At 42.3% G+C, this 115343-nt stretch carries 116 protein-coding genes, 2 tRNA genes and 1 pseudogene (1 of these 119 running past the window's edge); 17 read left to right on the top strand and 102 right to left on the bottom strand.

Annotated features, from left to right (window positions below; all coding sequences use genetic code 11):
* The 3 genes from trpS to U9M98_02375 all read left to right on the top strand — a co-directional run.
* Window positions 1–455: the 3' portion of a tryptophan--tRNA ligase gene (gene trpS, locus U9M98_02385; protein ID MEA2020544.1), read on the top strand. 559 nt of this gene lie to the left of the window's left edge; only the last 455 of its 1014 coding nucleotides appear in the window; its start codon lies beyond the left edge, outside the window; it ends in the stop codon at window positions 453–455.
* Window positions 456–528: 73 nt separating this feature from the next.
* The gene (gene tyrS, locus U9M98_02380; protein MEA2020543.1) at window positions 529–1731 is read left to right on the top strand and encodes a tyrosine--tRNA ligase; all 1203 of its coding nucleotides are present in this window, start codon (window positions 529–531) and stop codon (window positions 1729–1731) included.
* Window positions 1732–1873: 142 nt separating this feature from the next.
* Window positions 1874–3337, top strand: a complete 1464-nt coding sequence (locus tag U9M98_02375; GenBank protein MEA2020542.1) for a RelA/SpoT family protein — start codon at window positions 1874–1876, stop codon at window positions 3335–3337.
* Between the two features lie 84 nt (window positions 3338–3421).
* On the opposite strand, the gene U9M98_02370 is transcribed toward U9M98_02375, so the two are convergent.
* Entirely contained in the window at window positions 3422–5206 is a 1785-nt protein-coding gene (locus U9M98_02370; GenBank protein MEA2020541.1) for a VanW family protein, read from the bottom strand.
* Window positions 5207–5289: 83 nt separating this feature from the next.
* On the opposite strand from U9M98_02370, the gene U9M98_02365 reads away from it, so the two are divergent.
* Window positions 5290–6657, top strand: a complete 1368-nt coding sequence (locus U9M98_02365; GenBank protein ID MEA2020540.1) for an HD domain-containing protein — start codon at window positions 5290–5292, stop codon at window positions 6655–6657.
* On the opposite strand, the gene U9M98_02360 is transcribed toward U9M98_02365, so the two are convergent.
* From U9M98_02360 to U9M98_02330, 7 genes are all read right to left on the bottom strand, one after another.
* Window positions 6654–8546: a DUF2207 domain-containing protein gene (locus U9M98_02360; GenBank protein MEA2020539.1), complete on the bottom strand. Its 1893-nt coding sequence runs from the start codon at window positions 8544–8546 to the stop codon at window positions 6654–6656. The genes U9M98_02365 and U9M98_02360 overlap by 4 nt on opposite strands.
* A 200-nt stretch (window positions 8547–8746) precedes the next feature.
* A complete protein-coding gene (locus U9M98_02355) occupies window positions 8747–9268 on the bottom strand; it encodes an NYN domain-containing protein (GenBank protein ID MEA2020538.1) in 522 nt (173 codons plus the stop codon).
* A 127-nt stretch (window positions 9269–9395) separates the two neighbouring features.
* Window positions 9396–9608, bottom strand: coding sequence for a hypothetical protein (locus U9M98_02350; protein MEA2020537.1), 213 nt, complete (start codon window positions 9606–9608; stop codon window positions 9396–9398).
* Window positions 9609–9645: 37 nt separating this feature from the next.
* Window positions 9646–10644: a gluconeogenesis factor YvcK family protein gene (locus U9M98_02345; GenBank protein ID MEA2020536.1), complete on the bottom strand. Its 999-nt coding sequence runs from the start codon at window positions 10642–10644 to the stop codon at window positions 9646–9648.
* 50 nt (window positions 10645–10694) lie between these two features.
* Window positions 10695–11378, bottom strand: a complete 684-nt coding sequence (locus tag U9M98_02340) for a VTT domain-containing protein (protein ID MEA2020535.1) — start codon at window positions 11376–11378, stop codon at window positions 10695–10697.
* Between the two features lie 77 nt (window positions 11379–11455).
* Window positions 11456–11959: an excalibur calcium-binding domain-containing protein gene (locus tag U9M98_02335; GenBank protein ID MEA2020534.1), complete on the bottom strand. Its 504-nt coding sequence runs from the start codon at window positions 11957–11959 to the stop codon at window positions 11456–11458.
* 55 nt (window positions 11960–12014) lie between these two features.
* Entirely contained in the window at window positions 12015–12686 is a 672-nt protein-coding gene (locus U9M98_02330) for a lycopene cyclase domain-containing protein (protein ID MEA2020533.1), read from the bottom strand.
* Between the two features lie 104 nt (window positions 12687–12790).
* Here U9M98_02330 and U9M98_02325 point away from each other — a divergent pair.
* Window positions 12791–12864: transfer RNA gene (locus U9M98_02325), tRNA-Gln, on the top strand.
* Window positions 12865–13021: 157 nt separating this feature from the next.
* Here the strand turns inward: U9M98_02325 and U9M98_02320 are convergent.
* On the bottom strand, window positions 13022–13654 hold the full coding sequence (locus U9M98_02320; GenBank protein MEA2020532.1) for a ferric reductase-like transmembrane domain-containing protein: 633 nt from the start codon (window positions 13652–13654) through the stop codon (window positions 13022–13024).
* A 114-nt stretch (window positions 13655–13768) separates the two neighbouring features.
* Here U9M98_02320 and U9M98_02315 point away from each other — a divergent pair, with 114 nt between their 5' ends.
* The gene (locus U9M98_02315; protein MEA2020531.1) at window positions 13769–14941 is read left to right on the top strand and encodes a hypothetical protein; all 1173 of its coding nucleotides are present in this window, start codon (window positions 13769–13771) and stop codon (window positions 14939–14941) included.
* 34 nt (window positions 14942–14975) lie between these two features.
* Here U9M98_02315 and U9M98_02310 read toward each other — a convergent pair whose 3' ends face one another.
* The 8 genes from U9M98_02310 to gltX all read right to left on the bottom strand — a co-directional run bounded on the left by U9M98_02310 (window position 14976) and on the right by gltX (window position 28515).
* Window positions 14976–16019 carry a cohesin domain-containing protein gene (locus U9M98_02310; GenBank protein MEA2020530.1) on the bottom strand — a complete coding sequence of 348 codons (1044 nt, stop codon included), beginning with the start codon at window positions 16017–16019 and terminating at the stop codon, window positions 14976–14978.
* A 16-nt stretch (window positions 16020–16035) separates the two neighbouring features.
* Window positions 16036–17094, bottom strand: a complete 1059-nt coding sequence (locus U9M98_02305) for an Ig-like domain-containing protein (protein ID MEA2020529.1) — start codon at window positions 17092–17094, stop codon at window positions 16036–16038.
* A 15-nt stretch (window positions 17095–17109) separates the two neighbouring features.
* Entirely contained in the window at window positions 17110–18039 is a 930-nt protein-coding gene (locus tag U9M98_02300; protein MEA2020528.1) for a hypothetical protein, read from the bottom strand.
* A gap of 202 nt (window positions 18040–18241) precedes the next feature.
* Window positions 18242–19213: a hypothetical protein gene (locus tag U9M98_02295; protein ID MEA2020527.1), complete on the bottom strand. Its 972-nt coding sequence runs from the start codon at window positions 19211–19213 to the stop codon at window positions 18242–18244.
* A 119-nt stretch (window positions 19214–19332) separates the two neighbouring features.
* The gene (locus tag U9M98_02290; protein MEA2020526.1) at window positions 19333–20433 is read right to left on the bottom strand and encodes a hypothetical protein; all 1101 of its coding nucleotides are present in this window, start codon (window positions 20431–20433) and stop codon (window positions 19333–19335) included.
* Between the two features lie 17 nt (window positions 20434–20450).
* Window positions 20451–26078: a hypothetical protein gene (locus U9M98_02285; protein ID MEA2020525.1), complete on the bottom strand. Its 5628-nt coding sequence runs from the start codon at window positions 26076–26078 to the stop codon at window positions 20451–20453.
* A gap of 103 nt (window positions 26079–26181) precedes the next feature.
* Window positions 26182–26943 (bottom strand): hypothetical protein, encoded by a 762-nt coding sequence (locus U9M98_02280; GenBank protein ID MEA2020524.1) that lies wholly within the window; start codon window positions 26941–26943, stop codon window positions 26182–26184.
* Window positions 26944–27006: 63 nt separating this feature from the next.
* Window positions 27007–28515 (bottom strand): glutamate--tRNA ligase, encoded by a 1509-nt coding sequence (gltX, locus tag U9M98_02275; protein ID MEA2020523.1) that lies wholly within the window; start codon window positions 28513–28515, stop codon window positions 27007–27009.
* Window positions 28516–28811: 296 nt separating this feature from the next.
* On the opposite strand from gltX, the gene U9M98_02270 reads away from it, so the two are divergent.
* A complete protein-coding gene (locus U9M98_02270; GenBank protein ID MEA2020522.1) occupies window positions 28812–29954 on the top strand; it encodes a hypothetical protein in 1143 nt (380 codons plus the stop codon).
* Here the strand turns inward: U9M98_02270 and U9M98_02265 are convergent.
* Window positions 29941–31014, bottom strand: coding sequence for a hypothetical protein (locus tag U9M98_02265; protein MEA2020521.1), 1074 nt, complete (start codon window positions 31012–31014; stop codon window positions 29941–29943). The genes U9M98_02270 and U9M98_02265 overlap by 14 nt on opposite strands.
* 32 nt (window positions 31015–31046) lie before the next feature.
* Entirely contained in the window at window positions 31047–32426 is a 1380-nt protein-coding gene (aspS, locus tag U9M98_02260; protein MEA2020520.1) for an aspartate--tRNA ligase, read from the bottom strand.
* A 99-nt stretch (window positions 32427–32525) separates the two neighbouring features.
* On the opposite strand from aspS, the gene uppS reads away from it, so the two are divergent.
* Window positions 32526–33869: a polyprenyl diphosphate synthase gene (gene uppS / locus U9M98_02255; GenBank protein MEA2020519.1), complete on the top strand. Its 1344-nt coding sequence runs from the start codon at window positions 32526–32528 to the stop codon at window positions 33867–33869.
* 28 nt (window positions 33870–33897) lie between these two features.
* On the opposite strand, the gene U9M98_02250 is transcribed toward uppS, so the two are convergent.
* From U9M98_02250 to mltG, 45 genes are all read right to left on the bottom strand, one after another.
* Window positions 33898–33974: transfer RNA gene (locus U9M98_02250), tRNA-Pro, on the bottom strand.
* Window positions 33975–34840: 866 nt separating this feature from the next.
* Window positions 34841–35137, bottom strand: coding sequence for a hypothetical protein (locus U9M98_02245; GenBank protein ID MEA2020518.1), 297 nt, complete (start codon window positions 35135–35137; stop codon window positions 34841–34843).
* A complete protein-coding gene (locus U9M98_02240; protein ID MEA2020517.1) occupies window positions 35137–35634 on the bottom strand; it encodes a hypothetical protein in 498 nt (165 codons plus the stop codon). Before U9M98_02240 ends, U9M98_02245 begins: the two co-directional genes overlap by 1 nt.
* Window positions 35635–35840: 206 nt before the next feature.
* On the bottom strand, window positions 35841–36623 hold the full coding sequence (locus tag U9M98_02235; protein MEA2020516.1) for a lytic transglycosylase domain-containing protein: 783 nt from the start codon (window positions 36621–36623) through the stop codon (window positions 35841–35843).
* Complete coding sequence (locus tag U9M98_02230) at window positions 36616–37200, bottom strand: hypothetical protein (GenBank protein MEA2020515.1); 585 nt, start codon at window positions 37198–37200, stop codon at window positions 36616–36618. Before U9M98_02230 ends, U9M98_02235 begins: the two co-directional genes overlap by 8 nt.
* Window positions 37201–37532: 332 nt before the next feature.
* Entirely contained in the window at window positions 37533–37940 is a 408-nt protein-coding gene (gene rpsI / locus U9M98_02225) for a 30S ribosomal protein S9 (protein MEA2020514.1), read from the bottom strand.
* Between the two features lie 171 nt (window positions 37941–38111).
* Window positions 38112–38543 (bottom strand): 50S ribosomal protein L13, encoded by a 432-nt coding sequence (rplM, locus tag U9M98_02220; GenBank protein MEA2020513.1) that lies wholly within the window; start codon window positions 38541–38543, stop codon window positions 38112–38114.
* Window positions 38544–38557: 14 nt separating this feature from the next.
* Complete coding sequence (rplQ, locus tag U9M98_02215) at window positions 38558–38920, bottom strand: 50S ribosomal protein L17 (protein ID MEA2020512.1); 363 nt, start codon at window positions 38918–38920, stop codon at window positions 38558–38560.
* 60 nt (window positions 38921–38980) lie between these two features.
* Window positions 38981–39934, bottom strand: coding sequence for a DNA-directed RNA polymerase subunit alpha (locus U9M98_02210; protein ID MEA2020511.1), 954 nt, complete (start codon window positions 39932–39934; stop codon window positions 38981–38983).
* Window positions 39935–40311: 377 nt separating this feature from the next.
* A complete protein-coding gene (gene rpsD, locus U9M98_02205) occupies window positions 40312–40908 on the bottom strand; it encodes a 30S ribosomal protein S4 (GenBank protein ID MEA2020510.1) in 597 nt (198 codons plus the stop codon).
* A gap of 111 nt (window positions 40909–41019) precedes the next feature.
* Window positions 41020–41421 (bottom strand): 30S ribosomal protein S11, encoded by a 402-nt coding sequence (gene rpsK, locus U9M98_02200; protein MEA2020509.1) that lies wholly within the window; start codon window positions 41419–41421, stop codon window positions 41020–41022.
* An 84-nt stretch (window positions 41422–41505) separates the two neighbouring features.
* On the bottom strand, window positions 41506–41889 hold the full coding sequence (gene rpsM / locus U9M98_02195; GenBank protein MEA2020508.1) for a 30S ribosomal protein S13: 384 nt from the start codon (window positions 41887–41889) through the stop codon (window positions 41506–41508).
* 81 nt (window positions 41890–41970) lie between these two features.
* On the bottom strand, window positions 41971–42084 hold the full coding sequence (gene rpmJ, locus U9M98_02190) for a 50S ribosomal protein L36 (GenBank protein ID MEA2020507.1): 114 nt from the start codon (window positions 42082–42084) through the stop codon (window positions 41971–41973).
* Window positions 42085–42168: 84 nt separating this feature from the next.
* Window positions 42169–42387, bottom strand: coding sequence for a translation initiation factor IF-1 (infA, locus tag U9M98_02185; GenBank protein MEA2020506.1), 219 nt, complete (start codon window positions 42385–42387; stop codon window positions 42169–42171).
* A gap of 81 nt (window positions 42388–42468) precedes the next feature.
* On the bottom strand, window positions 42469–43260 hold the full coding sequence (gene map / locus U9M98_02180; GenBank protein ID MEA2020505.1) for a type I methionyl aminopeptidase: 792 nt from the start codon (window positions 43258–43260) through the stop codon (window positions 42469–42471).
* Complete coding sequence (locus U9M98_02175) at window positions 43247–43786, bottom strand: nucleoside monophosphate kinase (GenBank protein ID MEA2020504.1); 540 nt, start codon at window positions 43784–43786, stop codon at window positions 43247–43249. The genes map and U9M98_02175 overlap by 14 nt, the downstream gene beginning before the upstream one ends.
* Window positions 43787–44058: 272 nt before the next feature.
* Window positions 44059–44328: a YbaB/EbfC family nucleoid-associated protein gene (locus tag U9M98_02170; GenBank protein ID MEA2020503.1), complete on the bottom strand. Its 270-nt coding sequence runs from the start codon at window positions 44326–44328 to the stop codon at window positions 44059–44061.
* Between the two features lie 47 nt (window positions 44329–44375).
* A complete protein-coding gene (gene secY, locus U9M98_02165; protein ID MEA2020502.1) occupies window positions 44376–45650 on the bottom strand; it encodes a preprotein translocase subunit SecY in 1275 nt (424 codons plus the stop codon).
* A gap of 51 nt (window positions 45651–45701) precedes the next feature.
* Complete coding sequence (locus tag U9M98_02160) at window positions 45702–46115, bottom strand: uL15 family ribosomal protein (GenBank protein MEA2020501.1); 414 nt, start codon at window positions 46113–46115, stop codon at window positions 45702–45704.
* Window positions 46102–46578: a 30S ribosomal protein S5 gene (locus U9M98_02155; GenBank protein ID MEA2020500.1), complete on the bottom strand. Its 477-nt coding sequence runs from the start codon at window positions 46576–46578 to the stop codon at window positions 46102–46104. The genes U9M98_02160 and U9M98_02155 overlap by 14 nt, the downstream gene beginning before the upstream one ends.
* Window positions 46579–46587: 9 nt before the next feature.
* Complete coding sequence (gene rplR / locus U9M98_02150) at window positions 46588–46938, bottom strand: 50S ribosomal protein L18 (GenBank protein ID MEA2020499.1); 351 nt, start codon at window positions 46936–46938, stop codon at window positions 46588–46590.
* A 23-nt stretch (window positions 46939–46961) separates the two neighbouring features.
* Window positions 46962–47519: a 50S ribosomal protein L6 gene (gene rplF / locus U9M98_02145; protein ID MEA2020498.1), complete on the bottom strand. Its 558-nt coding sequence runs from the start codon at window positions 47517–47519 to the stop codon at window positions 46962–46964.
* Between the two features lie 258 nt (window positions 47520–47777).
* On the bottom strand, window positions 47778–48170 hold the full coding sequence (rpsH, locus tag U9M98_02140) for a 30S ribosomal protein S8 (protein MEA2020497.1): 393 nt from the start codon (window positions 48168–48170) through the stop codon (window positions 47778–47780).
* A gap of 131 nt (window positions 48171–48301) precedes the next feature.
* Entirely contained in the window at window positions 48302–48487 is a 186-nt protein-coding gene (locus tag U9M98_02135; GenBank protein ID MEA2020496.1) for a type Z 30S ribosomal protein S14, read from the bottom strand.
* A 115-nt stretch (window positions 48488–48602) separates the two neighbouring features.
* Window positions 48603–49148: a 50S ribosomal protein L5 gene (rplE, locus tag U9M98_02130; protein ID MEA2020495.1), complete on the bottom strand. Its 546-nt coding sequence runs from the start codon at window positions 49146–49148 to the stop codon at window positions 48603–48605.
* 10 nt (window positions 49149–49158) lie between these two features.
* The gene (gene rplX, locus U9M98_02125; GenBank protein MEA2020494.1) at window positions 49159–49467 is read right to left on the bottom strand and encodes a 50S ribosomal protein L24; all 309 of its coding nucleotides are present in this window, start codon (window positions 49465–49467) and stop codon (window positions 49159–49161) included.
* A gap of 110 nt (window positions 49468–49577) precedes the next feature.
* Complete coding sequence (gene rpsQ, locus U9M98_02120) at window positions 49578–49817, bottom strand: 30S ribosomal protein S17 (GenBank protein MEA2020493.1); 240 nt, start codon at window positions 49815–49817, stop codon at window positions 49578–49580.
* Between the two features lie 25 nt (window positions 49818–49842).
* On the bottom strand, window positions 49843–50208 hold the full coding sequence (gene rplN / locus U9M98_02115; GenBank protein MEA2020492.1) for a 50S ribosomal protein L14: 366 nt from the start codon (window positions 50206–50208) through the stop codon (window positions 49843–49845).
* Window positions 50209–50225: 17 nt separating this feature from the next.
* Window positions 50226–50432, bottom strand: coding sequence for a 50S ribosomal protein L29 (gene rpmC / locus U9M98_02110; protein MEA2020491.1), 207 nt, complete (start codon window positions 50430–50432; stop codon window positions 50226–50228).
* Window positions 50433–50447: 15 nt separating this feature from the next.
* Window positions 50448–50867, bottom strand: a complete 420-nt coding sequence (rplP, locus tag U9M98_02105; protein MEA2020490.1) for a 50S ribosomal protein L16 — start codon at window positions 50865–50867, stop codon at window positions 50448–50450.
* Window positions 50868–51126: 259 nt separating this feature from the next.
* Window positions 51127–51759 (bottom strand): 30S ribosomal protein S3, encoded by a 633-nt coding sequence (rpsC, locus tag U9M98_02100; GenBank protein MEA2020489.1) that lies wholly within the window; start codon window positions 51757–51759, stop codon window positions 51127–51129.
* Window positions 51760–51894: 135 nt separating this feature from the next.
* A complete protein-coding gene (rplV, locus tag U9M98_02095) occupies window positions 51895–52233 on the bottom strand; it encodes a 50S ribosomal protein L22 (GenBank protein ID MEA2020488.1) in 339 nt (112 codons plus the stop codon).
* Window positions 52234–52310: 77 nt separating this feature from the next.
* Window positions 52311–52604, bottom strand: a complete 294-nt coding sequence (gene rpsS / locus U9M98_02090; protein MEA2020487.1) for a 30S ribosomal protein S19 — start codon at window positions 52602–52604, stop codon at window positions 52311–52313.
* A 103-nt stretch (window positions 52605–52707) separates the two neighbouring features.
* Window positions 52708–53532, bottom strand: a complete 825-nt coding sequence (rplB, locus tag U9M98_02085) for a 50S ribosomal protein L2 (GenBank protein ID MEA2020486.1) — start codon at window positions 53530–53532, stop codon at window positions 52708–52710.
* 353 nt (window positions 53533–53885) lie between these two features.
* On the bottom strand, window positions 53886–54182 hold the full coding sequence (gene rplW, locus U9M98_02080) for a 50S ribosomal protein L23 (protein MEA2020485.1): 297 nt from the start codon (window positions 54180–54182) through the stop codon (window positions 53886–53888).
* A 2-nt stretch (window positions 54183–54184) separates the two neighbouring features.
* Window positions 54185–54838, bottom strand: coding sequence for a 50S ribosomal protein L4 (gene rplD / locus U9M98_02075; protein MEA2020484.1), 654 nt, complete (start codon window positions 54836–54838; stop codon window positions 54185–54187).
* Window positions 54839–54861: 23 nt separating this feature from the next.
* On the bottom strand, window positions 54862–55287 hold the full coding sequence (gene rplC, locus U9M98_02070; protein MEA2020483.1) for a 50S ribosomal protein L3: 426 nt from the start codon (window positions 55285–55287) through the stop codon (window positions 54862–54864).
* A 181-nt stretch (window positions 55288–55468) separates the two neighbouring features.
* A complete protein-coding gene (gene rpsJ, locus U9M98_02065) occupies window positions 55469–55780 on the bottom strand; it encodes a 30S ribosomal protein S10 (GenBank protein MEA2020482.1) in 312 nt (103 codons plus the stop codon).
* Window positions 55781–55842: 62 nt separating this feature from the next.
* A complete protein-coding gene (tuf, locus tag U9M98_02060; protein MEA2020481.1) occupies window positions 55843–57027 on the bottom strand; it encodes an elongation factor Tu in 1185 nt (394 codons plus the stop codon).
* Window positions 57028–57185: 158 nt separating this feature from the next.
* Window positions 57186–59285, bottom strand: a complete 2100-nt coding sequence (gene fusA, locus U9M98_02055; GenBank protein ID MEA2020480.1) for an elongation factor G — start codon at window positions 59283–59285, stop codon at window positions 57186–57188.
* A 236-nt stretch (window positions 59286–59521) separates the two neighbouring features.
* Complete coding sequence (gene rpsG, locus U9M98_02050) at window positions 59522–59986, bottom strand: 30S ribosomal protein S7 (protein ID MEA2020479.1); 465 nt, start codon at window positions 59984–59986, stop codon at window positions 59522–59524.
* 233 nt (window positions 59987–60219) lie between these two features.
* Window positions 60220–60678, bottom strand: coding sequence for a 30S ribosomal protein S12 (rpsL, locus tag U9M98_02045; GenBank protein MEA2020478.1), 459 nt, complete (start codon window positions 60676–60678; stop codon window positions 60220–60222).
* 143 nt (window positions 60679–60821) lie between these two features.
* Window positions 60822–64490, bottom strand: coding sequence for a DNA-directed RNA polymerase subunit beta' (gene rpoC / locus U9M98_02040; GenBank protein ID MEA2020477.1), 3669 nt, complete (start codon window positions 64488–64490; stop codon window positions 60822–60824).
* A gap of 317 nt (window positions 64491–64807) precedes the next feature.
* Window positions 64808–67972: a DNA-directed RNA polymerase subunit beta gene (locus U9M98_02035; GenBank protein ID MEA2020476.1), complete on the bottom strand. Its 3165-nt coding sequence runs from the start codon at window positions 67970–67972 to the stop codon at window positions 64808–64810.
* Window positions 67973–68113: 141 nt separating this feature from the next.
* Entirely contained in the window at window positions 68114–69127 is a 1014-nt protein-coding gene (gene mltG, locus U9M98_02030; protein MEA2020475.1) for an endolytic transglycosylase MltG, read from the bottom strand.
* A 197-nt stretch (window positions 69128–69324) separates the two neighbouring features.
* On the opposite strand from mltG, the gene U9M98_02025 reads away from it, so the two are divergent.
* A complete protein-coding gene (locus U9M98_02025) occupies window positions 69325–70278 on the top strand; it encodes a DnaJ C-terminal domain-containing protein (GenBank protein MEA2020474.1) in 954 nt (317 codons plus the stop codon).
* A gap of 174 nt (window positions 70279–70452) precedes the next feature.
* Here the strand turns inward: U9M98_02025 and U9M98_02020 are convergent, their stop codons facing one another.
* The 4 genes and pseudogenes from U9M98_02020 to U9M98_02005 form a co-directional block, all read right to left on the bottom strand.
* On the bottom strand, window positions 70453–71910 hold the full coding sequence (locus U9M98_02020; GenBank protein MEA2020473.1) for a GTP-binding protein: 1458 nt from the start codon (window positions 71908–71910) through the stop codon (window positions 70453–70455).
* A gap of 113 nt (window positions 71911–72023) precedes the next feature.
* Window positions 72024–73322: a transcription termination factor NusA gene (gene nusA / locus U9M98_02015; protein ID MEA2020472.1), complete on the bottom strand. Its 1299-nt coding sequence runs from the start codon at window positions 73320–73322 to the stop codon at window positions 72024–72026.
* A gap of 246 nt (window positions 73323–73568) precedes the next feature.
* Window positions 73569–73907, bottom strand: a complete 339-nt coding sequence (locus tag U9M98_02010) for an MscL family protein (GenBank protein MEA2020471.1) — start codon at window positions 73905–73907, stop codon at window positions 73569–73571.
* Window positions 73885–74303 (bottom strand): annotated as a pseudogene (locus U9M98_02005) (secondary thiamine-phosphate synthase enzyme YjbQ). The gene U9M98_02010 and the pseudogene U9M98_02005 overlap by 23 nt, the downstream one beginning before the upstream one ends.
* A gap of 92 nt (window positions 74304–74395) precedes the next feature.
* On the opposite strand from U9M98_02005, the gene U9M98_02000 reads away from it, so the two are divergent.
* Complete coding sequence (locus U9M98_02000) at window positions 74396–75310, top strand: radical SAM protein (protein ID MEA2020470.1); 915 nt, start codon at window positions 74396–74398, stop codon at window positions 75308–75310.
* Here the strand turns inward: U9M98_02000 and U9M98_01995 are convergent.
* The 8 genes from U9M98_01995 to ruvX all read right to left on the bottom strand — a co-directional run bounded on the left by U9M98_01995 (window position 75302) and on the right by ruvX (window position 81494).
* A complete protein-coding gene (locus U9M98_01995; GenBank protein ID MEA2020469.1) occupies window positions 75302–76009 on the bottom strand; it encodes a DNA-3-methyladenine glycosylase in 708 nt (235 codons plus the stop codon). The genes U9M98_02000 and U9M98_01995 overlap by 9 nt on opposite strands.
* A 2-nt stretch (window positions 76010–76011) precedes the next feature.
* The gene (locus U9M98_01990) at window positions 76012–76743 is read right to left on the bottom strand and encodes a hypothetical protein (protein ID MEA2020468.1); all 732 of its coding nucleotides are present in this window, start codon (window positions 76741–76743) and stop codon (window positions 76012–76014) included.
* Window positions 76744–76907: 164 nt separating this feature from the next.
* Window positions 76908–77213: a Trp family transcriptional regulator gene (locus U9M98_01985; GenBank protein ID MEA2020467.1), complete on the bottom strand. Its 306-nt coding sequence runs from the start codon at window positions 77211–77213 to the stop codon at window positions 76908–76910.
* Window positions 77214–77270: 57 nt separating this feature from the next.
* Window positions 77271–77936, bottom strand: a complete 666-nt coding sequence (locus tag U9M98_01980; protein MEA2020466.1) for a DUF2284 domain-containing protein — start codon at window positions 77934–77936, stop codon at window positions 77271–77273.
* A 222-nt stretch (window positions 77937–78158) separates the two neighbouring features.
* Complete coding sequence (locus tag U9M98_01975; protein ID MEA2020465.1) at window positions 78159–78923, bottom strand: SagB/ThcOx family dehydrogenase; 765 nt, start codon at window positions 78921–78923, stop codon at window positions 78159–78161.
* A 4-nt stretch (window positions 78924–78927) separates the two neighbouring features.
* Complete coding sequence (locus tag U9M98_01970) at window positions 78928–79827, bottom strand: histone deacetylase family protein (GenBank protein MEA2020464.1); 900 nt, start codon at window positions 79825–79827, stop codon at window positions 78928–78930.
* A 497-nt stretch (window positions 79828–80324) separates the two neighbouring features.
* Window positions 80325–81044 carry a metallophosphoesterase family protein gene (locus U9M98_01965; protein ID MEA2020463.1) on the bottom strand — a complete coding sequence of 240 codons (720 nt, stop codon included), beginning with the start codon at window positions 81042–81044 and terminating at the stop codon, window positions 80325–80327.
* 45 nt (window positions 81045–81089) lie between these two features.
* On the bottom strand, window positions 81090–81494 hold the full coding sequence (gene ruvX / locus U9M98_01960; protein ID MEA2020462.1) for a Holliday junction resolvase RuvX: 405 nt from the start codon (window positions 81492–81494) through the stop codon (window positions 81090–81092).
* 197 nt (window positions 81495–81691) lie between these two features.
* On the opposite strand from ruvX, the gene U9M98_01955 reads away from it, so the two are divergent.
* Window positions 81692–81946: an EF-Tu/IF-2/RF-3 family GTPase gene (locus U9M98_01955; GenBank protein ID MEA2020461.1), complete on the top strand. Its 255-nt coding sequence runs from the start codon at window positions 81692–81694 to the stop codon at window positions 81944–81946.
* Complete coding sequence (locus tag U9M98_01950) at window positions 81943–82299, top strand: Trp family transcriptional regulator (protein ID MEA2020460.1); 357 nt, start codon at window positions 81943–81945, stop codon at window positions 82297–82299. Before U9M98_01955 ends, U9M98_01950 begins: the two co-directional genes overlap by 4 nt.
* A gap of 3 nt (window positions 82300–82302) precedes the next feature.
* Here U9M98_01950 and U9M98_01945 read toward each other — a convergent pair whose 3' ends face one another.
* The 23 genes from U9M98_01945 to murJ all read right to left on the bottom strand — a co-directional run bounded on the left by U9M98_01945 (window position 82303) and on the right by murJ (window position 109973).
* Window positions 82303–83784 carry a hypothetical protein gene (locus tag U9M98_01945; GenBank protein ID MEA2020459.1) on the bottom strand — a complete coding sequence of 494 codons (1482 nt, stop codon included), beginning with the start codon at window positions 83782–83784 and terminating at the stop codon, window positions 82303–82305.
* Between the two features lie 28 nt (window positions 83785–83812).
* The gene (locus U9M98_01940) at window positions 83813–85033 is read right to left on the bottom strand and encodes a cell division FtsA domain-containing protein (GenBank protein MEA2020458.1); all 1221 of its coding nucleotides are present in this window, start codon (window positions 85031–85033) and stop codon (window positions 83813–83815) included.
* A 55-nt stretch (window positions 85034–85088) separates the two neighbouring features.
* Window positions 85089–87086 (bottom strand): alanine--tRNA ligase-related protein, encoded by a 1998-nt coding sequence (locus tag U9M98_01935; GenBank protein MEA2020457.1) that lies wholly within the window; start codon window positions 87084–87086, stop codon window positions 85089–85091.
* Between the two features lie 112 nt (window positions 87087–87198).
* Window positions 87199–87507, bottom strand: coding sequence for a YtxH domain-containing protein (locus U9M98_01930; GenBank protein ID MEA2020456.1), 309 nt, complete (start codon window positions 87505–87507; stop codon window positions 87199–87201).
* Window positions 87497–87814: a hypothetical protein gene (locus U9M98_01925; protein ID MEA2020455.1), complete on the bottom strand. Its 318-nt coding sequence runs from the start codon at window positions 87812–87814 to the stop codon at window positions 87497–87499. Before U9M98_01925 ends, U9M98_01930 begins: the two co-directional genes overlap by 11 nt.
* Window positions 87815–87949: 135 nt before the next feature.
* Entirely contained in the window at window positions 87950–88687 is a 738-nt protein-coding gene (locus U9M98_01920; protein MEA2020454.1) for a helix-turn-helix domain-containing protein, read from the bottom strand.
* A gap of 425 nt (window positions 88688–89112) precedes the next feature.
* Window positions 89113–91395, bottom strand: coding sequence for a DNA translocase FtsK 4TM domain-containing protein (locus U9M98_01915; protein ID MEA2020453.1), 2283 nt, complete (start codon window positions 91393–91395; stop codon window positions 89113–89115).
* A gap of 315 nt (window positions 91396–91710) precedes the next feature.
* Window positions 91711–93426 carry a ribonuclease J gene (locus tag U9M98_01910; protein MEA2020452.1) on the bottom strand — a complete coding sequence of 572 codons (1716 nt, stop codon included), beginning with the start codon at window positions 93424–93426 and terminating at the stop codon, window positions 91711–91713.
* 95 nt (window positions 93427–93521) lie between these two features.
* Entirely contained in the window at window positions 93522–94124 is a 603-nt protein-coding gene (locus U9M98_01905) for a uracil-DNA glycosylase (protein MEA2020451.1), read from the bottom strand.
* A gap of 21 nt (window positions 94125–94145) precedes the next feature.
* The gene (locus tag U9M98_01900; GenBank protein ID MEA2020450.1) at window positions 94146–95243 is read right to left on the bottom strand and encodes an AAA family ATPase; all 1098 of its coding nucleotides are present in this window, start codon (window positions 95241–95243) and stop codon (window positions 94146–94148) included.
* 145 nt (window positions 95244–95388) lie between these two features.
* The gene (pnp, locus tag U9M98_01895; protein MEA2020449.1) at window positions 95389–97497 is read right to left on the bottom strand and encodes a polyribonucleotide nucleotidyltransferase; all 2109 of its coding nucleotides are present in this window, start codon (window positions 97495–97497) and stop codon (window positions 95389–95391) included.
* A gap of 106 nt (window positions 97498–97603) precedes the next feature.
* Complete coding sequence (gene rpsO / locus U9M98_01890; protein ID MEA2020448.1) at window positions 97604–97873, bottom strand: 30S ribosomal protein S15; 270 nt, start codon at window positions 97871–97873, stop codon at window positions 97604–97606.
* 115 nt (window positions 97874–97988) lie between these two features.
* Window positions 97989–98282 carry a hypothetical protein gene (locus tag U9M98_01885; GenBank protein MEA2020447.1) on the bottom strand — a complete coding sequence of 98 codons (294 nt, stop codon included), beginning with the start codon at window positions 98280–98282 and terminating at the stop codon, window positions 97989–97991.
* Between the two features lie 462 nt (window positions 98283–98744).
* Window positions 98745–99779: a hypothetical protein gene (locus U9M98_01880; protein MEA2020446.1), complete on the bottom strand. Its 1035-nt coding sequence runs from the start codon at window positions 99777–99779 to the stop codon at window positions 98745–98747.
* A 766-nt stretch (window positions 99780–100545) separates the two neighbouring features.
* Window positions 100546–101091, bottom strand: coding sequence for a DUF3828 domain-containing protein (locus tag U9M98_01875; protein ID MEA2020445.1), 546 nt, complete (start codon window positions 101089–101091; stop codon window positions 100546–100548).
* Window positions 101092–101093: 2 nt separating this feature from the next.
* The gene (locus U9M98_01870; protein MEA2020444.1) at window positions 101094–101435 is read right to left on the bottom strand and encodes a phage holin family protein; all 342 of its coding nucleotides are present in this window, start codon (window positions 101433–101435) and stop codon (window positions 101094–101096) included.
* An 81-nt stretch (window positions 101436–101516) separates the two neighbouring features.
* Window positions 101517–102008, bottom strand: a complete 492-nt coding sequence (locus U9M98_01865; GenBank protein ID MEA2020443.1) for an NUDIX hydrolase — start codon at window positions 102006–102008, stop codon at window positions 101517–101519.
* Window positions 102009–102436: 428 nt separating this feature from the next.
* Entirely contained in the window at window positions 102437–102745 is a 309-nt protein-coding gene (locus tag U9M98_01860) for a hypothetical protein (protein MEA2020442.1), read from the bottom strand.
* Window positions 102745–104670 carry a molecular chaperone DnaK gene (dnaK, locus tag U9M98_01855; protein ID MEA2020441.1) on the bottom strand — a complete coding sequence of 642 codons (1926 nt, stop codon included), beginning with the start codon at window positions 104668–104670 and terminating at the stop codon, window positions 102745–102747. Before dnaK ends, U9M98_01860 begins: the two co-directional genes overlap by 1 nt.
* A 74-nt stretch (window positions 104671–104744) precedes the next feature.
* Complete coding sequence (locus tag U9M98_01850; GenBank protein ID MEA2020440.1) at window positions 104745–105293, bottom strand: nucleotide exchange factor GrpE; 549 nt, start codon at window positions 105291–105293, stop codon at window positions 104745–104747.
* Between the two features lie 163 nt (window positions 105294–105456).
* Window positions 105457–106188, bottom strand: a complete 732-nt coding sequence (locus U9M98_01845) for a hypothetical protein (GenBank protein ID MEA2020439.1) — start codon at window positions 106186–106188, stop codon at window positions 105457–105459.
* Between the two features lie 193 nt (window positions 106189–106381).
* The gene (gene lepA / locus U9M98_01840; protein MEA2020438.1) at window positions 106382–108247 is read right to left on the bottom strand and encodes a translation elongation factor 4; all 1866 of its coding nucleotides are present in this window, start codon (window positions 108245–108247) and stop codon (window positions 106382–106384) included.
* Window positions 108248–108296: 49 nt separating this feature from the next.
* Window positions 108297–109973: a murein biosynthesis integral membrane protein MurJ gene (gene murJ / locus U9M98_01835; GenBank protein MEA2020437.1), complete on the bottom strand. Its 1677-nt coding sequence runs from the start codon at window positions 109971–109973 to the stop codon at window positions 108297–108299.
* A 173-nt stretch (window positions 109974–110146) separates the two neighbouring features.
* Between murJ and rpsT the strand changes: the two genes are divergently transcribed.
* From rpsT to U9M98_01815, 4 genes are read left to right on the top strand one after another with little or no spacing between them, the layout of a single operon-like run.
* Window positions 110147–110419, top strand: a complete 273-nt coding sequence (gene rpsT, locus U9M98_01830) for a 30S ribosomal protein S20 (GenBank protein ID MEA2020436.1) — start codon at window positions 110147–110149, stop codon at window positions 110417–110419.
* A 37-nt stretch (window positions 110420–110456) separates the two neighbouring features.
* A complete protein-coding gene (locus tag U9M98_01825; protein ID MEA2020435.1) occupies window positions 110457–111011 on the top strand; it encodes a PilN domain-containing protein in 555 nt (184 codons plus the stop codon).
* A 3-nt stretch (window positions 111012–111014) separates the two neighbouring features.
* Complete coding sequence (gene pilO, locus U9M98_01820; protein ID MEA2020434.1) at window positions 111015–111608, top strand: type 4a pilus biogenesis protein PilO; 594 nt, start codon at window positions 111015–111017, stop codon at window positions 111606–111608.
* Window positions 111601–111831 carry a hypothetical protein gene (locus tag U9M98_01815; protein ID MEA2020433.1) on the top strand — a complete coding sequence of 77 codons (231 nt, stop codon included), beginning with the start codon at window positions 111601–111603 and terminating at the stop codon, window positions 111829–111831. Before pilO ends, U9M98_01815 begins: the two co-directional genes overlap by 8 nt.
* Here the strand turns inward: U9M98_01815 and recJ are convergent.
* Window positions 111828–113588 (bottom strand): single-stranded-DNA-specific exonuclease RecJ, encoded by a 1761-nt coding sequence (gene recJ, locus U9M98_01810; protein MEA2020432.1) that lies wholly within the window; start codon window positions 113586–113588, stop codon window positions 111828–111830. The genes U9M98_01815 and recJ overlap by 4 nt on opposite strands.
* A gap of 116 nt (window positions 113589–113704) precedes the next feature.
* Between recJ and U9M98_01805 the strand changes: the two genes are divergently transcribed.
* A complete protein-coding gene (locus U9M98_01805) occupies window positions 113705–114052 on the top strand; it encodes a hypothetical protein (GenBank protein ID MEA2020431.1) in 348 nt (115 codons plus the stop codon).
* A 192-nt stretch (window positions 114053–114244) separates the two neighbouring features.
* On the opposite strand, the gene secF is transcribed toward U9M98_01805, so the two are convergent.
* Both secF and U9M98_01795 read right to left on the bottom strand, forming a co-directional pair.
* A complete protein-coding gene (gene secF / locus U9M98_01800) occupies window positions 114245–115156 on the bottom strand; it encodes a protein translocase subunit SecF (GenBank protein ID MEA2020430.1) in 912 nt (303 codons plus the stop codon).
* A partial coding sequence (locus U9M98_01795; GenBank protein ID MEA2020429.1) for a hypothetical protein occupies window positions 115157–115343 on the bottom strand: 187 nt, incomplete at its 5' end. It lies immediately after the preceding gene.

Here is a 115343-nt window from a genome sequence, read left to right as displayed (position 1 = left end):
TGCCCACCCTAGTCGGCCTTGATGGTAATGCAAAAATGAGTAAATCGTTGGATAATTGTATTTACCTTTCTGATAAAGCAGAAGTTGTAGAAGAAAAGGTTATGGGTATGTACACGGACCCTAACCGCATCCATCCCACAGATCCAGGCAAAGTAGAAGGTAATCCTGTATTTATATACCACAACGCTTTTAATCCCGAAAAAGAGGAAGTAAAGGATTTGAAAGAAAGATATAGGAAAGGTAAAGTAGGAGATGTAGAGGTAAAAGAAAAGTTAGCCCGAGCAATAAACGAATTTCTTGACCCCATTCGAGAACGGCGTAAAAAATACAAAAAACAGCCAGAATTAATTGAAAAAATCCTGAATGAGGGAACAAAAAAAGCTCGGGCCGAAGCCGCAGAAACTTTAAAACTAGCCAAAAAAGCCATGGACCTAGACAAAGTCCTACCTTCATAAACACTGTAAGAACAGGCTTCCAAAGGCTAAGCCTTTGTAGGGTTGTAGTTATAACATTTCTAGTTGTATTTTTATGGACATCCTCCAAAAGCTAAAAAAACGTGGGTACATAAGCCAGACCTCGAATGACGAGGGGGTTGCCTCTTTACTCGCAAAGGAAAGGGCTACAATTTATCAAGGATTTGACCCTTCGGCGGACAGTTTCACCCTAGGACACCTTATGCCACTGATGATGCTTCACCACTTACAAGAAGCCGGACACAAGATTATATTTCTCATTGGCGGGGGTACAGGTAAGATTGGAGATCCCGCCGACAAGGCATTTTCGAGAAAATTATTAGACCCTGAGACTGTTGCCGAAAACGCGGAATCACTAAAAAAACAAGTTGAAAATATTGGATTGATTAGTTTTGATAGTGAAAACAAGGCTTTAATGCTTGATAATAATAAGTGGCTCTCGAAATTTCGATTTCTAGATGATTTCTTACTCAAAGTTGCCCGCCACTTTTCAGTTAACGAAATGGTTAAAATGGAAACTTTTTCCCGGCGTTTGGAATCAGAAAGCCATCTTTCCCTGCTAGAATTTTGTTACCCTGTACTTCAAGGGTGGGATTTTCTATATCTTTTTGAAAACCACAATTGCAAGATCCAGGTTGGAGGCAACGATCAATGGGCAAATATCTTAGCCGGCGTTGATCTTATCCGCAGGAAACATGGTGAAGATGCGTTCGCAATTACCCACCCATTAATAACCACACCAAGTGGTGAGAAAATGGGAAAAACTGCTGAAGGAACAATTTGGTTGGATCCAGAAAAAACTAATCCATTTGATTTCTACCAATATCTTCAAGGAGTACCAGACGAAATTGTTCCCATTATGCTAAAAACCCTAACATTTTTACCATTAGAGAAAATAGAGGACCTTCTCAGAGATCCGCGAGAAGCGCAAAAGAAGTTGGCATTTGAAGTTACAAAACTTGTCCACGGAGAAGATACTGCAAAAAAAGTAGCACGCGACACAAAGAAAATTTTTGGAGAAGAAGAAGGAAAAATAGAAGCAGTTCCCACCTTTAAACTCCCAAAAGAGGGTTTAGAACTAGATGAACTCCTAAAACAATCCAGTGCCCTACCCTCAAAGAGTGAATCGAAGCGCCGCGTCCAACAAAACGCAGTGGAAATAGACGGAAAAAACATAACTGATCCCAAAACCTTGATCGCCAAACCATGCCTAATTCGCTACGGCAAAAATTCTTTCCTCAAAATTACCCAGGGCTAAGGCTCCTCTACCCAGCCACAAGCCTAAACCCTTTAACCTATCATGAAAGACAACACAAAAAAAACAACTGCATACCAAACGCCACCGCAGGAGAAGCCCCAGGGGCTAAGGAATGCGGCGGTATACGGCCAGCTAGAGTAAAATGAGCATTACCAAACTGAAAAACAAAATTAAGAAATATAACCCCAATGCGGATTTTGGGCTAGTTGAAAAAGCCTACAAATATGCACAAAAAGCCCACGAAGGGGAAGAACGTTTAAGCGGGAAACCGTTAATTGAACACTGCCTGGAGGTTGCCCACCTTCTCGCAGATATAAAAATGGAGAGTACAGCCATTGCTGCGGGACTTCTCCATGACACAATTGAACACGAAAAAACAACCAAAGAATCACTACAAAAAAACTTTGGGAAAGAGGTAGCCGAACTTGTTGACGGGGTTTCAGTAATTAAAAAAGTAAAAACCAAAACAGGCGGCTGGACCCAAACCGAAAATTTTAGAAAACTTCTTTTGGCAACAGTCAAAGATATCCGCGTAATGCTCATCCGACTGGCAGAAAAAGTACACAGCTTAAAAACAATAGAAAGCTTACCGGAAGAACTACGCGAAGAAACAGCCCAAAAAGCTCTTGATATATACGCGCCAATTGCTGAACGCCTGGGCGTTTACTATTACAAATGGCAGTTGGAAGACTGGGCTTTTAAGTACCTTAACCACAAAGCGCACACCGAAATTCAAAACTTCCTAGAAGAAACCAGAGAAGGCCGCAACGAATATATTCAAAAGGTGCGCAAAAAGATAAGAAAAGAATTGAGAAAGCAGGGAATCAACGCAGAAATTTACGGACGTCCTAAACACTTTTACAGCATTTATAGAAAAATGCAGAGCGAGAAACAAGCAGGAGAAACAAGCCGGGAATACCTGAAAAGATTGCACGATGTCCAAGCTTTTCGAATCCTTATAAACACAACTGATGAGTGCTATAAAACTTTGGATATTGTATACAATTTTTGGGAACCGGGGGAAAGGTTTAGCGATTATATCGCCCATCCCAAACCAAATGGATACCAATCTCTTCACACCACTGTGTTTTGTGAGGAAAACAGAATCGCCGAATTCCAAATCCGTACGTGGAAAATGCACGAATACAACGAATACGGTCCCGCCTCACACGCCTTTTATAAAGAACTAGGAAGAACAAAAGGAAGCCAATTAAGAGCACCAAAGGAATACACATCCTGGTTAAAAGACTTAGTTAAATGGAAAGAAAAAACACGAGGAAATAAGGAATTCGAAGAAGCACTTAAAATAAATGTTTATACAGATAGGGTCTTTGTACTCACACCCAAAGGAGATGTTTTAGACTTGCCTCAAGGAGCAACTCCTATTGATTTTGCCTACAAGATACACTCTGATCTCGGAAACAGCTGCACTGGAGCAAAGGCAGATGGAAAATTAATTGCGGTAGATTCCAAACTGCAAACCGGACAAGTAGTAGAAATCCTCACCGATAAAAGCCGTAAAGGACCCTCACCTGATTGGTTAAATTGCGCTAAGACCAACGAAGCGAAGAGTAAGATTAAAAAGGCGCTAAAAAGAGGTAACTAGTAATTCGTAACTGGTAACTTGTAATCAGAAAAAACTAAACTGAATAGATAAAAATAGGCCCCCGGAGGTTAAAGAGGCAACCTCTCATTCCTTCCCTACTAAATACACAGCTCGCCAAGGTTGGTAACTGCTATAAAAATTATCTTCATGCAAAACTTCCCCACCCCGGGTCACTTTTCTTTTCACTGTAACCCTAGCACCCCAAGCTGCCCAATCAACCTGCTTTGTTTCTCCCGGTTCTAGTGATTCATCTTCAATATACTCTGGCTCCGGGGGAGGGGTCTGAGAATGAATTATGGGACCCACAATATTAACAGTACGCCCATCAGAAGTACCATAGAAAGAAAACTGCAAGGTAGAGGTAGATGGGTTGTAATAACGTTTGATTAACACATGAGCTGGGGTATCATTTTCAAACTTAACATCTGGCGAGGGGGAATACACAGTAGCATCAAACCCCGGTCCCTTATCCTGCTCGTAATAGTGAACTCGGTAGGCGTGTGCTGCGCGCTCCACAATTGGCAACCCCGCATTTAGAGCTGCCCGGAACATAGTAGTTGAAACCTGACAAACTCCACCACCCACCCCTAAAATAGTACGCCCATCCTTTATAACATAGGAGGTCTTGTATCCGGTTTCTGAGCTTACGTCACCCAACGTCTCATTGAAAGAAAAAGTTTCGCCAGGAGGAATCAAAATACCATCCAGCCGGGACGAGGCAAGGTCAATATTATGAATTCTACCCAAACTAGAACCGCTAAAATTGGAAGATCCTGTTCCTAATAAAGAACGAATTCCATACTGATTTGCATTAGCCTGTACATCCTTAACTTCCACCGGCAATTCAACTTCGCTTTTCTCGAGATCAAGAACAACTTCCGAAACTACTTGTTTTGCCTCTTCTTCTTTCAAGTGATACCCTGGCTGGGGTAAAGCAAAATCAATAACACGCCCATCCTGAAGCTCAAAAGTACCGCCGCGCATTGGTTGGTTTATGGAGGCTGCTAAGGAGGAAACAAAAGAACTAAGCCCCTCCTCATTAGTAGTAATTTGTATTTTGTTTGGATTTTCAGGTGCTACTTCGAAATCCAAAAGCTTAAGAATTTCTTGCTCAGACAGGGTCCAAGTGCGAGATCCAAACGTAAGCTTGGGCGAGGAAACCAACAGTTCCGCTACCTCAACCTCTAAATTTTCCAGATCTGCTTTAGTGTAGTCTGGCTCCACTTCTTCTATTGGTAATTCTTTTTGAGAAAAGTCAAGCTCCTGCGCCGCCCGCAAGATCAGTTCTTGGAAGCTATTCTCATCAATCTCGTAACCACTCTCACCAGGTACAACTTCCAAAGAACCCTCAACCAGTGCAAAATAGGGATTCTCCTTTGGCTTGCCAACATCAGCAGCAACTTCAGACAAAGTAGCGGAAAAAGATTGTTCGTCAATGGAAGCTACTGGTAGAAGTGAAACTCCCGCCGTACCAGCCTGAAACTTATCCTTAGTTGTCTTAAAAACATGACCACTTCTTCCAAAAGCAAATGCTTTTTGGGCAGAAGAGGTTGCATCATAACGAACACCCCATTCATACATACTCTTAGAAAATACCTTATCCTGATAAGAAAATTGCAAATTAGCAGATTCCAGTTCCACCAAACGCGGTTTTAGTAGAGATAGTGTTTGGCGTTCACTCTTATTACTTAAATCCAAACCCAACATTCGCACTCCAGGAATAGTTTTCCTAGCGTAAGCTAAATGATACGCAAAGAAAATTATTGAAAAAGCTAATAGCAAGGAACTAGAAAAATAAATCCAAAAATCCCGCGTAAGAAAAATTTGTAAAAATGACTTCAGACTTTTTTTCAACTTCTTTAAAATCATATAGGCATGGTACCATAAACATTACTAGTAATTTAAGAGAATTATTGACAAAAACAGGGAGGAATTAGAAAATAGCACAAACTATGGAATATAATCTCGACACTGCAAGAAACATTTTTCTAAAAGAACTAAAAAACAACCCCCAAAACCCTAATTTGCGAAAAATAAAAAAGGCTTTAGATTTTTCGCAGAAAGCACACCAGGGCGACTTAAGAAAATCTGGCGAACCTTACTTTATTCACCCTCTTGAAACAGCAAAAAACCTTAATAAATGGGAACAAGACACCGAAAGCATTTGCGCAGGGTTGCTTCATGACGTAGTGGAAGATACACCCCTTACCCTCAGTAATATCAGGAAGGAGTTTGGATCCCAAATCACTAACCTGGTAGATGGTGTAACAAAAGTAAGCGAGGTTGATTTTCATAGAAATAAGAAAGAAAAGTTCGCCAATAACCTGAGGAAAATGTTTTTAGCCATGTCTAAAGATCTTCGGGTAGTAGTTATAAAATTAGCAGACAGATTGCACAATATGAAAACTATCCAATACCTTTCTCCACAAGCCCAAAGCAAGCTTTCGGAAGAAACAAGATCTGTATACGCTCCCCTAGCATACAAGATGGGAATGAGCGAGGTAAGTGGTGACCTACGTGAACTGTGTTTTAAAACCCAAAGACCAAAAGACTTTCAATGGGTAACAGAGTATGCAAAACAAGCAATGGATAAAAGGGAAGAGATAATTAAAGCGATAAACTTTGAATTAGAGCATATTTTTAAAAAAGAACCGCTAAAACTTATTAAAACTGAAACTCGCAGAAAAAATTGGTACAGTCTATTTGCTAAACTTCACCGCAAAGAAATTAATAAAAATTTAGACGAAGTATACGACTTAGTAATAACCTGTGTAGTAGTTCCCAAAAAAAGAGATTGCTACACTGCTTTGGGAATTATTCACGAAAACTACAAACCCGTACCTCATGTGGGAATTAGTAACTTTATTGCTCAACCAAAACCCAACGGTTACGAAGCTTTGCATACCCGCGTTTTTGACAAAAACTCAGGCTCCATTTTTGAGATACAAATTCGAGACAAGAACATGCACCAACGTGCAGATTTTGGCTTAGCAATCCATCTAACCCATGCACAAACAGATTCTGAAAAAGTAGAAAAAATTCGGTACTGGACACAGAAACTTATTGAATGGCAAGAAAACTTTATGAAAGAAGAAAGTGAGCAATTTTTGGGTGAGCTTGCAGAAAAAGTTTTAAAGCCAGATATATATGTTATTGATAAAGAACTAGGAGTAGTTCCTGTAGCTGAGGGATCAACTATAAAAGATTACTTAAAAGCTACCAACCGCCCTGCAAAAAGCACCGTTCTCTTAGACAAGAAGCAAATGGGTCCAAGCGCAAAAATCCTTAGTGGAAGTTTTATTGAGGTATCTAGTAATTAGCCAGCACCGCCTCCACCACCCCCACCACCCCCTCCCCCACCACCAGAAAAACCACCCCCACTACCAGAGGACATAGAAGAGGCTGAAACAGAACGCATTGAAGAGTTTAAATTGGCAATACTATTAGTCATAGAAGAAATTGAAGAAAGAGATGCTCCCGAAATTTTTCCACCAGAAGTTGTTAAGTACCAAGTAGGCTGCGCAGCGCGGGGGTTTTCAAAAATCACGGGCAAAGCATTCAAAATCGCCTCAGCATTCCCAAAAAGAACACCGTAAACCAAATAATACTCCCACAGTTTATAAGCTTCGGGAGGAATCTCTTCAAAACTAGAAAAGTCATCCAAAAATTTACGAAAAGCTACCCACTCCGCTGCTTCCCTTGCCCACTCCTTTTTCCACCGCTTGAGATTAGGAATAAGAAAAATTCCCAAAAGAATAACTGGAGAACCAAAAAATAAAAGCAAAGCTGACATAACCCAAAATTTCTTAGCAAGCTCTTTCCCCTCTTTTTCCAAATAACCGCCAACCTCTGCCTCATTCACAACCTCCTTTTGCCACTGCTCAAACCACCTGCGGAAACTCTGCTGGTGATTTTTAATATAGCTTTCAACATCGCCAAACTGTATAACATCTTCCGACGAAGATTCAGCTTGATCTTCACCCTGACCCTGACCCAAAGCAGCACCAACAACACCAAACAAGCTACCATCCTTTCCCTCAGGAATAGTCTTAAAAAGAATTTCTAAAATCATCTGTTCAAAGTCACGTAGCTCGTTAATGTCCTTTTCTTGGCGGATCAGATTTGTCTTTATCTTTTTTCTAGTTTGTAGAAGACCGGCTTTTATCTCTGTTTCATCTTTCAAAGAGATATACCCTCTTCGCGCTAAGTCAAAAATAGTAGCTACAAAAGCATCAGTACTGGGCTTGCCGCCCTGCCTCAAAAGAACATCAACCATAGCTGGCGGTAACTCCGAAGGTAACTCCCGCACATATTTGGGAATATCTGGAAACTGGTACTCTCTGCCCTTCCTTTTCCAAGCCTGCCAATAAAAGTAAAGCCAAACAATAATAGAAAGAGGAATAACAATAAACACATACCCCAGAACTGCCTTAGCAACCAGCTGCCTTCTTTTAGAAGTAGCAACTGTTTGTTCTACAAATTGCTTCTCCTCTACTTTTATTTCTTCCAAAGATTTTTTTCCCGAGATTGGACCAGAAACAAGCTGTGGGGGAAAGAGAACTCGCACCTCCAAATAGGTTTCTGCAGGCAGCCTAGGAACAGTAAACCGAACAGTTTGCGAGTCAATAATTTCTGAGTCAGTTTTCTTGGGACCACCAATATCTAAGAGCGCATCTGTTGGCAAATGACCATAAACTTGAATTTCTTCTTCCTCTGCCCCCGAAGGCAACCGAACAAGAACAGACACAGGTCCAGCTGATTTTTCCCATTCATCCCCAACTACCCGCCAATAAAACTCTGCAATATCCTCATATTTCTTAATTGCATCACCTTCTACATGGTAGGTCCAGATAAAAGTTTTGTTCTCATTTTGGGCAGAATAAAACCACTTAGCATAAAATTTACCCTCTCTTTGACTTGTCTCTGTTTCAAGCAAATTTCCAGTCTCATCCCGAACTTCAAAGTTAGAAATAGAAACGTCATAACTGTTCCCGTTGCGAGTGACCCTAGTTGGGATCCACAAATCTGCCCAAGAAAAGCTCCCGTCAAAGTTATATACACGGGATTCAGTTATCTCAAAAGAACGGTCTTGGTAAATATCAACATTTATATCGACTGCACCAATAGAATAATCCTTAGCGAAAAGGTTAGAGGGGAAAATTAAAACTGAAACAATTGCAATACAAAAGCCTACTAAAAGTTTGCGCATTATAACTTAAGCACCAAATCCCAAATACCAAGATACAAACAAATCACAAACACCAATTACCAAATTACAACCATATTTAAATCTAAAAATTGCAATTCAGAATTTTATATTCCTTTGGAACTCGTAATTTGAATTTTGGGATTTTATAGCACGTAATGGATAAGAATAAATGCTTGAAGCGAAAACATATCTTAAATCCGTTACTCTATCAAAAACCGCTCTTTATCACTACCCAAATCCAAAAAGTCATCCGCCTCCTCAATTAACTTACTGGAACAAGTCTTTTCAAACGCAACCACTTCCACACGACAGCCTTTATTGTTTTGCAAATAATCTACCAAAGGAGCAAAGTCGCCATCACCACCAACTAACACAATAGTATCCAACTTGTCAGCAGCACGAATAGCATCAATTGCCAATCCTACATCCCAATCACCTTTTTTTGCACCACCAGCAAAAACCTGCAATTCCTTAGCCATAACTTCGTAACCTTGTTTTTGAAGTGCCTCGTAAAAAGCTTCTTCTTCTCCTACATCAGCACGAATTACATAAGCCATTGCCCGAATTAGTTGGCGCCCAGAAACAGCAGCAGAAAGGACCTGCCCAAAATCTACCTTCGCACCATCAAAAAGGTTTTTTGCTGAGTAATACATATTTTGAACATCTACAAAAACTCCCACTCGTTGGGATGGATGCTTTCTAAAATCTTTTTCAAATGCCATAATTTATCACCTCCCTTAATGAGACCCTAAATTCTTCCGAGAATTTAGATGGTCGGAATTAAGCCCTAAACCGTATTCCAGTCTGCCGGAATTCTGGTTCGGGGCTACTTAGCGAATAAAATGAGCTCTAGAATTTCTTTGGTCCTGAGCGACGTCTCCCAACAGGTCGGGGGATGGAGTCGAAGGACAAAAGATTGAGCCCTGAGTCCGTAGAGAAACACCAAAGTTCACCCAACTCCTCCCCCATAGCCACAGTGAGCAATGTTGAATTAGTCTCCCACCCATTGCGCTCGTAAATTTTCTTTGTTTCTTCCTGCAAATCTGCACAAGAAATACTCATAACGAAATTTTATCACAGAAATATTAAAGAAAATAGCTTACGAGGATCCCAAATCACTCAGTGTCTTGGCAAGTTTAGCCGGATCGTGGCGAACAAAGCTTCTCTTTAACTTATCACCCTCCTGTTTCCGTGGTAGCTCTTCAGCCAAAAAATCACCTCGAATAACCCGTCTGTCCTCCCCTAAATTATCGACCACCGGAAAGGACTTTTCCTCCCTGTAACGCTCAAGCACACCCTTGGGCATTGGCGCATCATTGACCAAGATATAATCCAAAGAGCAACCTAAACATTCTTCGAGCTCCATCACATGACCCGAGGCTTTGAAACTATTGGTCTGACCAAATTTTGTTACCAAATTCATTATGTATATTTTCTTTGCACCCGATCTGCAAACTGCCTCAGGTATACCACCAACTGCCAAATTGGCAAGAATACTCCCATATAAGTCACCAGGTGGAAAAACAATAAGATCTGCACTCTCAATCACTTCTAACGCACGTGGATTAGCTTCTGCAGAAGGCAAAAGATAAAAGTTTTCTACCCGCACGTTCTCTTTTTCAGGGTACCTTTCCAAAAATTGATCTAGTACATGTTCCCCCACAATTTCTGTCCCATCTGAATAAGTTACTACCAAATTAGTTTGCTCATACGTAACCGGGTAAATATCACCCTTGATGTTAAGAAGGCGGGATGCCTCTTGAATTGCATCGGATTGCGAATTAAGAACATTGGTAAGAGCAACTAGTAGTAAATTGCCAAAAGTCATTCCCGACAAACCCACTCCATTTGCAAACCGGTAGTTAAAAAGTTCGCGCAAAACCCGCGAGCGCTCATCATCAACTTCCGCCAAAGCAAGAAGCGCTTTCCTCACATCCGAAACAGGCAAAAGCCCCCACTCGTCGCGTTCCTTCTTAGCACTACCCCCACTATCTGCCATGGAAACAATTGCTGAGGGGTTAGTATATTCCTTTAGACCAGAGAGGACAACAAGGCTACCTGTACCTCCCCCAATGCAAACAATTCTTTTATCTTTCACTTTATTATTTAACGAGAAAAAAACTAAAAGCTCACAAAGGACAACTAAATCTAACTGTCGAGGTCTTCTAGTTTGGAAGGATCTGAATTACCAATTAGCCAACGTTCTCTGTTGCGATACAGAACGTAAAAAACAACCCAAGTTAGAACTAAAAAACCCAGAGAAACATAAGTTTCTACTCTATCCAAACCTTCAGCTAAAGACATATAAGTATCCTTCGACCACCAACCCACAATAGCTAAAATAAAACCACGCGGCACCAAGCCTAAACAGCTTAAAAGAAAAAACTTTTTCCATTCTAATCGCAAGGCACCACCTACTGCCGTAATTAAAGACACAGGAAAAAGAGGTACTGCACGAAGAATAACAATAATTTTTTCATCCCAAGTACCCTCATCAAATTTCAACTTAATAAGCTGCACATCCCGCCAAGAAAAATCCAAAAACTTAGAAAACTTATCTACAAAAAATTTACCTGCATAATAAGTAGGCCAGTAAACTGTTAGGTTACCCAATGTTGCACCCACTGCGTAGGGTACAGCAATTTTAGCAAAAAGTTGCGGCAACGCCTGAATAAGAATTCTTTCAGGAACTAAAAGAAATCCCGCAGACATGGTAATAAGAGGAGAGGGAATGGGCACAATTATTGCTTCTGCAAAACCACCTAAAAACACGCCAAAGGCGCGGTAATTTTGAACCCACTCTAAAACTGCTTGTGTAAAATTAGCAAACATACGCTGTTAATGGTACAAAACACATAAAAATAAGTCAACAAACGGCCAGAAGCTATTTGGAGTTGGGAAAAGAAAGTTTAGTCTCGCTCACTTGGAAGAGCTTCACAGGCAATACCATCATTATCTCCATCAAGGCGGTGGACATCATTTTCTGTTCCACCAAGCCTCTCAAAAAACCTTTGTGCTTCCTGTTGGGTTTCAAAGTCTGAGCAGTTGTAATCATCGGCAGGTTTTCCTACAGAGGAATCGGTTGTTATGTTGCCTTCCTTGTCAAATAGGATATTTCCCGACGCGTCTCGAGCAACTTTTGATTCTTGGAAAGAACCAGTTTCTATTAACTTCCCCAAATCCCAATCGTGTTCAGTAGCTTCAAGCCCAAAAGCTGCAAGTAGAGTTACAAAAGCTACTACCAAGATAATCCGTGCCTTTTCCCAAACAAAGAAGAGAACAGCTACAATAATCAAAAGTATTGCAATAACACCAAGCCGAAATTTTTTATTAGCCCGTAAGCTGGAAGAGGAGGATCCTTCTTTTTGATCTGACTTCTGCGGTTGTTGCGCAGAATCTCTTTCTTCTGCCATAACTCAATGATAGAGAACTTGGAAGTTAATGTCAATTACCAAAAGGATTAAAAAACTATTTTTTAACCAACGCATACCCAAAAGCTAGCTCATAAAAACAGCTTGCTCCAAAACCTACTGCGAAAGCGAAAAGAAGTTCTTCAACTGGCACTTGCAGTACAAAAACACCGCTTAAGTTCTCCAGCATCCAATATTTTTCTATCATCCCAGGGTAAATTAAAAATAAAAGCTTAAACACCCCAAAAGTTAGCAGAGCAATCACAACCCCATTAAAAAGCTGGAACTTAACCAACTCCTTTCTCAAGGAGCCTACAATTATACCAACTATAATTGGAGGAACAATGTGCGCGGTTATAGAATTTAGTGCCAATGTATCTACAAGTAACCAAAAAGTTCCTGCTACCAGCAATATACCTAAAAGAAAAAACTCTTTGTATGTTTCATGTCTTGGGAATTCTGAATCTTTTACTTTCCAAAATATCTCATACAATTCAGAACTAATACCACCATACACAACACCGTATAAAAAATCTTCAAACGGCACTTTAGGAAAAATATAAACTGGGTGCCAGTAATCCCATTTAGCATAGGCATGTTCAATAACCACGGCAGCAACACCAAAAATTAACCCCATTATCAATATTTCTTTTCGGTGCTCTTTTCTAATAAAAAGAAAAACCCAAAAGGGTAAAGCTAGCAATATTCCAACTAGATAAAAATAATCCATTCTTAATCCCAAGAATAACACACTGGGTAGTTAACAAAATATAAAATTAACATTCAGTTCTCGCTTTCAACATAAGTTTTTGATATAATAAACCTATACTTCCATGCCGGGTCGTCTAATGGTAGGACGTCGGGTTTTGGTCCCGAAAATCTAGGTTCGAATCCTAGCCCGGCAACCACGCTAAGCGTGGTTTAGGCACGCTCAGCGTGCCAACCAATTCCCCACTTCATCAAAGCCAAATTCAAACAAAATTTTTAAATAATACTAGAACTGTACCAAAGTAGACGGGGTTGTAGTAAAGAAGAGAGAATAGCAGGAAGGTTGTAAAAAATATTTTAGCTTCTTTCTTGCCCCAAAACAATCTTTACAAAAGCAGCTAGTTGCAAAACTGTTATTACACAAAACATTACAAGGTACATGTATCCAAACGCATCTGGCCCACCACCATAAGTTGAGAAGAACTGAAAATAAAGTGAGTGTGCTGTTACTAAATAAAATATTACATAAGTAAAAGAGTGAAGCCAGCGCCAAGACTCAACTCCCAACCACTTAATTACCTTCCCAAAAGAAGTAGCAGTAAGAACAAGTGCCCAAACCAACCCAACTAAACCAATAAGATTGGCAAAACCATAGCCGCCCCCACCAATTCCGCCTCCCAAAGCTTTCATCAAATCCCAATTCGGTCGCCCACCCATTACAAAATAGACATGAATCAAAGAAGCAATAGTAAACCAAATCCCCAACTCGCTTCGCCAACTCCAGGGTAGCTTTAAAGGAGTTGAAACTACCCTAGGCTTCCGCAACTTCATTACAGGACCAATAAGTAATGTCAAGAACAGTAAAATAAAAGAAACACGCGCAAAAGAAGTGGACCAGCGAATACCAAAAACCTGGTTAAATACAAAAGCCAGCCCTAAAGTAAAGACAGCAACTATAAAATGTTGGAGTAATGTGTTTCTAGCATCCATAAAGTTTTCTTCCAAATTTATTTAGCCATAAAGACACTTCTATGTAAAGCAGTTTCTCTCCAATGTCCTTGACACGTATTTTTGATCTTGGTAGCTTGAAAGTACAGATTACTTATGAATAGAGCAAAAACCTGCCAAAAGATTATTTTAACCCTATTGAGCCCTCTCCTTCTCCTCCCTTTATATTCAGTTTTCAATCCCGCTTTAGCCCAAGAAGATACTAGTAGATTTTCAACCACAACTAATGCTGAACAGACAACAGTAATAAGCGGAGGCGATAGTTTTGAAAATGCAGAAGAACTTGATACAGGTTCCTATGAATCTGGCGCAAGTGTTCCCTCAGGCGAAAAGAAATATTTTAAAGTTTCTGGCTTCCGCCCGGGAGAACAAGTGACTGCAACTGGGAATTTTGAAGGAGATACTGGTGCCTCATTAATACTCTATGATGCAGACCGAAGTGAGCTTGCACGAGAATCGCAGCACGCAAGTGAACCTAGTGATCTTGAAGTCTCGTGGCTTCCCGGAACAGAAAAAACTATCTATGAATACTATATTGTAATTGAAGTAAGCCGCGACGGAGATCTTTCCTCTTACAGCTTAGAAATAGAAAAGGTTAGCTATTTTGACGGAGGAGCAGAATCTGACGCTGGTAATTCTTTTGAAAAAGCTGTGCCCCTAACAGAAGGTACCTACACAGGATACCTAGTAGGACGTGGGAGTGGTACAGATGATGCTGACTTTTACAGTGTGGATGTAAACAGAGGACAAGTTCTAGTTGTAACAATAACACCACCAAGCAACGCAAGCTTTGATGCTATAGTTTTTTACGACTCTTCTCGTAAGGAATTAGAAAGACATGGGTGGCCCAACCAAGGTGCGGTTGTAACTGCTCCCTTCTTGGCTGAAAAGTCAGACACATATTATTTGGAAATAGATTATGGCTCACAAAAAGATGAGGGTGTCTTAGCTTATGATCTAGAAACTTCAATACTACCTCTTTCTGAGGCGCGAGAGTATTTTGAGGAAGATGAGCTTCCAACTGAATTGGACACTACACAAAGAGACACAAATTCAGGAATAGACGCAAGAGATATTGCTACGAAAGAAGCAGCGGGTTTCTTAGCTACAATAACTGAAGGTGTAAATAAAATCCTCCTTATTGGAGTTGGTGTTGGCGCTTTGATTCTCGGATTTGTCTTAGGCTTTGCAACAGGCAAGTTACTTTCCAGTAGTAAGAAACCAAAAGCAACAAAAGAACCTCAACCAAAACCCGAAGACCAATCTTAACTTTTATTCCCAAAAAACCCGGAGCAAGAAACGACTAACTAGAAAATACGAAGGCAAACATTTCGCGCCAAAAATTAATAACAAGTCTATTAAACCTATTCAAAACCCTAAGCAAGCTCCGTCCCAAACCAAATGTCCGGCTCGGCGTAATCTGATCTTCTTCCACATCCCCTCCCAAAACCTTTTCGCCCGGCTCAAAAAAGAGCATCTGTTCTTTACGTTCCTCCTCAGTACCCAAAACTTCGAGGATCAGTGCCGATTCTTGAAGTTCACGTTCTGTATCCAAAACTTCTTCAGGAAGGACAAGGTAATGGGAAGATGCCAACCCTTTTAAAACATTAGTACCCCGCCCGTCATTAGCTAAAATCATAGAAGAAGGTAAAAACTCAACATCAGCCAAGCCGGGAGTCTTGCCACGAAAATAAACAGTACCAAAAACACCTCTTTCCTGAGAAAAGCCCGGACTGGGAACACCCCCAGCTAAACGACCATAACCTGTCTTATTATCAATTTCCTTCTGAATAAAAACAGAGGCAAAAGATTCCCTAGTAGAAATTTCAACTAGCTCCAACCGGCGGGGGTCAAAGCTAAAATCAGCCTGAACTGCATTGATAGAACGTTTAATACCTGTAAGTGTAATCCTCATTGGAAAAATCTCTCCCAAACGGTACTGCGCGCGGGGAGGGATCTCAAAAGTTGCTGTCTTTGGCGTTAAGGAAATATCCAACCCTTCCAATATCTCTCGTTCAGCATAAATAACACCAAGGGAAACAAGAAATAAGAGGAGGAAAATACCCATATGGGCAGCCATACTCCGAAACGAACGTGGAGAACCCTCCCGCACCTCCTTACCGCAAAGAGGACAATACTCACCTTCTTCTCTGGTCTGACAGCCAATACAAGGGATACGGCGTGGGAAGAACAACCACCACAAAGGCAATGACAAGGCAACAAAAAACCCCACCAAAGCAAAGAAATGCAACAACAACCAAGAAACTATACCCAAAAGTATTACTTTGAAAAAACCAACTAATACAAGCGTAACGGTTAGTTGTGTTTGTGAATCTTTCTTTTCCATAATGAATCTGGCAGTATTACCCACCCTCCTCTCTTTCTATATAGTACAGTAGTATAGAAAAGTCACGCAAGTTACATTTTCCATCATTATTCAAATCACACGTTCTCTTCTCCAACGGAGGCTCTTGCAATTGTTCATCAGCAACTAAATCAGACAAATAATCTCGCCAACTGTGAACCCAAGACTTTACTGCATCAAAAACTTCGCTTTTGCTAATCCTGCCGTCTCCATCTGGATCAAAAACACTCATAAAATCAGGAAGCTTTGGACCTTCCTCCTCTTCTTCCTCAACTAAAGTGGGAGATGGCGCTACTTCTTCCTCAACCGAGACAGGCGGAGAAACTAGCTCTTCTTCCTCCTCCTCCTCTTCGGGAGGAGCCGTAACTTCGAAACCAAGCACGCTGCCCGCATCGCTTTGATAACCATCAACAGTTGTTACTTGACCATAAATTTCGTATGTTCCTTCGCCCAAAGAATCCAAACCCAGAGAATATTCCCACCTTCCAGTACTCCCAGCCTTCACAGTATGCGAGGAAATTTCCGAACTTCCAGCCTTGGAAAAATACAAAACAACTTGGGAACTGGGCACTGCCGAACCTTCCACCAGAAGGTCTTCGTCGGCAGTAATTTCTGTAGCGCTAAGTTCATAGGTGGGGGGCAAGATTAGATTAGAAAGTGTGGTCACCGTATGAGAAAACAAAGAAACCGAGTAATTAATAGTGGAGGTATCTCTACCTTCGCTATCAGTAGAATAAAAACCGTAGTTATGAACGCCAGTATCCTGCGCCGGAAATTCTTTGGAAAAGCTACCATCACCGCCCGCAAGGGTAGTACCAATTACAGAATTGTCTTCCAGCACTGTTACCTTAGCATTAGGACTAGTCCTGCCTGTAACAATAAAGGTTGTATCGTGAACCTGCATAGTAACATTCAATTCTGTTCCTGCACAGACAAGTTTTGGAGAAGCAAGAGAGATTAAAAAGAACAAAAAAACAAAGAGGATATTAAAGAGAACAATCTTAGTTGTACCTAAGAAGGAGGGAGAAATTCTCTGTAAGCTATAAAGTTCTTCCATAATCTTTTTTTCATATTAGGCCTTGTCTTCATGTTTCCCAAACAGTATCCGTAGGGCTAAGGCTATTCTTCTTCGACCACGGTAGAGCAAAAAGCCAATAACAATTAGGCCAGCCAAAACCGCACCCCCTACTTTGTAGGGGAAAGCATAGAAACTCGTAGTTGCATTTAAAACCTCGCTATCACTGCCGTAAACCAGAGATGCGGTTGCTGTGTATTTTCCAAAAAGAATTTCTTTTTCCCAGGTTGGTGAAAACTTGCGGACCGCATCAGGTAAAACATTTTGCGGCTTAACATCCACCTCAGCCACCTCTTTTCCTAACATGTTAGTAATTGCTATTTTCCCCTGCGGTTTGATATGCACATTGCCGTTGTTCTCCACCCGCAGATCAAACCGGATAGGACCGTATTCCCAAAACTTTTTCTCTGCTGAAAAGCTTTCCACCCGACCGTCTTCAGTTACCTTTCCCGAAACCCTCAGCAAAAACAAAGAACCCAACTCCTGAGTAACTGCAGCACCGGTCTGCTGGACAGCGCCGCCGCCTGTTTTAAAAACCACGGAACCAAAATGACCGCCGGGTTCTGCGTTCAAGGGAACATTTGTTTCAACATTAAAATACCAGCTGGATTCGCCGGGGATTTCAACCTGAGTAGGGGTTACACTTATCCAGGAAGCTAAAGAATAGGGCGTTTCTTCCTCCGTAAGCCCCACCGAGCCAACCTCACCCACCGCCACAAAATTGCGGGTATCCACCGAAACTTTAAGCGGCTCCTCGTGGGGGTTACTCACCCGAATCACATTCTTGAGCGTATCCCCCGGATTAGCTGTAAGCTCAAAAACCGGCGGCGAAACACTAAGAGTAACCATTTCCTGCGCCCGCGCTCTTTGGAAAGGGAAAAACAAGAAGAAAGAAAAAATTACAATTGTAACCAGTTTAAGTTTCATAACACAAATCAAAAAATTAATTCAAGCTTTATTATTCAAGGCAAGGAACAAAGGGGTGCCTCTAAAACACCCCCGCCCTTCGCAGGAAGTCACAAGCCTGCTTGTGGGGCGCCGCTTTGGTGCCTACCGGCAATTCAAATAAACAACAAAGCCCCCACCCCCCAACTTGCCGCCACCTCTAAAAACTCTCCAACGAGCGTTTTTAGTAGGTGGGCGTGCAAGTCAAGATAACAGTAGTTGTGTAAGTCCCCGCCTCCGTTGTGCTGCTAATTCCCGCTTGGTAACCGATACGGGTTGTTTCACTGGAAGCCGCCGTCGTATTGGTGGCCACTGAAGCATTAGTACTGGTAAACCCAGCCCACTTGTTTGGCTGAAACTGAGAAAGGTCAGTATCTTCGGTAGTGTAACCAAACGCCTCAGTCCCCACAGACATTTCCGTAGGCGTAGTATGATCTCCCGTATGATCGTCAATTGTAGCCGTGCTGTAAGTCAGCTGACCGGTATAGCGGGCGTAAACCGTGTAACCGTTTTCCGCATTGGTGCTTACCGTAAGGTCGTGCGCTGTAATTCCATTGGTGGTATCTGTAACCGTTCCCAAAGGAATGGTAGTTGTAGTGCTAGCCTCAGTAGTAGTTGCCCCGTTCACTAATACACCCGACCCCACAGAAGCAAGGGAGAAACTAATGGACGGGTCCACAGTCATAGATACAGACTGCCCCTCGGTATAGATAAAGGTTACTGTACCTTCGTCCACAGGACTCGTGGAACAATCCGTATTGTCATAGGTGTTAAGGATATAATAATAACCGGTATCCGCAGTGGAACCGTTGGTAATTCCGTCCAAAGCAATTGTCAGGTTAGAGGAACTGGTCGGTGCGGCACCCGTTGAGTCTGTTATTGTAACCGTACCGTTAGTTGTGAAATCAGTGGTCCACGTACTTACGTCAACATAATCCGTATTAGTGGTATCCACAGTACCACCAGTAGAAGTCAAAGGAACACTCCCACTTCCGTCAGCAGCAGTATTAAACTGGATCTTAATACATTTAATGTTTGATTGGGTTACATTACTCCACTCGGAATCATATTCCACGCTAGTTTGATCCGGGCGGGAATCGCTCAAGCTTACCGAACCTCCGGTCAGCGTTGCCGCATGAACCGTGCTTACTCTCATCCACGCTAATAATCCTCCTAGTATAAAAATAGGCAAGAGTTTCTTAAATTTGCGTGCAAATTGCATATTGTTACTTATTCTGTTTCACCCCCTTTTCAAAAATTGGGTAATTTCTAAAATTAATTATCCTTACGCGGGAGAAGGTTAATTCCCCTCCGTTCCTTTTCACTAAGTTTTTCCGGGTTGAAAAGCGCAGTCAGCGCCAAACCCACCCGTCTCCTAAACATTATGCAGAAAACCAAGACAGCTGTCAACAAGCTGCCCCCAATTAAGAGTGAGAGCCAAGGGACAACCCAAAAATCTACCGGTCCGGCCACCAATTTTTTATTCTCGCTCCCGTAAGAAATATTTACCTCTACAGAAAACTTACCAAAAAGATATTTCTTATCCCACTGAGCAGTTATTTCCTTGGTTGTCTGCGGCAAAATTGCGCTGGGAGATATCTCTAGTTTTTCTTTTTCATTCCCCAAAAAACCAGTTATTATCACTTCCCCCGCAGGCAAAAGATGCACATTTCCCGCATTTCTAATCGGGAACTTAAAATCTACAGGTCCAAACTGCTGAAGCGTTCTTACCTCCAATTCACCCAGCTCCGCTTTCTCCACAATTTCACCTTGAACCACAAAGAACCCTAAAGTACCTACCCGCGCAGTCAGAAAAGCGGTCTGCGGGGAAAGAACTTCCACCGGAATCAGCGGTTGAAAATAAATAGAAGCATAATGCCCTCCCGGCTCGGCTTCCGGGGGAACATCAATTGATATTTTAACCTCTTTGTGCTCACGGGGTTGGAGAATGAAATCTGCGGGTTCAATACTTACCCAAGAAGAAACATCAAAAATTTCTTCGGCACCCGGTTCCACATCTTCCAACACAAAAAAGCTCTCCGTGTTTCCCTTAACAGGTAGGGGGAAGTTGGTTATGTTAAAAACAGTTATTTTCTTTTCTGTGCTTCGACCCCGTTCCAAAATAAGTTCAATAATTACCGGGGAAACACCCAAAGCTGCTTTTTCCGGCTCAGCACTTTCTAACTGCATAAGAGGCATATTTCCCGAAGCCCCCGCAGAAGCAGTTGTTTCCTCTGCACCATCAGCCGCCCCCACCTGCAAAACGGAACCCGAAAAAAAGAAAACTACCAAAACTAACAAAAACCCAGCGCAAATACCTAATCTCTTTAACTTTTTAGCTTTGTTTTTATTTTTGGAAATGAGCAAATTTTTCATTTTAATTTGGCACTATTTTAATACTGAGCAGTTATAGTGTAAATAATAGTTGTAATGTAAGTTGACGAAGCCTGGATACTGTCGGTTTTCACCTTATAGGTAAGCGTAAACTGTTCGCTGGAAATAGGACTGCCGGTAACATTGGCGGTGTGGTCGGCAACAATATCACCGGGAGCCGTTTGGGAAAAAGGCGCATAACAGGGCGGGCTGTTGCCACCGGGGCAAGGGTCGCTATTAAAAATATTACTTCCTTGAATAGATTCATCCGAAGAATGGTAACCAAACCCGCGGTCACTAGTAAGCCAGCCGTCCGGCTCCTCGTAAGTTCCCCCGTCAAAATCGGGAACTGTCTCGTTGCCGGAAGCGGAACGCAAATAATCGGTGGCAAAACCACGAACAACATAACCATTATAGGCGTTGGTGGAAGTTTCCAAAGTAACGGTTTCCGTATCGGTATAACTGTTGGAAGCGTTCAAAGCATCAAAGGAAACTGTAGAAGGGCTAACGCTAAAAGAAATACTGGGACTCACCAGCTGGCCGTCGGAGGAAATTGCGGGAGACTGGGTACTGCCTGCATTATCCACTGCCCGCACATTAAAGTAATAAGGTTGTGAGGTTTGCAAAGTTAAATCTTGTTCAGTTACCGAAGTTGATGTGCCGTTATTGGTCCAGCCCACAACATCGATTCCTCCTTGGGTAGTACCAATTGAATATTCGTAATAATCCAAACCGGATACACTAGCATCAAACCCGCTCCAGTTGGCAGAAAGCTGGGAAAGAGATTCATCGTTAAAATCCTTATCCACCCCCGCCTCCGTTCCGTCGTAAACTGTCCCTCCGGTGGGGGCTGTGGTGTCAATAGCGTAATCTGTATCACTAGGATCCGCGTTCCCCCCGTAAGAAACCCAGGATGAATATTCTCCCGCTTCGTCCTTAACCCGTGCCTGCCAGTGATACTCAGTATCGTCGGTCTGCGAAGAAATAGTAACAGTTGCTTCCACCGCTGTTCCGGAGTAGGAAACCCCCTCCCCGCACTGATCTTCGGTATCAGAAAAAGCAGTGCCGGTGGGGTCTTTTTCTACACAGAGGTAGAGTGTGTCCGAATCGTCGGGGTCATCCACAGTTGCCGTGAATTTTACCGAAGATTCGTTGGTCCAGTCGCCCGTGGAAAGAACTGTGTCGTCGGTCTTCTTTTGCGTCAGAGAAGTGGGGCTGTTGGGTGCGGTGTTAGCATCATTAAGCTCTGCACAAGCATCATCCAAGGCAGACGCAACATCATCCCAAGAACTGCCTATATACAGGGTTTGCCAATAATTTAAAACCACACTGTTCCCTGCCGCAACAGAATTGTTACTTAATTCAAAACCGGTATTAGCTGCCTCAGTGTGCCCTTCTGAACCAATTACCACCGGCCACTCAGCCGAAGTGTTAGTAATAAAGGCATGGTCAGTAAAAATACCGTAATCCGCTTCCGCACCTTCCTCAAAAATAAATCCCATGCTTGCATAATAACCGGTGTCGTAATTGTCGTAACTCGTCAGCCAAGGATTAGAAAACGTAGACATATCTACCCTCGTGTCCATAGTTCGATCCGAAGTATCACTATAATAACGACCTCTATCGTTTATAGCGCAGTCTCCAGCAAGCCATTGTTCTCTTTCATGAACAAGGTCGAGATCATGTGCACTGGAATCGTTATTGGTTATAGTGTAATTGTTTTCAATATATATTTTGCCGGAATAAAAAGTTAGGATCCGTTCAACACTAATAGAATTATCCAAATACTGCCGCCAACCGGTGCTTGCGGTCTGGTCCTCGTTGGTTTCCACCACAATCGAATCGTTATCTTCCGAAAGGGGCCAATCATCCCACTCGTCCTGCGCCCACTTAACGTTACATTCATAATAACCGGAGTCGTCGCAGTTCAGGTCATCGATGGTGTTGGGGTCCCCGTCATCGTCAGCCCAAACACCCACACGTTCCATACAATCAACAGTTAACTCATCTCCCCCGCTGGGTTTTGCCCGCGATTCCGCCTGCTCACCGGCGCCTTCGTGACCGCCGCCATACACGCTGGTTGTCCAGTATTGGTTACCAATAAAAAGACCGTTATAAAATTCGCGGTTGCCCATGTCAGCTGTTTGCACCCGGTCGAACCGCGTTGCCCAAAGATCCGTATCCGAATCAAAGCTAATGTCCACATCCACAATGGTCGTGCTGCAGGAACCAAACATTAAAAACAAGGTGTGGTAATCGCTGTCCCACCACCAAGCGTCAGTGGTTGATTCCGCACTACCCTGGGACACAGCTGTACCATCATAGCTAACAGCAATGTTAGAAATACTAGCTGTAGTGGGATGAAAAGGGACGGCAATAACCGCATTGGTTTGGCTGGAAGAGCAATAAAGGGCAAAGTCAGCCACCTCAATATCCCAATGGTCGGTGTTCCAAACCGGTTTGATATCGGTATAGTTTTCAGAGGTGTCCAAAGAACTTTTCCGGCGGGTAATATAAGTATCAAAACTACCCGTACTGTCTGAGTCATTAATTGACCCAAACCCGGAATCGTCATCGATCTGAACAGTAACCGTAAAAGTTCCGGTATTTGGATCAGCACAACCGTTGCAATAATAAGAGCCTGGATAAATTGTCCCTTCAAAACGGCTGTTGCCGCTATCCCAGGTCATATCAAAGTAGTAGGTTTCCGCAGCAGGCGTATCCACTTTAGCCCGGGCGTAATAACTGGAATCATAACCAATAACATCCATATAAACTGGAATTGCCCCCGCCCATCCGTCTGCAGATTTGCCCAAAGAACCGCTAACTCCTTGAATGGTCGCTTCAGCGTATCTAGTATAAGTAAAATTCTCAATCGAGCCATCATTTGTTAACCGGAAACAGTAGGTCTGTCCACTGCCTGCATCACTAGTTGCCTGAATTGCATATTCAAATTCTGTGTAGTCACCATAAGCTAAGCTATGGCTTGCTGTTTTATTAGAGGGGTCTGCCACACCCTCACCATCAGCCCAAGTGCCGGAACCTGTCAGAAATCCCGAAGTAATAGCGTCACCGTCCGTGTATTGGCTAGAAGTAACCATCTCAAAAGGTTCTGTGGAAGCAGTAACCGGTACGGCGGTGTAACTTTCGCCGCCGCAAGTGTCCCCACTTTGGGCAGCATATTCCAGTTGGTACTGATAACTGCTCGCCTCCGCGTCACCGGTATTGTCAATTTCCATTCGTAAACGGGCGGTAGTATTTGTCGGCAAGCCATTGTACTCGTTATCTTCATTTGCCTGCCAACCGTTGTCAGTGTTTAAACCGTAGCTGTCGTCGCGCCAACGGTAATGGCTCTGTTCAAGAGCTGGGGCAGCAGTATAATAAACGGTCACCCGAATGTGGTCAACGGAGGCAGTAATATCGCGTGGTTTAGTAGATACAGTGTTCTGCGCTGAAAAGACAACTCCAAAATTAGAATTAGTAACATCACTACAAGTCAAGCTGGCGTTCCACGTATCGGTAGAACCACCGTAACCTTGGTAAGTATCCGAAGTTGGCCAATCACCAGCTATTGCTTTGTCATCGCCAACAATAGTACCACTACCGTTAACCAGGCGTACTGAATTATCTTCCATATCAGCCGCATCGTTAGATTTACGCTCCACCTCTACATAAATCCCATCAATGGACTCGCAATTAGAAAGGGAAAAACCGAAGCCGGTAGCTTTAATATAATAACTTATATATCCTTTACCCAAAGTAACCTCAGCATAGGAATCATTACTAGAATAAACATTGGTATATCCCGACCAAGAATAACCACCTACAGATGTATCTTCAGCTGCGCTGCTTGGGCTGTTGGCGCCTTCCGTATCGTCAATAGCCAGCTGCCACCTCCTCGCTTCTTCGAAGCTCGTCGGTGCAAGCTCATCCTCGCTTTTTTCAAAAACAGTAGTGGAAGGACCTCCTTCGCCAAGGCTACGGAAGGTTAAAGGTCCCAGAAGGTAAAATTGCGGCGATATGAGAGGTGTCTTGAAACGATAGTACAAGGTTGTCCTTTGCCCTTCTGCCCAACTTACAGACCAAGATATTGTTTTGACGCCGTCCTTCTCCTTGATCTGGCAACTGTTGCTACGAGTTCCCGAATCCACATCAAAAAGAGGGGGACATTCCACCTCAAAACTTGCAGGAACACGCTCCTCAATTACGCCGGTAAAATCTTGGTTAACCTTAATAGAAAAAGTAACGGGGTAAGACTCGGGAGGATAAATACGGGTTGCTGTTTCCCTCTCCACATCAAAAGGGACTTCGTTGCGCACTTCAAAAGAATCGGTAATGGTATAAGTGCCGTTTTCTGTTTCCGCAGTTAGTTTCATCTCATAAACACCAGAATCGGCAACTTGGTATTCTGCCTCGTAATCCGGCACCAGAGTAAAGTCATGCAACTTGCATTCAGGGTTCACGGTAATGCTTCCCTCTTCCGTCGAGAGGTTTTGAATTTCGGATTTCGGATTTTGGATTTCCAAGCGCAGCTTAGCGTTACATTCCATCATCCCTTCTTCATCCAAAACAGCCATCTGCAATTTTGCTTTTTCCCGGGGCAGGTAAATGGACTTGTTGGTATTAACAGCCAAAACACCCCAGGTAAAATCTTGTTCTATAGAATCAAGCTCTTCACCACTTTCCGGATCTACCAAGGTAACTTTAAGCTCATACTTCCCGGGTCTAAACGCTCTACCCTTACTTACCTCTATCTCAAAGTTACCTGATTCATCAGCCTCAACAGAAATAGGAAAGTGAGTCTCTTCACCTTCCACATCAAAAATTTTCACATCAATATCCGGTTCTTTGCTTTGAGCTTTAACAGAACCAAAAATATTATATTTTTCCAAAAGCGCTAATACTTTTCCCAACAACCCCTGATTACTAGGCTGGGCGCTTATTGTTGCCTCCGGAGTAGCACTTTCTGTACCCTCCGGAGTAGAATCTTGGGTGGTTGGTTCTTCCGAACCAGATTGATCTACAGAAGAGGGAGAATCTGTTTCGGGAGTGGCAGAGGTTGTTGCCGAGGAGGGCTGGGAGGAAGAACCTGACGCCTCATTTTCTTCCGGTGCGGAGGGCAAAGCATCGGTAAAACTTACCTTAAAGGTAACGTCCTCTTCAGACTTAAAGTCTTTACGCTTTGCCCGCAGAACAAACATTTCTTTTTCGCTGGACCTTACCAACCCGTAGGCTTCCCCTCCATTATCAGCTGCTCCACCACGATCACCTTTCCTCCCTAACAACTCTCTACCAATTACGCCGTGGAGAGAATTTGCACCCACTGAATCCAACACAAAAAGAAAAACCAAAATAAAAACAAGGTTTTTAATAAGAAAATTTTTTCTACTCCTCCAAATCTTCTTTCTATCTTTGTGGGAACGAAGCATACCCACAACCGATTCAACGAAAAGAAGCGGCAACCGTACAAATATAAAAAATAGAACTAAGGAAAGCAAAAACAACAACCGGACCAAACTTACAAGATGCGCAGAAAGACCAAAGAGGGGAAATAACAAGTTGGCAATAACCAACACAAAAAGAAGAAAAATATCAATCCACTGGGAAATTTTTTCAATTGAACTAGAATCACGGACAGGGTTAACCATATAAAGCTTAAACTTCAGTCTATCACATGGTATAAGGTTAGGACCAGAATAAAGCTATCAAAGGTAAAAGCTATCAAAGGTAATACCTTTGCGAGCGCCTTCATTACAACAATTCCATATATCTCTTTCGGAGAGCCTCTTTACGTTCTTCCTCATAATCCCTAAAACAGGCGAACCAACCGAAGTCATCATCTATCGCAATACCCTCCAAACGCAGAGGCTCGAACTCGTCAATTTCGGCTTCCAGAAACCTTAAATACCCTTCCGCATCTTTAAAATGAGACATGACCGGCCTACTATTAACAAAAGGAATATCATCCCTACCCAAATAAGTGGCGAGACTTGACCAGGGATAATCTCCCAACTTCGATATCTCAGTTATTCCGGCCTTGAGGGGGTTCAAGTGCTGATAACGAGAAAGGTGGATCAGCTGTTCTTCAGTTTCCACCAGAACTGATCGAAATACCCCACCAAAAAGAGTTCCTCTTCTCTCTTGCCGCACATTAAAATACATTGTATACACTGTGCAAATTCTACGTATAAGCTCAGTAATACCGTCTTCGACAAGTTGTTTTAAAGTTAGATGAAAATGATTGGGCATTAAACAAAAGGAAAGTACTTCCACCGGGGGTTCTACACGCTTCGTCTCCAGCTGCAAAAGTATATTCTTTCTATCCTCCGAAGATTTAGCTTCTCTCAACCGGCGTTTCAGTAAACTATAAGGATAATTATACTTTAAAGAATGCTCTAAAGTTGAAACAAAACGGGAATAATAACTTGGATCAAGAAAAATATCACGTTTGTCAATCCCACGATTGAAAATATGATAAATACCACCAACTGCCAAAACAGTTTTTCTTTTCATAAAAAAATCAAAAACCCTATGAAACAAGCTCTATCAAAGGTAATACCTTTGCGAGGGCTGTTGTTACAGTAATTCCAAAGATTTGTTAAGGCGGGTAAGGGTTTCTTCGCGGCCGAGGATCGCGACACAATCAAAAAGTGGGGGGGAGACTGTTTTCCCAGTTATTGCTACTCGGGTAGTCATACAAATTGCCCGCATTCCCCAACCTTCTTCCTTTGCCTTAGACCGAAAAGCTTGTTCCAAAGCATCGTGTTCCAATTCTGTCTCTTCAATAATCTTTGCTGCTGCTTCCAAGATAGCTTTTGCTTCTTCTTCATCTCCATGAGCCTGCTCCACAAGAGGTTCTTTGTCTACCTCCGGAGCTTCAAAGAAGAACCGGGCCAGTTCCTCAAAATCACAGAGGGTTTCCATGCGGTCCTGAACAAGGGAGACGATTTCGGAAAATCGTTCCTGGGCCGCCTCTTTAACCTCCGGGGTTGGATCTGCAGAAACCCCGGAAGTTTCCCCGGCGGCTTCCGCTTCTCTTGCAAAAACACTCCGAAGTCTTTCCGCAAGCTCCTCAACACTAAGCGCGCGGATCCACTTACCATTTAACCATTTTAACTTATCCGGATCATAGATAGGAGCAGTTGCATCCATATCTTCAAGTTGAAACTTATCAATCATTTCTTTCAAACCAAAAAACTCTTTCTCCTGAGGATGAGTCCAGCCCAAAAGCGCCAAATAATTTAAAAGTGCTTCCGGAAGAATACCCATTTTCTTGTATTCAAAAATAGGAAGTGCGCCGTGTCGCTTTCCCAGTTTAGCACCGCCCTCACCGCGAAGCAGCGGAGTATGTGCATAAACCGGAGGAGCCCAATCAAAAGCAGTGTAGAGTAAAATGTGTTTGGGAACAGAAGAAAGCCACTCCTCACCCCGAATAATATGACTAATCTCCATTAAATGATCATCTACCACATTAGCTAAATGATAGGTAGGAAAACCGTCAGATTTTAAAAGAACTTGATCATCAATAACTTGATTTTCAACCTCAATTTCACCACGTATCAAGTCGTGAAACTTAGTAGTCCCTTCCTTGGGGACTTTTAAGCGAACCACATACTCTTCTCCCTCCTGAATTCTCTTTTCAGCATCTTTCCTGCTAATACTTCGACAATGTCCATCATACATGGGAGGCTTACCTTCCCGCCTAGCTCTTTCTCTAATTCTCTCTAGGCGTTCTTCCGAACAAAAGCAGTAATAAGCTGCACCTTTATCTAAAAGCTGCTCGACATATTTTTTATAGATATCCAAGCGTTCCGACTGCCGGTAAGGTCCGTACTCTCCCCCTTTTTTAGGAGATTCATTTGGCTCCAAACCTAACCAAGTAAGAGCATCTATAATCTCTCGCTCAGAATCAGCATCATAGCGAGACCGATCTGTATCCTCAATACGAAGAATAAATTTACCATCGTGTTTACGGGCAAAAACATAATTAAAAAGAGCGTTATAAGCAGTACCAATATGAGGTCGGCCAGTGGGAGAAGGAGCACTGCGCACTCTTACATTTTCAAAAGAATTATCATTTGGCATAAGCAACGTAGTTATTATAACAAACGGGCTTAGTAGTTAGTAGTAAGTAGTTAGCAACTAGCAATTAGCAATTAGTAGTTGGTATTTAGTATTTCCTATCTCTAGTTACGATTTTCCGGTCTCTTCAATCTTTTCTTTTTCTACCGAGACCTCCAAGGACTAGACAAGCTAGACCCCTGGGGTCGACCCAATGTGGTACCGCCCCTTGCAGGTCTCTTAGGTCCCTTTTATATTCTATGTTTTCATGCTTTTATGTTCTAATGATTTCATGCTAAGATTGTGAACAGTAAGCCTCAATGAGTTTAACCAAAGTTTCTAAAGTTACAAGACGCGGCATTGCTGCTTTTATAATTTTTCTAGCAGTTCTAACTATTGGAAGAATAGGTTGGAATGTGGGAGTTCGAATTTACCGTCACTTCTTTCCTCCCAAAAAGCCGGCACCAGAAACAGCTTTCGGCAAAATAGGCATACCAAAAATACCATCTAGCGACATTAATTTATCTAAATGGAAGTACGAACTGGACACTCCCACCGCAAGATTACCAGCTATGCCGGACCGGTTACCTATATTTCCCTTAGAGAAAAACCCAACAACACCACTTACAGAATTGCAAGCGGAGGATCTAGCAAAAAGTTTGGGATTTACTTCTAGCCCTAAAGCTATCTCACCCACTGAATATCGCTGGGAAGAAGGAAAACGAACTCTAGAAATGAATATAGTAAGCCAAGCTTTTTCCCTTACTTACGACTCCAATACATTAGAAATACAACTCACAAAAGGCAACGCGCCCACTAAGCAACTTGCTGAAGATACAGCCCAGAATTTTCTTAACCGGCTTAGCCTAGGAAACAAAACACTAGAAAGTGCAAAAAGAGAGGTCTCATTTGTTCAAATAAATAACGGGAAATTTAGCGTAGTAGAAAGTTTATCACAAGCGCAACTAACCCGAGTAGATCTTTTCAAAGTCCTTAATGTGGATGGAAAAAGCTACGATGTCTTGGGTCCCAAACCTAGACAAGGATTAACTACTCTACTAGTTGCTGGTGGCTCTTACCGTTCAGTAGTTGATCAAGTACCAATAGCTGAATACCAAAACTGGAAAATAAAAACTGAAGAAGGCTCTACTTACCCTTTATTAACTTCCAGCAAAGCCTGGGAAAATCTAGAAGCTGGAAATGCCGCCCTAGTTTATCTCAAACCTCAAGGAGCCGGGTTTTACGAAAACCCCTCTCCACCCTTAGTTGAGAAAATAAGAATTCAAAATATGCAACTAGCTTATTTTGAATCAAAACAAGCGCAAAATTACCTAACACCCATCTACGTTTTCAAAGGCTTAGCTGAAGTTAAAAATCAAAAACCTTGGGAAATTGTGTTGTATCTAAACGCTATACCCCAAGAATGGGTAAACCAGGAACCGCAAGAGTCTAACGAGGACTAGGATTAGCTACAAACGAAGAGTTTACCCAATCTATAATTTTACGCGATTCTGCGAACCGCTGATCTTTTTCACTTCCCAAAAGCACTGCATAAATCTCCCGAATTTTCCATAACCAAGATACAAGTAAGCACTCACCAGCATTGGTAGTTGTTCCTGTTTTTACTCCAGTAACTTCTAATTCCGGTACCAACAGTTCATTTGTATTTTGCACATAATGCCACTGGGTTGGGGGATTAGCAGCATTATGCAGGTTAATTTCCTTTGTTCCAACTATCTTTCTAAAAATAGGATTCTCCATCGCAACCTGAGCTAAATGCAAAAGATCTGCCGCAGTCGAATACTGCTCTTCCTCATCTACACCAATAACATTTTGGAACCGAGTATTACGTAACCCTAGTTCCCAAGCTTTTTGATTCATATTTTCAACAAAAAGCTGCTCGTTACCACGGTAGTCGTCAAGCATGTTTTCCGGGTCCCGAGCCAAGACACAAGCAGCATCAGCAGCAGACTGTAATAAAAGGCCGTAGAGTAGGGTACCCGCTTTAACACGCTCCCCCGCTTGCAAATTCATCTGAGCTTTTCCCTCCAACCCGGAAAGGCAACTTTCTGAAACCACCAACTCATCTTCCAAAGAATACTTATCCAAACCAACCAAAGCAGTCATTATTTTTACCAAGGAAGCAGGAGCAATTCTCTCAGTAGAGTTTCTTTCGTATAAAGTCTTTCCTGTCTTACTATCTTTTACCAAAACTGCTTTTGCCGAAACTGTTGGAAATTCCGGCGCATCATCTCTTAATTTTGGCCATTCTGGCTCTGCTGCTTCAAAGGAATTTTCCTTTGCACCAGCAACCAAACTTTGAGATTGTTCTCCCCCTTTTCCATCTTCAATTTCATTACTCTGTACAAGGGGAGAGGAACTAGAAAAAAGAGTACAAGCAAGAAGAAAGCATACACCAGCAAGCCTCAAAAAATGTGCCTTTTGTAAATAACCTTGGAAACGTGCTTTTGCAAAAGCAGCACGTACTCGCCTTTTTGTTCTTGCAAAAAAATAATTTGCCATTTGGGAAATTTTGAACCTAATTGAAGATTTTACTAGTCATTATCATCCTCAACAACTTTAATACCTAGCTCTCGTAATTGATCTTTGTCAACTTTACTAGGAGCATCCATTACAGCAGTTTCACCAGAAGAGGTAACGGGAAAAGCCATAACTTCACGAATAGTTTCCTCCCCGCAAAGAATAGCTACCAAGCGATCAATGCCAGGAGCAATACCACCATGGGGCGGAACACCGTACTCGAAAGCTTTAAGTAAGTGTCCAAACTTTTCCTCAATCTCTTCGCGAGTATGCCCTAAAATTTCAAAAATTTTAGTTTGGATCTTAGGATCCGTAATTCTAATACTTCCCCCACCCACCTCATGACCGTTCAATACCAAATCGTGCTGGTAGGAACGAACCTTCATTGGCTCTGAATCCAACAAATTTAGATCTTCTTCCCGGGGAGCTGTAAACGGGTGGTGAGAGGGGCTAAGATCTCCCTCAGCACTTTTCTCAAAAAGCGGAAAGTTTATTACCCAGCAAAATGCTAGTTCATTAGGATCACTTTTATCTTTGCGCAAGTCAGGAGTATCTGTCCCGTATTTTCTCATTACCTCTTTGTACTTCAAGCGAGGAAACGGCTTCTTTGTAATTTTCTTGTCGGTTAACTCCTCCACTAGATTTGTAAATAAATCCTCAGTCAACTCCAAAATTTCCTCCTGAGTAGAGAAGGACATTTCTAGATCCAGCTGAGTAAACTCCAACTGCCTATCCGCACGAAGATCCTCATCCCGAAAGCACCGCGCAATTTGGAAATAGCGCTCAAAGCCAGCCACCATCAAGAGCTGTTTATACTGCTGAGGACTTTGGGGAAGTGCGTAGAACTCGCCGGGTTGTAGCCGAGAAGGAACCAAAAAGTCACGCGCCCCTTCCGGTGTAGATTTAGAAAGAATGGGAGTTTCAATTTCTACAAAATCACGCTCCATAAGATAATTGCGAATAAATTGAACAGCCTTGCTGCGAAAACGTAAATTTTTTGTTAAACGTAGTCTACGCAAATCTAGGTAGCGATACTCTAAACGCTTCTTTTCATTAATTTTCAATCCGCTTCCGTGTATATCAAAGGGTAGCGTCTTCGACTCCGATAACACAGTGATTTTCTCTACCTTAACTTCCACTGTGCCCGTCTCCAAATCAGGGTTAACCATATTTTCCGGCCGCTCTTTTACCTCACCTCTAATTTCAACCACGTATTCATCGCGCAAATCATCAATTTGTTCAGGTGTACAAACAACTTGGACAATTCCTGTCCTATCTCGTAAATCTAAAAAGGCCACGCCACCGTGATCACGCCGCCTGTCTACCCAACCTTTAAGAATAACGTCCTCACCTACTTTTTTAACAGTTTTGGAAGCTGATGTCCTTTCCAACATAGGCTAAAGATAACATAAAACACTTTATACTAAAAGACCCGAGACACAAACCCCGTTAACTTGAAAAAAACAACGCCTGAGACTACAATGTAAGATACTATACCAAAAACTGATATTGAGCTTCCCCCAAACACAGAGCTCCCTAGCCATATTGCAATAATTCCGGATGGAAACAGGAGATGGGCACGGGCACGGGGGTTGCCTACACTAGAAGGGCACCGGAGGGGTTTTGATCTTGCGCCCAAGCTTTTCCAAACTATTCGCGACTGGGACATCCACACTACCACAGTTTGGGCATTTTCCACTGAAAACTGGAACAGATCCAAAAAAGAAATAAATTATCTAATGAAACTATATGAAAAGTTCATCGATGACAACCTTGCTGACGCAAAAAAGGATAACGTGCGTATCTACCACTTAGGGCGCAAAGATAGAATTCCAAGCCAGCTAAGGAAAAAAATTGAAAACGCAGTAGAAGAAACAAAAAACAACAAAAGTTTTGTTCTAAATATTGGATTGGATTACGGGGGGCATGATGAAATACTGCGCAGCGTTGAAAAAATAATTAAAGATATAGAAACACGGAAAATTGATCCAAAAGATATTAAAGAAAATGTTGGAAAATACGCTGGGAAATATCCTTATTACCGTTTCAAAAATTATCTCGATATGCAAGATCAACCCCACCCTTATCCTGATTTGGTAATTAGAACTTCGGGGGAACAACGCTTAAGCGGTTTTCTATCTTGGCAAGCTGCTTACAGCGAGATCTACTGGGAACGAGATCATTTCCCAGACTTCTCACCGGAAAAATTAAAAAACGCAGTCCTGGACTTTAGCCGAAGACGGCGCCGTTTTGGCGGGGCAGACCAATCCGTTCCCAACGTAAACTTTAAGCCCGAAAAGGTTGCCGAGCTGGAAATTAGCTGGTGGAAGGCACACAACAAAGATAATATAGAAAAAATGCAGAGAATTTTCATCAACTGGATTAAAGAACTTTATAATGTTGGGAACGAAAACGCTACCAACATGACAAAAGCAATGTTCAGAGCTGTCATGGAAGGACACAACCAACGGAATTGGGAATTAGCTGTAAATGCAATGGAAAGCTTCTACTCAATTGCACTGGAAAATATGGAAGCAGATTTTGACCCACAGAAAGCTGCTGAGCTGGAGATTACCTGGTGGCAAGTTCACGATAAACTAGAGGGTTGTATTAATAAACTAGAACTAGAAAAGGCTTTTAGTGCACTTTATGGTGAGCTCTACCAACAATCGGAACTCCAACTAAGGGAAGCTGCACATTGGAAAGCAATGGCAACTTTTGAACATGATTTGGCTGAAAAAGAAGGAATTTCGAGCACGGAAAGAGAAAAACATTGGCAAGAGGCTGAAAAGTATCTCCAAAGGTTTTACCGGGAACTGCGCGAGCTGGTTTCTTAAAAATAGAATATTTGGTGGAGATTAAAAGTGGTCGGGGCGGCCGGACTTGAACCGGCGACCTTACGCACCCCATGCGTACGCGCTAGCCATCTGCGCCACGCCCCGCAACCTTATTATATCCCCAAAAGATCGTATCTGCAAATAAAAAAGAAAGGGTAAGGCCTGAAGTCTAGCAGCAAGTGTTTATAAACAAACACCTTAGACTTCACGAACTCACCCTTCGAAAAGGATATAGATACTTTGTTTCCCCAATACCTAATCCCCTGGACTAGACAGCTCCCAAAAAGATCTCTCGCATTTCACGAGCATTTTTCGTCGGTATCGCGATCCTCCCGCAATCGCTGTTTGTTATGCTCTATAGCCTTAATACAGTTAGAACAATACTTGCTATTTTCCGCAGCCTCTGCGCCCCGGCAGCGGACACACAACGCCTTGCGCTTTGACCTTTCAGGCTCTTCCATCAACCCCAGCGCTACCAATATGGATCCCGTGTTAGGCACACCCTTCTCCTTTCACTATATGCCCCACTCCAAATACACCCCTCTTTTGCAGTACGCAGCCCCCCGGATTTATAAAAAACTGCTTCAATCATTTTTAGCATAATATTGAGAAAGCGCAAAGAACAAGAAATGAATATTACGCAAAAGTGGCTTAAACCACACCAAAAATGGTTAAGTACAAAAAGAAAGGACGAGCGGAAACCTATCTAGCTGGTATCTATAAAGATCATAAACACCTAGGTTTCACAACTCGTCCTCGAACAGAAGCTCTCTCGGCGCACGTCATTGGACGTACCTCCCTTGCGTTCGTGAGAGCCAACACCCTTCCGAAACCAACCATTCTTACAACTATCCTCCTAACTCCAAAATACTTATAGTGGCAGTTCTCGGAACTAGTTCCAAAAGTTCTCGAACCCATTCGCGAGAACTGCCCTGAAATCTCCCTAGCATCCTAAGCAGGTACGACTACGTTCAAGGGACGTGGCCTGAAATTACTTTCAAACTCTCCACAGGCTCGGAATACCTTATTCCTGTGTCCATCAACCATTCCACCTCTTCCGGATCGGGTGGACATGCAAAAAGATCGTCCAAATTTAACTCGATTCCAAAAGTGTTCCAGAGATAGTCCAAAGCATCCGGTATTTCATCCTCCGGAAGCCCGCAAACAACAATCTCCGCTAGTCTTTTCAGCTCCCCATCTTCGGAAGGTAGCGCCAAGCCATCAGAAACTTCGAAAAGCCTCCACACTAGCTCATCTCCAGAACACATTACATCTCTCCTTTGTCTTGTTCTTGGTCGCCATTTTGCAGAAACCCGAACATAAAACAACGCTCTTCAAAGTTCATCCCGTCAAAACCAGGGGGTAGTTTCCTTTCGCGCATCCACCCCGGTGCTTGAGACAACGACAAGGTTTCTTCCAGCGGTAATGACATATTAACCGGTGGGTACCCAAGTAGCGTATAGTAGATAGCTGTTCTCCCTAGCGTGCGGTAGGCCGCACGCTCCTCTTCGGAACACCCATCTGGCGGTAGAGTACAAACACAACCCCCCAAGAGCTCTTCCTGGATTGCTGGTGGGAATTGTGGAAGTATTTCCGTTGCCAAGATTTCCTCCGCCTCCTCAGGAGGAGGGGGCATAAAACCTCTAGCACCATTCTCCTGATGGTACTTGAAAAGCTCCCAAAAAATTTCATCTACAACTCTGGGTACATCTCTTTCCACTGTCATTGCCTCCTTAGCTTTAGATCCTAGAAAATTGATGGACATTCTGGTATTTTTAGTGCTTTTTTTTCCTTCTCCCTTCACTCTCCTGTGTAATTAAAAGCAGGTCTTTAAAATAAAAGATATCCCAAAAATCTGCCTTAATTACTTTTAATTTAACACTAATAGCAAAAAAAGAACAAGGAGACGAGTGTTGGTTTAGGAACCAACCAACCACTCGCCTCCCAAAGGTACCAAAAACAAAAAACGTGTTACTGCTGAATCGCATCACCGTAATTTCCCATAACTTTCTCCACGTACGACCAGCAGTGCGCAGGGTAAGTGGTCTTGTTAGGACCACAGTAATAGGCGGCAAGACCCGTTCGGATATTGCCCCCCTTCCTGTCCGTATAATCACGGAGAATTTCCGCTCCGCGATAGATATTTGTGCTAAGGTCACGCCCATCTTCCCCAGGGAAAAAATGATAAGGCATGACCTGGGCCGGACCTTTTGCCCCTGCTACAGATGTACAAGACGAGGTAGCAGGACCCTCGGGACAAAGCTGCCAAGCCGTCTTGCATTCGTTGTAACGCCTGGTCCCGGGCTCACCCCAAAGGTCAGGTCTATTCTTCGGGCACCGTTTTTGTGAGAACCAGCTCTCTGTCTTTATAAGAGCTGCCACAAGGTTTGGATCGTGCCCGAACATATTTGCAGCTTCAACAACCAGACCTTCCAAAGCAAGTATCTCTTGCGGCCACACGCGAGAAAGACCTTCTTTGGCAACCTCCGCCTCCGGGTTCGATTCCGGTTTTAGTATTGCCTCCGGCCCCGGTTCTGGCTCTGTTTCCGGTTCGCCCTCCTTCGTATTCTCCTTTTCCACCGCTCCCGGCGGCGTAGCTCTTGCTTCCGACACCTCCCGAACCGAAACGTCCGCACTCGCCACAACCGTACGGGCATGGCCGAGCGCAGCTACAGCCAAACCAATTGTAAAAAGAGCACAAAAAGTCAGAACTGCTGCCATCCTGACTGCGGGATTCGCCAAATCTCTAGGCATGGCCAGCCTCCCGAACATCTACACCCAACTCCCGAAGCCGCTTCGCAACAGCGGATCCGGGCGGGGCAACATACTCCTGCTTAGTCTCAGCCTTCCTCGGGAGAACATCCCAAGTCGTGTGCTGGCCAGAAGAACTAAAAGCACCTGCCCGAGCCTTCATTTGTGCTTCGCCACCGCGACCGAACCCCCAGCCAATACGGACAAGAGCAACTGCGCCACCGACAGCAAAAACTAGAACAGCAACGGAAAGAATCACCGCTACTGCCGCACCCAATGGCTCAGTTAGTGCTTGCAGTGAGACCGCTACGCCGCGCCACTTTTCAGCCTCGTTCTTGTAAGCAGTAGCACGTCCTTCCCAGAAGGAAGCTTCTGCCTTGTAAGATTCGGCCCGCCCCTTCCATCTAGCAGCTTCGGCCTCAAGACGTTCTGCTTCCGCCTTCAAGCGTTCCGCCGCAACCGAATTATGGAAACCTCGTGCCATAGAAGATCCCACAACAAGAAGCAGGATCAAGACGCCAAGGCCCAAAACCAGGGCTAGTTTGTACTCGTACCCATCAACTTTTTCCTTTTCCGACATTTCCAACCTCCTTTGTTACTATGAATACTCAGACTTGAACTTCTTACAGTTTCCCTATCTCACGATTAAAACAAAAAACTGTCCGGACCGCTGAATGGGGGCCGAACTTATGTCAAACTGCAGTAGGATTTCGAAGAGAGGCGCAGTCTGAAACTACATAACTTATAGCATAAAAAGGGGTGAAAGTCAACCAAAATCAGCTTTCGGCACTTAACCGAAAGCCTCCAACACAGAAAAGAATACGCAAGAATAACATTTTTAATCAGTGACAAAAACCTCGTCCTTCATTTCACGTAGATTCGTGTTCTTTTGTTCGCGTAAATTAGCGTTGGTTACCGCTTGGAGAATTGGGGCTTGCGCCGTGCACCCCGATGATAAACTTTTTTCCTCTCCTTCATTCGCGGATCACGAGTTAGAAGGTCATACTTCTTGAGAGCAGCCTTGAGCTCTTCATCGTATTCTAGAAGTGCTCTGGAAATACCAAGAACAGTCGCATCTAATTGTCCTGTAGTTCCGCCACCGCTTACCCTAATATCACCGCTAAACTTATTGGTCATTCCACATGCATCAAAAGGCATCATATACTTCTTTCTAGCCTTTTCTCCCGAAAAATAATCGGAAATAGGCATACCGTTAACCAAGATTTCTCCCTTTTTGTCAAAAAGGCGAACCACTGCTGTAGAAGTTTTCCTTCTACCTACACCCCTATAAAATTGTTGGTTATTGCTCTTATTAGACATAATTTAATGAAAAACCCTAAATCCTAATATCTAAATCCTAAACCGTACCTCCTCGGCAGGTCGCCGGAGAGGCGACAAATTCAAATTATATAAATCCAAATTTTCAAAACATCCGCAAAAAGATTAGTGTTCGTGTCAATTGGATTTTGAACATTCGTGCTTGTTTCGAATTTAGGATTTCGGACTTCGGATTTGGGCCTCATGCGGGTGTTCCGCGCCCGCATAAACTTTTAACCGGCTCATCCTTTTATCCCTCAACTTGTTGGCTGGAAGCATTCTTTTTACAGCACGGTAAATAACCTCAGTTGGATCTCGCTCCATAAGCTCCCCTAACGTTTCTTGCTTCAAATGACCAGGATACTGCGAATGACGATAATAAACTTTCTTTTTTTCTTTCTTACCTTTTATCTCCAAATCTTGGGCATTAACAACCACTACGTAATCACCTAAATCAAGATAAGGAGCATATTTTGGTTTATTTTTACCCATGAGCAAGGGAGCTATTTGTGATGATAACCTCCCCAAAACCTCCCCCTTAGCATCAAAAAGATGCCACTCGCGCTCAATGTCAGATTCCTTTGTTACGTAGGTTTTAGTCGTCATTACAAATTAATCTTTTATTCGTTTTGGTCCCCGCGCTCCACAAACTCAATCAAAGCTGCTTCCGCCTTGTCACTTCCCCGCGGTCCTAACTTCAAAATCCTGGTATATCCTCCCCCTCGCTCTGAAAACCGAGGAGCAATATCCTCAATCATCTTATCAACATGTTTTCTTGAACGAAAAAATTTAAGTAATTCACGATAATCGCTATTCTTACCTCGTTTTGCCTTAGTTACCATTCGCTCAACCTTAGGTCGTAACGCCTTTGCTTTAGCCAACGTTGTTTTCACTCTCCCATGTTCAACTAATTCCCGCGCAAGATTAGAAAGTAATGATTCGCGGTGTGCTTTTTTTCGTCCAAGTTTGTACTGTTTCTTCATAACAAAAACCAAGCCAGCTTCAGAATTAAACTAAATAGATAAATTACTTGCCTTTTACTCCTACTCTTCTTCCTCTTCCTCTAAATCTTTTACCCAACCTCGTTCCCTAACCCTTTTCTTTATCTCTTCCACTGATTTCTCGCCTACTTTTGGTATCTCCTTCAAAGCCTCATAACCCTCTTCCCAAATAATCTCCATTAAGTCTCCGCAAGTTGTAACACCCCCAGCTTTCAAACTGTTTGTTACTCGAGTTGGTAATTCCAAATCCTCCAGAGGATGTTGCTTCTCCTCTTGCGTCATTAATGGTTTCTTCTTTTCTTCTTCCAACTTCACCTCCTGCTCACCTTGAGTAAGTCGGTAAAAGTATTTCATTAAATACTCAGAAGCTTCCAAGAAAGCTTCTCGGGGTGAAATAGTTCCATCAGTTTTTACTTGCATCTCCAATGAATCCAAATTAGAAAGATCTCCTGCTCGCGTCTTCTCCACCTTGCAGGAAACACTTTTTACCGGTGAAAAAGCCGCATCCAAAAGAACAGCACCCACACGGGACTTTTCCCCCTCCTCCGAAGGTACAAATCCGTAACCTTTCTCAGCTAATAGTTCGGCTTCCAATTTAGCATCTTTAGAAGTAAGCGTCGCCAAAACCAAATCTTTATTAATTATTTCTACGCCCGCAGGTACCTCTAAATCACCAGCTGTAACCTCGCCAGTTCCCTTTGCTAAAAGGCTCAATGCAACAGCAGTTTCTCCTTCAATGCGAAGGCGCAATTTTTTCAAATTTAAGATAAGCTGCACCACATCTTCCTTCACCCCATCAATTGTTGTAAACTGGTGCGGAACACCAGAAAAACGTGCCTCAGTTACTGCCGCTCCTTCAATAGAAGAAAGGAGAACTCTTCTGAGAGAGTTACCTATAGTACGACCAAAACCGGCAGGTAATGGACGTAGAACAAATCGGGCAGACTTTTCCTCTTCGTCTTCAACTATAAGAGAAACATTTTTTGGATCTAACATCTAACTAAACCCCCTTTCGAAAGGTGTAAACAAACAGTAAAATTGAAAAATACATATATCTCGAAAACCGCCCTGATTAGCCTCCTTACAATCGTAAAAAGCTCGCTTCGCTCACGCCAAGTACTCGGATCTAGCGACCCTCGTGTTAAGAGCAGTTCGGAAACTGCGTTAAGTAGCATCGTCAGAGCTCTGCTGTTAAATCTAATTCCCTAACACTTAACCTCTTCTTAACGCCAACTTAACAAAACAATTATCGCTACATTTGACCCAACAATTTTTTACCACACTTAACCATTCTTAACTATACTTAACGCTATTTTTCAACGAACAACCATCGACACCACACCAAACACATTATTATACAACAACATCAGCCATTAACGGGAATAGAACTCCACTACCATACTCTCATCAATATCAGCACCGATATCATCCCTTTCCGGATCACGTGTAATCTTAGCTTTCCCCGCATCTCCATCTGCTGTTATCCAATCGGGAGTCTCCCTCTCCGGGATATTGGAAGGAATGCTTTCTACCACAATTTCGTCACCAGGAAAAACTGCATAGGAAGGTTTGTCAACCTTCTTTCCATTAACCTCAACTTTTCCATGAACAATTAGTTGTCGAGCTTGGCTTCGCGAAGCTGCTAGATTAGCGCGATAAACAGCATTATCCAACCGTCTTTCCAAACTTCTTAACAACGCTTTACCAGTATCTTCACCCAACTTTTCTGCTTCCCTAAAATAGCGCTTAAACTGATTCTCCCAAACCCCGTAAATTCTTTTTAGCTTTTGCTTTTCACGGAGCTGCTGCCCATATTCACTCACACGACGCCGAGAATCTCCGTGCTGGCCAGGGGCTTGTTGACGCCGGAAAAGGGGACACTTACGAGTTTCACACTTCTCCCCCTTGAGAAAAAGTTTTTCCCCCTCACGGCGGCAAATTTTACATTTTGGTCCAGTATAACGAGACATAAGTCGAAATTACAAATAAAACACAAATTCCAATTTACAAAACACAAACAAAGCTTCGTTTGTATCTTGTAATTTGGCGCTTGCTATTTATTTGGAAGTTGGTGCTTATCACTACACCCTTCTTCTTTTCTTCGGTCTGCAGCCGTTGTGCGGAATGGGTGTTATATCCTTAATACTTAACACCTCCAACCCCCCAGCTTCTAAGGATTTTATAGCTGTATTTCTTCCCATTCCCGGACCCTTGACAAAAACATGCACCTCCTTCACACCTTTGTTGGTAGCTTCTTCCGCAGCCTGACGAGCTGCCTGAGAAGCTGCAAACGGCGTAGACTTTCTAGTACCTCTAAAACCCGCTGTTCCTGCACTGGCACTACACACCTTATCTCCAGAAGGTGTGGTAACGGTAATCAAAGTATTATTAAAGGTAGCAGTAATATAAGCTTTTCCCTCAGCAGGAAACTTTCTGCGACTTTTCTTTTTTTTATTTCTTGAATTCCTCTTTTTCTTAGCCATAAAAATTAGTAATTAGTAACCAGTAACTGGTAGCTCGTAATGTCAACCAATTTAAAATTGATAATTGGAAATTGATAGTTCCTCTTAGTGTTTTTCTCGAACTGTACCAGTCCCGCCAACAGTTTGTTTCCTCCCCTTACGAGTACGCGCGTTGGTCTTAGTGCGCTGACCTCGCACAGGCAATCCTCGCTCGTGTCTCATACCACGGTAAGAGCCAATGTCCTTAAGTCTTTTAATATTTAAACGAACTTGCCTTGTCAGTACACCTTCTACAGTGTAACTATTATCAATTTCTGCTCTTATTTTTGCCAAGTCATCAGCTGAGACCTCCTTAGTTCGGAGTTCTTTATCAACACCAACCTTATCCAAAATATCCTCAGCAGCTGACCTGCCAATACCCTTGATATTGGTAAGAGCGACTTTTATTTTTTTGTTACCTGGTATTTCAACACCTGCTATTCTAGCCATGGTTACACTGATAAAACTGATAAGAAACTGATAACACTGAAAAATCCGTGTTCTCCGTTCTGCTTCCGCATTCTCCGCATCTTAGCCTTGACGTTGCTTGTGCTTCGGATTTTCACAAATTACATACACCCTGCCCTTTCGCCGGACAATTTTGCATTTTTTACAAATTTTCTTAACGCTCGACCTTACTTTCATAAAAAGAGATTATCACCGAAAAATATCAAAAAAATCACGGAATTTCAGTGATAATCCTTATTAAATTCCGTGATAATCCATTCACTACTTGTATCGATAAACAATTCTACCCTTGCTCAAATCATGCTTACTCATTTCTAAATCAACCTCATCTCCAGGCAGAATATTAATCTTATATCGACGCATCTTTCCCGATGTGTGAGCCAAAACCTTAGAACCATCTTCCAACTCAACCTCAAAAGTTGCATTAGGCAAAGATTTAACAACTGTACCACGTTTTTTTACCAAATCTTTTTTTGGCATAATAAGCACTCCCCTATGGGAGTCTCAGTGCTTATCTTATCATAAGAACCCATAAGGCGCAAGCCTGGAGTACTAATAACATTAAAATTTGGGGTTTGGTGTTAGCACTCGAGAACCACCCTCAGTGACTGCAATTGTATTTTCAAAAAGTGCCGAAAGTGAGTTGTCCTTGGTCTTTATTGTCCAACCATCGTCTAAAGTTTCAATAGCAGGACCACCTTCTGCATAAAGTATCTCTACAGCTAAAACTAAACCCTCTTCTAACATTGACCCTTCGCCCGGTTTGCCAAAACAAGGAATTTGCGGTCCCTCGTGCAACTCTTCGCCAACACCGTGTCCAACCAAAGCCCGAATCACATTATAACCGGCACCTTCAACTGTTTCCTGAATTGCATGGGAAATATCCCCCACAAAATTCCCCGGAACACACTGCTCCGTCGCCCTTTCCAACGCCTCCTCCCCCACCTCCAAAAACCTTTTCTTCTCTTTATGCTCCTTTTCCTGCAGTCCGCGGAACGCGGTACGCCGATTTCCGACTACAATACTCCAAGCGGCATCGGTGTGAAAACCCTTATAAAAAGTACCTAAATCCACGGTAAAAACATCACCTTCTTCTACTGTTACGTTTTCGGATGGTACTCCGTGAACCAAACCCGCATTAAGGTTAATGCAGGTAGCGCAATCATAACCGGGAACCTTCATAAAACCGGGCTCCCCGCCCAACTCTTTAATTCTATTTACAGCCAATTCCTCCAAATCCGCCGTCTTTACACCGGGAACAGCAGCTTTTAATACCTCTTCGCGTGCTTTAGCAGTAATCAGACCGCCCTTTGCCATCTTTTCAATATCTTTCTTTGACTTAATCTTTATCATTACTAAAATAACCTTTTAAGTCTTCAAAAATCTCCTCAATTTTTTGCTCACCATCCACAGGCTCTAAAACCCCCTTCTCACTATAAAAAGATAGAACCGGCTCTGTCTGCTGATGATAATCAGCCAACCGTTTTTCGATTATTTCTTCTGTATCGTCCTCACGACCACGTTTCAACAGGCGGTGCATACTTTCCTCATCCGAAACATCCAAATAAAAAACCTTGTCCGGCTGAAAAGGTGCGTTTTTTGCCTGCCAAATGTTTCGGGGGTAGCCTTCCAAAACAAAACCTTGTCGGTACTTTTCTCTAGGCAGTTCCTCCTCTAAAACCTTCATCACAACTTCGTCAGGCACAAATTCGCCCTTTTCCAAATAATTTTCTACACTTCGTGCTAATCCTGAATCCCGATCCGCAATTTCACGAAAAATAATCCCAGTAGAAATATGGGGAACACCCAATTCCTTAGCTAAAAGATCTGCCTGAGTAGATTTTCCCGACCCCGGTGGGCCTATAATCACTATGTTCATAGGTAAAGCGGGCCATTAAGGCAACTTCTCAATAATTCTAAAACTAATTCCACAATCGTTAAGTGCTCGCAAGAGCTCGCGTTAAACTGTTAAAAAGTTAAGTATTCAAACCTAGCTTTCTCCCTCTTTTTAACCCTTAACTCTTTAACTCTTAACGAGTTAAAAAAGCAACAATTCTCCTCAACACTTTACAACTACTTTACTAATCTTTACTACACTTAACACTACTAAAAATAACTAGCATGCCAAAAAGCAGTGAGACAGGTTAAACATCACAATCCCGGTATTCCCAAATCCCCCATTTGCCCCTGCATTTGCTTTGCTACCTTTTTCTGAATCCTGTTCGATGCTTTGTTTAGGGCCTTTTCCACATTTTCTACTCTTTTACCATCTATTTCTATTAATTTCACACTCTGGTCACCCCGCATCACAACCCGTACATTGCCAACTTGGGTATCCACTTCAATCTTGCGCATCTTCTTCTTCATCTTATCTGCTTTCTTTTTTAAATTATAGAGTCTTTTAGCTTTATCTAGTATCAATTTTATTTACAACCTCCTTTCAGGAAGAGCATACGCACAACAACAAGTTAATCTAAAAAGCCGTCATAATCACTCATTACCATTCGCGCCTCAGCCTTTTTCAAAATATCTAATACTACAGAAACAACAATTAGCAATCCAGAACCTTGAATAATAGTACCTGATATACCAGTAAGCGCGCGTAGAAGACTTGGCAATATTGCCATTAAGCCTAAGAAAACACCTCCCACCAATGTTATTCTAACTAATACCCATTCCAAGTAACTTTCTGTGGCTTTACCTGGTCTAATGCCAGGAATAAAACCGCCGCGCTTCTTTATATCATCAGCAATCTTTGCTGGGTCAAAAGTAACAGCAGTATAAAAATACGTAAATGCAACCACTAAAGAAAAAAGAAGCAAGTTATAGACTGGAGAATCAGGATTGAAAATATTTGTTAAAGTACCCAAGACAGAGCCAAGCAAGGGAAGGGAAGTATCCCCTATATACTGACCAATCAGTGAGGGAATTAGAGTCAGGGAAACTGCAAACACAATAGGAATCATGCCTGCTTGGTTAACTCTTAATGGGATATAATTTTGCACCCCTGTCGAAGTATTGCCCCGCGACCTTCGCGCATATTCCACTCGCACCCGCCTGGTTCCTTCACTAACCACAACCACCAAAGCAAAACTCGCCAAAATAAATGCCAAGTACGCAAGAAAAGCAAAGGCATCAGTTCCTCGCAAAGTAGAGGTGATCTGAACTACATTCAAAGGTACTCGGCTCAAAATACCAGCCAAGATAACTACGGAAGTGCCGTTTCCAAGTCCATATTCTGAAATCAAACCCCCTAACCAAACTAAAAACATTGTGCCACAAACCAATGTTACAATTAACAAAATCAAAGCAAAGATCGAAACTGCGGGTAACACGCCCTGCCGTCTAAACAAACTATACATTCCAAATCCCTGGACAAGCGCTAGGGGCACAGTTAAAAATCTTGTGTATTGCTCAATTTTTGCTCTTCCGTAATCTCCTTCTTTGGAAAGTTCTTCCAGTTTGGGAAAAACCACGGTAAGCAACTGCATAATAATAGAAGCATTTATAAATGGGTTCAGACCTAAGGTTACAATAGAAAACTGCTGCATCGTTCCCCCAGAAAACATATCCAAAAGACCCAACAACTCACTAGCTTGAAAAAGTTGTTGTAAAGCTGCTCTATCTACACCAGGCACTGGGATACTAGCTGCCAATCTGAAAACAACAAGGATAAAAAGGGTAAAAAGAATTTTTCGACGAAGGTCCTTTATTTTAAATACTGTACTTATTTTCTCTAGCATTTAATTCTTAAGCAGTTTTTACGCAAATTCCAAAGCTTTTCCCATAAATTATCAATTTTTAACTGCACCTCCTGCCGCCTCTATTTTTTCTTTTGCCTTTTTTGACACCTCCATACCTTCAACAGATAAACTCTTTTCCAAAACACCTTTACCTAAAACTTTAACACCGTCTTTTGGAATTCTCTCCAGTAAACCAACCTCCACCAAAGTATCGGGATTTACATCTGCACCATCTGAAAACACATTTAAGCTAGAAACGTTTAAAATTGCAGGTTCTTTCCTGGTTGGTGGTTCAAAACCCTTTTCCTTACCATAGTCTCGTGGCTTCTTTGCTGTCCCCCCCGATCGCGCCTTCTGACCCTTTTGACCGCGGCCCGTAGTATGACCTCCCTTACCACTACCATACCCACGTCCCACCCGCTTTTTCTTCCCTTTTTTAATTTTTGGTAACTTATTTAGTTTCATATTTACGAGAGAGTTCTCTAATCCTCTCTAAAGCTTTAAACATTGCTAGAGCATTAGAATATTTATTCCTAGTACCTAAAATCTTTCCAGTAATATCTTGAATTCCAGCTAACTCCGCAATTGTCCGTGCTGCACCTCCCAACGAGATTCCAGTTCCTGCCGGTGCGGGGCGAAGCAAAATATCAGCAGCGCCCTCCTTTACCCTAATCTCAAAGGGGATAGTACCATTCTCCAAAACAACTTTTTGCAGATTCTTTTTTGCCTTAGAAGTAGCTTTGTCTATAGCTGGTCTTACCCCCGGAGCCTTCCCCAAAGCCATTCCTACCCTACCTTTACGATCTCCAACTACTACCAAGGCTGTAAACCTAAAACGGTTACCTCCCTCTGTCTTTTTAGAAACACGTCGAATCTCAAGCACTTTTTCTTCAAACTCTTTTTGTTCCTTCTGATTTCTTTCTTCCATAATAATAAATTAGAACTTTAAACCTCCTTCCCGGGCTCCCTCTGCCACAGCCCTTACCCGACCATGGAAAGGATAACCACTACGATCAAAGGCAGCCTCCTCAATCCCCTTCTTCTTTGCTTTTTTCGCCAACTCCTGACCAACTTTTCGAGCAACTTCCTTATTTTTCCCACTTACTTCCAAATCATTATCCGATGCCGATACAAGAGTTTCACCAACAGTATCGTCTATCAACTGAGCATAAATATGCTTATTTGACTTAAAAACTGAAAGGCGCGGCTTCTGGGATGTTCCCTGAATCTTGCCCCGAATTCGCTGCCTCCGTCTTTCTTTTTTGTCCTTATAATGCTTAACTATCATTTTTATTAAAACCTACTAAACTATTACGCACCAAAACCCTCCCCCATCTTAGCAGCCTTACCTGGCTTTCTTCTAATTTTCTCGCCTTTGTAACGTATTCCCTCACCCTGGTAAGGTTCTGGGGGTCGAGCACTACGAACTTCCGAAGCAAATTTTCCCACCTCAGCTTTATCAGCCCCCTTTATCGAAATCTCGCTCCTTCCCTCTACCGTCACTTGCAGATCTTGGGGAATATTAAAACTAACAGGATGAGAAAAACCAACATCTAGAACAAGCTGATCCTTTTGTTTTCTTGCCCGATAACCCAAACCCTTTAAAACAAGGTTTTTCTCGTGCAACTCCTGAACACCCTCCACTGCATTGGCAAGAGTAGCTCTCACAGTACCATGCAAAGCCCGCGCAAACCGAGAGGAGGATTTTCTCCTTACAACCAGCTGATCCCCCTCCAACTCCACCCCAACTTCAGGCCGAAAAGGAACAACAACAGTCCCTTTTGGACCAGAAACTAACACCTGATTGTGTTTAATCTCTACACTTACTTTTTCTGGAATTTGTATTGGCTGTATACCTATTCTAGACATAATAATGCGCCAAAAGCGCGTAATTTGTGGCTAAGAAGCCACGTTAATTGTTCGTCGTCAGAACTCCTCACTAAATCGCGGGCAGACCCACATAAAACAATAGTTATTTACTCTTGAGATTTCTCATTTCGACCAGTGTCGGAACTCGAAATGGACATTACAAGGAGCGCGGGCTTCCAGGGACGAGAAAATCTGCTACTTCTTTCCTTTTCCATTAGCGTTCGTTCGCTTTTAATTTGTGTAGATTCGCGTTTGTCACTACCACACTTCACAAATAATCTCCCCACCAAGGTTCCGTTTCTTAGCCTCTTTCGCGCTCATAACTCCCTGAGAAGTAGATACTATTACTAAACCTTTGCCGCCCAAAGCCAGCGGTAAATCTTCCGCCGAGGAATATATTCTCTGCCCAGGCTTAGAAATCTTTCTCACCTTAGAAATAAATGGATCCCCATCAAGATACTTCAGATCCAGCGAAAGCATTTTAAACCTTTTCCCCTTCGGCTTATAAACTCGAACTTTAGAAAGATACCCATACTCTTCCAGAACGCTAGCTATTGCTTCTCGATTTTGGGAATAAGGAATCTCTACCTTTGGCTTCCTTACTGCTTGCACATTTTTTATTTTTGTTAACATATTCGCAATAGTATCCATAATAGCTCGCTACGCTCACGTTAAATGCAGTTCGGAAACTGCGTTAAACTGCGATCAGAATCGCGTAAAACGATAGTAATACAATTGTTTTACTGTTTTACCACCATATTACCACTGCATTACAATTGCAATTACCAACTGGCTTTTTTTACGCCAGGCAATTCTCCTTTTAAAGCCAGCTCTCTAAAACAAATTCGACACATGCCAAAATCTCTCATGTAACCACGCGATCGACCACAAAGCTTACAACGCGTATAATCACGCGTATCATACTTTTTCTCTTTTCTTTGCTTTTCTTCTAATGCTTTTCTCGCCATAATAGCTTCCTTCGGAAACAAAAGAGCTTCAAGAGCCTCAAGGGCTTCAATAGATTCAGGAGCCGGATAAAAACTATTGAATCTACTGATACCACTGAAGCCATTAAGGCCAATCTTAAGATTCCTCTTCTATAAATGGGAATCCTAGGGCGCTCAATAATGCATAACCCTCTTGGTCACTTTCAGTACTGGTAACAATTGTTACTTGTAACCCTTTGGACCTATCCACTTCATCCGCATCCATTTCTGGAAAGATAGTATGGTCCTTAAAACCTAACGAATAATTACCGTGCCCATCAAAAGCAGTTTTTTTCACTCCTTGGAAATCCCTAACTCGCGGCAAGGCTGCTTTCACAATTTTGTCCAAGAAAGACCACATTCGAGTACCACGTAAGGTAACAGCTAACCCAATTGGATCACCTTTAGTAATACCCCAACCTGCTTCCGAATGCTTGGCACGCCGAACATTTGGAACTTGCCCCGTTATCTGAGCTAATTCCCGCCTTGCCTCCTCTAACAAATCTTTATCATCTTTCGCCTCACCAATACCCATATTAACCACAACTTTCTTGGGGCGCGGCACAGCCAAAATATTAGATATATCCAAATTCTCCTGCAGCTCTGGGACTATTTCTTTTTCAAATCGCTCTTCAAGATTCATAATTTAAACTTCAACTCAACATGGAACCGCACTTTTTACACTTACGTAACTTTCGACCTCCCTCAAAAGAGAATCCAACTCTTGTGGGTTCTCCACAATTGGAACAAATTAACATAACGTTGGAAACATCAATTGGCAATGACTTTTCAATGTAACCACCCTCAGGTTTATCTTCAGTAGGTGGTACATGTTTTTTAACTACATGTATTCCTGGCACCAAAACCTTACCCTTTTTCGGGTAAGCCTTTTCTACAGTACCAGTCTTACTACGGTCTTTACCAGAAATTATTTTTACCTTATCACCAGAATGTATTTTCATTTAATGCTAACTCCCGCAGATTCCATCTGCGAAAAGCTTTCAAACTACTGTCCGCAATTAGGCAACAAATAGGTTGTTAATAGAATATGCTTATTGGATCTCCACCAAATTTAAGAATCCGCGAGTATCCTAATCACCTTAAAGTGTTTATCCTTACTAAGAGGACGACATTCCTCTATTTGCACAACATCTCCCACTTTAGCTCCCAACGAATCATGAGCCTTATACTTCTTGTGTTTCTCAACGCGCTTCTTATAGCGCGGGTGGTGGTATGTCCGCATAACTTCAACCACCACAGTTTTATCCATTTTGTCAGAAATAACTTTTCCTTCTAGAGTTTTCTTTGGCATACTAAAATCGGAATTTAATTACAAATCAAATAACTTCCGGCGCTTTGGATGCAACATCTACAAAGCCGGATTTTCGAACTTCACGAGCAACCGGACCAAGAACCCGTGTTCCCAAGAGGAGGCCCCGCTTGTCCAAGATAACACAAGCATTGTCATCAAAACGAATATAAGAACCGTCCTTACGCCTTTTCTCCTTCTTAGTACGAACCACAACTGCTCTCACTACCTCGTGGTCCGAAACCTCGCTTTCGCCCGAAGTCACACCTTGAACAGAACCCGACACCACATCCCCAACCTCTGCCCAGTTTTTGGAACCAATAATAGTAATAACCTTTAGCTCCTTTGCTCCGGAATTGTCAGCTACTTTTAGAATAGATCCTGGCTGCAACATAATAGTTAATCAGCTGCTTACTCAATCTGAGCTAAAACCTCTTTTTCTCGTAACACTGTTTTTATCTTTGCTATTTCCCTTCTCTTTTTACTTAAAACGGTAGTATCCACCAACCCATCAGTTCGGTGCTCCATCTGTAAATTCATTAACTCTTTTTGCAAATCCTTTAATTTCTTTTCCAAACTTTCTTTACTTTCTTGTCGTAATTCTTGCGCCTTCGTCATTTTATTTTAAAAAATTTAAACTACAAAATCCTCTTGAGTAACTATTTCTGTCTTAGTTGGAAGCTTGTTAGCAGCACGCCGCAAAGCTTCTCGAGCAGCACCCTCATCTAATCCTCCCAACTCAAACAGAATTCTTCCAGCCTTAACTGGCGCCACATAATGGTCAACAGGACCCTTACCCCGACCCATTCTCATTCCCGCAGGTCTAGCTGTAACAGGCTTATCTGGAAAAATCCTTATCCACATTTTCCCACTTCTCTTGGTAGAATGAACTATAGCCCTCCGTGCTGCTTCTATTTGGCGCATAGTTATCCAACCATTACCCAAGGCTTTTAAACCATAATCACCAAAAGCCAGTGTTGTCCCTCGTTGAGCAACACCTTTAAGAGTTCCTCTAAATTCTCTTCTATATTTCTTCTTTTTTGGATACAACATAGTTAATAATTCCAATCCGCCGGCCGGCGGAACAAATTACAAATTTCAAATAAACAACAAATCAAAAACTCCAAACTAAGAATCTAACAAGACGTTGGCTGGCTCCCGCCTTGAAGGGTTTTGATCAAAAGTCGCTACAATTATTCACTGACACCATTCGACTTTTGATCACAAAGCAAGCGCTTAACCAAATCAGACTTAAACTTCGACAGGCGCGAGCGGCCCTGAGAGGCGGGGTGCCCGCCAAAGTCTTTTCATATTATATTTCCTCTTCTCCCAAATAAACCCAAACTTTAACCCCGATTTTCCCATACTTAGTTCTTGCTTCATCAAAAGCATAATCAATACTTGCACGAATTGTTTGCAAAGGAACTGAACCTTCAGTAACCTCTGCTTTCCGCGCATACTGGCTACCATATAACCGCCCTCGTACTTGAATCTTTATTCCCTTTGCCCCTTTATAAATTGCTTTGCTAGCTTGCGAGTTCATAACTCCAATGGGGGAGCGGCGTCGTTCAATTTGCCGAGCTATATTTTCAGCAATTAACCTAGCAGAAAGTGCGGGAGTCTTGACCTCCTCAACCGAGATCTCTGGTTTTTTACTACAAATATCTTCTAAACCGTCGCGCAAAAGTTCAATTCTAGAACCACCACGCCCAATTACCATACCTGGTCGAGCAACCTTAATAGTTACTTTAATATCATCCAGAGATCGTTCAATTCGTATCTCGCTAACACCAGCCCTACCAACATTCTCCCGAATAAACTCTCTAATCTTCCTATCTTCCAAAACTTTTTCCGCATAGGCTTCTGGATCTTCCTCGAACCACTGTGATTTCCAATCTGAAGTTGTCCCTAATCTAAATCCAATCGGATGTGTTTTTTGACCCATATTTAACCTCGTAGAATTAACGCGAATCTACATATCCGCGGAAATTCAAAACAAATAAATTATCAATAAATGCGCAACTACCAATAAAGTGTTAACTGTATAAACAAGGATTTACACAGACAAAAAAACCTGCGATTATCCTTCTTCCGTCCCTACACCAATGGTAAGATGTGTACGTCTTTTTAAAATTCTATCAGCACGCCCCCTAGCTCTAGGCCGGATCCGCTTCAAAGTAGGAGCCTTATCTGCTCGGGCTTCCACTATTTTTAGCTCATCTTCTCTTAAACCCTCATTGTGCTTAGCATCTGCTACAGCTGAATTCAAAGCCTTCTTAGCAAGACCGGCTGCCTTCTTTGTAGAAAAAGTAAGTATCTTCCTTGCTTCTGCAATATCTTTTCCCCGAATTAAATCCAAAACCAAGTTCATCTTCTGCGGAGATATTGGTAAACTTTTGCTTCGAGCATAAACAACCATAATAATTTAAATCATAAATTCTAAATCCTAAGCTCCAAATATTTTGGATTTCGAGATTCGAATTTCGAAATTCTCCCTTAAACACGGCCTTCGGAAAGGGTTGATTTGACACCCTTCTTCCCGTGCTTACGGAAAGTACGAGTTGGCACAAACTCACCTAATTTGTGGCCCACCATAGCCTCAGTAATAAAAACAGGCACATGCTCCCGCCCATTATGAACAGCTATAGTTACACCCACCATTTCTGGGCTTATATTACTACCTCGCGCCCATGTTTTTATCGGCTCCTGAGAGCTAGTCTTTTTTGCTTTTTTAACTTTTTCCAATAGTCTCGGGTCCACATAAGGACCTTTTTTTGTTGATCTAGACATAATTTTTTAAATTCTAAATACTAAATTTTAAATTCCAAACTCCAAACTTCAAATAACAAACTTCTGGAACTTGGTATTTGATGTTTGGTGCTTTTAAAAATGCTTATTTCTTCTCCCGCCTATCTTTTACTATGTACTTATCCGTATGTTTTCGTTTTCGGGTTTTCTTACCACGAGTTTTCTTTCCCCAAGGAGTCTTAGGAGAAGGCATCCCTTCCCCAGTCCTTCCTTCTCCACCACCATGAGGGTGAGCATCCGGAGCCATAGCCGAACCCCTTACCGTTGGTCTAATACCTAAGTGGCGCTTACGACCAGCCTTACCCCAATTCTTATTTTCCCAATCAGGATTGGACACACCACCTACGGTAGCATAACAAGAAGACAAAACCTTTCGGACCTCACCAGAAGGCATTTTCAAGTGCACATATTTACCAGGTTTGGCAATAACCCGAGCACTGGTACCAGCAGATCTAACCATTTGCCCCCCACCGCCAGGATGGAGCTCCACATTGTGTACCTCTTCTCCTAAAGGAACATTAGCTAGAGGCATAGCATTACCCCTTTTAACCTCCACATCTTCCCCTGCCACAATTTTTTCTCCGACTTCTAAGCCATGAGGTGCAATTATATAATTTTTTTCACCATCCGCGTATTTTATTAGTGCAATATGCGCACTCCGATTAGGATCATATTCCAAAGAAACTACCTCACCGGGAATACTTCTTTTCTTCCTTTTAAAATCAATATTCCTAAATTTCCTTTTTACCCGACTCCCTTTGTGGCGAACAGAAATTTTACCACCTGAACGACCAGCCTTCTCTTTAACACCAGAAGAAAGCTTCTTTTCCGGTCCTTTTTTAGATAATTTACTTTTATCTATATCCACACGGTGCCGTCGCCCCGGGGATGTCGGTTTATACTTTTTCATAATATCAACTAGACAGCTTTGACAGTTAATCGATAAAAGAAATGTGATCGCATTGTTTCCGGAACCCACACGAATTCACACTAATCTAAAACGAATTTACGCGAATTAGAACGGAATCTTTCAAGTTGTAACCCCCCAAACTCGAAGATGCGGCGGGGATCAAGAGCATAGAAAAATTTGCCCACAATAACCTATCAATTAACAATAAACTAAAAGCAAATTTTTCTCTAAGCCCCAAACCACGCAGGGTTCGGGGTAAACGCGCTCAATCCTAAGCACGGCCTGCCCTGTACTCTATGTAGTACAAGGGCTCTTGAAAGCGTGTAGCACCGGCGCATCCACAATACTACCTACTATTCAATCCCAAAACCTTCGATTTCGTCACCTTCTGCCAATTTGACAACTGCTTTTTTCCACGGACCTTTTCGCGTGTATCTCCACGTTCCCCAAACCCTTTTATTCTTAGCAGCTCTTTTCAAAGTTCGAACATCCTCTACCTCAACATTAAACATTTCCTCAACAGCTTCTTTAATAGCTCCCTTGGAAGCTTTTAATGCAACCTCAAAAGTATAGTCATTATTTTCACGCGCCAACCGCAAAGTCTTCTCAGTTACAATAGGTTTTTTCAAAATCTCTCGGTACTTTTTCATAATTAACCCTTAGCAAAAAATATATCCTCCAGCAAAGACAAGCTGTTCTTAGTAAAAATTATCTTATCTGCTTCCAATACCAGGTACGCGTTTAAACTCTGAACAGGAACACACTGCACATTGGGAATATTCCGCGCCGAAAGATAAACATTTTCTTCTTCACCACTACCAGGTAAAACTATCAAGATTTTACCGACAATTTCCAGCTTTTCCCCCAAAACATTCTCAATAATCCTATTTATTTCCTTTGTGCTTATTTTTGATAGTGTTAACTTGTTCAAAACAACAACGCCATCTTCCTGCACTTTATCAGACAATGCCATAAATAAAGCTTTTCTTCGCATTTTCTTTGGAAGCTTCAACCCCCAATCCCGCGGTTGCGGACCAAACACAGTACCACCACCAACCCAAAGCGGTGAACGAATTGACCCATGGCGCGCTCGCCCAGTACCTTTTTGCGGCCACGGTTTGCGACCACCACCAGAAACATCCTTCCGATTCTTTGTTTTAACAGTACCTTGCCTTTGGTTATGTTGATAGGTCCGAACGTACCGAGCTAGAAGCTCTTCTTTTGGCTCTACCTCAAAAATCTCTGGTGCAAGTGTTGCTAGAGTCTTTAATTCTTCTCCTTTTGTATTAAAAATACTTACTTTCATAACAAATCAACAAACAAAAAGTGCTACCTTTCTTTTTTTGTAATAGTAACCTCATTACCCCGAGGTCCAGGAATCGAGCCTTTTATCTTTAAAATATTATTTTCCTCGTCAATTTCTAATATCTCCAATCCCTTCACAGTTATATTATTTCCTCCCATCCTCCCTGGCATTTTTTTCCCGGGCCATACTCGACCTGGGTCAGTAGTACCACCAATAGAACCTGGAGCACGCTCTCGATCTGACTGGCCGTGTGTTCGCGGACCACCTTTAAACCCCCACCGCTTTATAACACCAGCAAACCCCTTACCTTTAGTCTTTCCCGAAACGACAACTAAGTCACCCACTTCAAAATCTTCAAGATCATCAACCTTGACAAGAGTAACTGGCTGGGGAGCACCTCCCTTAGTAAAAATTCTACTCATGTTTAGTTTCTTTGCTTTTACTTCCATTTTTCCCTTATTTTGGCATTAAAAAAGACGCCGATTTGGCGCCCACGCAAGAGACGAAATTTATACCAAATCTTCTTATGAATCAAAAATGTCTATTCCCATGAATACAATATTCTTGAGGTTTATTTTTGAAATTAACCTAAACAATCCCATCTTCCAAAAAAAAAATAAATAGAAAAACCTAGCCTTCAATCTCAATTCCCACACCCGCAGGAAGGTTGAGATGAGAAAGCTCATCTAAAGTTTTTGGAGTCGGCTCCAAAATATCAACTAGTCTCTTGTGCGTGCGCCGCTCAAACTGTTCCATCGAGCGCTTATCAACATGAGGACTAGCACAAACTGTCCAACGCTCAATCTCAGTTGGCAGGGGTACTGGCCCCGAAACTCTTGCTCCCGTCCTTATTGCCACATCCACAATCTTCTCTGCTGATTGATCAATTACTCGATGATCATAAGCTTTTAAGCGTACTCTAATTTTATTACCTTTAACCATTGCAATGCACCTTGGGCAGGCCACACCCTATTCTTAGCACTTCGTTCCTAACCTCGTAATTATTATTTAATTACTTTCGAAACAACACCTGCTCCTACAGTTTTTCCACCCTCACGAATAGCAAAACGCAAGTTCTCTTCCATAGCAATCGGAGTAATTAGTTTTACCTTCATTTTTACATTGTCGCCAGGCATTACCATTTCCACATCCTCAGGCAGTTCCACCTCACCAGTCACATCCGTAGTCCGAATGTAAAACTGTGGACGGTATCCTGAAAAGAAGGGAGTATGACGCCCGCCCTCTTCCTTAGTAAGAATATAAACCTCTGCTTCAAACTCAGTGTGAGGAGTAACAGTTCCCGGCTCGGCCAGAACCTGCCCACGCTCAATATCGTCCTTATTAATACCTCGAAGAAGAATACCAACGTTGTCGCCGGCTTGAGCACTATCCATCTGCTTCCTAAACATCTCAATACCAGTAACAACACTTTCCTCTGTTTCTTTAATACCTATAATCTCAACTTCGTCCTTCAAATCAACAGTTCCGCGTTCAATCCTTCCAGTTGCAACAGTACCACGGCCTTCAATGGAAAATACGTCCTCCACAGGCATTAGAAATGGCTTATCAAGTTCTCGCTCAGGCTCGGGAATATAATCATCCAAAGCTTGAACAAGTTTATAAACCTGCTCCTTGGCCTTTTCATCGCCCTGCAAGGCTTGTTCAGCAGAACCGCGAATAACAGGAATTTTGTCCCCAGGAAATTCATACTGGTTAAGAAGATCCCTTACTTCTTCTTCTACGTAATCTAGAAGTTCTTCATCCTCAACTAAATCAGTCTTATTCAAGAAAACAACCATTGCCGGTACATTCACCTGACGCGCAAGAAGGATATGCTCCCTAGTCTGAGGCATTGGACCATCGTCCGCAGCCACTACTAGAATAGCCCCATCCATCTGAGCAGCACCAGTAATCATATTCTTCACATAGTCTGCGTGACCAGGACAATCAATGTGGGCATAGTGCCTATTCTCAGTTTCATACTCCACATGAGAAATAGCAATTGTGATACCCCTTTCTTGTTCCTCAGGAGCTTTATCAATATCCTCAAAGGGCACCTCATCCGATAAACCCTTCTCGCTAAGAACTTTAGTCATCGCAGCAAGAAGAGTAGTTTTGCCATGGTCAACGTGACCAATAGCACCCACATTAACATGGGGTTTAGTTCTCTCAAACTTTTCTTTAGCCATACGGCCTCCTTTCACTGCTGCGAGCTAGTGCATCCGCGCGTCTTGGATGTACCAGACCACTGCAGTTAACAATCTAAACAAATAAAAACAAGCAAAAGTTAGTTTCTTGTTGCTAGCCTAACCAACAACAAAACACCAACTTACAACTATCAGATATGTTAGCTAATTAATTCTTCAGCTACATTTTGAGGAACTTCCTCATAATGGCTAGGCTCCATTGTAAAGGTTGCGCGCCCCTTTGTCAAGGAACGAATCCGCGTCGCATATCCAAACATTTCAGCTAAGGGAACCTCAGCTGAAATACGACGAGAGTTACCTTGAACCCATGTTTTCCTGATCTTCGCTCGTTTAGAAGAAAGATCGCTTACCACTGAACCTAAATACTCATCAGGAGTTACAACTTCTACCTGCATTATAGGTTCTAAAAGAACAGGCCTTGCTTGCTTAGCAGCTTTCTGGAAGGCTTGAGAAGCTGCAATCTTATAAGCTGCCTCAGAAGAATCAACTTCGTGATAACTCCCATCAAAAACAGTAACTTTAATGTCAACCATAGGGTACCCTGCCAAAATACCTTTATCTCGCGCTTCAACTGCACCTTTTTCTACAGCAGGAATAAATTCGCGCGGAATTGTACCGCCCTTAATTTCATTCTCAAACTCAAAACCCTCTCCTTGTGCCAAAGGTTCCAAACGAAGAAAACAATGCCCATACTGCCCGCGACCTCCAGATTGGCGAATATACTCACCCTCAGCTTCTGCAGTGTTACGAATAGTCTCTCGATACGCAACCCTCGGTTTACCAATCTTAGCTTCAACCCCAAACTCACGCTTCATCCGTTCAACCAAAATCTCTAAATGCAACTCACCCATACCATAAATTAAAGTTTCTCCCGTCTCTTTGTTTGCTCTAATTTCAAAAGTAGGGTCTTCCTCAGAAAGACGCCTAAGTGCTTTACCCAACTTTTCCTGATCTGCACGGGTCTTTGGTTCAATAGCTACTGAGATAACTGGCTCCGGAAACGATATTTTCTCTAACTCAATAGGGCTTTCCTTATCGCAAAGAGTATCACCCGTAAAGGTATTCTTAAGACCTACAGTTGCGCCAATCTTCCCCGCCGATGTTTTATCAATTTCCTCGCGGGTATTTGCGTGCATTAATAAAATCCTTCCCATCCGTTCTTTCTCATCCTTAGAAGCATTCAAAACCTCGTCACCAGCATCCAACGTTCCAGAATAAACACGAAAATAGCAAAGCCGACCAACATAGGGATCAGTTTGGATCTTAAACGCCAATGCAGCAAAAGGCCCATTCGGATCTGCCTCCCGAACTTCTTCTTCATTTGTTTCTGGATTAACACCAGTAATAGGTGGAACATCTAAAGGGGAGGGGAGATAATCAACAATAGAATCAAGCAGAGGTTGAATACCGCGATTACGAAGCGCGCTTCCGCACATTACAGGAACAAAATCACCATTTAACGTACCTATTCGAAGACCATTCCTAATCTCATCAGGAGTAAGATCTTGATTTTCCAAATAATGTTCAAAAAGCTGTTCACTTTGCTCCGCCGCCATTTCCAAAAGATCATTTCTCTTTTCCTTAGCTCTTTCCTCTAAACCCGAAGGGATTTCACCGTATCTAACCTTCTCTCCTAGACCACCTTCCCAATAAAGAGCACGCATCTCAATTAAATCTACCACACCTTCAAAATCACTTTCAGATCCAATTGGGAGCTGAATTATAGCAGTTCGAGCACCAAGTCGATCCTTAATAGTTTCTACTGAATTGTAAAAGTCTGCCCCAGTTTTATCCATTTTATTAATAAAACAAACTCGCGGCACTTCATACTTATCAGCTTGGCGCCAAACTGTTTCTGACTGCGGTTCAACACCAGCCACACCGTCAAAAACAACCACAGCGCCATCAAGAACACGCAAAGAACGCTCTACTTCAGCTGTAAAATCTACGTGGCCAGGAGTATCAATGATATTTATCCGGTGGGTATGTTCCTCCGCTCCCTCAAAACGAAGAGGAGTCCAAAAGGTAGTAGTAGCAGCAGATTGGATTGTAATACCGCGCTCGCGTTCCTGCTCCATCCAATCCATTTGCGTAGTACCCTCATCAATGTCACCAATCTTATAAGTTTTGCCGCTGTAATAAAGAATACGTTCAGTAGCAGTGGTTTTACCAGCATCAATGTGGGCAATAATCCCAATATTTCTAATTTTCTCTAACGGGTATTCTTCTTGTTCAGACATAATAATAATAAAAAATAATAACCTACAGTTTTTCTGGAACCATACCCAACAGGCAAAAGTACCTCGTGCTTGCAATATAAGCAAAAAAATAAAAACCTTGCAAAGGTTTTCTTGATAAGAGACACCTCCCAGATATTTATAGAGGAGACCTGACCCCTTGTATACAGGAATTATACTGTAGAAAAGGCTTTAGCGCAAGATTGCCCACCGCAGCAGAGTTCCTTATCAAAAGAAAACTACCATCGAAAATGGGCAAAAGCACGGTTTGCGTCCGCAGTACGGTGTACTTGCTCTCGCTTCTTTACTGCCGTTCCTTCACCGCGAAGAGCATCCTGGAGCTCATAAGTAAGACTCACCACCATCGGCTCGCCGCTCCTTTTCTTTGCTGCATCAACTATCCAACGAATTGCCAAGGTCACAGCCCGATCCCGCTTTAGAGGAATGGGAACTTGATAGGTTGCACCTCCCACCCGCCGAGAACGAACTTCCTCATCAGGAACAACATTACTTACAGCTTGCTCCAAAAGGTTGAGCGCCTCGTTCCTATCCTCAGAAAGGCGTTCTAGTGCCCCATAAACTATTTCCTCTGCTACATTTTTCTTACCACTTTCCATAACCTGATTAATTAGCCGAGTCACAAGCTCAGAATTATAGAGCAAATCTTCTTCTTTTTCTCGCTTTTTTGCTTTTTTTCCACGCATGACTTTAAGCCAAAAAGGTAATCGATAAAATAATCATAACTTAACTACTAGATAAACTCACTAAACACTCGTAAAATGCAACTCAGAAGTTGCCGTTAAACTGCGATCAGAATCGCGATAAACAATAGATGAACAATTGCATATCTACCGTATATCTATTGTATATCCTTTAACTCCTTAACACTTAACAAGATAGCTGGCTAACTGGCTAGCAAGATAACAATCTAGTTAAATCATACTTCCGCAGACTCTTCTCCCCCCGTCACAGTTGCGCCACCAATCTCCCCGCTTTCCTTTGTTCCATACTTAGAGCGCGATGTTACTCGCCCTTCCACCCCCGCTACATCATAATGCCCCCGAACAATTGTATATTTAATACCAGGAAGGTCCTGAACACGCCCACCCCGAACCAAAACCACAGCGTGCTCTGTAATGTTATGCCCCTCACCCGGAATGTAAGCAGTGACCTCTTTTCCATTTGAAAGGCGTACTCGAGCAACTTTCCTAAGCGCAGAGTTAGGTTTCTTAGGAGCCCTTGTTCGAACGTCTAAAACTACACCCCTCTTAAAAGGTGCCTCTAACTCCTTCCTTTCTCTGTTAAGAGAAGAATAAATATCCCCCAACGCTGGAGTGCTCTTTTCCTTTTTTGGTTTTTTGCGTCCTTTTCGGACAAGTTGTTGAATAGTTGGCATTGCTTGACAAATTTAAGCCAATAAAAAACATCTAAACCTATCATTTGGTAGTTACTACCTATATTATAACAAAAAGCATAAAAAGACGCACCCTAGCAAGGGTACGTAAGAAAAAGTACCTCTCCAAAATCCTTTATACTACTTTATTCTTTTTCTTCCTTATAAATTTCTGGCTCAATTGGAATTTTTTTCCCAACAATTACATTTTCCTTAAGTCCTCGTAAAACATCAGTAGCCCCCTTTACTGCTGAATCAGTAAGCACTCTTCGCGTTGCCTGGAAAGATGCTGCTGAAAGCCACGACTCAGTATTCAACGAGACTTTAGTAATACCAAGAATCAATTGCTGCGCCTCTGCCTTCTTACCATCTGCCTCGCGAGCTTTTTTGTTTTCTTGAGCAAGGCGCTCCCGCGATACAACCTCCCCAGGTAATAAGTTCGTATCCCCAGCCTCAACAATCTTAACCTGAGAAACCATTTGTCGAAGTACAACCTCAACATGTTTTGAATCCAAATCCACACCCTGGGAAGCGTATACCTTCTTGATTTCGGAAAGCATATATTTCTGAGCATCCCGAAGTCCAAGCGTTTCCAAAACTTCTTCAGGATCAAGATAACCCAAGGATAGGGCATAACCAGCAGGAACAACATCACCATCTTCAACCCTAACCTCTCGGGTAGGTGGTACTCGATACTCCTCAGCCTCACCCTCCTCAGAAGTAACAGTAACAACAGTAGTCCCCTCTTCCAACTCCTCAATACTCACCTTACCACCAAATTCCGTCATTGCTGCCAACACTTTAGGGGTGCGTGCTTCAAATAGTTGAGTTACACGGGGGAGCCCACGAGTAATATCCTCTTTAGCAATACCACCAAAGTGGAAAGTTCGTAGTGTCAGCTGAGTGCCAGGCTCTCCAATTGATTGAGCAGCAATAACACCCACGGGTGAGCCCAACTCCACTAATTGGCGCCAGCCCAAATCCCAACCATAGCACTTTTGACAGATACCATACGGTGTTTCACACGTCATAGGGGACCGCAGTAACACACTATCGGGTCCTTGTTCTGCAATTTCTTCCGCCTTTCTCTTATCTATCAAGTCATTACGCCGAGCCAGAATATTACCATCAGAATCTTTTACTGTGTCTGCAGCTACGCGCCCTTCTAACCTTGAAGCAAAGCTACCAAACTCTTCACCATCATCACGTGAAATTTCCAAACCTGCTCGGGTACCACAGTCCTCTTCCCGAACAAGAACTTCCTGACAAACATCCACGAGGCGCCGTGTGAGGTACCCAGCATCAGCCGTCTTCAGCGCTGTGTCAGCCAAACCTTTACGTGCACCACGAGCCCCTGCAAAATATTCAAACTCGGAAAGTCCTTCAAAATAGTTAGATTTGGTTGGCAACTCTACAATCTTACCAGTAGGATCAACAACCAAACCCTTCATTCCTGAAATTTGCTTAACCTGGTCGGGAGAACCGCGCGCACCAGATTCAATCAAGATCCGCATTGGGTTTTCCTTCCGCATCGAATTCCAGGTCAGCTCTTCTAATTCGTTTGTCAAATCCAGCCATATTTCCTGCGAAAGCCTCCGCATCTCACCCTCAGTCAAAAGCCCGCGCCGGAAGTTGTGTTCAATTTCTGCTACTTTTTCCTCAGCCTCCTCAATCTTCTCTTGCTTATCAATTGGTACATCTGTATCAAAGATACCCATAGATATACCTGACTCAGTAGCATACTTAAATCCAAGAGACTTCAAATCATCCACCAACTGAACGGTTCTTTCCTCACCTTCCTCTTCCAAACAACGATTCAAAACATCTTTGACTACATCTTTATCCATTACCTTGTTTACGTATCCCAAGCTGTTAGGAATTTTCTCATTTACTAAAGCACGACCCAAAGTAGTTTCCCTAACTACTCCATCAATTTCAATCCTAGTTAACTGTCTTAACTTAAGGTAGCCCTCTCCCCAAGCAACTTTTGCCTCTTCTAAGTAGTAAAACTTATCCTCAGCTAACTCTCCCTGTCCTCTTGTTAACCAATACAGACCCAAGACCATATCCTTGGAAGGTGATACTACTGGGCTGCCCGAAGCTGGCTTAAGCAGGTTTTTGGTCGAAAGCATAATTTCTTCTGCTTCTCTTTTTGCTTCTTTAGAAAGAGGAACATGAACAGCCATTTGATCGCCGTCAAAGTCTGCATTATAACCGGCACAGACACAAGGGTGAATACTCAACGCTTTACCATCTAGAAGTTTTGGATAAAAGGCAAGAATTCCCAAGCGATGCAAGGTGGGTGCCCGATTCAGAAGAACAGGCCAACCCTCAACTACCCGCTCCAAAATATCCCACACTTCAGGTGGCTCCTGTTTAATAAATTCCTTAGCCATCTTTACATTAGGCGCTAGCCCCTCTGCCAATACTTCCCTAATTACCATAGGCTTAAAAAGCTCTAAAGCCATTTCTTTTGGAACACCACACTCGGAAATTTTGAGCTCGGGACCAACTACAATAACTGAGCGCCCTGAATAATCTACGCGCTTACCAAGTAAATTCCTTCTAAACCGACCCTGTTTACCTTTTATAAGATCTGAAAGAGAACGGAGCTTTTTCTGCCCACGGTAGCGGCGCCGACGCGAGCGGCTGCTATCAATTAGAGCATCCACTGCTTCCTGAAGCATTCTCCGCTCATTTTTTAAAATAAGTTCGGGCGCGCCTAATTCTAGCAATTCTTTCAACCGATTATTTCGATTTATTACAGCCCGGTAAAGGTCGTTTAGATCAGAAGTTGCAAATCGTCCCCCCTCCAATTGGACCATTGGTCGCAGTTCGGGAGGAATCACAGGCAAAACATCCAAAATCATCCACGCTGGTTCTACATCAGAACGATTAAATTGCTCAACAGCTTTAAGGCGCCTAGTGTATTTCTTTCTTTTACTCTTAGAACTAGTTTCTCTTAATTTTTCTCGCAGCTCCGTGGCAATTTCTTCTGTATTCAACTCTTCTAATACCCGTTTAACTCCCGGAGCTCCAATCCCAACCTGCGAAAACTTATCTAAATATTTTTGCAAACTTCGATACTCAGCCTCACCAATAACAGAAAGAGGTTCAATTTCTTCTAAATGGGCTGAAAGAACATCATACTTCTTTTCTAAATTGTTTTTCTTGGTAACCAAATCATCGCGAAGTTGTGCAATTTCTTTCCGTCCCGAAAAGAGAATTTCCTCCCTTTCCTCCTCGCTATCAGCTTCTTCTGCTCTTTCCTCAATCTGGTTTTCAATCTTTTCAATCTCTGCCTCAGTTTCCTCGCGAAGTTGCTCCTTTTCTTTCTCCAAATCTTTTTCCAAAACAGAAACTACTTTTTCTCGCTCATCTTCGTCCACACTCAAAATTAAATACTTTGAGTAATAAATAACAGCTTTAAGGTCACGAGAACGCATGCCCAACAGCCGAGCCATTTTAGAAGGCACAGTACCAAAGAACCACACGTGACCACAAGGGGAAGCAAGTTCAATATGTCCCATTCGCTCCCGGCGTACCCTTCTCCGGGTAACCTCAACCCCACATTTGTCACAAATAACACCTTTGAAGCGAATTTTTTTGTATTTACCGCAATAGCATTCAAAATCTTTTGTTGGACCAAAAATCTTCTCACAAAACAAACCATCCTTCTCCGCCCTAAAAGTACGGTAATTAATAGTCTCTGGCTCTGTAACCTCCCCGTGAGACCAAGAACGAACCTCTTGGGGACTAGCCAAAGTTATTTTTAATGCATCAAATTTTTCGAACTGTGATAAGTCGTTAGACATAATAATCTGCTAACAGCTTTCCGCAGTCAGCTATCAGCAGGACGATTAATAAACAGAGTCGAGCGCGGCGGGGGTACCGTTTCCAAGAGCATAGAAAAATTTGCCCACAATAACCTATCAATTAACAATAAACTAAAAGCAAATTTTTCTCTAAGCCCCAAACCACGCAGGGTTCGGGGTAAACGCGCTCAATCCTAAGCACGGCCTGCCCTGTACTCTATGTAGTACAAGGGCTCTTGAAAGCGTGTAGCACCGACGCGTTCCGCAACCGGAAACTTTCTACGGGCGAGGTGCCTGCTAAAGTTCTGCCATCAAGGTTATTCTTTGTTTACTCCTTCAATATCCAAACCCAAACCATTTAGCTCGCGAACCAAAAGCTTAAACGATTCCGGCAATGTTGGTTCTGGAACTTCTTGCCCCTGAATTAATGCCTTATACGCACGGCCGCGTCCAACTATATCATCAGATTTAATAGTCAACATTTCGTGTAACATATCCGCAGCACTATACGCCTCCAAAGCCCATACTTCCATCTCACCAAACCGTTGACCACCAAATTGAGCCTTACCCCCCAGTGGCTGCTGAGTAATAAGTGCATAAGGCCCGGTAGATCGGGCGTGTATCTTATCCTCAACCAAATGCTCTAATTTCAAAATATAGGAGTTACCAACCACTACCTTCTGCTCAAACGCCTCCCCTGTAAAACCATCGTAAAGGACCTGTTTACCATCTTTGGAAAGACCAGCAGCTTCAAGCTCCGCACGAAGTTGCTCAGGATCAAACTTAGAAAAAGGAGGTACAGCATATCTCTTACCTAATTTGGCTCCAGCTGCACCAAGATGAGTTTCAAGTAATTGACCAGTATTCATTCGAGAAATAACCGAGCAAGAACTCATAATAATATCAACAGGAGTACCATCCTCCAAATAAGGCATGTCTTCCTCAGGCCAAATTGCCGCAACTACACCTTTATTACCGTGTTTCCCAACTAATTTATCGCCCACAGCTAATTTCCTTCTTTGAGCAACTCTAACTTGAATTTTCCGCAACACCCCCGGCTCCAAATCAGAATTTTCATCAGTTAATACCTTTATTCCAACCACTGTACCATAATCCCCGTGAGGCATTCGTAACGAATTGTCCCGGACATCCCGCGCTCTTTCACCAAAAATAGATCGGAGCAACCTCTCTTCTGCCGAAAGTTCACTTTCTCCTTTAGGCGCAATCTTTCCTACCAAAATATCTCCCGATTTAACTTCTGAACCAACAGCAACAATGCCGTCCTCCCCCAAGTTTCGAAGTGCCTCCTCTGAAACATTTGGGATATCCCGAGTTACCTGTTCTGGTCCCAACTTGGTCTCTAAAACTGAAGTTTCGTATTCTGAAATATGAATAGAGGTAAGAACATCTTCTTCCACCAACCGTCTTGAAACAACAAAAGCATCTTCGTAGTTTAGCCCTTTAAAAGAAACATACGCAATTTTCAAATTAGTACCCAAAGCCAAATCCCCATAGTCAGTTGAGGACCCATCTGCAAGAAGGTCACCTTTTTTAACTTTATCACCAACAGAAACCCGGGGCACCTGATTTAGACAGGTGTCGTTATTTGATTTTTTAAATTTGGTAAGTTCGTACTCTTCAATGCCGTCTTTGGTCTGCACCTTAATTTGCTTGGAGTCTACATAAATCACCTTTCCCTTACTTTGAGCTATAACCATAGCACCTGAATTTAACGCTAGGTCTTTCTCTAATCCAGTACCAACAATGGGAGACTCAGGCTTAATCAGAGGAACAGCCTGACGTGACATATTGGAAGCCATTAAGGCCCGGTTGGGATCGTCGTGCGACAAAAAAGGCACACTAGAAGCAGCAGCTCCAACTAACTGGGTAGGTGTTACATCAATATACTCTACTGGTTCTCTGGAACCAGAGAAAAATCTGCCTTCTTTTCGCAACGGAACGCGCTCAGACACAATATAGCCATTCTCATCTAAATCCACAGATGCACTAGTAATAAAGTGTTCTTCTTCCTCCCAAGAAGGTAGGTATTCAATTTCTTCCGTAACCTTCATTCCTTTTTCATCTTCAATTACTTTCCGGTAAGGTGCCTCCAGAAAACCAAGTTCGTTTATTCTTGCATACAAAGCCATGTGAGTAGTAAAACCAATATTGGCACCTTCCGGAGTTTCAATGGGGCAAATTCTCCCATAATGCGAGGGGTGCACATCCCGGACAGAAATAGAAGCACTCCGCTGAGTAAGACCACCGGGACCTTTTACTGTAAGGCGTCTAAGGTGAGAAAGAAAGGCTAAAGGATTATTTTGATCGTGGAACTGAGCCAATTGGCTTGAAGCATAAAAACTAAGAATCCGAGCACTTACCGGGCGAGCTGAAATAAGCTTTTTTGGAGAAGGAAACTCACCTCGAGGCTGTATACTCATCCTTCCCTGAATATTTCTAGACATTTGCAAGAATCCAGTCCGAAGTTGGGCTTGGGCTAGCTCTCCAATTCTCTTCACTCGTCTATTACTAAGGTGATCAGTATCAATATAATCACCCTCACCATTGTTTAACCGAATCATTCTCCTAACAATCTGAATAAGATCCTCTTTTGTCAAAAGCCGATAGCGGTCATTATCCAACGGATAATCAAGTCCCAAACGCTGGTTAAGCAAAAACCGTCCTGGAGCTCCCAAATCAAACCGTTGCGGATCCCTAAACATCTGCGTAAACAAATCTTCAGCATTTTTCAAAATCACCCGCTCACCAGGGCGAACTTTTCTAAACAACTCCAAAATTGCTTCTTCATAATTGGGGGTTTCGTCAGCCTCCAATGTTGTGGGAATAAACTTGCGGTTTGGATCCGTATCTACGTCATCAAAAATCTCTAGCATTTCCTTATCATTGCCCACACCAAAAGCGCGAAGTAGCGTAGTTACCGGAAATTTCCGACTTCTATTAATAGAAACAACAAGCTCATCTCTTTTATAAGTTGAAAATTCTAACCAAGCACCGTTTTTGGGTATCACCTTAACTGTAGTTAGATTATTACCTGTGGAAGGGTCGATCTCTCCTGAAAAATGTACGCCCTCCGAACGTGTAAGCTGTCCCACAACCACGCGCTGTACACCATTAATAATAAAAGTCCCTCGTTCCGTCATTTCAGGAAAATCTCCCATAAAAATGTCTTTTTTCTTTTCTTTCCCACTTTCTTCTTCAACCAACCTTGCAGTTAAGTACCAAGGAGAGGAGTAAACAAGACCCCGTTTCATTGCTTCCTGCGCAGTAACTTCCGGTTCTTCAAACCTTGGGTCTTCAAAATAAAGCTTCCACCCACGCCCAGTTTGGTCCTCAATAGGATTAATTTCTTCCAATATTTCTGCAATTCCTTCTCCCTTAAACCAGGAAAAAGAATCCTGTTGGTGCGAAGTTAAATCTGGAAGGGGCAAGATACTTCTTTTTTGGTCAAAATAATGCCGCATAAAGTAGAGGAGTTTCTGTCTAAAATAATTCCAAAATTATTTCTAAGGTAAACAATAAAAAAGCAAGCGCAAATCAGGTTTGCGCCCGTCTGGCCACCTATTAAACATCAATATTTACCTTAGCTCAGCAAGGAATAACCTTTAGCCGCTCAAGTACTTTAACACCTTCTGCTGGTGCTCGTCAAGGGTTTTAGAGTAGTGCGTATTTCCCTCTTTATCAGAAAGATAAAACCAATACGGAGATTTTTCGTAATTAACCACTGCCTTTATAGAATCAATGCCCGGATTGCAAATTGGAGCGGGAGGAAGACCTTTATGTTTTCGAGTATTATAGGGATCATCTAATGCCAAATCAGTCTTAGTTAGTTGATTTGGCCACCAATTCTCACACTCCAAACTACCCTCACCACACCTAACATTCGCCACCGCGTATTGAACAGTCGCATCTGCTTCCAAGGGCCAATTATTTTGCAACCTCTTAATCAAAATACCCGCAACTTTGGAACGGTCTTCAGCAGAAGGTACTTCTCTTTCCACTACAGAAGCCAAAACAATCACTTCTGGAAAGGACAAACCTGTCTCTTTGGCATCTTCTCTAAGATCCTCTCCAACTTTCTCCGCAAAAGTTTTACGCATTAGATCTACCAGCTCTTTTGTACTAGTATCTCTTGGAATACGGTACGTATCTGGAAATAAATAACCTTCTTCGCCTTGGGTCAAAGCCAAAAACTCATCACCAGAAATATTCTCCAATCCTCGAGCACGTGGGTCCTTTTGTAAGTACTCTGCCATTTGCTCCCGACGCCACCCTTCCAAAAAAGTGAGGTTAATATCAAATGTACCATGCTGCAATAGCTCAACCACCTCTTTCAAGTTTAAGTCAGCAGGAATTTGATACTCGCCAGCCTGTAATTTTGCGCTCCCGTGATTAAGCTTGACATAAATTATAAAAAGAACTTCGGAATTAATAACACCCTGATCACTTAAAAGTGTTGCAATCTCAGAAATTCCCATCCCGGGTTCAATAATTATAGTCTTAGGAGTATCTATTTGCGCTTCCCGATTTAAGGCAAATTTATAATAAGCACGAGCCCCAAAAAACAAAATGGGAAGTAAAAAGAGGAAGAAGATTGTAACTTTTAAAAACTTAGACATTCTTTTTTTTTCTACCAGCACATCCTATCATACCCAATTGAAAACCAAAAGATTAAATACGCAAGGTAGACAATCAACATCCCAACCCAATACTACTCAGTAACCTGACTTTATTATACCAAAGCCAAATTTCTTCTATAGGAAAACCGCTACCACCACTTAAAAATTGGGGCGTTTCTTGTTAAAATTTAAAAGCAATGGCTAAAAACTATTATGACATTTTAGGCGTGTCAAAAAATGCAAATCAAGAGGAAATAAAGAAAGCTTACCGGGAAAAGGCTAAGAAGTATCACCCAGATGCAAAATCTAGTGAGAAGGACGAAGAACGCTTCAAAAAGATAAACGAAGCTTACCAAGTTTTGTCAGATCCTAAAAAGAAACAAGCCTATGACCAGTTTGGCGATGCGGCTTTTTCGGAAACCGGAGGTTTTGGACAAGGATTTGGCGGCGGCGGGCCCTTTGGGTTTGGTCAAACCTCAGGGGGCAGACGGCAAGGGCCGTTTACTTACACCTATACCAGCGGCGGAGAGGATATTGATTTTGAAGATCTTTTCGGGGACGCATTTTCAACTTTTTTTGGCGGTGGGTCTCCCTTTAGCGGGTTCCGTCGTAAAAGAAAGGGAAAAGACCTACGTGCGGAAATCACTATAGATTTTCCCAAGGCTGTAAAAGGAACTCAGGAGAAAATTAATTACAACGGGCGGGAGATAAAAATCCGAATTCCCGAAGGAGCACGGGATGGGTTGGAACTAAAATTTGCCGGGGCGGGCGGACAAGCACGGGATAGAGAAGGTCACAAACTCCCGCAAGGCGACCTTTATGTGCGTGTAAGAGTACAAACACCACCCGGAATCACATTACGAGGGTCGGACATCTATATTGAAAAGGAAACTTCAGCAATTGACGCTATGCTGGGAACCGAAGTCCCGGTCAAGGTCGTTGACCCCCAAAAGCCTAACGCCGTGGAAATATCCAAACTAAAAATTCCTGCCGGCACCCAACCTGGAGATGTTTTTCGCCTTAGAGGAAAAGGTATGCCTTATCTTCACGGACGGGGTAGGGGGGACGCTTATGTAAAAATAAATATTAGAATTCCAAAAAGCTTATCGAAAAAAGAACGAGATTTGTTAAAAAAACTGAGGAAATCCTAAGCAGCTTGCCAGAGAATTACTACAGAAGAAACATTACTAGTTAGTTAATAGGTGTTGGTATAACAAAATTGTGCGGAAAGGAGGAAAATAGAAATTGGTAACACGAGACTCGTAACTAGTAACAACCCATTTTAACTCTTAACCTGTAACAAGTTACCAGTTACTAATTCTTAATCAAATTACCTCAATAACATCTCCTACTTTAATGTTTTTGAACTGGGGCTTGAGGTAAAGGCCAACTTCCTGACCTTTCACTGCTTTTTCAACTTCCTCCCTTTTACTCTCTATAGATTTAATTCGCGCTTTATGAACTTCATCAGCATCTCTAGTAATCTTTACTCGGTCTCCCACCTCCATCGAACCAGCTAAGAGTCTGGAACCAGCTATCTTGTCATCAGAAAGGGGGAGAGTAAAAACCTTAATAACCTGACCCATACCCGGAAGCTGACCTTCATATTCCCTTTTCTTTTCCTCAAGCAGGTCGTTAACTCTTTCAATCAACTTATAAATAATATTGAACTTTGCCACTGGAACACCCAACTCCTCCGCAAGATTCTCCGCACCTAAGGAAAAACTGGTGTTAAAAGCAAGAACATATGCATCAGAATCCGCAGCCAAGCGAATATCATTTTCCGTAATACTTCCCACTCCACAGTGTACAATCTGCGTTTTAAAATCTCCCATGCTAATATTTTCTACCGAAGCTTCTACCGCTTGTGCTGTTCCCACCGCATCTGCTTTAAGCACCAAATTTAGGGTCTTTTCATCCTTCTTATTTAAATCAATCAGCATCTTTCTCCTCCCCTTCTCGTGCTGCACCTTCTCTTCCGAAACTGGACTTCCTACTGTAGGTACATCTTTAAAACCCAACACCTCCACGGGATCAGCAGGCATCGCTTTTTCCACACCTTCTTTACCTAGAAACATTGCTTTAACCTTAGCTTCTGTTTCACCAGCATAAACTACCATACTTTTCTTCAACATCCCTTCTCGCACCAGCACAGTTGCTACTGGTCCACAACGAGGGTCTAAATGCGATTCAACAATTACACCATCAAAGGGAGCTTCAATATCAGCCACTAACCCAGTAGTTTCTGCCCAAAGCAAGATCATTTCCAAAAGCTCCTCCACACCCTTTCCACTTATAGCAGAAGTTTCAATAATTGTTGTAGTACCGCCCCAATCTTCAGGATTCAATCCAAGTTCAGTGAGTTCTTGTTTTACTTCCTCTGGTCGAGCGTGATCTAAATCTATTTTGTTCAATGCGACCATTATTTCTACACCTGCTTCCCGCGCAAATTGAACAGCCTCCTTAGTCTGAGGTTGGACACCGTCATCTGCTGCTACCACAAGAATGACAAGATCAGCAATTTGTCCACCGCGAGACCGCATTTTCGAAAAAGCAGCATGCCCAGGAGTATCAATAAAAGTAATTTTCTTCTCTTCTCCCTCAAATTCTGTAGTTACTTGGTATGCATTAGTGTGTTGAGAAATACCACCAAACTCTTTGAGAGTTAGATCTTGATCTTTAATTCTTGACAAAAGAGAGGTTTTGCCATGGTCTACATGGCCAAGAAGAGTAACCACAGGGGGACGCGGAACCAAATTTTTGGCGGGGCTTTCTTCTGACATTTGATTTTGCTAACGTATTTACAATTCACAACAATTTCTTAAAATTGACCTAATTAATCCTGCCTAATTTAACTTTTTTACCTGTGTCCAAAAAGGTTTATTCCTTACCTGGTTTAATTTTCCTGCTTTTCCACATCTTTTTCCTTTTCCTCCTCGTCCTCCGGTTCCCTTTCCTCCTCAACACCTTCTTCCTCTATTTCCTCTTCAAGCACATTTTCACTATCCTCATCTTCACTTTCTTTATCCTCTTCCCCCGCTTCCTCTAAATCTGCTGTTTCTAAAGCTTTCACAATTTTCTCAATAGATTTAGCCCCAATTCCCTCCATTTCACTTAACTCCTCCTCGGACAGAGAAGCTAATTCTTCGACTGTAGAAAACCCTGCTTCCTCCAAACAATTTTCCACTCGAGTAGGAAGGTCCAACACCTCTAAACTTGTAGCACCTTCAACACCACTACCCAACGGCTGGCCCTCAGGACCACGAATATCAATACGCCAACCTGTTAATTTAGCGGCTAACCTCACATTTTGACCACCTTTACCAATTGCCAAAGATAGCTGGTCCTCTGGAACAGAAACGGTTGCTGTTTCTGTTTCTTCATCCAAAACTACACTTGTTACATCTGCCGGAGAAAGGGCATTAGCAATAAACCGGGCTGGATCTGCACTATACTCAATAATATCAATCTTCTCATGACCTAATTCCCTAATCACAGATTGAACACGTACGCCTTTTTGACCTACCAAAGAACCTACAGGATCCACATTTTTACTTGCAGAAGAAGCTGCAATCTTGGTCCTTTGCCCTGCTTCTCTCGCCACTGCCTCTATCACTACCGTACCGGAATCTATTTCTGGAACTTCCAATACAAAAAGCTGTTTCACAAACTCAGGTCTAGATCTAGAAACTATTACTTCAGGACCTCGCGGACCTTCGCGCACCTCAGCTACCAAAACCTTGAGCTGCTGGTTCAAAGAATAATTCTCGCCCGGAACCTGCTCTCCCGGAGGCATAATTCCCTGAGTACGCTCCAGATCCAAAACAACTACACCTTTATCCTTCCTAAAAATATAACCATTCACAATAGCACCTATTTTTTTCTCATATTCCCCTGCTAAAGCCTCCTTCTCTGCCTCGCGAACTCTCTGAAAAATAATTTGCTTTGCTGTCTGAGCTGCAATGCGTCCAAACCCCGAAGGTGTCACATCATCACCCTCCTTCAAAATACGTGCCTCACCTGTTTCCGGATCCAATTTAACTTCAAAGGATTCGGACTCACTTTCCACCTCGGGATGATCTTTAAGATAAGCTGTAAGAAGGGCTTCTTCTACCGCTTCTAATACTTTTTCTGGCTCTAAACCTCGTTCAGCACAAACTTGGTTCAATGCTGCTGAAAATTCCGTTTGGATCATAATAAAATTGCCTTTCTAGGAAAAGATGATAACACAGGCAGATGTTTACAGCAATGGTCTCGGTAAAACCCGAACTCTGTTAATACAAAAATTAAGACGGACTTCAATTTCTAAATTTCAAATTCAAAATTTTAAGTACTAAAGTATAGAAGCCGGAAGCTAAAAACAGGAAACAGATAAAAGGGCTTTGGGAAGGTGTTTCAACAAAAACTGTTGAGAAACTTAGGGGTTTGCTAACCTCTCTAACTAACCAACCTTATCAATCTCTTCTTTCCCTAAAATAAATTTGTAGAAAATAAAAACTACTAATGCAATAATTAGAAAATCAATAACTGAACCCAAAAAGCTGCCGATAGATAACTGAACCGGACCAATCTTTAGCACCGCTTCCCGCCAGCCACCACCAGGGATCAAAACCTCAACAATAGGCATAATTATATCTTCAGCTAAAGAAGTAGAAAGGTCCCGCACAGCCCCACCAACAACAACAGCTATACCCAACCCAATAATCTTATACTCCTTTAGAAAGGAGAAGAACTCGCTAAGGAATTTATTGTTTTTCTTAAATTCTTTGATACTTTCCATTTCCGGGTTGAATAGAAATACAAACACGCCGCAATCTGCGTGGGCCGTCTAACTCCACAAGAAAAATATTTTGCCAAGTACCGCGTACAAGCTCACCTTCGGAAATTGGTAAAACACGAGACTGTCCAATAAACCCTGCCAATAAATGCGCTGAGGCGTTGTCATCAATACAATCATGTTTCCAGCCTTCTTTCTCTGCTAAGTTCTTAAAGAACTTAACAAAGTCCTGCTTCAATCCGCTTTCATTTTCTTCCAAAATTATTGCTGCTGTGGCGTGGGCACAAAAACAAGACACAGACCTTCTTCTACACCAGCATTAACAACGACCTCCTCTACCTCCGAAGTTATGTCTATTAGCTGGTACTTTCGATTTGTCTCAAACTCTAGTTCCTTCACAAATTTATTTTAACACAGTTGTCTTCGCATTATACTAATTTTCCATACTAAAAGCCAAACTACTAAAAAACAGGTTATTTGCTATGATAAAAATGATGAAACCAAAATATCTGTCACTTTCCAAAAAGGATTGGAAGCATAAAATTGAAAGGGGACAAGAATTATTAGCTCCATGCCAAATTTGTCCTTGGGAATGTGGAGTTAGCCGGACCGATAAAAACGCACCTACCGGGATCTGTGGTATGAGGGAAGCTCCAGTAATATCTTCTGCTCACCCCCACTTTGGTGAGGAAAAATGTCTTGTGGGTCACAACGGTTCCGGAACCATTTTCTTCACTTCTTGTAACCTCTCCTGTGTGTACTGCCAAAACTTTAGGATTTCTCAACAAAGAATGGGGCAAGTTATCACTATTCAAGAATTAGCACAAACAATGCTCAAGTTACAAAAACAAGGCTGTCACAATATCAACCTCGTCTCCCCCTCCATCTGGGTGCCCCAAATTTTGAAAGCGCTTTCACTTGCGAAAAAAGATGGCTTAAATCTCCCTCTCGTCTACAACACAGGAGGCTACGACCGTCCTGAAACACTAAAACTGTTGGAAGGGGTTATCGCTATTTACATGCCAGATATCAAATATTCGGAAAATAAAATGGGGGAAAAATATTCGGGAGTACCAGATTATTGGGACACAGCACGCAAAGCTATAAAGGAAATGCACCATCAAGCGGGAGACCTAAAAATAAATGATGAAGGAATTGCTAAAAAAGGTCTTTTGGTCCGGCACTTAATCTTACCCAACAATATTGCAGGAACAAAGCAAGTGATGAACTTCCTCGCCAAAAAAATTTCGAAAAATACTTACGTAAATATTATGGACCAGTATCGCCCCACACACAATGCATCCAATTACCCCAAACTTTCTCGCACAATTACTAAGGAAGAGTTTAAAAACGCGGTACAAAAGGCACGAGAGGTAGGCCTTTGGCGCTTTGATCACTTAACATAAGGAGTCCTGCGCTGTAGAAACAGCGGGATTATCTTTGATGAAAAAACGAAGCGGTTTTTCCGACCACTCTTCGGCGTAATCTACACCAACTCTTTTTGCGGAAGAAATTTCGAAATTTCCGTGGTCTAAATCCTCCGCCGCAAGAGACGCCCCTGGGGCTTCTCTGGCCGCAGCCCCATGGGCTGGGGAACCCGCCTTGCCGGCAAGCAGGTACGGCGAAGATCGCGGCTCATGGGAAATCCACAACCCCTCCCCCTTGGTCAAATCCCAACCGTTGAAGCTTTTATCAATATTAAGCCACTTTGTCAGTTTACCCGGACCGGAAGCAATGCGTTTACCAAATTCACCACCAAGGGGTTCAAGTGCTCGAACCAAAACAGCTTCTCCCGGAGCCTCAGTCACAATATTAAACATATAATGAATTCCGTAAACCAAATAAACATAAGCATGCCCCGCCGGTCCAAACATTACCTCCGTTCTTTCTGTCTTCCCTCTGAAGGAATGGCAAGCCTTATCCTCCGGTCCTAAATAAGCCTCCGTCTCTACGATTATTCCTTTCTTGTTTATTTCATTCTCAACTTCGGTGGCACGTGACCCACTCTCCGTGGGCTTTACGTGGCGAACCAAAACCTTTCCCAAAAGGTTTTTAGCAATACTCGTAGTCTTTCCCTTATAAAAACTTCGTGCGACAACAGACATTTTTACCTAATAAGATTTAGAACATCATCTTTGGAACCGGGTTTACCCTCTGAACCCAAAAGCCATAAAGCCCTGTCAAAAACCAACCAACTTTCACCGGCGTTTTTACACGCGGAGCCCCAAAGTTCTTTTACCCTATTCACATTTGCCCCTGTCATCTCAGCATTATTCACAAAACCTAATAAATAAGCAATGCGTACATCATGTATATCCACTGGAGGCAGCAACTCCTCAACGTCATCATATTCATAACCAAAGGTATTAACCATAGCCCGAACAAAAAAATTACCAATCTTGGGCCCAAACCCGCGAAACTCCTTAACCCTTCCCAGCACCTTAACTGCCTGGCCGTAGCTTTCAAAAATTATTCGGGGATCCCCAGAATATTCTTCAAGAAGTTTCAAAGAGTTTACTTTATAGCGCCGGGCTGCTTCGTTGCTATAACGAGGAGACAACTTATCAAGTAATTCCCTCAATTCTTCGTTATCCAAACTGGAAATATAATAAGGGCTGAACGCACGTGAATTCTCTTCAACCAAACTCCTCGCATTAGCATACAACCTCTGCGACCTTGTTGCGTAATCCAACTGAATTACATAAAAAAGGAAAAGTGCTTTGGACAAAGCACTAGCATTGGAAGGTAAGTGATCCTCTGCATTAACCTTATCCATAAAAACACCCTCTCCTTGTTCATAGCTAAAAACTACTTTTTGAACAAATTCTTCCGGAGTCATGCTGAAATACTACCACAAGATCCTAGTGTCCTATTACAAAAATAGAAATCCTTTAATAAAACGTCCATGATAAAACATCCATATCTTCTCCAGACTTCTAATTCGTAGCTCCCCAGCTAGTGTATCAATAAACTAAATTAATGGTATACCACCCCGCAGCTCTTCTACAAGCGTCGAGCTACCTCATCGCAAAACTTATTATTTGCCCGCATACGATTGCTATAACGAGAAAGAGTTGTCGAACTCATTTTTAGCTTCTTTCCGATTTCACCATAAGATTGTTTTTTCGCAAGGCACTTGAGCGCTTGCCATCTTTTGGCAAAAATAATTACTTCAGCAGATGTTAAATAATGTGCAAGAAAGTTTTTGGCTGCTTCAGCATCTTCAAAGGACGCAAAAAGATCCCAAAGCTCCTTAATAAATTTTTCTTTTTGCTCTCCTTTTAAACCATATCGAGATATTTTCGTCACAAAAGTCACACCCCCTTCGGTATATCAATACACTAAATTAATGAAACAACACCCTTCTCATCTATCCTCCCAATTCCTTCCAAGTATGTTTTCTCTCTCCTCATCAGTAACGGGAAAATAAGCACCGGGTATATTTTGGTAATATTCGCGCACACAATCACCCAACAAATTCTCTGGTACGCTGTTCTTGGTCATCAGTAAAATTACGTTTACCATATATTCGGGAATATAATCCTCACGCTCTTTATCAAACCACAAGAGCCTAAACCCAAACAATTTTTCCACTAACTCATTTGCCAAAACTCCTGTTGATTCCAGCGAAAACACTCTCTTTTCTGGCTTTCTACATTTCTTTTCACCTTCTTTAAAGGCACAAGTTTTGTTGCCGCAGCCGTGGCAAGGACCCGCTGACAAGAAAAAACCTCCCAACTGTTCCCTTAAAAAATAACCCACATTTGCAATTTTTCTTTCCATTAGCGCCTTAACGAAATTCCAGCGGATATAAAAACTTGCGCGGGCCACTTTTGGCGGGTAGTAACGAGTATAAAGGCGAGAATAAATTGCTTGTGCATAAGGAAATTTCTTTTTAATTTGTTGAAAATCCGGAGAATACGGCGGACAGCCACCACCTTTGCCGAAAAGAGCACAGCCTGTTTTACATGCCTCTACTGTTACTTTTTTATCATAGGGAACATTGCCAGAACTAATTTCTCCATAACCCACTTCCAAAGGATAAATATTTCCCGTGGAAGTTTTGTAAAAAACCCAAAAAGGATTTCCCTCTTCCGTAAAAAAAAGACAGAGCTTGTTGCGAAGTTTTTAAATTCATAAGTAAATAACTAACAGGATGCCAATCCACCAGCTCGCCTTGCACCGGTGTCGACACAAGTCGCGAAGCGGGCTAGCGAACTAAACTAATAATACATCAAAATTGAAAGGGGGCAGTTATTTGAGATTACCAATCGGCATAACGTAAAGAGGTTCGTGTTCTGCAGGAATTTGGAGAAGTTCAACAATCCGTTCACCATCAAATGCACCAACCACTACAGTACCCAAACCTAAAGTCTCAACTTGTAAATAAACATTCTGAGCAGCATGCCCTGCTTCCATATGTACATACTGCCTTCCCCGCTCACCATATTTATTAGTCACGCGCGAATATTTCGCTGTTATGACTAACGAGATAGGAGCATCGGCAATAAAAGATTGGCCCAAAGCAGCCGCTGCCAAATCGCGAGCTAAGTCTTTTTGCCCAATCTTTTCTACTGAATGCTCAAGAGGTAAGTAATGATAAACTCCGGCTTGGTAACCAGAAACCCCACCACTCTTAGCCACCATGTAAACTTCCAAAGGGTACAAAGCTCCAGCCGAAGGAGCTGCTCGGTGTCCCGAACTTTCACCAGTTATGCCTTGCACTGCCCAAAGAATTTGGGAAATTTGTCCCGCACTCAATGGTTGGGAAGTAAACTCTCGCCGCGAACGCCTTTTTGCAATAGCTTCCTCTACTGAAATTTCGCTTGAGGTTCGCGGATCAGGAAGCTTTATCTTTTCAGAATTCTTTTGTTTCATTTCAGAACTTAATGAAACACTATCTACTATATCGTCAGCACTATCGTCTTTAACAATACCCCTATTTCTCAAAGCAACAAACACAGAACCCCCCAAAAAAGCTAAGGCAATTAAAAATACCAGCCACAGAGACACCTTCACAAATTTATTTTAACATAAGCCCTCGGATAAAATTCAGCCACAGTTCTGGTGTTTTCTTAGAATAGCCGCCAGCAAAAAGTACAGCCAGATTCCGAAACTCATTAAACCGTTTTCCAATCTTAAAGTAATCATCCTCTTCCAAACCCAACTGAGTTAAAGGATCTTCCTTATAAGTATCCACTCCCAAAATAAGAAACGTCAAATCCGGCTGATATTCTCCCCGTAACGGTAAAACACTGTCCAACTCTTCTAGATACCTAGACCCCGTTGCTCCGGGAGAAAGTGGGACATTAAGATTGAAGCCCTTACCCTCTCCTTGTCCACGTTGGTGAGCAAACCCAGTTCCAGGATATAAAGTGTGTGGATCTTGATGCAGTGAAATATTAAAAACCGCAGGATCGCTATAAAAAATTTCTTGGGTACCATTTCCTGCATGTGCATCCAAATCAAAAACCATTGCTTTTTCAATAACACTTTCTTGTTGCAACTTTCGAATTGCAATTGCGTGATCAGCAAAGATACAAAAACCCCCACCGCGAGCTGTCTTTGCATGGTGCCAACCTCCAAGAGGATTAATAACTTTCTCACCAGAAAGAGCTAAACGAGCAGCAAGAATCGAACCCCCCACAGAATAGTAAGCAGCTTCCAAAACACCTGAATAAAGTGGGGTATCAGGAGAAAGGCTCCCTCCTTCTTGATACAATTTCTTAACCCCATCCAAATAACCTTGTACATGAACAAGAAGAACATCGCTATCACTAGCTTTTTCCGGTTCCGCTAGATCATACCTAAGCCCAGCTTCATCAATCAGATCAAGAAAAACTCGTCCCCGTTCCGGCCAAAAAGGATGATTAGGACCAAACTTATATTTTAAATATTCCTCGGACCAAACAATCTTTAGCATCTTACTCTTTCTCAACTAAACTGTACCCTTGCCAAAACTCATAAAACAGGCTGCAAACCCTTTCCCCAAAGCAGCTCCTTCACTGGAGCATCCAACTAAATAAGTAGATTTATATGTAACTCCTTAATCCTAGCAAATCTAACTCCTGTGACAAAAGTGCATAAACCCGTTTTATCTAGTAAGATAAGGAGCACGCGCACCCAAACACGCCCTAAAAATACGACTTGGAGGAAATGTGATTGACCTAAAAAAGCTACCAGGTACACGAGCACGCCTAATAAAACTTTGCGAAGAGTGTATAAAACTCTCAAAAACAAAAGAAAGGAGAAAGAAAAGCCTGCAAATCCAGTGTCGTTTATATTACTCAGGCAAAATTCGAGAAGAAGACTTTAAGTTCCTAGCCCATTGGGCAGCTCTTCAACGACCACTAGAAAGTCTTAGAAGGGGGCCCCGCTAATCATCAACAACACTAAATTGAAAGTGGGGCCCCTTTCTACCTAAATTCCATGGGAAAGGCGCCTTTGCAGAGGGTTGGGAAACCCAAGGCTACGCATTTCTTTTTGAACACTTTGGATATCATATGTAACTCGCTTAAAAATCAACTTGTCAGAATCCAAATCTAGCAAAGCATAACTAGCTCTGGGATCTCCGTCTCGAGGTTGACCGACACTACCTGGGTTTACAATATACTGTGAGTCTGAGTCCAATTTAATGTCGGCTGTTCTCAATTTCTTAATATTGTTATCTGAATTTTCATAAACTGTAGGAACATGGGTGTGCCCTACTAACGTAATAAAAGTACTTAAATAGCCCACATTAGCTTTAACTGAATATTCACCCCTGATGTACTCAGTTAGAGGTTTTCGGGGACTGCCGTGAACAAGTGTAAGCTGATTATCAATTACACGTGTTAAAGGCAGTTTCTTTAAAAACAACCAAGTCTTTCTGGAAAGCAACTTCTGAGTTATCTCAAGTGCGTCACGAGTAGCAGTATTGAACCATGAAAGGTCTATGTTCCCCAAAACAGCAGCATCGTGATTACCTTTCACAGCACGAATCTTGTGTTGCTGAATAGTTTCCACACACTTATTTGGTCTAGGTCCGTAACCAACAAAATCACCCAATACCAATACCTCATCAAAACTTGTTGCATTTTCAAAAACAGCCTTCAAAGCAGTATTATTGCCATGAATATCCGCAATCAAAAGATACTTCATAATATCTCGCCCGGACTTTTTAAATATTAATAAACTAATTTATTGTTAGGATGAAGTACGAGAATCTAAATAGCTCTGCAAAATGTAAGCAGCTGAAGTTGCATCTAAGTCTTTCCGCTTTTTTTTGCCCTGACCACTTCTAATTTTTCCCCACAAAGCTTGCTTAGAGGTAAGGGCCTCATTCCAAAAAACAACCTCCATCTCCCCATCCCTCCTCAGCATTTTTCCAAATTCTTTTATTTCCCTTGCTTGTTCAGTTTCGTTGCCTTCAGAATCTAACGGCACACCTACCACTACTTTATCAACACTTAGCTCCTCACAAAGATTAATCACCGCATCAACTGCTTCCGACTTATTCCTAACCACAAGAACCTTCAAAGGTGAAGCCACCTTACCACTGGAATAAGCTACTCCCATACGTCTTTTCCCCCAATCAATTCCTAGTAACACTGCTTATTTATTCTAACATGTGGCTTGAGTCTAAGATATACAACTACTTAAAAAATACTGTGGGGTTGACATTTATCATCATTAACTTTAAAATTAGGTTAGGTTTATCCTCATGTTGACCCTGCTCAATGTAAACATGCCTACCACACATTTATTTAAATCTGCTCTTACTCTTAATAAAGGAGGTGAAGAACATCTTGGAAACTAAAGTTGGAGAAATTACACACTACTACACCAATATTGGAGTGGGTGTCTTGGAATTGTCCGATACACTAAAAATAGGAGACAAGATTCACATTCAAGGCGCAACTACAGATTTCACTCAAGAAGTGGGTTCTATGCAAGCAAACAAGGAGCCAGTTAAAGAGGCTTCAGCTGGGGATGCGGTGGGATTAAAAGTAGAAAACAGGGTTAGAGAGGGCGATCTAGTCTATAAAGTAGAAAACGAATGAATTCTATAACACCAGAAAAAGAAAGGCTACAAAGAATACTAATCACCCAATTAGGGGAAGCTTTTGCCTCTATCCAGGACCCAGAAAAAAGCCGAATTCTTCTAAACCTTCTTCTTTCCCCCACCGAAAAAGAACGAATAGGCAAAAGGCTAGCTATTCTAAAAGAACTACGTCGTGATACTTCCTACAGCAAAATTAAAGAATCACTTAAAGTCTCCGACAACACTATTGCTCAAATGAGCAATGCTCTAAAACAATCCTCAGCAAAGTCACTAAGATTAATTGACAAGCTAATCAAAACAGACTTACTAAGGGAAGGAAAGGGTTTTGAATTCTCGCGAGGAAAAAAATAAAATCTAGGAATTATCCCCAAAAATAACATGTATTCTATCTTTATTAAGGGGAAATCTCCCCAATATTCCAGGAATAATTGGGGGCTTGAGTTGCAATTCATAAGAATTAATATCTGGCAGGGTTGAAAAATAAGCATCTAAATCAGAAAAAGATCTCCCAACTAAATCTTCCCTAATTTTTTCTTCATCTACTTTTGGAGCCAACTTAGTCTCAACCTCTGTCTGAAGTACAAGCCCTTGTGCTTCCGGAGGCCTTTCAACAGTAAGGATACTTACCTCCAAATCATCATCTCTTAGCTCAAATCCTTCCGGAACTAAACCTGCAAGCCTACCCTGCCACACATCGTTTAAATCTCCTCCAGAATAAGCAAGAGTACTACACCTAACTTTCAAAGATAGGCTCAAGTTATCTGCCTCTTCGCCTATAGCGGGAGTATAGCTTTGCTCCAGGGGAGTTGCCACTACTGCTTTCCCTGTTAACTTCTGATCTTCTAAAAGCTTGCCAGAAAGACTTTCCGAACACTTAGACTTAATCTGCTCTAACCCCTCAGCAAGTAGCTGCTCTTGGTCTTGGACTGTAGCCACAGAAACTGTTCTACTTTCCCCTCCAGAAAAATCTTCAGCAGCCCGCGCATAAACATCATCCCAAAAATCATCATCCAAACTTTCAAAATAAAGGTTAGTACCCTTCGCAATGTTGTAACTGCTCCCAATCTTCTCCGCTGTAACCTTAACCTCTGTAGTTCCGGGACTAATAAGCCTATCGGCGCCTTCCGCACTAGCTGAAGCTTCCTCAACTTCAATAGATTCATTTAACAAAAACCGAAGCCCTTCCTCTTCTGTAATCAATTCGTCATCCTCAGAAAAACTCTTAGAATTACTGGTATCATAATTGTAAGCTGTTATTGTCCCTTCTGCTTTAGTTCCAACTTCCTTTTCTCCTGTAGTCTCAACTTCGTACACCCCTGATTCCTGAACATCTACAGAAATTGCAGGAATAACCATACCCTCTATCTCTGGTGCAGAAACCTGAGGATCAAGACTAACAGCAGCTGTCTTTACTAGAGGAGAAGTATTAAAGTTAACAGTAACTATTGCTTCAGAAAGGTAAAAAAGCGTCACAAACACAACCGCAACCACAAATAAAACCAAACCACCAAAAATAGCTAAAACCTTCCATCGCGCAACTTGAAAAAATATAAGGACTTGGTCCAAAATAGAAGGACTCGCTGCTTTCACACCTCTTGCCGATGGTAGTTCCCCTCGAAATGCAGCTAACAAGCTCTTTCCCTGCTCATTTTGGGCTACGAATTTCAACTCTTTGCCATAAGCCTTCGCCTGTCTGGAAAGAGTCTTTAGCGCAAGAACATTCCAATAACTAGTATCTTTAGGCAATAGAAGCTTCACTTCAGAAGCAGAAGCCTCCTTTACTTGTTCTAGAACAGACACGATATTTGGCTTTTCAGAAAGAGTTATATTAGCCATAAGCTAAACCAAACAACCTAACAAAACACTAAAGAACCTTACAACCAAACCAACTCAAAACAACAGGTACAACCCAATCAGACTTACTTACTTGACCTGTTTCATCCTCAAAAAAATCAAAATCCTCTGGCCTAAGAATACTTACGCGCGGATCGCTGTGAAACGGCAAATTCTGTTTCCAAGACAGAGATCTCAAATGCTCTAACACTACCTTAAATTCCGCACCACCACCATAAATATTAACTTGAGGTGGAAACGCTTTCACCTCCTTAATATTCATTAATGCATCTATTAATCCCTGTGACCACACCTCTAAAACATCAGCAACCGCACTCTGAATCCTAGCGTTATCATCACCATCTTCACTATAATTGCGTTTCAATCCTTCAGCTTCAGAAAAAGAAATTTCCAAACTATGCGCGATAGCCTCTGTAAAATCCCGGCCACCAATAGGAAGTGTGCGATTAGAAACTATAGAACTATCAAAAACAACACCCACATCTGTTTTATCCGCTCCCATATCTATCAAAACAGATGAAACTCCTGTACTGGGAGAATTTTCCAATAAAGCATGTAAAAGTGCATACATACTAGCTGTGACCAATTGTGGTTTGAGTTTCAAATTACGAAGAATAGATTCCAAAGTATAGAGTCGGTCCTGAGGAGCAAAAGAATTAAAATAGGAAAGCTCCACCTTCTCTCCCTTAAATCCCTCAGGCTCAGTAGCAGGAAACCCATCAACCTCCACTCCGGTTATTGCTGAATCTACTATTTCTAAATCAAGGTCTTGGTAACCTTTTCTTGCTGCCAACTCCTTATGCGCCTCAAGAAATGCAGCTTGTTGCGCTTTCCTTTCTATTCGGGCAATCTCTTTTTTTGAAATGGGCTTATCCGGATTTGCCCTAGTTAAACGCATTCTAGTAGTAAGGAAAGAAATCATCTCTCCTGAAAGCCCTAAAATTCTGTTCTTAATTTTCAGTCCCTCCAGAGGAAGAGTAGCCTCGTCTACCGCATCTCCAATATGATTAGTCACCGCCTTAATATCCGCCGGTACACCCATACTCATCTCGGAAGAGTTCTGGGAAACACTACCCGCTCCTAAAGCTTTTATCCTTTTCCGTTCCTCACTTTCTCCCTCCAAAACAACACAGGAAAAAGAAAGGGCTTTACAAGAACCAGAACCAACATCTAGAGAAAGATAACAGGGAGTGGAGGACTTACTTTTAAATAAATTTATGGCAGGAAACATAACTTCAATAGCGCTTTAAACTAATAATTTGCAATAGTTGATTAACAAGTTCAAGCTAATCCTTTTTCAGTATAGCACGGATTCTCCGTTTACCGCGACCCACAGATTCTTCCTTTATTATCTCAAATTTACCAAGTTTCCCGGTAGAATCAACATGAGGACCAGCGCAAACTTCTTTTGAAAATCCGCCAATAGAATAAACTTTCACCTCATCTCCATATTTATCTGTAAAAAACGCTAAAGCACCCCGCTCCCTTGCCTCCTCTAATGACATGGTCTCTTTCCGCACGGGCAAATCTTCCTCTATTTTTTCATTAACTAGAGCTTCGACTTCTCCAATCTCCTCCTCCGTCATTGCTTTTGGATGGGAAAAATCGAACCGCAATCTTTGGGGAGTAATGTTCGACCCTTCCTGCTTTACATGAGCACCCAATACCTGGCGCAGAGCTTCGTGCAAAAGATGGGTAGCTGTATGCAGTTTTATAACTTCTTCAGATTCACTTACCAAACCCCCACTAAATTTCTTATCTGCACCAGAACGGGATTTCTCTTGGTGCTTTTTGTAGGCCTCTTCAAACCCCTTTCTATCAACCGCTAAACCCCTTTCCTCTGCCAGCTCTTTGGTTAACTCCAACGGAAACCCATATGTTTGGTAAAGGTCGAAGGCTTCTTCCCCGGTAATTCGCTCGCCCAGCGCAGGAGAAGCCCCTGGGGCTTCTTTGGCCGCAGCCCCAGGGGCTGGGGAACCTGCCTTGCCGGCAGGCAGGTGCGGCAGCGTTTCATCACCAACTTTTTGTTCAACCAACTTTTCAAAATGCTTCAAACCTCTCCGCAAAACCTTACCAAATCTTTTTTCCTCATCGGAAATCTCAGTAAGTATTGTTTCCTCCTCACTTTCCAACCCAGGAAAAAGATCCTTATAATTCTCAATTACAACCTCTGCAACTTGCCCCAAAAAGCTATCTTGGATGTTTAAAGCATGTCCATGACGAACAGCACGGCGAATTAGTCGCCTAACCACGTAACCTCGATCTGTATTTGAAGGTACTACACCATCACTGATAGCAAAAACAGCTGCCCGTACATGATCAGCAATAATGCGCATTGAACTAACTAACGATTGTTCATTGTTAACTTCTAATTGCTGGTATTCTTTACCAGACAAGTCTTCAATCTTGGAAATAATAGGGTGGAAAAGGTCGGTTTTATAATCATCATCTGCGTAGCCGCTAGTAACTGCAACAACCCTAGCTACACCCATCCCCGTATCTACATTTTTCTGCTCTAAAGGAACATATTCGTAATCGGCATTCCGCGAACCGCTCTCCGCCTTCCGCTCTTTATCTTGCGGTTCACGGTTCACGGTTTGCGGTTTGCGGTCCGCCAACCGGCGGATTCTTTTAAATTCCATAAACACATCATTCCAAATTTCAATATATTTCCCACATTGACAAGAGGGATCGCAATTAGGACCACAATGGTCTTTGCCTATATCATAAAATATTTCTGTATCAGGTCCGCAAGGTCCTGTATCACCTACAGGTCCCCACCAGTTTTCTTCTTTTCCAAAGAAGAATATCCTCTCACCCACCTCAGCCTTAATCCCTACTTTCTTAAATTCTAACTTCCAATACTTAATTGACTCCTTATCCCGGGAAGCAGTCTCATCACCAGCAAAAACAGAAACATACAACCTTTCCGGAGCTAACCCTAACCACTCAGAAGAAGTAAGAAATTCAAAACTAAAAGAGATTGCCTCTTTTTTAAAATAATCACCCAAAGACCAGTTTCCAAGCATTAAGAAGAAGGTATGATGAAACCCGTCACCTACTTGCTCAATATCATTTGTTCGAATACATTTTTGTAAGCTAACTAAGCGCTTACCAGCAGGGTGTTCTTCTCCCAACAAGAAGGGAATTAGAGGGTGCATACCAGCAGAGATAAAAAGTGCAGAAGGATCATTTTCTGGTACTAAGGAAGCCCCAGCAATCTCAACATGACCACGCGCCTCAAAAAAGGAAATATACTTTTCAATCAATTCTCTAGCTGTCACTGTGTTCTTAAGAATAACGGAAAAAAGCGGTGGTTGCAAGCTTTGAGGACAAAACTAACCAAACATCTATCTTTCTATCTGAGCCTAGAAAAAAACAGAATTAGAGGAAGCTCTACACACCTTTAAAAAATCTTTTCTTGGTTTTAGCTATTTCTCCTTCCAAATCTTTCAATTTCTTTTTTGCTTCTTCTTTCGCCGGACCTGACGCAGTCTCCAAGTCTTCTGCTATTTTTTTTACACTTTCACGCGCTTCTTCAACAAATGGCTCTGCCTTTTTCTGGATCTCCTCGCCTTTTTCTTTAAGCTTTCTCCGCGTTTCCCTACCCTCATCCGGCGCAAAAAGAACACCCAAAATAGCACCACCAAGGGCACCAATGAAAAGTCCTTTTACAAAACTCTCTCCCGAATTGTTATTGCTCATTGGACACCTCCTTTCCCTCCAAAGCATCTCGACTGCCAAGGGATCTAAGTTTCTGAAAAAGATTAAAACCCTCTACAATACCTGTAACTGCACTGGAAACCCCAATCAAAGGTCGAGAAACAGATTCCGAAACTTCTGCCACATTCTCCAAAATAACATTAAGCTGCTTTATTGATTTTCGGACTTCTTTGAGAACCAAAACAATATAAACACCCACAAAAAGAAGGTTGCAGGTAAGAAGACCTATTATGAGTATTAGAAGCGTGTTAGTGTCCATGGGCAGTCCTCCCTCCAGTTTAAAAAACATTCATCTCACTGTCAACGAGTTCTTGTTTTAAAAACACACCAGCTACTAACCATCAACAGTTAACAATTACCAATTAACCGTCACTCCGGAACCCCAATCTATCAGAATGATAGAGTCCTCCTTTCTTATCCGCATCTATTCGCTATCCATCTCCGGTATTGCAGAAGGTGTAGATTCTTGCTCAGCAGATGGAGTAGCTGATGGCGTTGATGCGGGAGGCGGCAAAGTCACATCCCTAGGACGATCATAAATGAGAGTACGGGTAACCTCTGCTTCTTTTCCAAACTCATTCACTGCAGTAAAGGTCAAAGTGTTAGGACCATCAGAAAGAACATAATCAAAAGCAAACCTACCATCATCACCCAACAAAACTTCCTGACCGTTAATAGTAAGTGTGGCTGCTGGATCCGCACTTCCCTTTAAAGTTATTTGCGGTTCCGAAACTATCATATCTTGCTTGGGTACCACCACCTCCAAACGCGGAGGACCAGCAATAGACCGGTATTGCCAAAAGACATAAGCTAAAAACCCCAACACAAAGAAAGCAGATATAAAGGCAATAAGTTTCTTTGGAGTTATTACAACCCTAGGTTGATCCAAAGGCTTAGTAACATCACAAATTTCAGGTTCCTCAGAAAAATCTTTATATTCACGCCGCCAAAAAGCTAAAACCTCAGAAACATTTAATCCCAAAAAATCGGCATAGTTTTTCAAAAAACCCTTTGCATGCAAAGTGTGTGCAAAAACATTATAATCCCCGCTTTCCAACGCCTTTAGGAACCGGGGGTGGATTTTTAATTCTTCTGAAACTTCTAAAAGAGAATAACCTTGTTTTTTACGTGTTTTCTTTAGAATTTCGCCAACAGATTTCATAGAATAGGATTCTCGCAGATTTAATACGGATTTACGCGGATAAAAGGAAAGGGACTTGGCAGGCTCCCGCCATGAAGGGTTTTGATCACAAAGCGAGCGGTTCTCTTTCCTACTCTCCAACGCTGAACGGTGCGAGCGGCCCTGAAAGGGGGGTGCCTGTCAAAGTCTCGCGCGAATCCGGCGGACCCCCGAAATTTACGTCACTTCGCTGGGATTGGAAATCAAAATACGCTAATCAGATTAAGAACAGATACTTTCACGCTGTAAGCATGGCGGGGGTGCCGTTTTCAAGAGCATAGAAAAATTTGCTTACAATTAGTTATCTACTAACCCCGGACCAAAGCAAATTTTTCTCTAAGCGCGCAGTCACCAAAGTCACTAGTCGGGCGCGCGGTTCTTGAAAACGCGTACCCCCGGCGCAAAAACTACAGCACTTCGCTGGGATCGGAAACCAAAAGTTCGCGGGGTTTGGAACCATCCTTAGGACCAACCACGCCCTTAGCCTCTAGAGCATCCAAAAGCCTTGCAGCCCTCGCATAACCAATAGAAAGCTTTCGCTGAAGAAGAGAAGCGGAACCACGATCATGACGACAAACAACCTCCACAGCATCTGGGAACAGCTCATCACTAAGCCCTTCCAAATTCTCCTCCTCAGCCAACTTGTTCCTTTGGCTAATTTTCTCTTGAGCCTCCTGAAGACTTTCCTCAAACTCCGGTTCTTCCTCCATCTCTTCTCGTAGGAAATCAACAAGGGCTTTAATTTCAATAAGTGAAATAAAGGGAGCTTGAATTCGCTTGGGCGTAGACGCTTCAGGAGGTAAGTACAGCATATCTCCGCGCCCCAAGAGCTTATCTGCCCCAGGCTGATCAATAATTACCCGTGAATCTACTCCCGAGGTTGTATTCAGCGCTATCCGACAAGGAATATTTGCCTTGATCAACCCAGTCAAAACATCAGTAGAAGGCCGCTGTGTGGAAAGAACCAAGTGAACACCGGTAGCCCTTGACATCTGGGCCAACCGGACAACCGCTTTCTCAACTTCGTTCGCTGCTGCTGCCATCAAGTCCGCTAATTCATCCACAACCAAAACAATCTTAGGGAGTGCCTGAAAACCAGAAATTTCATTATAAGAATCAATATCTTTAGCCCCAGCATCTTGAAAGAGTTTATATCTTCGTTCCATCTCTTCCACAGCCCAATCTAAAGTAGGGAGCATCTTATCCGAATCCAAAATAACAGGAGTCAAAAGGTGGGGAATTTCTCTATAAATTGAAAGTTCAACCCTCTTAGGGTCTGCCAAAATCAGTCGAACCTCCTCTGGAGTAGTTCGAAAAAGCAATGAACAGATGAAGGAGTGAATAAGAACTGACTTACCACTCCCCGTAGCACCAGCAATTAACACGTGAGGCATCCTAGCCAAATCAGCCACTTGGGGCCGCCCGGAAACATTCTTCCCAAGCGCCACACTCAAAACAGAAGAAGATTTTTTCATTGCTTCGGAAGTTAACACACTCTTCAACCCTACCGTTGCCGGCTTTTTATTGGGTACCTCAATACCTACTAACGACTTCCCTGGAATAGGTGCCTCTATTCGCACAGATCCAGTAGAGGAGGCTAAAGCCATAGCAAGATCTTTATGGAGCGTAGTTATTTTTGTAAGCTTTGTACCAGAAGCAGCTTCCAAAGCATATTGAGTAACAGTAGGTCCTATTTTTACATCTGCAACATTTGCTTTAATTCCAAAAGACTCCAAAGTATCTTCAATCTTCTGCGCCTCATCTTTCATCTCCTCCTGATCCTTCTTATAAGGAGGTATATCTTCCAATATACTTAGTGGGGGATACTCCCATTCTTTCTTACTCTCCGGAAGATTTGCTACAGTTTCGTGCCGCAATGGAGCTTTTTCTACATCTTCCCCAACATCCTCAGAATCCTCTTCTACACCAAGCGGAGTATAAGTAGCTTGTACAACAACCAAATCATCTCTCCGCACTTTCTCAACTTGTTTCTCTTCCTCCACCTCGCCTTCAGATTCCTCATCATCGTCACCCACATAGGACAACTCAGAACTACCTTCTTTACCTTCCACAACCTCAGCCTCCAAATCATCTTCCCGACCAATAAGCTTCCGAACAACTTTCAAAGTGCCTCTAAAAACAAAGTTTTCAAAAAATCTCCCTATCCCGCTTAAAACATTACCCAAAAATACTAAGGTTTCATCCAATGATGCATTAAAGATAACCAAAACAGAAACTAAAAGAAATGAGGCCAAAATTAAAATAGCACCAAAGGGACCTAAAAAAGTGCGAAGATATTTCTGAATAATATACCCCAACATTCCACCTCCTTGGCCCATAAGAGCTTCCTCTTTAGCAACAGCTGGAGAAAAGAAAAAATGAACAGTACCATCAAAAGATAGCAAAAAAAGAACCAAACCCGTAAGTATCCGAGGCTGAATAATCTTCCATTTCAATTTGCGAAAAAGAATAAGGCTAGAAAGGGCAAGAATAAAAGGAACTAAAAAAGCACCCCACCCAAAAACACGATTCAATAGCTTCTGTAGCATAGAACCAAAACCTGCAGCCTGACCAAAAAAGGAGAGAAGAGTAAGAATAGATAAAGCCAAAATTGCTACTGCTGCAATAGAATGTGCAGCATCTCTCTCTAACTCAAATTTAACTTTTCGGGGACGTCCTCTCTTTCCCATCGTGTATTAATTTAACCATAAAAAGGGTGTGGGGTGCAATCTAGTAGAAGAATAATAGCACCGTTAAAACATAAGCGCATGAGAGAGGCTGGAAACAGGAACCTCGTAACTGGAGACAAGGAATACCGGGCAAGGGCTTGAACCTGAAAGTCCGTAAGGTTTTGCGTACGTAATCCCTCAAGGTCTTGGTAGAAAATAATTGTTTATTGTTAATTGCTAAAAGCTAAAAACGGATATCTAATTACGATTTACGTGTTACCAGCTCCTGCCTGCCGGCAGGCAGGTCTACTTACTACTGTCTACTAATCTACTAATCTACACTTCCACTATTACAGGAAGAATAAGAGGTGTACGACCTGTTTTTTGCTGGATATAATTTAAGACATTAGTACTAAGCTGCTTTTTCAGTTCCCCCCAATCCTCTTTCTTTGAAGGTTCGGATCCTGCTGTACTTTTCACAATGCCCACCAGATCAGAAATTATTTGCCGAGATTTGCGTACATAAACAAACCCGCGAGTAGCAATTTCAACAGAACCTGAAATATTACCTGTCTTAGGATCAATAGGAACAATTAGAACAACAATACCATCATCAGCTAACAGCTGTCGGTCCCGCAAGACAACATCACCTACATCTCCAATTCTGGTACCATCTACTAAAATATCCCGGAAGGGGAATTCCCCCTTCTCCGGTGGCTTTCCTCCCTTCCCTTTCTTCCAATTTTCAGAAAATTCTAAATACTCGCCTGCCTGCAATTCAAAAACATTTTCCCGGGGAACCCCCATTTCCTGAGCTAATTTTGAATATGCCTGCATATGACGCGGCATACCTCCAATGGGAACAAAATACTTTGATTGCACCAACCCCATAAGCATTTGAATATCTAATGCAGAACCGTGCCCCGAAACATGCATATTATCCTGAATTTTATAATAGGAAACTTCCGCCCCCCTCATAATAAGCTGGTCCACCACTTTATCCACTGCTTCCTTGGATCCAGGAGGCTCTGGGTCACCGGAAAAAATAACTGCTACCTTCCCCTCAAGCTCTACCAAACTGTGCTCACCGCGCGCAAGGCGTTCCAAACTAGAACCTACCTGACCATAACACCCGGCTACAACATAAGCCAACTTTGACTGATCAAACCGGCGAGCCTGCTTAGGGTGAACCAAATTCTTTTTCTCAACTTCCAGATAGCCAAGTTTTCGGGCAACCAAAGCGCTTTGTTCCATGGACCGACCAAGAAAGCAGACCTTACGGCCGTGTCGCACTGCTGCCCAAACAGCTTGTTGAATTCTAGAAATGTTAGAAGAAACAGTAGTAAAGAAAATTTGGTGCTCTGCCTCGCTAATAAGCTTTTCTATTGAATCTGTTAATACTTTCTCGGATTGGGTATAGCCTTCGGTATTAGCTCCTAAGCAATCTGAAGCTAATAGCATCGGTTTTTCTTGCCCTGCAAGCTTGCTTAATTTGCGCACGTCAAAAAGGCGCCCATCGACCGGAGTCCAATCAAATTTGTAATCAGAAACATGAAAAATATTCCCAATTGGAGTAGAAAGTAGAAAACCCAAAGAGTCGGGTACTGAGTGGCATACCCGGAAAGGTTCAATATGAAAACAACCTAGGTCAAAAGCGCCATTATCCGGATCAATCTCAAAAAGTTTTTTATCACTCTTTATTCCAGCCTCGTCCAAAGTAGCACGAGCAAATTCCAAAGCTAGCTTTGATGCATAAACAGGAGCATCTAATTTGGGTAATAGATGGGGAAGAGCTCCAAAGTGATCATAATGAGCGTGGGTAATAATAATACCTCGAATATTAGAAAGCTTTCCCTCTTCCTCCAAATAAGAAATATCAGGAATAGCTGCATCAACCCCCGGTGTTTCAAAATCAGGAAAACCCACACCGCAATCCAAAATAACAATATCCCTGCCACACTCATAAGCAAACATATTTCGAGTTACCTGCCCAGAGCCCCCCAAAGGTATAAAACGTAATGTTTTTTTGTCAATTTTCTTAAACTTTGGCATAAATAAAGGTCATCAAAACATAAAACACTAAAGCATACAAACATATAGTAAATTGGTGCTCAAGTGTTTCTAAGTTAAAATACTCAAATAAATATTCAAAACAGACTTATCTGGTTTTCATCCTGGTTCTTCACTTCTTCTGCTTTCAAATCTCCATTCAATAAATCAGTTATTTTGCGAAAATCCTCCTGGAGCTCACGTTTAACATTTTTACTCCGCAAAGCTGCTGCCGGGTGAAAAAGGGGAAAGACTACAAATCTCCCTGCATTGAAAGGAGTACCATGTACCTCAGAAATTTTTATATCTCCCAGGAAATGCTCTGTTGCATACCTTCCTAAGGTACAGACAACTTTGGGACTAATCTCCCTTAACTGCAAGTCAAGATAAGGCTCGCAAGCCCGCAACTCATCAACGTGAGGACTACGATTATTTGGTGGTCGGCATTTAATCACATTACCAATCCAAACATCCTTCCGACTAATTTGAACAGAACGCAGCAACTTATCCAAAAGCTTCCCTGCCTTTCCTACAAATGGTCGTCCCTCCCTATCCTCATTATAACCTGGAGCCTCCCCAACAAAGGCTACTTCTGCATCCTTGGGCCCTTCTCCAGGAACGGTATTAGTTCTTGTCCGAGCCAAACGACACTTGTCACATCTTTGTATTTGTTTTCTAACTTGTCTCAAAATTCTAGACATATGAAAAACACAAGATTTTTATCACTTAGGTAAATACTGATCAATATTATCCTCAGTTATCTTTACCTTACTTACACCTTCTTCCACAATCTCTTTAGCAGCTTTGCGACAAATACCCTGAATAGTTCTCTCCAAGGTCCTAATCCCAGCGTCATAGCCAAGCGGGCGAATTATACTTGACCAAAGCTCTTCCTCAATTTCAACTTGACTTGAATCTAAACCACACTCATCAAGAACCCGAGGTAAAAGGTAATCGCGACCAATAACCTTCTTCTCTTCATCAGTATAAGCAGGCATTTCAATAACCTCTAACCGGTCCAATACCGCATTAGCAATACCTCTCTTGTGGTTTGCAGTACAAATAAAGAGAACCTCAGATAAGTCCAAGGGATAATCCAAGTAATGGTCTTGAAACGCCGCATTTTGCTCTGGATCCAAGAGTTCTAAAAGGACACCCATTACTTCTGTCCGCGCTTCTTCCGAAATACGATCTATCTCATCCATAAGTATAACTGGATTTTTGCTCCCACAACGAACTAGTCCCTTTACAACCTGCCCAGCCTCTGACTGTGGGTAGGCACGGGAGCGTCCTCTAAGATGCACCGAACTTGCCACACCACCCATAGCAACCCGGACAAATTTCCGATCCAAAGCTTCTGCAATAGAATAAGCAACTGACGTTTTACCAATTCCAGGAAGGCCAACGAAACACAACACAGATGCTTTGGTAGAAGCTAAGGGACCAGTAGCTCGTTCCATTTTTCGACCTCTCTTCTCCTGAGTCAAATTTAAAACTGCTATGTATTCCAAAACTCTTTCTTTTACTTTCTCCATACCATAATGGTTTGCATTTAAAATTTTTCTTGCTCTCTTTATATCTAAATTATCTTCAGTACGAACATCCCATGGTATTTTTGTAGCCAGCTCAATGTACCGAGATATAGATTCATACTCCGAGGTATAAGTTCTAAACCTTGCCATTCGCCGCAAACTTTCCACCATCCGTTGCAACTTATCCTCTAATTTAGGAGGGAGTGTAGTTTCCTCTACCAAATGTGCCAGCTCCTCTATTTCGGGAAAAAGAATTTCCTGGTGTAAATCTTTATTATCTTTGGACATAGATTGAGTTATTAATTACCGCCCAGTAAACAATATTCTTGCCAATCAATCCCACTACTACTTGAAGAGTTTTTAGAAGCTAACATCTAGTCACTAGTTTATGGGAACCCTCAGAGATGTTCAAGGAGATTAGTTATGCAGTCTTTTACTTACGCTCACGGTGAGGTCTATCTTTTAGAGCTTTAATTGAAAGGTTAATTCTACCCCGATCATCTATCTCTGTCACCTTAACCTCAACCTCATCACCTTCGGACAACACATTGTGAGGATCTTTTACAAATCGGTGAGCCATTTCCGAAACATGCACCAAACCTTCCTGACCAGGAAGAATCTCCACGAAAGCACCAAAGTCAACCACACGAGTAACTTTGCCTTCATAAATCTTCCCAACTTCTACCTCTTCAACCAAATTCTCAATCATTTCCTTTGCGCTTTCCATACTTTCCAAACCGTCTGCGGTAATCGATACTGTACCGTCGTCGTCCACATCAATCTGTGCACCGGTTTCCTCAATAATTTTTCGAATAGTCTTACCCCCCGGACCAATAACTTTACCAATTTTCTTCGGATCAATCTGAACACTAGTTATTTGGGGTGCATATTCTGACAAACTCTTTCTTGGTTCACCGATAACATTGGCCATATCCTCTAGAATCTCCAACCGCGCAGCACGTGCCCCTTGTAGAGCGTCCTCAATAATCTCATCGGTTAAACCTGCATTTTTTACATCCAACTGAATAGCAGTAACCCCGTCTCGTGTTCCGGTAACCTTAAAATCCATATCGCCAAAGAAATCTTCCGTACCGGCCATATCCGTAACAACCTTATAAGAGCCTTTGGGGCCTTCGACCAAACCCATGGCAATCCCGGCCACAGGAGTCTTGATAGGAACACCCGCATCCATAAGAGCTAAAGTTGAACCACAAGTAGCCGCCATTGAGCTAGAACCGTTAGACGAAAGGATTTCCGAAACTAGTCTCATTGTATAAGGAAATTCTTCCTGCGGTGGTAAAACTGGTCTCAGCGCACGCTCTGCCAACAAGCCGTGGCCAATCTCCCGCCTACCCGGACCATGGAGAGGTGCTGTTTCCCCCACAGAGAAAGGTGGGAAAGAATAATGGTGAATATAACGCTTAGTCCATTCGCCAGTCATACTCTCAAAAATTTGTTCCAAAGAAGGGGAACCCAAAGTAGCCACAGTTAATGCTTGCGTGGAACCGCGCTTAAAGAGCGCAGAACCGTGGGTACGGGGCAGCATCCCAATTTCCATTTCTAAGGGGCGTACTTCCTTAATCCCCCGACCGTCCAAACGGCGTTCATTTTTCAAAATATCTTCTCGTACCGCTTCTTTAAGAACTTTACTAAGCAGATTACTCATATCGCTTTTTGTGAGCCTGCCCTCGAACTCCTCATACAAAATCTTCCGGTACCTTTCCAATTCATCGGAATCAACCAAAGCGTCTTCCAAAATCTCCTCAATAAAATTCTCACGAATGTAATCGGACACTTCCTCCTTTGCCTGCTTCACACTTTCTTCCTCTTCCTCCAATCCCAAATCCTCCAAACTTAACTTCTCCTTACCCACTTCGGACTTTATCTCGTGAATAAGATCAATAATCTTATCTTGACCAGATCGCGCAAAATCAATACCCTCTTTAATCTTTTTTTCACTAACTTCCTCCGCATCTGCTTCCAACATAACTACACGTTCTTCGGTTGCCGAAACAATAAGATCCATAACACTCTGATCAAGCTGGCCATTAGTTGGATTCAAAAGGAACTCATCTTCATTTTCTAAATAACCAACGCGGGTAGTAGCAATAGGACCCTCCCAGGGAATATCGGAAATAGCAAGGGCCGCAGAAGCACCGACAGAAGCAAGAAGTCCCGCATCGTTTTCTTGATCAACAGAAAGGGGTAAAATAAGAAGCTGAACATCATGACGCATACCTTCAGGGAAAAAGGGGCGAATACACCGGTCAATCATCCGTGCAGTAACAGTAGCCTCATCAGAAGGACGGCCCTCACGCTTTACCCAGCGGGAACCCTTAATTATCCCCCCCGCATAAAGCCTCTCTACAAAATCAACCCTTAAAGGAAAGTAACTTATTCCTTCACGCGGTTCGTCTATGGTTGCTGCTACCAAAACCATGGTATCACCATACTGGGCAATAACAGCACCATTTGCACGTTCCGCAACACGCCCGTGTTCCAGACTCAAAGTCCTTCCAGCTAATTCTATTTCTTTTTTCACAATCTCGGACATAAAACTTATTGAGGAACTAAAGAGGTCAATAGAACCAATAGTCTCAGTAGAAAATTCCTACCGACGCCACTGATGCCATTGAACCTCTTAATTCCTACTTTCTTAATTTCAACTTCTGAACAAGAGCATTATACCGCTTTTCGTCTTCTTTTTCAAGATGACGAAGCAGTTTCCTTCTTCTTTCAACCATTCCTAACAAGCCTCTCCGCGAGTGCTCATCCTTCTTGTGCTCTTTAAGATGCGAAGAAAGCTTACTAATCTTTTCAGTAAGAAGAGCTATCTGCACCTCGGCAGATCCCGTATCTTCCTCGTGGTTACTAAATTCTTCAATTATTTCTTGCTTTTTTTCTTTTTCTAAACTCATTTCTATCTTTGATACTACCATCACAATACCTTCTTTGCAATTATAAAAAAGAAGGGAATCTAGAACCCAGCGCGATTCTAGACCCCCTAAAAGGAAAAACCAACCTAAATACAAACTAAATACAAGGCTGGTGACGTCTCTCCGCTTCCTCCATCTTAAGATGCTGGATAGCACGAACATCCGCAACCCAGTTACGCATCTCCACAAGTAGCACCTCTGGATCAACTTCCAAAATCTCAGCAACCAGATAGAGTAAAGACTCCCTTCCGAGGGGGGTCTTCTCCACAAAAACCCCGGAAGAATCCGATTCCTCAAGAGTTACACAGAAAGCTTCCACTTCTCTCAGTGGTACTCTCCCCAAGCAGCGCCGAAATCCTAACAAAACATCATCTACACAGCTATCCATCATAAACCCCCTTGCTTCTTACCTAAACCAAACTAAACTCCAAATCTCCCGGCCGTTGCAAAGTCGCTAAAAAAGAACAACACAAACGAACCGCCACCCCAAGCAAACCAAAGTCTCGGAAAAAGAATGCTATAGGGATGGTATACAGGAGTTATTACCGAAAAAGGATGGGGTTGTAGAAATCACCTACCTTCCCGCCTCTCCAAAACAATACCAAAAACCACCCACCAAAAAAAGAACAAAAGAAAGAAGACACCCTCTATTAAATACGAAGAAGCATGACGAACGTCACCTGTTTTCATAACTTTTCAGGGAACCTTAGAAAAAAGAAAAATGCTCTCCGAAGCATGCTGCGCTCGAAGAGCATTCAGGTCACGTTCTCCTTACCTCCCAGTCAAGAGCGTACTTTACGGCGGCCGCGCAAGAGGCACGCTCAAGTATATGTTTAGGTTGGTAAGGTTTTCTTCAAGTATAGGTTTCCACACACTTCTCAAATTCCAGCCAAACCTTTGTCCGCTTCACCCATTGCGGAACCTCGAACGGCTCGCGCACAGCGCCATCAATGGAGCGGCTTGTCATTACACACCACGAGGTAACCACCCGGTTAGAGATGTGCTTACAAGCCTCTGTATTCCCGAATACCCACTGAACAGGCATTTTCATAAAAGCAGTGCGGTCTTCGTCATCTGTCACACTCAGCTCCGCAGCCCTGAGGAGCATCTTCCAAAAACGTCTTTCGAGTACGTGCCGTGTCTGCGAAAATCCATAACGGCGTATGTAGTGAAGCAGGTCATCATTCTTTTCGTCTCGAATTAACCACGCACACACGCTGTCAATGAACTCTTTTAGCTCCTCCGAAAACTCTTCTGAGGTGTTGCTGTAAGCTCTCTTACGAAGGAGCATTTCCATATGAGCACCTAAAGGAGGTGCTTTGCTTTTATCGACAAATCTCCTCCAGAACATATCGTACAGCTCAACAAACTCTCGTGTAGGTGAATAGCGCTTCTCCGGCAAGGCTATCGTACATTCCCAAATCCGCTGAAACACATGAAAATATTCCCTACCAAAGCTATCGCCGTACAGAGTTCTTTCGAAACACTCATCAGCGAACACATTAAGAACAAGTTCCTCAATCGCGAACCTTTGCTGCCAGACCAGACCCCCAGTTGGCTGTGGCAATTGCTCAGAGGACAGTTGTTCCAATAAAAAGAGTACCCGGTTGCGCAAAGCTGGGGAATAGGAACTACCAGCCCAAGAGGGGCTCCCGCGACGGGCTACATGTCTCATCTGCTCAGCTATAACGCGAAGAGCGGCAAGGCGTAACTCTCGCGCAGCACCGAGCAAAACTCTTTTTGCCTGATCCTTGCGGTACGGTGTTGACTCCCATTCCAACAAATCTTCGGGTAGTTGCACCGCCCTTTTTAGTTCCTCAAAGCTCCACGATTCAAGTGTATCTACCCCCTTACCAAAACTCGCATACGAGTTTTTGCGCCTGGACATCGCCGTCCCTCCTTATGTATAAACGGAGAACTCGCCAACACGAATTTTATATGATAACCCGCGGGCCGCTTGGCACTGTCTCCTTTCTATTGTAAAAATGATTATACCAACAAACCTGATAATTACAAAGTTTATAAGACAAAAAAAATATCCAAAAATATTTTTGAACAGTTTAACCACCTCATCCAATTTGATGAGCCAATTCCCCCTTTTGATTCAAGGATTCCCGGAAAACTTGAAAGTATTCTTAACTCAGTTAGACAAACTTACGAAAAGAAACATCTAAATCCCACAATACTCGATGCTGCCGCAGCGTATTTTAATCAACTAATTAATAAGGAGCCACCAGTTCCAAAATGGAAACAAAAGAATTGCAGTTCTCCTAACCCACATTTTCTTACTGGTTCATGGTCTCGATCTGACACTAAGTTACGAAGCACTTTACAATCTTGCGTTACTCATTGCCCGAGCGTCAACAGAGATATCAGGCTCGGAAACAAAAGAAATTTGTAAGGGGATTATCCAAAAATTTTCAAAGGAGGTAGGAACTAATTCATAGCTAATAAAAAAAACTACCCCTCAAAGGGGGGTAGGGTCGCAGACGTTGTTTCTTCGGTGCAGCTAACTTGCATCCATTCACAAAAGGTTTCGGGATCACTGTTAATGGCAAAAATTACATCTTTTGCAGTCCAATTTGTGCTCACCCCTTCGGGATCTTCTCTTAATTGGGGTAGTACAAAATAACAGTTCTTATTTATCCGGTTTCCTACTCTACATCTTCAACATCGGCACAAAGGACATCGGAAATAAGCCATTCACCTTCCACCTTTTCAAGTTCAACCGGCACAATCCTCCCGCTAGGTCCAAAAGCTTGTCTTAGATTAACCCGCGCAGTGTTACCCGAAATAGAAACATCTTCCACCTCAAAACTTGGTGGAATATCTTGCGCACAAAGAATAAGATCCGCCCCACGACCGTAACCGCCATCCAAATATTCTTTGAAACTGGGAGCTAGGTAAGGGCTTTCCTTATATGCCCCACTGGAAAGAGGGCGGCCCTCATTAGAAATATACCAAGTGTAAAATTCTTCAACTACTTCTCGCGGGTTTTTTACCTCTTCTTCTCTTTCTGCTCCTGCTTCTTCTGCTGCTGCTGCTTCTTCTTCTTCCGTGACCGTCGTTTCTTCTTTAGGGATTTCCGCGACCTTCTCTGTACTCACAATATAATTAACCGCAAAGGCTACCCCACCAACCAAAACCAGGGCAATGATTATTATTGGAATAAGTGAAAATCCGTGTTCTTTGGAACCCATAACTAGACGAGTAAACTCAGAAACCAATTGGTAAGTACCAACATAATACTAAAAACTAACGCGGGCAGCAAGCCAGAAACACTAAACTCTGGAACCAGCCTGCTAGTAAGCAAAATAATTAAAATATTTATAACCAAGGTAAAAAGCCCCAAAGTTAAAATATTTACAGGTAAGGTGAGGAAAATCAAAATCGGACGGAGAAAAGTATTGAGAACCCCAAGAACAATCGCCGTAATCACTGCCACCCCAAAAGAGGCTATCTCCACACCCGGTATAACATAAGAAGCAGTAAAAACCGCCAACCCACGAACAAGAAGTATAAACAAAAAAGCAACGATGTTCATTGGAAAAATTATATCACAAAAAAGAAAGAACCCGACGGTCCTCGAAATAAGCGCCGGGTTACGGATCTTAAAGTGATTTTATCAAACAATCTCCCGCTCATTGCGGGGAAGGTTACCTGAGGAAAAGATGTCCAGAGGCAAAAACGCTGGATAGCGGGCACAGCTTTCGAAAAAGCCAAGTAAGTGCAGCCACGGCAGAAAAAGACCGTGTCTTAGAGCGTGCATCAGAAGCATATCTTTAGTACCCAACCAGCACAGCCCGCCCTCCGGTTCGCCTACTTTCTCACCCAGCACACCGTAGTAAACTACCCCTAGTGAGGGGACCCCACCAGTTTTGGGCTCGAGAGTATATATTCCAACCGTACCCAAGAGCGCCACTTCATATCCCGTCTCCTCACAGAATTCCCTTGCCGCACACGCCGGTAAATCTTCTCCAACCTCCCAATGCCCACTAGGGAAACAAAACTTGCCATTCTCTCTTTCAAGAAAAAGGGCTTCCCACTCTTCTATACGGGGTTCACCCCGCGAGACAATAACCCCACACGAAACATTTGCATTTCCTTCAATACCCACGGGCTAACCTCCTTTCCAAATCTCTTCTAAGTACCTGCCTACAAATTAATTCTACCAACAATTGCAAAATTTTGGAAGCTTATAATATAAAAAAACCAACATAAACGCACGACGCTTGTCCACCAAAAAGGCAGGGTCGCCGTGCCAATATATTGTTCCGCAAAATTTCAACGTAAAAGTTTTTGTTGGGGGAAAATAACTAAATATTCGCGTGCCCGGAAGAAATCTCGTTCTCATTATCAAAAGTTGTCCCGTGCGATTCGAAGATGATTGTAACCATGAGTTAAGTATACAAAAAAAGGGCGAGGAGCGCCCTTTATCAATTGATAAATTTAGTGAGACTCAAAAAGTTCGGTTCCGATTTGTCGGAAGCAGAACTTTTCGCAAGTCGAACTAATCCTGAGCAAAGTCGAGGGATCCACTCCTCTTTACTTCTCTCCCGATTCAGCCTCCTCACGTCGGCGCTTGTGCATATCTAAATAAGCCTCACCATAAGGAAAGTCCCATTCTCTGAATTTCTCGCAAGGGAAATCTTCACAGTCTCGAGGACAATAGGAAACTCCACGCTCCACAGCGCATTTGCAAACCAAACACAAGACACCTTTACCATTCCAATTGGATTCTACTTTCTCTTTTGCTCGTTTTTCTGTTCCGGAACTACAAAAACACCCAAGTTTTTCATGTAACTCGCAAGCGCTGCAGCAAATACCGCACGCCCCGACAATTGCATCTTTCATTACTCGTCTACAACTTCACCTTCCTTAACATCTTCGTCTTCGTCTTTCTTCTCATCACCGCCGGACATTCTTCCCTCCTCATCCGGTTGAACCCCACCCGGACTAGCTTGCTCACCACCCTGTGGTGAGCTTGTCGAACCATAAATCGCTTCTCCAATCTTTTGCAGCTCCTTAGAAAGAGCCTCGGATTTGCTCTTGAGTTCCTCGGGGCTGGCACTATCCAACATACCGCGAAGTTCTTCTACCATGCCTTTGATCTTTTCCTTTGTTTCGTCATCCACCTCATCACCTGCTTTTTCCAAAGCTTGCTCCGCTGTATAAGCTACATTATCTGCTTGATTGCGCGCTTCTGCCTTTTCCCTCTTTTTCTTGTCTTCCTCTGCATGTGCCTCAGCTTCTTGTTTCATTTTCTCCACCTCATCCTCAGTAAGCCCTGTTGCTCCTTTTACTTTAATTGATTGCTCCTTACCCGTTCCCTTATCTTTGGCACTCACTTCCACAATACCGTCAGCATTAATATCAAAAGTTACCTCGATCTGGGGAACTCCTCGCGGTGCAGGTGGTATACCGTCCAAGATAAATCGTCCTAAAGATTTATTATCTGCAGCCATTTCCCTTTCACCCTGCAAGACGTGAATATCAACAGAAGTCTGATTATCTGCTGCTGTAGAAAATGTTTTAGAAGCGGAAGTCGGAATAGTAGTATTTCGTTCAATCATTGGGGTTGTTACTCCACCTAAAGTCTCAATGCCCAGCGTCAACGGAGTAACATCCAAGAGCACAACATCTTCCACATCTCCCTTAAGCACCCCCGCCTGCACTGCCGCACCAACCCCTACCACCTCATCAGGATTCACTCCTTTATGGGGTTCCTTACCAAAAAACTCGGTCACCTCTTCAATAATCTTAGGCATACGCGTCTGTCCACCAACCAGGATTACTTCATCAATATCTTCCGAAGAAAGCCCGGCATCATCCAGAGATTTTTGGCAAGGATCAAAAGTTTTCTTAACTAAATCATCAGTAAGCTGCTCGAGCTTAGCACGGGTGAGGGTAATATCCAGGTGCTTGGGACCAGAATCGGTCATTGTAATGTAGGGTATGTTTACATTAGTTTCTTGTTTGGAGGAAAGCTCAATTTTTGCTTTCTCAGCCGCATCTTTAAGGCGCTGCATTGCTTGCGCATCTGTAGAAAGATCCACACCCTGTTCCTTTTTAAACTCTTCCAAAAGATAATCAATTACTCGATCATCAAAATCCTCCCCACCAAGAAAGGTATCACCGTTGGTGGAAAGTACTTCAAAAACTCCTTCACCAATTTCAAGAATTGAAATATCAAAAGTCCCCCCGCCAAGGTCATAAACTGCAATCTTTTGATTGCCTTTCTCAGCCAACCCATAAGCAAGACTAGAAGCTGTAGGCTCATTAACAATTCGCTTTACCTCAAAACCAGCAATCTGACCAGCCTCTTTGGTAGCGTTTCGCTGAGAATCGTCAAAATAGGCTGGAACGGTAATTACTGCTTCCGAAATTTCTTCACCCAAATAATCTTCGGCGTCGCGCTTCATTTTAGAAAGGACCATTGCGGAAATTTCCTGCGGAGTATATTCTTTCCCCTCCACCTTCACTACAGCCAAGCTGTTTTTTCCCTCCACAATATTATAGGGAACCATATCCATTGCCTTAGTTACCATATCATCACCAAACCTCCGACCCATTAGTCGCTTTATTGCGTAAATAGTGTTTTTGGGATTAACCAACATCTGGCGCTTTGCTTGCGCACCTACAATATTTTTCACAGGATCAACTACAGAAGGAGTTAAACGGTCTCCTTCCGCATTAGGAATCACCTTTGGCTGTCCACCCTCCATTACAGCCATAACTGAGTTCGTTGTACCTAGATCTATTCCAATAATCTTGGACATAATAATGTTTAAATACTAAATTCTAATACCTAAGCTCCAAATAATGTTTAATATTCTTTTTTGGAGCTTCGAATTTATGATTTCGAATTTCCTACCACTACTCTTGCTGGACGTAATAATTTGCCATGTAAATTATACCCTTTCCGAACCACTTTGTTAACAATTTTTTTCTCTCCCGCCGCAGGAGAAGCCCCTGGGGCTTCTTTGGCCGCAGCCCCAGGGGCTGGGGAACCTGCCTTGCCAGCAGGCAGGTGCGGCGACTGAGTTTCCCCAGCGGTATCTTCCCTTTGAACACCTTCCATAACGCTTGGATCAAACTCCTTTCCTTTAACATCAATCTCCTCCAAACCCGCCTCCCTTAAAACCTCTTTTAGCTTACTCAAAATCTTCTCATATCCCTCATCGTCACTTTTTTTCACAGCTTCCTCCAAATCGTCCAGCACTGGTAAAAGTTTTAAAATAAGGTCGCGATTAGAAAACCGCACCAGAGTTTCCCTTTCTTTAACAACGCGCTTTTCGAGGTTACGGTAATCCGCCAACGCCCGCTTCCACTTCTCTTTGTAATCAACTGTTTCTTGCTGCTTCTTTTCTTTTTCGTTTTGGTTCTGTTTTTCCTCATTCATAAATCTTCAAGACTTCAATAGCATCAAAAGAAAAACTCTCCCTCAAAACCATTGAATCTATTGAAACCACTGATACCATTGAGGCCGGCTTTGCCAGCTCTAAAATTTGTCATTTGGATTTTGTCCGCCAGCCGGCGGGTTGTAATTTCTGCTTCTGAGCAGCCTACCAATTACCACCAAACTCCTCGAGAAGTGTGCTCATATACCGCACACGGGGAAATATCTTAGAATACTGCATCCTACTTGGACCAAGAACACCTACAGTCCCTTGCTCACCACCAGTTTGAAAACGAGAAAATACCATTCCACAAGATTGCAAACTATCGAGATCCAACTCCGTACCAATTAAAGTATTCACACCTTGGTCCGCCACAACTTTAGAAAAAAGTTCCGAAATTAACTCCTTCTTGTCCAAAAGGTGTAAAACAGTTCGAGTAACATCAATATCAAAAAATTCCGGGTGGTCAAGTATATTAACAGCTCCAGCATGATAAAACGAATCTCTAACCTTAATCATAGCCAACAATTTAGCACTATCAGCAAGAGCTCGTACCGCCTCCTGAAAAAGTGTGTGTTTCTTAAAACGCTCAGGCCAAAGCCGTTGCTTAATTGAAACTTCTTCAATAACTGGAAGCTCTTCTTCCTCCAAAAGCTCGCTTATATATAAACGATACCCCATAGTGGTGGGTGTGCGCCCAGCGGAAGCGTGCGGTTTCTCCAAAAGACCCTCTTCAATCAGACACACCATCTCATTCCTAACTGTTGCAGGAGAAATATCCAAATCATAACGATCAACCAAAGTCTTTGAACCTACTGGTTCCGCTTCCCTAATATACTCTTGAACCACAGCACTAAGAAGTTTTTGTTGTCTTTCTGTCAGATCAGAAACAGCCATTGGAATAAATTTCAAATTCCCAATTTTAAATTATAAATTAAATTGGAACTTCTAATTTCATATTCAGGATTTTTCTCTCTAGCACTATTTTATTAAGAATGATAATGAGTGTCAAGAAGAAGCTTATAAACCTCTTCATTAAAGGAAATAAAAAAGGTGTCTGGAGAAACGGTCTCCCAAGACACAATGAGGGCTAATCCTTCAAAATTTCTCGAAAAGTATCTTTGGGCACAGAAACAGATCCAATCTGGGCAAGCTTTTCTTTTCCCTTCTTCTGTTTTTTTAGAAGTTTATCTTTCCGGGTTTGGTCTCCACCGTAAAGTTTAGCAGTGACATCCTTTCTCATAGCTGGGAGGTCCTCCCTAGCAATAACTCGGCCTTTAAAAGCAGCTTGCAAAGGTACAGAAAATTGTTTGCGAGGCAACACTTCCTTTAGCTTTTTTACTATCCTCCGCCCTATTTCGTAAGCTTTATCAGAAATGACAATTCTTGAAAATGGCTCGATTACTTCCTTGTTTACCAAAATTTCTAGCTTACCGGCATCTACAGGTTGGAACCCAGCAAATGCCCATTCCAAAGAAGCAAAACCAGAAGAAGCTGATTTCAGCGTATCGTAAAACTGAGAAACAATTTCGGAAAGGGGAATGTTAGCAACCAGTTTTACCCTCTTCTCACCAATATGTTTTTGCTTTTCAAACTCTCCTCTAGCCTCGTCAATAAGTTTCATTACATTACCAATATATTCATAAGGAGTTATTATTTCTGCAACTACCCAAGGTTCTAAAATCTCGTCATACTTATCTGGAAGGTTAGAGGCGTTTTTAACTGTAAATTCCTCTTCCTGAGTTCGCACTTTATACTCTACTGTCGGAGCAGTAACAATAAGGTCTAGCTCATACTCGCGCTCCAACCGTTCTTTTACAATATCCAAATGTAAAAGTCCTAAAAGTCCCACCTCAAAACCCCTCCCCAAAGCTAAGGAAGACGTGGGCTTGTACTCCAGAGCCGCGTCGTTTAGCTTAAGCTTTCCCAAAGCATCTCGCAATTCTAAAAACTTACCTTTTCGAGTAGGGTATAAACCAGCAAAAACAACTGAGCGTGGCTCTTTATACCCCGGCAACGGTTCAATACCTCTCGCTTTTTTATTTCGAGTTTCAGATTTAAAATTTGTAACTGTGTCTCCTACCTGAACCTTTTTTATATCCTTTAAACCAGTAGCAATATATCCAACCTCCCCAGTTTGCAAACTTTCTACAGGTCGCATTTGCGGCTGAAAATAACCAAAAGCACGGGGAGAGAACTCCTGCTCAGAACCCATAAGGTGAAGTTGTTCTTCCTTTTCAGAGTTGGTTACAGATCCATCAACTATACGAACATTAGCAACTACTCCCTGATGTTCATCATAAAAAGAATCAAAAACTAAAGCCCGCAGCGGAGCACGGGCATCTCCTGAGGGTGCGGGAATTCTACTTATAATAGCTTCCAATACTTCCCGAGTACCTGTACCCTCCTTCCCGGAAGTAAAAATAACTTCATTTTCTGGAAACCCAAAATGCTCACACATTTCCCGAGCAATCTCTTCGGGATCAGCATAATCCAAGTCAACTTTATTAACTACAGGAATAAGCTTCAGCCCTAAATCTTGAGCTTTGTAAGCATTGGAAACAGTTTGCGCTTGGATACCCTGCGATGCATCAACCAAGAGAAGGGCACCTTCACAAGCAGCCAAAGAGCGCGATACCTCATAAGAAAAATCAACATGCCCAGGAGTATCGATAAGATTCAAAACATATTTACCATTTTCCAGCTTACACTTGTTATCTGAAATTCGGAATTTAGAACTTGGTGAAAACTTGTAAGTCACCCTTACTGCTTTCAGCTTTATTGTTATTCCTCTTTCCCTTTCCAACTCCATCTCATCCAGAACCTGCTTTTTCATCTTCCGTGGCTCAATGGTTCTTGTCTTCTCCAAAAGTCTATCTGCCAAAGTAGATTTTCCATGGTCAATGTGAGCAATAATTGCAAAATTCCGAATCTTCTGTTGATCAAGCTTTGTCATTACCTGAAAATATTATCATATTAAGGTATAGGTAGCTAAGAAGTGAGGATTAAACTCGAACACCTAAGCGCCGCAAGCGAGAAAGCAAATATTCCAAAAACAATTTTGTTTCTTTCACATCCAATACCCAAGTTAAGACCAAATACACAACCATCCCAAAAAAGCCTGCTATCCCAGTCAACAACACTAGTCCTAGCACGCGAGTTGTATCAAAAATCAACTTGTCTAGATAACGCATAGGCAAGTACAAAACTATTCCAGAAAAGAGAGTTGCCCAACCAATTTTTGTTACGGGCACGAACAACTTTTCCCGGTCAAAAGCGCCCAATCTCCTTTCCAACAAGATAAACAGCAAAACAGCTTGAAGAGCGCCGCTTACTGACAAAGCTAATGGGATTGCCCACACACCAAAATCCAAAACCTGAGTTAAAAGCCACGCCACAAATATCCCAAATGCTGTAAAAATTAAACTAGTATAAACAGGAGTTCTAGCCTCCTCTAAAGCATAAAAAGCACGCTTCAGAAGATGAAGAGCAGAATAAAAAACAATTCCCAGAGAAAAGAAAGCTACAGTATAACCAGTAAGAACAGTAGCTTTCCAAGAAAACCGCTTGGCACCAAAAGCCAACCGAACAGCTGGTATCCTTAGTACCAACAAAATAATAGCTGCAGGAGCTACCAAGAAAAATGTTTTTCGGAAGGATGAGGAAAATACCTCTTTAAACTCCTTTATCTTACCTGCACAACGATTGCGTGAAAGTGACGGCAATGTTGCCTGGGAAAAACTAACTCCAAAAAGCCCAATTGGTACAAGTTCCAAGTGTCGAGCAAAAGTAAGGACAGCTACATTAGAAACACTATCCAAGGTAGGAATAAGTGACGCCAAACTTACCTGCACAATCAGACTTAGCTTGTCTCCAAGTAAAGCTATCACTCTAGGTATAGTTATTCTTAAAACTCTTTTTACTCCGGGATGCATTAATCTTCCCCAAAAACTCCCAAAACTAAAACCGAATTTTACAGCTAAAGGAACTTGAATCGCAAAATGAAGAACTGCCCCAAAAACCATACCCCAAGCAGGACCCCAAATGCCAAGGCGAGGAGTTAGCAAGATTGTACCTAGCACAACCCCTAAATTGTAGAGAAAAGAAGCCAGCGCAGGAAGAAAGAACCTTTGAAAAGATTGGAGAACACTAGTTAAAAAATAACTTAAGACAAAGAAAAATTGAGCCAACGTCATTACCCGCACCAAACCGCTCATTAAGGAAATTTCCGTGGTATCAAAGCCAGGAGCAACCAACTTAGATATGGGCTTGGAAAAGATAAAAATTACTCCACCTAAAACAAAGAAAATTAACAAAGCAAGCCTTAAAACTGCCCCACCCATTTCCCAAGCCTCACTCCAATTGGATGAGTTGTTTTTACATATAAGACTAGAACCAAAATCATCAGCTTCTTCCAAGTAGTCAGTAAAAATTGGAATAAAAGAAGAAGAAAAAACCGCGGAACCCAAAATGTAAAAAATAGTATCGGGAATCTCAACAGCAGCCCAAAAAACACCTAACTCCGAACCAGCTCCAAAAAACCCGGTCAAAAGGCGGTCTCGAACCAAACCCAGAAACCGAGAGGCAAAAACTGTTAGCATAATAAAGAATGCAGCAGAAAGAATACCTGTCTCCCGACGCGTCAATAGCTTTTTCCCATTCTTTAAAAATTGGACAATCACAGCAAACCTTATGCTAGCATCCTATTGCGCAAGGGAGCAAGGAGATGATACACTACAAGTACCAAATCTCAAATAACAAGTTCCAAAAGTTTGTTATTTGTAATTTTGATTTTGGAATTTACTTGGTATTTGGATTTTAAAATTTGTAATTTGCCAACTGAAAGGAAGCCAATATGGCTCATCTCAAATCCAGCAAGAAAAGAGAACGTCAGACTGAACGTCGAACAAAGATAAACAGAAAGTGGAAGGACAAAATTGCCACACTAGCAAAGAAGGTTAGAAAGTCAGAACAAGGGAAAAAAATAGAGGAATCAAAAGAAGAATTGTTAATAAATGCCCAAAAAACTCTTGACAAAGCTGCTTCAAAAGGTGTAATCCACAAGAAAAAAGCTGCGCGACTAAAGTCGAAGTGGAGCAAGAAACTAAACAGTGCTAAAAGCAACTAGTATCTAGCATGTCAAACAATGCGTAAAAACCTGTCCTATGAGCATAAACCTAGCCCCTAGTCAAACTCTCGAAGAAAGTCCTTTTTGGAGCAAGTTCATTCACTGGTCCACAAATGTCGGTCGCTTAGTTATAATTGCCACCCAAATAGCAGTTCTTGCCGCATTTTTTGCTCGGTTCCTCCTTGACCGCCAAATTATTAATCAAAACGAAGAAATAAAAACAAAGAAAACAGTAATACTCACTACCCAAAGTCTAGAAAATAAATTCAAACAAACCCAAGATCAACTAAGTGCTATAAAACAAATCCACCAAAATAAGAACTATTACTCCGCAATACTTGAGGAACTTACGGGTAAAATACCGCCGGAAGTTTCCTTCACAAGAATTGCTACTAGCGAAGAAACCCTCCAAATAAAGGGTACTTCAACCACACCGCGAAATTTTGCCCATTTTCTCACTATGCTAGCAACCTCCGAAAACTTAAAAAGTCTAGCCTTGGAACAAGCAAGGATAAATGCTAGTGGGTCTCTCGATTTTGGATTAAGCATTAACCTTGCACCAGAAGCTTACCAGCGTAACAAATCTACCTAAAAAATGGCTAAATTTGCATGGAAATACAAAAGGAAATATTTTCGTCGCCAACAAAGAGAAGCCTACACCATGTTGGGACTAACCCTTTTATCCCTTATTATTTTTGGAATTTTTGCCATCCGCCCTGCTCTTGTCACTATAGTCAAACTAAAAAGAAAAATAAGCGAACAAAGAAAAGTTATAGAGCAGCTGGATCAAAAAATAAAAAATTTGTCAAAAGCACAATCGGAACTCTTGAAAATCCAAGCTGACTTGCCAAAGATCGAGAGAAGCTTGCCCTACGGTAAAAGCACGTCCCAATTACTGGAAAACCTTTATTCCACTGCAGAATTAAACCAAATGAAATTGGAGTACCTAAACTTTACTGCTGCAGAAAAAACTACAGTAAAAGTACCCAACAACAAAATAAAAGTAATGAAAGTTCCTTACTATCTACAACTGCGTGGGCCTTACACCTCATTTCTTAAATATCTCAACGAAACGCAAAATTCTCTCCGGCAAACCAACATCAAAACTCTAAATGCAAAAAGAGGCTATCAGACAGCACAAGAAAGCTACAACTTAGAGTTTGAATCTTTTTTCTATACCAATGAGTAAAGACTGGATAATACTTCTAACAATTTCTCTTTTTACCTCCTTTGTCTGGGTTGGTTTTGAAACTTACCAAACCATGACTGACTTAAAATTTGCAGAAATTGAAAGTGAGGAAGTAGAACCAATTGACCCTACCCTAGACCAAAAAGCACTGGAAATTGTAAGATCTATAGGAACAAGCCAAATACAAGAAGCCACAAGCAGTAGCCAATTCCGCGTACGCTAGCTACTGGAATGAACTTTCCTTATATCTTTAGCCTTTAACTCGAGGGACCTTTTACCGTTCCACTTATTCTCTAGTAAGGAGTAAACAATCCGCACCACATCCCCTAACTGCAATTTTGCCGCTTTGTGACCCATTCCAAAACCAATTACTTCAAAGCTAGCTGGAAGAGAATCATCATCTACAGCATCCTCAATTTCCTGGACAGTAATTTTTAAATGATTCCCATTTCTTCCTACAGCATCTACATTGGTAACACCACAAGTAGAAACAAAGGTTGGAGCAGGATTACTACATCCATAAGGCTTAAAAAGCTCAGTTGTTTGCCATAGACCCCAAGAAATACGGGAAGGGGGTATTTGCATATCAATAACTAATTCTGGCTTAAGATCCTCACCAGCCAGCATTCGCGAAGCTAGTTCCAAAAACTCTTTCTTAAATTCTTGGACCAACTCAGTCTTAATTGTAAACCCCGCAGCCATGGGGTGACCGCCCACCCCATCTAATAAGTGTTCCATCTCTCGCAAAGCTTCAATAATATTAAAACCAGACACTGACCGGGCAGATCCTTTAGAAACTTTTCCATTTTCCGAAATAGCTACAGAAGGTAAAGAAAATTCCCGACTCAGCTTGTTCGCCACAAGACCAATCACACCTTCGTGAAAATTTTGGTGGCTAACAACCAAAAGTTTATGTTCCTCTGCCAAAACTCTTGCTTCCTTCTGCGCAACACTAAGCATAGAATCTGTCTTATCTTGCCGCTCCCTATTAAGCCGATTCAACTTACGCGCTAATTGCCTAGCAAGTCCCCTATCAGTAGCGCAAAGCAGCCGCAAAGAATCCATTGCCGAAGCCAACCTACCAGCAGAATTTATTCGTGGTGCTAATAACCAACCTAGCTCATAAGTACCTATATTACCTTTTTCTACACCAGCCACATTCATCAGCTCTTGCACTCCGATGCAAGGACTCTCATTCAGCACTTCCAGTCCATACTTCACAAAGGACCGGTTCGCCCCCAAAAGCGGTTCCACATCCGCTACTGTAGCCAGCGCTACCAAACCTAACAAGCGTTCCGCCGCAGGGGCTGGAGAATGCGGCGGGTTCGATCTAAGTTCAACTAGTCGCCTTGCAATTAACCACGCAACCCCCGCACCACAAATCTTATCTGTCCAAAGAGTTGGAACCTTAGGAACATCTTCACTTTTTTGGTGGTGATCAGTAATCAGAACCTGCCAACCCATTTCTTGTGCCATGTTTATTTCCTTTTCCGCTGTAATCCCACAATCCACGGTAATTAAAAGTCCTTTCTGATCTTCATTTGTAATTTGAAATTTGTTATTTGTAATTTCTCGGAGGGATTCCTCCGAGATCCCGTAACCTTGCTCAAATCGGTCAGGAATAAAAGGTAAACATTTCTCATAACCCAAATAATGGTAAATAGTTTTCCAAAGAATAGCTGTAGCACACACACCATCAGCATCAAAGTCTCCGTGAATAATAATAGGCCTATCCTGCTCAATTGCAGAAAGAATAATATTCGTTGCTCTTTTCAAATTTTTAGAAGATAAACCAAAACTAGAAAGAGGTAAATCTGCAGGGCGGGATGGGTTTAAAAATTCTTTTCCAGCCAAATCATTCTCAATACCTCTTTGCTTCAAAAGTTCTTGAGTAATCCTACTTAAAAATTCCTCTTGTTCCAAACCTTTTACTTGGTTAAAAAAATCTTTATTTTTTATTTTCCAAACATAATGAGGCACAGAGCAATTTTAACACACACTAAAACATGGAACTTTTGAATTGAATTTGTCCTATATTATTGGTATAATTACGTGTATTGTTTGGAAACGGCATCAATAGAAGGAGAAAAGGTAAAATGATGGCACCAAATAAGTTCTGGTTTTGCGTAGCTGCCACAGCAATGGCAGCTGTACTTCTCGCCCTATCCTGGGGGCACGCCGCCCCAGAATGGCTGGAACCGGGAGCACGGGTAATCTGCCAGAAAAGCACTCTGGCAAAAACATACCCAGATCCCGAATTCAGTTTTGAGCCCTTGGCACCAAAAGTCAAAGAGGGTGCCACTCTCACAGTTACAGAGGGCAAAAACTGGCGGGAACGGGTGGGTTTGATTAGCCCCGAGTACTACGTGCTGGTGTCAAACGAGCACGGAGTTGAACTCGGGTATGTCCGGGAAGATTGCCTCGTCCCAACCGAGAACGGGTAGTCCCAGCACTGCCGAGGCTTTTGGTTTCTGTAAGGAATTCGCATCAGCGAATCCAGATAGTTACAGACTAACCAGAGCCTCGGCAGCCGTAAAGCAATAAAAACACTATTTTTTTACACGCTCACATATTCTCTTCTACATCCATACATAAAATATAGAAAATTAAGTAACCAATCCGCGTAAATTCGTTTTTTATTTGCGTTTAGCCGCGAGGTCTTTCCAGACAGTAAGAAGAGGTGCAGCAATAAAAGTGGAAGAATAAGTACCAAGAATTGTCCCAATAAGAAGAGCCACTGCAAACCACCGAATAGTTTCTCCCCCCAAAAGAACCAAAGAAAGAAGCATAAAAATAATTGTAAAAGAATCATTTAAAGCGCGGACAATGGTTGCGTTTATTGCTCTATTAACAATTCCGTTATACTGCTGAGTACTAACTGATCTCCCAAATCTTTTTGCTTCTTGCCGAATAGAGTTAAACACCACTACAGTATCGTGAACAGAAAGGGAAAGAGTGGTAAGAACAGCGGTAACAAAGAGAGTATCCACCTCCACACCCAAGAAGTAACCTAAAATAGCAAAAGACCCGACAAGAATAAGGCTATCGTGAAGCATTGCCAGTGCAGCACAAATTCCATACATTAAATCCTTAAACTGCCAAGCAGCATAAGCCATAATAAATCCAATTGCCAAAACAACTGCGATCAATGTCTTGGTTAAAAGTTCTCGTCCTAAAGTAGGCCCAACTGTTTCAAACCGCACAACACTTACCTCCCCAATCTTATCCCCCAATACCTTAACTAGCTTATTTTTCTCATCTTCAGTAATAGGTTTTAGTCTCATCAAGGCATTATTATCTCCTGCTTCTTGCACAGAAATTAGCTTATTCTCCAAATCCCCTAACTCTGTTTTTAAATTTGTAATTTGCAATTCGGTATTTTCTTGGAGCGAGAGCTCCAAAATGCTTCCCCCTGTGAAGTCAATGCTAGGCCTTAAACCCCAAAATCCTAAAGAACCAATACTAAGAAACAAAAAGATTCCAGAAATTAGAAAATAAATTTTTTTATATCGTAAAAAATCAATCACAATCTTATCTCCTAAAATCAACTAATAGAAAGCCCGGACCAAAGCCCTAGTAACTACTACCCCTGTAAACAACCCCACTAAGACTCCCAAAGCCAAAGTCAAAGCAAACCCACGTACCATGCCCGATGTGTTTAAAAGGCCCCACTCAAAGGGGTTAAAGAGCAAAAAACAGATTATAAGTGTATAAACATTTGCATCTTTAATTGCA

It is taken from the genome of Patescibacteria group bacterium, from assembly GCA_034659915.1.
Lineage (GTDB): Bacteria > Patescibacteriota > WWE3 > JAUXAW01 > JAYEID01 > JAYEID01.
Note: the sequence above shows the minus strand (reverse complement) of the source record. Positions and strands in the feature narration are given on the sequence as shown.

Bases quoted from the DNA above. Each gene is read 5' to 3' on its own strand.
- tyrS (MEA2020543.1), top strand. From the start codon at position 529: ATGGACATCCTCCAAAAGCTAAAAAAACGTGGGTACATAAGCCAGACC.
- U9M98_02375 (MEA2020542.1), top strand. From the start codon at position 1,874: ATGAGCATTACCAAACTGAAAAACAAAATTAAGAAATATAACCCCAAT.
- U9M98_02370 (MEA2020541.1), bottom strand. From the start codon at position 5,206: ATGATTTTAAAGAAGTTGAAAAAAAGTCTGAAGTCATTTTTACAAATT.
- U9M98_02365 (MEA2020540.1), top strand. From the start codon at position 5,290: ATGGAATATAATCTCGACACTGCAAGAAACATTTTTCTAAAAGAACTA.
- U9M98_02360 (MEA2020539.1), bottom strand. From the start codon at position 8,546: ATGCGCAAACTTTTAGTAGGCTTTTGTATTGCAATTGTTTCAGTTTTA.
- U9M98_02355 (MEA2020538.1), bottom strand. From the start codon at position 9,268: ATGGCATTTGAAAAAGATTTTAGAAAGCATCCATCCCAACGAGTGGGA.
- U9M98_02350 (MEA2020537.1), bottom strand. From the start codon at position 9,608: ATGAGTATTTCTTGTGCAGATTTGCAGGAAGAAACAAAGAAAATTTAC.
- U9M98_02340 (MEA2020535.1), bottom strand. From the start codon at position 11,378: ATGTTTGCTAATTTTACACAAGCAGTTTTAGAGTGGGTTCAAAATTAC.
- U9M98_02335 (MEA2020534.1), bottom strand. From the start codon at position 11,959: ATGGCAGAAGAAAGAGATTCTGCGCAACAACCGCAGAAGTCAGATCAA.
- U9M98_02330 (MEA2020533.1), bottom strand. From the start codon at position 12,686: ATGGATTATTTTTATCTAGTTGGAATATTGCTAGCTTTACCCTTTTGG.
- U9M98_02320 (MEA2020532.1), bottom strand. From the start codon at position 13,654: ATGGATGCTAGAAACACATTACTCCAACATTTTATAGTTGCTGTCTTT.
- U9M98_02315 (MEA2020531.1), top strand. From the start codon at position 13,769: ATGAATAGAGCAAAAACCTGCCAAAAGATTATTTTAACCCTATTGAGC.
- U9M98_02310 (MEA2020530.1), bottom strand. From the start codon at position 16,019: ATGGAAAAGAAAGATTCACAAACACAACTAACCGTTACGCTTGTATTA.
- U9M98_02305 (MEA2020529.1), bottom strand. From the start codon at position 17,094: ATGGAAGAACTTTATAGCTTACAGAGAATTTCTCCCTCCTTCTTAGGT.
- U9M98_02300 (MEA2020528.1), bottom strand. From the start codon at position 18,039: ATGAAACTTAAACTGGTTACAATTGTAATTTTTTCTTTCTTCTTGTTT.
- U9M98_02295 (MEA2020527.1), bottom strand. From the start codon at position 19,213: ATGAGAGTAAGCACGGTTCATGCGGCAACGCTGACCGGAGGTTCGGTA.
- U9M98_02290 (MEA2020526.1), bottom strand. From the start codon at position 20,433: ATGAAAAATTTGCTCATTTCCAAAAATAAAAACAAAGCTAAAAAGTTA.
- U9M98_02285 (MEA2020525.1), bottom strand. From the start codon at position 26,078: ATGGTTAACCCTGTCCGTGATTCTAGTTCAATTGAAAAAATTTCCCAG.
- U9M98_02280 (MEA2020524.1), bottom strand. From the start codon at position 26,943: ATGAAAAGAAAAACTGTTTTGGCAGTTGGTGGTATTTATCATATTTTC.
- gltX (MEA2020523.1), bottom strand. From the start codon at position 28,515: ATGCCAAATGATAATTCTTTTGAAAATGTAAGAGTGCGCAGTGCTCCT.
- U9M98_02270 (MEA2020522.1), top strand. From the start codon at position 28,812: ATGAGTTTAACCAAAGTTTCTAAAGTTACAAGACGCGGCATTGCTGCT.
- U9M98_02265 (MEA2020521.1), bottom strand. From the start codon at position 31,014: ATGGCAAATTATTTTTTTGCAAGAACAAAAAGGCGAGTACGTGCTGCT.
- aspS (MEA2020520.1), bottom strand. From the start codon at position 32,426: ATGTTGGAAAGGACATCAGCTTCCAAAACTGTTAAAAAAGTAGGTGAG.
- U9M98_02245 (MEA2020518.1), bottom strand. From the start codon at position 35,137: ATGTGTTCTGGAGATGAGCTAGTGTGGAGGCTTTTCGAAGTTTCTGAT.
- U9M98_02240 (MEA2020517.1), bottom strand. From the start codon at position 35,634: ATGTCCATCAATTTTCTAGGATCTAAAGCTAAGGAGGCAATGACAGTG.
- U9M98_02235 (MEA2020516.1), bottom strand. From the start codon at position 36,623: ATGCCTAGAGATTTGGCGAATCCCGCAGTCAGGATGGCAGCAGTTCTG.
- U9M98_02230 (MEA2020515.1), bottom strand. From the start codon at position 37,200: ATGTCGGAAAAGGAAAAAGTTGATGGGTACGAGTACAAACTAGCCCTG.
- rpsI (MEA2020514.1), bottom strand. From the start codon at position 37,940: ATGTCTAATAAGAGCAATAACCAACAATTTTATAGGGGTGTAGGTAGA.
- rplM (MEA2020513.1), bottom strand. From the start codon at position 38,543: ATGACGACTAAAACCTACGTAACAAAGGAATCTGACATTGAGCGCGAG.
- rplQ (MEA2020512.1), bottom strand. From the start codon at position 38,920: ATGAAGAAACAGTACAAACTTGGACGAAAAAAAGCACACCGCGAATCA.
- U9M98_02210 (MEA2020511.1), bottom strand. From the start codon at position 39,934: ATGTTAGATCCAAAAAATGTTTCTCTTATAGTTGAAGACGAAGAGGAA.
- rpsD (MEA2020510.1), bottom strand. From the start codon at position 40,908: ATGTCTCGTTATACTGGACCAAAATGTAAAATTTGCCGCCGTGAGGGG.
- rpsK (MEA2020509.1), bottom strand. From the start codon at position 41,421: ATGGCTAAGAAAAAGAGGAATTCAAGAAATAAAAAAAAGAAAAGTCGC.
- rpsM (MEA2020508.1), bottom strand. From the start codon at position 41,889: ATGGCTAGAATAGCAGGTGTTGAAATACCAGGTAACAAAAAAATAAAA.
- rpmJ (MEA2020507.1), bottom strand. From the start codon at position 42,084: ATGAAAGTAAGGTCGAGCGTTAAGAAAATTTGTAAAAAATGCAAAATT.
- infA (MEA2020506.1), bottom strand. From the start codon at position 42,387: ATGCCAAAAAAAGATTTGGTAAAAAAACGTGGTACAGTTGTTAAATCT.
- map (MEA2020505.1), bottom strand. From the start codon at position 43,260: ATGATAAAGATTAAGTCAAAGAAAGATATTGAAAAGATGGCAAAGGGC.
- U9M98_02175 (MEA2020504.1), bottom strand. From the start codon at position 43,786: ATGAACATAGTGATTATAGGCCCACCGGGGTCGGGAAAATCTACTCAG.
- secY (MEA2020502.1), bottom strand. From the start codon at position 45,650: ATGCTAGAGAAAATAAGTACAGTATTTAAAATAAAGGACCTTCGTCGA.
- U9M98_02160 (MEA2020501.1), bottom strand. From the start codon at position 46,115: ATGAAACTAAATAAGTTACCAAAAATTAAAAAAGGGAAGAAAAAGCGG.
- U9M98_02155 (MEA2020500.1), bottom strand. From the start codon at position 46,578: ATGGAAGAAAGAAATCAGAAGGAACAAAAAGAGTTTGAAGAAAAAGTG.
- rplR (MEA2020499.1), bottom strand. From the start codon at position 46,938: ATGATAGTTAAGCATTATAAGGACAAAAAAGAAAGACGGAGGCAGCGA.
- rplF (MEA2020498.1), bottom strand. From the start codon at position 47,519: ATGTCTAGAATAGGTATACAGCCAATACAAATTCCAGAAAAAGTAAGT.
- rpsH (MEA2020497.1), bottom strand. From the start codon at position 48,170: ATGGATACTATTGCGAATATGTTAACAAAAATAAAAAATGTGCAAGCA.
- U9M98_02135 (MEA2020496.1), bottom strand. From the start codon at position 48,487: ATGGCGAGAAAAGCATTAGAAGAAAAGCAAAGAAAAGAGAAAAAGTAT.
- rplE (MEA2020495.1), bottom strand. From the start codon at position 49,148: ATGAATCTTGAAGAGCGATTTGAAAAAGAAATAGTCCCAGAGCTGCAG.
- rplX (MEA2020494.1), bottom strand. From the start codon at position 49,467: ATGAAAATACATTCTGGTGATAAGGTAAAAATAATTTCTGGTAAAGAC.
- rpsQ (MEA2020493.1), bottom strand. From the start codon at position 49,817: ATGCCAAAGAAAACTCTAGAAGGAAAAGTTATTTCTGACAAAATGGAT.
- rplN (MEA2020492.1), bottom strand. From the start codon at position 50,208: ATGTTGCAGCCAGGATCTATTCTAAAAGTAGCTGACAATTCCGGAGCA.
- rpmC (MEA2020491.1), bottom strand. From the start codon at position 50,432: ATGACGAAGGCGCAAGAATTACGACAAGAAAGTAAAGAAAGTTTGGAA.
- rplP (MEA2020490.1), bottom strand. From the start codon at position 50,867: ATGTTGTATCCAAAAAAGAAGAAATATAGAAGAGAATTTAGAGGAACT.
- rpsC (MEA2020489.1), bottom strand. From the start codon at position 51,759: ATGGGTCAAAAAACACATCCGATTGGATTTAGATTAGGGACAACTTCA.
- rplV (MEA2020488.1), bottom strand. From the start codon at position 52,233: ATGGTTGTTTATGCTCGAAGCAAAAGTTTACCAATATCTCCGCAGAAG.
- rpsS (MEA2020487.1), bottom strand. From the start codon at position 52,604: ATGTCTAGATCAACAAAAAAAGGTCCTTATGTGGACCCGAGACTATTG.
- rplB (MEA2020486.1), bottom strand. From the start codon at position 53,532: ATGAAAAAGTATAAACCGACATCCCCGGGGCGACGGCACCGTGTGGAT.
- rplW (MEA2020485.1), bottom strand. From the start codon at position 54,182: ATGAAAAAGTACCGAGAGATTTTGAAAAAACCTATTGTAACTGAGAAG.
- rplD (MEA2020484.1), bottom strand. From the start codon at position 54,838: ATGAAAGTAAGTATTTTTAATACAAAAGGAGAAGAATTAAAGACTCTA.
- rplC (MEA2020483.1), bottom strand. From the start codon at position 55,287: ATGGAAGTAAAAGCAAAGAAACTAAACATGAGTAGAATTTTTACTAAG.
- rpsJ (MEA2020482.1), bottom strand. From the start codon at position 55,780: ATGGTTAAAGGTAATAAAATTAGAGTACGCTTAAAAGCTTATGATCAT.
- tuf (MEA2020481.1), bottom strand. From the start codon at position 57,027: ATGGCTAAAGAAAAGTTTGAGAGAACTAAACCCCATGTTAATGTGGGT.
- fusA (MEA2020480.1), bottom strand. From the start codon at position 59,285: ATGTCTGAACAAGAAGAATACCCGTTAGAGAAAATTAGAAATATTGGG.
- rpsG (MEA2020479.1), bottom strand. From the start codon at position 59,986: ATGCGTGGAAAAAAAGCAAAAAAGCGAGAAAAAGAAGAAGATTTGCTC.
- rpsL (MEA2020478.1), bottom strand. From the start codon at position 60,678: ATGCCAACTATTCAACAACTTGTCCGAAAAGGACGCAAAAAACCAAAA.
- rpoC (MEA2020477.1), bottom strand. From the start codon at position 64,490: ATGTCTAACGACTTATCACAGTTCGAAAAATTTGATGCATTAAAAATA.
- U9M98_02035 (MEA2020476.1), bottom strand. From the start codon at position 67,972: ATGCGGCATTATTTTGACCAAAAAAGAAGTATCTTGCCCCTTCCAGAT.
- mltG (MEA2020475.1), bottom strand. From the start codon at position 69,127: ATGTCTAAGTTTTTAAAAGTTACAATCTTCTTCCTCTTTTTACTTCCC.
- U9M98_02025 (MEA2020474.1), top strand. From the start codon at position 69,325: ATGGCTAAAAACTATTATGACATTTTAGGCGTGTCAAAAAATGCAAAT.
- U9M98_02020 (MEA2020473.1), bottom strand. From the start codon at position 71,910: ATGTCAGAAGAAAGCCCCGCCAAAAATTTGGTTCCGCGTCCCCCTGTG.
- nusA (MEA2020472.1), bottom strand. From the start codon at position 73,322: ATGATCCAAACGGAATTTTCAGCAGCATTGAACCAAGTTTGTGCTGAA.
- U9M98_02010 (MEA2020471.1), bottom strand. From the start codon at position 73,907: ATGGAAAGTATCAAAGAATTTAAGAAAAACAATAAATTCCTTAGCGAG.
- U9M98_02000 (MEA2020470.1), top strand. From the start codon at position 74,396: ATGATGAAACCAAAATATCTGTCACTTTCCAAAAAGGATTGGAAGCAT.
- U9M98_01995 (MEA2020469.1), bottom strand. From the start codon at position 76,009: ATGTCTGTTGTCGCACGAAGTTTTTATAAGGGAAAGACTACGAGTATT.
- U9M98_01990 (MEA2020468.1), bottom strand. From the start codon at position 76,743: ATGACTCCGGAAGAATTTGTTCAAAAAGTAGTTTTTAGCTATGAACAA.
- U9M98_01970 (MEA2020464.1), bottom strand. From the start codon at position 79,827: ATGCTAAAGATTGTTTGGTCCGAGGAATATTTAAAATATAAGTTTGGT.
- U9M98_01965 (MEA2020463.1), bottom strand. From the start codon at position 81,044: ATGAAGTATCTTTTGATTGCGGATATTCATGGCAATAATACTGCTTTG.
- U9M98_01950 (MEA2020460.1), top strand. From the start codon at position 81,943: ATGAATTCTATAACACCAGAAAAAGAAAGGCTACAAAGAATACTAATC.
- U9M98_01945 (MEA2020459.1), bottom strand. From the start codon at position 83,784: ATGGCTAATATAACTCTTTCTGAAAAGCCAAATATCGTGTCTGTTCTA.
- U9M98_01940 (MEA2020458.1), bottom strand. From the start codon at position 85,033: ATGTTTCCTGCCATAAATTTATTTAAAAGTAAGTCCTCCACTCCCTGT.
- U9M98_01930 (MEA2020456.1), bottom strand. From the start codon at position 87,507: ATGAGCAATAACAATTCGGGAGAGAGTTTTGTAAAAGGACTTTTCATT.
- U9M98_01925 (MEA2020455.1), bottom strand. From the start codon at position 87,814: ATGTTTTTTAAACTGGAGGGAGGACTGCCCATGGACACTAACACGCTT.
- U9M98_01920 (MEA2020454.1), bottom strand. From the start codon at position 88,687: ATGAAATCTGTTGGCGAAATTCTAAAGAAAACACGTAAAAAACAAGGT.
- U9M98_01915 (MEA2020453.1), bottom strand. From the start codon at position 91,395: ATGGGAAAGAGAGGACGTCCCCGAAAAGTTAAATTTGAGTTAGAGAGA.
- U9M98_01910 (MEA2020452.1), bottom strand. From the start codon at position 93,426: ATGCCAAAGTTTAAGAAAATTGACAAAAAAACATTACGTTTTATACCT.
- U9M98_01905 (MEA2020451.1), bottom strand. From the start codon at position 94,124: ATGTCTAGAATTTTGAGACAAGTTAGAAAACAAATACAAAGATGTGAC.
- U9M98_01900 (MEA2020450.1), bottom strand. From the start codon at position 95,243: ATGTCCAAAGATAATAAAGATTTACACCAGGAAATTCTTTTTCCCGAA.
- rpsO (MEA2020448.1), bottom strand. From the start codon at position 97,873: ATGAGTTTAGAAAAAGAAAAAAAGCAAGAAATAATTGAAGAATTTAGT.
- U9M98_01885 (MEA2020447.1), bottom strand. From the start codon at position 98,282: ATGATGGATAGCTGTGTAGATGATGTTTTGTTAGGATTTCGGCGCTGC.
- U9M98_01880 (MEA2020446.1), bottom strand. From the start codon at position 99,779: ATGTCCAGGCGCAAAAACTCGTATGCGAGTTTTGGTAAGGGGGTAGAT.
- U9M98_01875 (MEA2020445.1), bottom strand. From the start codon at position 101,091: ATGGGTTCCAAAGAACACGGATTTTCACTTATTCCAATAATAATCATT.
- U9M98_01870 (MEA2020444.1), bottom strand. From the start codon at position 101,435: ATGAACATCGTTGCTTTTTTGTTTATACTTCTTGTTCGTGGGTTGGCG.
- U9M98_01860 (MEA2020442.1), bottom strand. From the start codon at position 102,745: ATGAAAGATGCAATTGTCGGGGCGTGCGGTATTTGCTGCAGCGCTTGC.
- dnaK (MEA2020441.1), bottom strand. From the start codon at position 104,670: ATGTCCAAGATTATTGGAATAGATCTAGGTACAACGAACTCAGTTATG.
- U9M98_01850 (MEA2020440.1), bottom strand. From the start codon at position 105,293: ATGAATGAGGAAAAACAGAACCAAAACGAAAAAGAAAAGAAGCAGCAA.
- U9M98_01845 (MEA2020439.1), bottom strand. From the start codon at position 106,188: ATGGCTGTTTCTGATCTGACAGAAAGACAACAAAAACTTCTTAGTGCT.
- lepA (MEA2020438.1), bottom strand. From the start codon at position 108,247: ATGACAAAGCTTGATCAACAGAAGATTCGGAATTTTGCAATTATTGCT.
- rpsT (MEA2020436.1), top strand. From the start codon at position 110,147: ATGGCTCATCTCAAATCCAGCAAGAAAAGAGAACGTCAGACTGAACGT.
- U9M98_01825 (MEA2020435.1), top strand. From the start codon at position 110,457: ATGAGCATAAACCTAGCCCCTAGTCAAACTCTCGAAGAAAGTCCTTTT.
- pilO (MEA2020434.1), top strand. From the start codon at position 111,015: ATGGCTAAATTTGCATGGAAATACAAAAGGAAATATTTTCGTCGCCAA.
- U9M98_01815 (MEA2020433.1), top strand. From the start codon at position 111,601: ATGAGTAAAGACTGGATAATACTTCTAACAATTTCTCTTTTTACCTCC.
- U9M98_01805 (MEA2020431.1), top strand. From the start codon at position 113,705: ATGATGGCACCAAATAAGTTCTGGTTTTGCGTAGCTGCCACAGCAATG.